Origin of the sequence: Sorangium sp. So ce726 (assembly GCF_051521405.1) — a bacterium.
Lineage (GTDB): Bacteria > Myxococcota_A > Polyangia > Polyangiales > Polyangiaceae > Sorangium.
Genome location: NZ_CP150349.1, coordinates 3,355,001 through 3,470,343, shown reverse-complemented (window position 1 = coordinate 3,470,343; position 115,343 = coordinate 3,355,001). Strand labels below are relative to the sequence as shown.

The window sequence follows — 115,343 nt, the reverse complement described above, 5'->3', positions numbered from 1 at the left end:
GCAGGTCACGTAACAGACGTCGAGCCTGGGGCGCTCCTGCGTGCTGCCGATCTCGCTGCTCCTCAGGTAGGTCGTGTGCGCGCGCTCCTCGTCGAGCAGCACGCCGTCGTTCCGCGCCGTCCCGAGCGCCCACGACTGCACGAGCGCGGACACGTCCGTCGCGCGAGCGCCGACGCCCGCCTCCGCCGCGAGGGTCGCCGCGCTCTCGCCTTCAAAGCCGCTGTCCCCGATGCTCCACCAGGTGACGGTGCGCTCGTCCCACGGGACGGTGACGCGGTGTACGCTCACGGCGCTGCTCTCCACCGCGTACGTCTGATGGAAGACCAGCGAGGCAGAGAGGACCGTCGCGCCGACGGGCACGGGAGAGAGCCCGAAGTACACGACAGACCGGCGACGGCCGGCGCCCGCGGCCCACCCCGTCGAGAGGTTCGGAGATGCGGAGTCGTTCCACCCCGGAGCGTTTTGCCACAATGTCGCATCTCTCACCGTGCCGAGCATTCCACGCTGGATGGTGACGCACACCGCACCATCGCTCGAGAGCGCCGCTGGGGCCGCTCCGAGCGCTACCGAATCGCCCTCTCCGACACCGTGAATCGCGCCGGCAGGGCGCCCGAGCTCGCCCTCCGTCCCGGGCGCGGTGCTGCAGTTGATCGCCCCCGCGGCGGCGCCGGCCAGGACGCCGCGAATCACGAGAAAAGGGGCGCCCGTCATCGCCGCCAAGCGATGTGGGCGGCGGCGCGACGGCCCGAGTGGCCAGGGCGTCCCGAGCGAGAAGCGTCGTTGTTTCATACAGCAATACCCTCCTTGCAGGGTCGCCCGGCCGGATCTTTCCCTCAGGTGAAGGCGTATGTGCGCGAGGCGCGCGGTGGCCACACCGGATCCATGGACACACCTGGGCACCGATAGACGCCACGTTCGCCATCAACGAGCATGCCACTCCGCCGTGGGCAACGCGTCGCGTTATGCCCTGGAGCAAAACGCGCCGCAGCGCGAACTGCGAAGCGCATCACATTCCGAGGTGAGAACCGCATCACATCGGAGGCGCGATGGCGGAGTTCGCTCCGGGTGCCCTCTCCGTTCAGCGCTCGCCCGCGCTCACAAGAAGCGCGGAACTAGTGGTTGGATCCTGCGCGAGGGCGGCGTAACATAACAGATTGTGTCATCCCCCGAACCGACGCAGAGCGCCTCGCTATTCCTCTGCATCACCTTCTTTCCGAGCGAGCGCCTGGCGACGGCGGTGCTGCGGCTGGTGTCCAGCTTCTGCGGCGCGGTGCTGGACGACGCGAATGTGAGCTCGCGGTTCTACATGGCCGCGCACGAGCTCGCCGAGAACATCACCAAATACTCCACCGGCCCTCGCGTCAGCCTCGAGCTCGCGCTGGAGGAGGACGAGAGGTCGCACATCATGAAGATCCGCGCGCGCAACGAGGCGTCGCCGGAGCGGCTGCGAGAGGTCGAGAAGCGGCTGCTCGACCTGAAGACCGCGAGCGACCCGCTGAAGCACTACGACGACCTCATCACGGAGACAGCGATGGTCGAGGGCGTCTCCGGCCTGGGCCTCGCGCGCGTCCGCGCCGAGGGAGGGCTCGACGTCGACTACAAGATCGAGGGCAACGAGCTCACGATCATCGCGCACGCGCCGCTCGAGCGGTGGAGGATGAATGGACAGTCTAAGGGTTGATCGCATCACCACGGACAGCTTCGGCATCGAGCCGGCGCTGCTCGGCGATCGCCTGAGTATCAAGCTCACCGGGACGGGCGACATGGCGGCCGCCGCGCCGCTCGGCGCCTATTGCAAAGAGGTCCAGCACGAGGTGCGGCGCCTCTCGCTCGCAGCCGTGGAGTTCGACATACGCGCGCTGTACTTCCTGAACTCGAGCTGCCTGAAGGCGTTCATCGCCTTCATCGCCGGCGTCACGGGCCAGGGCCCCAAGTGCAAGATTCGGTTCGTCACGGACGCGAGGCTCGGGTGGCAGCGGCGGAGCCTTGCAGCCCTGGAGCGCATGTCCCCCGGCCTCGTCTCCATCCACGACAAGTGAACGGGGGAGCGCTAGATCATGGCGGTGAAGCGCCTCACGATCGCCCTCCTCATCGACTATCTTTACGGCGAGTACCAGTCCGAGGCGCGCTTCGGGGTTGAGCGCGCGGCCGAGGCGCACGACGTCAACCTCGTCGTGGCCTTCGGCGAGACGCGCGCCCGCCAGGGCTACGCGCTGGACGCCCGGGCCGGGATCTATTCGCTCATCGGCGCGCCGACGGTCGATGGGGCGGTGATCATGTCGTCGGCGCTCACGAACCACGTCGGCCCCGAGGGAGCGCACGAGTTCTGCCGAGCGTTCGCGCCCTTGCCCGTGTGCAGCGTGGGGCTCGCGCTGGACGGCATCCCGAGCGTCATCGTCGACAACGCGGTCGGGGGGGAGGCGGCGGTCGCGCACGTGCTCGACGACCACGCGTGCAAGCGCGTCGCCTACATCAGCGGGCCGGCCAACAACGAGGAGGCAAAGCTGCGCGCCGTGGCGTACCGGAGGGCCCTCGAGGCGCGCGCGCTCCCCTATGACGAGCGCCTCCTCGTGTACGGCGATTTTCTGATCGACGGCGGCCGCCGCGCGATGCTCGAGCTCCTCGAGCGCAGGGTCGAGTTCGATGCCGTCGTCGCCGGCAACGACAACATGGCCCTCGGCGCCATGGACACGCTGAAGGCGCACGGCATCGACATCCCTGGCGACGTCCTCGTGTGCGGGTTCGACGACGTCGCCGTCTCGCGCGTCACAAGGCCGTCTTTGACGACCGTTCGCCAGCCGATCAAGGAGCTCGGGGCGCTCGCCGTCAAGACGGTCCTGCGGCAGCTCCGCGGCGAGCGTGTGCCCGAATGCAGCCTCCTCCCCGTCGAGCTCACGCGGCGCGAGTCGTGCGGCTGCGGGTACTACGCTGCCCTCCCGCGCGCGACCGGGGCGCCTCCGCGCCGCGAGCCGCTCTCCAGCGCCGCGCAGCAGGAGCCCCTTGAGCGCGCGCTCGCGCGGTGCGTGACCGCCCCCGCGGCGTCGCTTCAGGCCTGGCCCCGAGAGCTGCTCTCGGCGCTCGAGGAGGAGCTCGCCGGGCGGGAGGGCCGCTTCCTGGCGGCGCTCCAGGACGTCCTCGACGCGGCGGGGCGCGAGGGCGTCGCGCTCGACCAGTTCCAGGGCGCGATCACGCTGCTCCGCGCGAAGATCGGCCGGGCGCCCGGCGGCGCCTCCGCGGACCGCCTCGAGCGGCTCTGGCACACGTGCCGCATCCTGATCAGCAACGCCTCCGTGCGCGTCGAGGGCGAGAAGCGGCTGTACCTCGAGCGCGCGTCGGTCAACCTCAGCTGGACCGGCATGTTCTTCTCGACCTGCCTGGGCATGCCCACCCTCCGGCGCACGCTCGCGGCGGAGCTGCCAAAGCTGGATCTCACGCACGTCGCCATATCGCTCTTCGACGACCCCCAGCGCGCCACCTTGCAGTCGCTCTTCCTGATGGAGAACAGCCGCGAGGTGGAGCCGCCGCCCGCGAGCTTCGCGTCCTCGTGCCTCGCGCCGCCCGGATTCCTGAGCTCGTCGGAGCGCTGGAGCGTCGTCGCGATGCCGCTCACGTTCGGCGAGACGGAGCACTACGGCGTCGCGCTCGTCAACAGCGGCGCGAACGAGACGGTCTACGACGCTGCGCGCCTCCAGATCGGCTCTGCGATGAAGGCGGTGTCGATGCACCGGGAGATCGTCCGGCACGTGGAGGTTCGCGAGCGGCTGGAGCAGGAGAGGGTCCACCAGGAGACCCTCGTGGCGAAGCACATCCAGACCACGCTCGTCCCGGCGCACCTGCATGTGGAAGGGCTCGATCTCTCCGCGATGATGCGGCCGGCCGCGGAGGTCGGCGGCGACTACTACGACGTGCTCCCCACGCGGGACGGCGGGTGGCTCGGGATCGGCGACGTCGCGGGGCACGGGCTCGTGGCGGGCCTCGTCATGTTGATGATCCAGAGCATGGTCGCGGCCATGACGCGCAGGGATCCGAGCGCCCGCCCGGGCGAGGTCGTCTCGGCGCTCAACCGGGCGATCTACGACAACATCCGCGACCGGTTGAAGCGCGACGAGCACGCGACCCTCCTGCTGCTGCGCTACGAGCGCGACGGGCGGGTCACGTTCGCGGGCGCGCACGACGACATCATCGTGTGCCGCGCGAGGACGCGGAGGAGCGAGTGCATCCCGAGCTCCGGCGTGTGGGTCGGCGTGCTGCCGTCCATCGACGCGATGACCAACGACGCCGAGCTCCTCCTCGAGGACGGCGACCTGCTCGTGCTCTACAGCGACGGGGTGACGGAGGCGCGCAACGCGCACCGGGAGCAGTTCGGGCTCTCGCGGCTCTGCTCCACCGTCGAGGCCGCCCAGGACGCGCCGGTCGACGACATCCGCGACCGGATCCTGCGGGAGGTCGACAGCTGGTGCCCGAGCCCGGACGACGACATCACGATCGTCGTGGGCAGGTACCGCGCGCCGCGGTGATGGCGGCTCACCGGGCTCGTCAGCCCGTGACGCGACCCTCGACGATGCCCCCGTCCGCGGTGATGGCGACGACCACCTCGCCGTCCACGAACAGCGACACGACCGGGCCGACCCAGGCGTCGTTCTCCCAGACGCACTCCCACACCCCGGCCATGGGCGGGATGCCGCCGCGCCGCACCCAGATGCGCCCCGCGCTGCCCGCCCAGGCGCGCCCCTCCGCGTCGATCGTCGCGGCCGACAGGGCGCGCCGCGGCTCGATGATCTCCGTGAAGACGCTCTGACCGTACCGCCAGACGACGCTCCCCTCCGCGCCGACGGCGATGCCCACGCCGAGATCGGGCCGCCCGGCGCACGCGACGAACGCCCGCGCCGGCGGCGCCGGGATGCGCTCCAGGTGCCAGTCGAGCGGCGCGTAGAGCGCGACCAGCCCCTCGCCCTTGGTCGACCGGCCGACGACCAGCCACCGCTCGTCCTCGACGCGCGCGACCGCGGCGAGGAGCGCGACGCCGTCGGCCGGCATCGGCCGCAGCCAGCGCTTGGCGATGAACGCGTGGAGGAGCGGCCGCGGATCGTTGGGCGTCGTCGAGACGAGGATGCCCATGTCCTCGAGGTCGCCGCTCAGCGCGACGTGGCTCTGCGGCTCTCCCGGCAGCTGGAAGACGCCCGTCACACCGCCCGTCGTGTACACAGCGAGCGTCGAGGCGTCGCCGCCGATCAGCCACCGGCCGGGCCCGATCCGGTGCACGAAGCGCACGCCCTGCGGGCTCGGGAGGCCGCCGGACGACGCCTCGCTCCAGCTCGTCCCGTTCCAGAAGAGCAGCCCTCCCGTGGCCGCCGCGAGGCACCGGCCATAGCCGTCCCAGGCCACGCTCCGGATGACCGAATCGAGGCTCGGGTGGTGGAGCACGCTCCACGTCCAGCGCTCGACGACCGTCGACAGGCGCGGCGCGGGCTCCCGCGAGGCGCGCGGGGGCGCGCTGATGATCTCGGCCTCGATCGGGCGGTCCTGGCTCGGGCGCTCGGCGGCCTTGGCGTTTCGCGGCGACAGCAGCGTCTGGCCGAGCTCCCCCTTGAGCAGCACCGGCGCCTTCAGGTGCGTGGACGGGACGGTCATCGGGCCGATCTCCTCCGCGGCGCGCACGCGCTGCTCGCCCGCGCTCGCCACGATCCGCTGCTCCAGCGCGGAGATCGGCGAGGCGGGGCGGAGGTACGGCGAGAGCATCGCGGCCACGGCCACCGCCTCCTGGAGGCGCTCCTGCGCCTCGCCGGTGGACGCCCAGCGGAGCGCGAAGTCGATCGACTTGCACGCCTGCTCGTTGCCGCGCAGCGCGGGGTGGAGCCACCGCGTCTCGACGATGCTCCGGCGCGTGCGCGCCATGGCGGCCATGAGCGCCTGCGCCTGCGACTCCGCGATGATGTACTCCTCGCCGGTGAGCAGGAAGAAGATGACCGACGCGAGGTTGAAGATGTCGGTCCACGGGCCGATCGTGCTCGGATCCGCGGACAGCATCTCCGGCGGCGCGACCCCGGCGTTGCCGACGACGCCGGCCATGATCGTCTCGCGGATGCCGCGCGGCCGCGCCATGCCGAAGTCGCTGATCTTGAACAGCTCGTCGTCGCCCGAGCCGCAGCAGAGGATGCTCTCCGGCGTGAGCTGCCGATGGACGACGCCGACGTCGTGCACGGCCGACAGCCCGCTCGAGATGCACTCGATGGCGCGCGTCGCGCGCGCCGGATCGAACGCGTGGCCCGTGGCCTGGATGGTCCCCTGCACCCGCTGCCGGAGCGTCACGCCCTGAACGCCGCCGTGCACGTACTCGATGGTGATCCAGGGGAGATTGAGCGCCTTCGTGCCGCGGCGGACCTCGAACGTGCCGGTGTCGATGAGCCGGACCACGAAGGGGGTCGGAGGGACCTGCTCGTTGAGGCGGCCGAGGGACACCGCCTCTTTCTTCACGATGACGGCCGCTGACGGACCCATCTGCCTGAAGAGCGACGGCCGGAGGATCTTGACGACCACGGGCGTCTCGCCTTCGGGCGCGGTGCGGACCGCGTAGAACGAGACGAACATCGTCCCGGCCCCGGCGCGCGACACGATCCGGTAGCCGATGCTTGGCGAGAGGTCGCTGGCGATCGTGGCACCCTGCAGACCTCCGAGGGCCTCTTCATCGCTGGGTATTGTGAGCACGTGAACGACCATAGCGCACCCGGCGCGGCGTGGAACAACTTGCCGAGGGGGAGCAACGCCGCCCCCTCGGGCATCGCCGGAGCGCCTCGGGAAGCGGCCCGTCGGTCTGCTCGCGGCGGCGAGCGCTGAGGGGCGCGCCCCCTGTAAGCCGGCCTGGGCGGCGCGCGTTGCACGGGCATGAAGAACCAGCGCTCCCTGTCCCGCGCGTATCTCGCCGGGCTCATGCTTTCGGTCACACCGCTGCTCGCCGCGTGCGCGGCGCAGGCGACGCCGCCCGTGGCCGCCGCTCCGGAGGTCAACACCATCACGGTCGTCGGCCGCGGCGACGTCAGCGCGAGGCCTGACGTCGCCCGGGCCCAGATGGGCATCGAGGTGATGGCGCCGACGGTGCACGAGGCGACGAAGCTTGCCGCAGCGCGCATGACCGAGATCCTCGCGGCGCTCAAGAAGGCCGGCCTGGCCGAGAAGGACATCCAGACCAGCAACTACTCCATCCAGCTCGTGCGGCAGCCCGACGTGCCGCCCTGGATGGCCACGGGCTACGCGCAGCCCTCGTCGGCGCCCGCTCCGGCGGTCGCGCCGGCGACCCCGGCCGCGGCTCCCGCGGCGCCCGCGGGGCGCGGACCCAAGCCGACGCCGGCGCCCGCGCCGAAGCCGCCGCCTGCCGACCTGGCGCCGGCAGCGCCGCCTCCGCCGTCGCACGTCTATCAGGTGAGCAACACGGTGATGGTCGTCATCCGCAACCTCGATCAGGTCGGAGCGGTGCTCGACGCTGCCGTGGCCGCCGGCGCGAACAACGTCTGGGGCGTCTCGTTCGGCCTCGACGAGACCGATCCGCTCGAGGCGCGCGCGCGGGAGAAGGCGATCGCGGACGCGCGGGCTCGCGCCGAGGCGCTCGCCAGGCTCCAGGGCGTCTCGCTCGGCCGCGTCGTCTCGATCAGCGAGGTCGTCGAGCACGGCCAGATCTACGCCCCCCGCGCCGCGCTCGCCTCCGGCGGGTACGCCTCGGACATGGGTACGCCCGTGTCGTCCGGCGAGGTCCCGTTCGGCACGCAGGTGAAGGTCGTCTACGCGCTGGAGAGCGCGCCGGCGAGCCCGCGCAAGTGACGTCGCGACGCGAGTGGAGGGGCCGCGGGCGCGCCGCCGCGAGCCGCGGCCGCCAGATTCCAGCTAGATCAACCGCGCGTCGCCCCAGCGGGTAAAGTCCCAGCATCCAGCACGGCCCCCAACCCGATCGGCCCCTGCACAGCGCCACCATGATCGCTCCGTCCCGCCCTTCCCTTCGCCGTGCCCCTGTCCTCGCGGCGCGCCCGCGCTGCTCCGCCGCGCTCGTTCGCTCGTTCGCTGCGGCAGCGCTCGCCGGCTCGACCACGGGCTGCCTCGTGCTCGATCCGCCGACGTACGAGCATCCCGAGCAGACGGCGCCGGTGCTCTCGGCGGTCTTCCCCCCTCCCCACCTCCCCATCCACATCAACGAGCGGGACATCGTGCATTTCAGCGTGACGGTCCTGTCCGAGGACAACGGCGATCCCCTGCGGACTGCCCTGTACATCGATTATGGGAGGCGCAGCCGCTTCGGGATGCCGTACCGGAGGGGCGAGGTGTCTCCGAAGTCGATCGCGGCCGGGACCATCACCGGCGGACAGCGCGCCTTCACGGTCGAGTTGGACCTCGACACGATGACGATCCCGACAGAGGGGGTGACGCCGGAGAAGGAGTGCCACACGCTCACCGTGACTGCGTCGCACGCCTTCAACGGGTGCCGTTGCCCGACAGACCCGGAGGACATGAGCTCGCTCACATGGCAGCTGATCCACTGCGACCCGAATGACCCGGCCTGCCCCGCGTCGTGCCCTGCGCTGGATTGCAAGACCACTCCTTGCCTCTTTTGCGATGATCCCTCGCTCCAGGATGGTTGTGTGGACACGGCCCCCTGACGCCGCGGGGGCCGCCGCGCTCCAGCGGCATTGCGCGCGCCCCTGACGCCGTAGGGGCGTGGTACATGGGGGTCGATGGCCGCTCCCCCTGATGTCCAGCCCTCTCCCGCACCGCTCGGCGGGATCGTACGCGCTGCGCGCCGGCCGCCCGGGTGGGTCGCCCCTGGGCCGCGGCCGGCGACGCCGGATCGCCCGGAGTTCTGGCCCGGTCCCGGCGAGGACCTCTGCTATCTCTCGGGCGATTTCCGGATCCTGCAGCGGCTCGATGGGCACCGCTGGTCGGCCGACGACCTCGTGACCGCCTGGTTTGCGGCCGAGCGGGTTGCGCACGCGCCCCCGCGCCGCACGGTCGACCTCGGCTGCGGCATCGGCACGGTGCTCCTGTTCACCGCGTGGCGCTTCCCGGACGCGCGCTGCGATGGCGTGGAGGCGCAGGAGGTGAGCGCCTCGATGGCGCGGCGCTCGGTCGCGTGGAACGGCGTCGACGCGCGCGGCGAGGTCCGGTTGGGGGACCTGCGCGATCCGGCGGTGCTCGACGGGCTCTCGCCTGCGGACCTCGTGACGGGGACGCCGCCGTACCTGCCGGTCGGCACCGGCATCGAGTCCCATCGGCTCCAGTGCGGGCCGTGCCGCTTCGAGCACCGCGGCGGCGTGGAGGACTACTGCCTCGCGGCCGCGCGGCTGCTCGCTCCCGGCGCGCCGTTCGTGGCCTGCGCGGCGGCGCGGCAGCGGCCTCGCGTCGAGGCGGCGGCGGCGGCGGCCGGGCTCGCGCTCGAGGCGTGGCGCGACGTCGTGCCCAAGGAGGGCAGGGCGGCCTTGTTCTCGGTTTATGCCCTGCGCCGCGCCGAGGCCGTGGCGTCGTGCCATGACGAGCCGCCGCTCGTGTTGCGGGGCGGGAACGGGCGCTTCAGCGAGGAGTTCGACGCGCTCCGCCGGACGATGGGAATGCCGGTATAGCCCGGGCTCCTGCGGGTGTGTCGGCGGGGGCTCACCGCCTTATCGCGGGGCGCACGAATCTGCACCCCGCGCTAGGACAGCCTCCTTGCCGGCGGATCCGCCTCGTTCGCCGGCCGTCAGCTCGGCTGCGACACGAGCGGAAGGGTCATGGTCTGCGCGCGGAACAGCGGCCGTCCCTCGCGCGACACGGGCGCATCCTTCGCCTGCTGACCCTGTGCGGGGCGCGGTCGCGCCGGGCGCGCGGGCTTGTCTCCCGGCTCAGGCGCAGGCTCCGGCGCAGGCGCCGCGGACACCCTCTCGACCGGGGCCTCCCATGCGTGTCGGGTCCCGCCGGCCTCGTTGGCCTGGAAGAACACGGCACGGAGCGCCCTCCCCTCGACGTCCGTCTCCACGGCCATCATCCAGAACCACGGGCCATCCGGCTCGGTTTCCTGCCCCATGAACGAGAAGGCCATCTGTCGCGACTCCGAGCGGCGACCGTGCTCGCTCCGCGCAGCCTCGAGGTGCCGCTGCGAGGGTTTATCGGCCGGACCGCGGTACACGCGCACAGCGACGCCCTCGATGTGCGGCATGAAGTACAGCCCGTCTCGATGGACGGACAGCCACGGATGTTTTCCGCTCTCTGCCAGCTTGCAGAGGAAATGACCGAACCGCTCGTGCGCCTTACAGCCGATGCCCCAGCTGGTATCGCCCTCGTCGTGGTTCGCCTCGCTGAACGCCTTGTTGCGGACATCGACCGCCGTCTGCGCCAGGAGGACGAGCCGGCTCTGCTGGAGGACAGGGTTCAGCTCCCAAGGCAAGGACGCATCCATCGGGTCTGGCACGGTACGCGTGTTCACTGAAAAGTCAATCGGTACCGGCGCTTGCACGTGCGCGAGGGGGCTCCGTGCGGGGCGCGGCTGGCGCGGCGGGTCTACCCGACACCTCCCGAGCGGCGCCGCTGCGCGCCGTGCTAGAGCGCGCTCCACGCACGGCGTCGCGTGCGGGGAGGTGTCCTTGGGAGAGGCGATCGTCGGAGGGAACGCCGCGGAGCGACCGCTGGTGGGCGTGGGCGTCATGCTGGTGCGCGACGGGCGCGTGCTGCTCGCGCGGCGCCGCGGAAGCCACGGCGACGGCAGCTACTCGTGGTGCGGCGGCCACCTCGAGCTCGGCGAGTCGTTCGAGGACTGCGCCATCCGCGAGGTGCGCGAGGAGAGCGGCCTCGTCGTCAAGAAGCTCTCCTTCCTGTGCCTCAGCAACATCCTCGCCTACGGCAAGCACTATGTGGACATCCAGCTCCTCGCGGAGGAGTTCGACGGCGAGCCCGAGGAGCGCGAGCCCCACAAGATCGCCGGCTGGGGCTGGTACCCGCTCGACGCGCTGCCCAGCCCGCTGTTCCGCCCGGTGGAGCTGGCCATCGCGAGCTACCGCAGCGGCCGCCGCTACAATCCCTGATCCCGCCGGCCGTGCGCAGGACGGCGCCACCCCGCGCCGGTGCGTGGCCTCGTCCTGGAGATGCGCGACGACGGCTTGGCCGTGAGACGCATCTCGATCTCGCCTCGCGTGAGGTCAGCGGTCGTCGAAGCGGCGGAGCCATGCTTCCCTCCGCTCCAGATCGAAGCGCGGCCGTACGCCGCCATATTGAAACGGCCGGTGCCTCGTGATCCGGATCGGCTTCAGGTACTTCGACAGCTTGACGTACAGCTCTGGCCAGACATTGCGTTCTGCGTCGCCAAGCTGCGGACGCGGGCCGGCCTGGATCATGATCCCTTCCGCAAACCGATGGATGATGAATCGATGATCCAGCGCGCTCAGGTCAGCCTCGATCTTGCCTATCCCCCCATCTCCTCGACCCACCGGCCTGCCAATACCGTGAGCCAATTCACCCCCTTGATCCCCTCCCCACCACCTCTGCCCTCTTGCAGCCAAGTCGAGTGGCTCGTCGGGTAGTCCGCCTCCAATCCAGGGAACCGCTGAGCCCAACTATAAATGACCTGTCCGTACCGGCTGCTCATCGACGTATCCGGAGACTCGATGACGCCGATGCCACCGTAACCGCTCACCGGCTTCAGCTTGCGACACACCTCGACCATCACCTCCGGGAACGACTCCGATGATTCCGAAAACCAGAGCAACGGGAATGCCGCCCTGAAGAATCCAGGCTCCACGAAAGGCCGCCGCGGCAACCCCAGGGCGCTCGCGGCGGCGCCGTCGCGCTCGACGACGCACGCCCCCGGCTGGTCGCGGTGCCGCTCGGTGCGCGCGTCGCCGCAGGCAGCGCTCCGCGCGAGTCGCCCACGTGCGCGATGTACGCCATCCCCGGCCCCAGCAGCACGCCCGCGAAGGTCGTCGCCATACCGCGCGTCTCTTCCTGCCGCTGGCTCGCCTCGTAGATCGCCCGGTTCGCGCGCCGCACGCTCAGCACCAGCCTCACCTCGTCCCGGTCGTGCGCGCTCCCCGTGCCGTACGGCCACGTCTCCTCGAGATCCTCGTCCACTTCGAAGCAGCTCTTGACCACCTCGATGGCCATCCGTGACGCCACCTCTCCGGCCGCGTTGCCACCCAGGCCGTCGGCCACCATGAACAGCCCGAGGCACGGCAGCGCCGCGAAGCTGTCCTCGTTACGGCTCCGGCGCCGCCCCACGTCCGACTGCGCCGCCGCCTCGATGGCGAGCTGTGGATACACGATCGTCCTCCTCGCACGCTCGTCGACAAGACGAGCCGAGCCCATGGCGCGCCGCGCTCCACGGCGCGCGTTTCCCTGGATGTGTGATCAGGCCGCGCCGTGCGCGGCCTTCACCACGTCGCTATCTCAGCGCAGCCGCAGCGCTGCCAGCATCACACCGCACAAGACCCCCAGCACGAAGAGCACCGTGCCGAGCAGCGCCAGGCGCGATCGGCGCTGGTCCGCCTCGCCCTTCACCGGCACCGCACTCACCCACGTGTCGTCGTCCGCCTCCTGCTCTGCGGCTCGCTCCTCGACGGCCCACTTCTCTACCTGGCTCGCCAGCTGCACCAGCAGCGCCTCCATCCGGGCGTCTTCGACCCCGTAGATCTCCATCACCCGTCGGGCACGCTTCTCTGCGCGCCGCTTCTTCTCCGCCTCCGGCGTCGTCGCGCACCACACCGGATCCATCCACGGATCGAGCGAGGCTGCCGGATCCGCCAACAGCCGGGCGCGGATGCCCTTCCATGTGTTCATGGCGTTGACCCTCCACACGGCGACTGAGCCGCGAAATCCCAGCAGAGCCCCGCACTTCCCGGCGCCCCGGCGCTCTCTGGCGGGCCGCCGGGCGCGGCACTGCCGCCGTCGCCGGCCGTGCCGGGGGTGAACTGCACCGCCGGGGCTTCGCTCGGTGCCGCCGCATAGACGATGCCGACAGCATGGCCGCCGCGACCGCCAGCGCCCAGGCCACCCGCACCGCCCCGGCCGCCTCGACCGCCATCGCAGCCTCGAATGGAGTCGCCCAGGCCCGAGCCTGCGCCCCCTGGTGCACCTGCACCGCCGTCGGCGCCAGACTGCCCCAGTGAGCCATCGCCGCCCTTGCCCGCCTTGCCCACCGCGACGGTCACGTCCGTCAGCACGAGCTTCGTTCCGAGGCTGAGGATGCCGATGCTCGACCCGCCGGCCTTGCCGCCGCCGCCGCCTTTGCCGCCCCGCCGGCGCCGCCTCCACCGCCGCTCGCACCGGGGCCCTCCACGATGTCCGCGCCTGGCTGGCAGAACAGGCCGGCCTTCGCACCGCCGCCGCCTCCTCCCCCTTGACCTCGCTTCCCCGACGTGCCCGTACCGCCGTCGCCGCCAGCGATGCCGTCCAGCGTCAGCGTCGTGCCGTTGCCGGCGGCGCCGACCGTGCCGGGATCGCCGCTCTTGCCGTTCTCGCCGGCCTCGCACTCATCAGCCGCATCCGTTTGACCGATGCCGCCGAGCCCCCGGTTGTTGGGGTTCGGGTCCGGCAAGGGCGCGCCGTCCTCCCCGCGCAACCCGTTGCCGTCCTCCATCCCCGGGGTTCCACCACGTCCGCCTCGACCGCCACTCGTCTCGCCGTCCTCGCACGTGGTCATCCCTGGATCTCCGCCGAGTACGAGGCCGCACGCGTTCCCCACCGCCCCCGCCGGCGCTCCCGCTTGCGGTGCTTCCGCGGGCGTCTCTCCTTTCGCGCCGTCCATCCCGTCGCCCGCGGTCACCTCCACATCGACCAGCTCCGCCTCCACATCGGCCACCGCCACGCCGATTGACGACCCGCCCGACTCCGTCGCGTTCGCCGCGCTCACCGCGAAGCTCCTCACCTTCGCCCCGCTCGCGCCCTCCGACAGCACCAGCGCGATCTCGTCCGCGGGCGCCTCGATCGCGCTGCGTGCCTCGGCACTCCACGTCCAATCCGCCGCACAGTCGAAGCCGCCGATCACGTCGACCTCGGCGCCGATGGTCACGCTCTCCGCGAACGCCCCGCTCGCGCACGCGAGCACCCGCTTGCCGTGCGCGTTCGCGATCGCCTCCCCGAGCGACGCATACGGCTTCGCCTTCGTTCCATCCCCACCAGCCTCGGCGCTCGCGCTCGCGAACACCGCGCACTCCTCCGTCACCGTGCTCGCGTCCTCCGTCGGATCCGCGTCACATGCCGGACGCACGTCGCCACCACCGCCCCCGGCGCCACCGAGGGCACAGCGGGTGAGCGTGTGCTCGCAATCGTCGAACAGAGGGAAGGGAAAGCAACCCGCCAAGCCTGCGCCCGCGACGAGCGACCCCACGACGAGCACCGATGCACAACGAGCAGCACGACGCATGATTCTCTCTCCTCGATCCACGGCGTCCACTCAGAGCGCTCCGGCCACCGAAATCCCGACGTTGCCAGCCCCTACCAGCGGCGTCACCACCACGCGCCCGTGTGGCCTCGATGGCTTCGTCGAGAGCCCGTAGATCAGCGTCCCAGCGCCGGCCGCCCCGGCGCCGACGAAGCTCCAGAACGCTGTGTTGGTCCAGCGTCGATGCACGTCGAATGCGTCTTTCACGTCGGCACATGCCGCGCTTGGTGCGTTCGCACGCGAGCACGCAGCGCCCCCATGGTTGCGGACCACGGAGTCGCGTAGCTCCTCGGCATCGCTTCCCTTCGTCACCGCCAGCACGGTGAACACCACTCCCGCGATCACGCCCGCGCCCGCGACCGCCCCGCCCGCGATCAGCACCTCCGGGCGCGGCCCGCCCGTATCCGCCCCCTCGCGCGGCGCGGGCACCGGGGCCTCGGCGCGCGGCGGCAGCGGCTCAGACTGCGCCGGCCGCTCCACCGGCGGCAGCAAGACGAGGTTCGCGGTGTTCGTCTCGCCGGCGGGGACCTCCAGCGTCACCCGCGACGGCTCGTGCCCCGCGAGCCGCGCCTCCACCGCGATCGTCCCCGGCTTCACGAACACCTCGTGCCGGAACGGCGTGCGCCCCACCGCGGCCCCGTCGAAGGAGACCTCGGCCCCGTCCGCGTTCGCCTGGACGACGATCGACCCTACCTCCTTGCGCACGGCCCGGAACTGCGACCGGATCTGCTCGTGCTGCGCCGGATTGCCCGTCGCCGGGAAGCTCCGCAGGCAGAACGCCAGGTGCTCCGCTGCCTCCACCTTCATCCCGCGCTGGAGCTCCGTGTTCGCAAGGTTCGCCGCGATGTCGTAGCTCTGCTTCAGCGTCCATGCCGTCCGGTACGCCTCGTACGCCGCGTCGAGCTTCCCGAGCCGGTACAGCTCCTTGCCCCGCGCGAACGCCGCGTCCGCCTCGCGGGAAGCCTGCGCCGCGTCCGCGCCTGTCGTCGCTGGCTGCGCCCCCGCCGGCGCTGCTTGCGCGGTCGTCGTCGCCGGCTGCGCCCCCGCCGGCGCTCCCTGCGCGCGCGCAGCCGGCGGCGCCGCGACCACCGCGCCCGCGACCAGCACCAGCCAGCCCGCCGCGCGGGCCCTCCTCGCTCTCGCCTTCATCTCAGAACACCTCCGGTGGCAAGGAACCCGCGCCCGCGCTGCTGTCCTGCGACGCCCCTGCGGGCGCGGAGCTTACTCCGGCCGGCGCGGCCTGGGGCACGGCGACGTGGCCCGCCGGGTGAGGCGCGGCGGCACCTGCCGTTCGCTTGGGCGATGCCGGCGGCGCGAGCGCAGGACCCGACGACGCAGGCGGCGCGAGCGCAGCACCCGCCGACGCAGGCGGCGCCGGCACAGGATCCGACGACGCAGGCGGCGCGGGCGCAGAGCGGCTGCCGACACACGATGTCGGGCTGGTCGATCGGCTGGAGATCTACGCGCTCGCCGCCTGGTATGCGCACCTCGCGTGGCTGTCCAGCGGAGGGGCGCAGAACGGGCTGAAGCAGCTCGTCGAGGAGGCGGTGCCGCTGCGCGCGAATCTCCTCGGGGACGCAGAGGCCCTGGCCCGCCGCGGCCTGGTCGACGCAGAGACGGTCGCGGACATCCGGACGGGGAACGGTCACATGGACACGGCCAACGACCTCGTCGCGCTCTCGGCGCTGTTCAGCGCCAGCTGGCCCGAGATCGCGGGGAAGACCGCCGCGACCGAGGAGGAGGTGAGGCGTGCCGGCGAGCTCGGTCCTGAGCTCCTCGCCGCCCTCGGCGTGAGGGAGCACGGCGCCGCCCCGGGCCCGAGCGAGGCCGCGGACAGAAGGGCGCGCGCGTTCACCCTGTTCGTGGACGCGTACGACCAGACCCGGCGCGCCGTCACCTACCTTCGCTGGAAAGAGGACGACATCGAGGCGATCGCGCCGTCCCTCTACAAGGGCCGCGGCGGTCGCGGGGCGTCGTCGAGCGACACCGACGCCGCGCCGCAGGTCGCTCCACCTGCGCAGCCGGACGCCGCGCCGCCCGGCGCGGCCGCTCCGGCGCCGCCCCCGGCTGCACCGCCCGGCTGAGCCATTTCCCCAGCGCCACCGCCCGGCGGAGCAGCCACCGCCGCTCCGCGGCGCGCTCCCGTCGCCCTCCCGCCGCCGGCGGGCGAACCTCCGCCGGCTCTCGACGACACGCCCCCTCCTCGTCGCTCGACGCCCTGACGCCAAAGACCATTGAAGCGCCCTGGAGGGGCGGATACCGCTTCTCCCATGGCCCGCACTGCGCCCGTACCCAACATCCCGGCGATCCCCGGCATGAACCCCGGCGTCTTCATCCTGGGAGGAGGCGGCGGGGCGGCGGCAGCGGCGGTCCTGGCGGCGGCGGCGGCAGCGGCGGACAGGGCGCCGGCGGGGGCGGCGGGGGAAGCGGCGCGGGCGGCGGAGGCAAGAGCGCGCCGGATCCGAACAGGTATCCGGAGTGCGGCACGGTCTCGCACCCGATCGATGTCGTGACCGGCCGGGTCTTCACGCACGGGATCCCCATCTGCACCCTGCCTGGGCCGCTGCCGCTGGTCTGGGAGCGGTCGTACAGCACCGCGATGGCGGATCGCGATGCGGGGCTCGGCTACGGCTGGGGCCACAGCCTGGGCTGGGAGCTCGAGGTGCGGAGCCATCGGGTCCGGGTGTGGACCGGGCTGGGCACGGCGGTGGATCTTCCAAAGCCCGCCGAGGGCGAGGAGGTACCCGGCAAGTGGGGTTACCGGCTGCGGCGTGACGAGGACGGGTGGCTCCTCGACGTCGGCGACGGGGTGAGGCGGCGGTTCGCGTGCGCGCAGGACGGCAGCCGGCGCGCGCGGCTCACGGCGGTGGAGGACCGCAACGGCAACCGCATCGCGCTGGCTTATGACGAGAAGGATGGCGGGCTGGTCGGAGTGACGGACAGCGCCGGGCGGCGGCTGCGGCTCCGCGACAGGATCGCGGGCGAGCAGCGGGTCACCACGATCGAGGTGCAGCTTGACGAGGGACGCGGCGAGTGGCTCGCGCTGGGCACGTTGACCCGTGATCGCGGCGGCGACCTCGTGGCGGCGACCGACGCGGACGGCCATGGGTGGCGACATGCTTATGACGAGGGGCATCTGCTCGTCGAGGACACCGACCGCAACGGGCTGACGTGGCGCTTCGTCTATGACGGCCAGCGCCGCGGCGTGGAGGCCTGGGGCGACTACCGCGGCCGGGTGGATCCGAGCCTGGCCGGGGAGCGGCCGGAGTATCTTTACGATCAGGAGACGCGGTGGAAGGGGATCCACCACTGCAAGGTGAACTACTGGGATATCGGCTTCACCGAGGTCGTCGACTTCAGCCAGGCGCGGCGCTTCCACGGCAACGAGCACGGCACGCTGGACAAGCAGGTGATCGGCGGCGCCGTGGTGGCGGCGACCTACCGCGAGGACGGCTGGATGACCTCGCGGCGCAACGAGCGCGGCGGAACAGAGGTGTTCGAGCGCAATGAGCGCGGGAGCGTCGTCCGGCACACGGGCCTGCTCGGGCACGTCACGGCCATCGAGCGCGACGCGAACGACCTGCCGATCGAGCTCGTCGACGCGGCAGGCGGCATCCACCGGTTCGAGCGCGACGCGCGGGGGAACGTCACGCTGTACGTCGACCCCACGGGCGCGGCGACCTTCCGCCGCTACGACGCGCGGGGCCTCGTGGTCGAGGAGATCTCGCCGAACGGCGAGCGCACGGCGTTCTCCTACGACGCGCACGGCAACTGCGCCGAGGTGACGCTGGCCAGCGGCGCGACATGGCGCTTCCGGTACGACCGGCTCGGCCGACGCACCGCCGAGATCGACCCCTTCGGCGCGGAGACGCGGTATCGGTGGTCGGCGCGAGGGGACCTTGTCGCGGTGATCGACCCGGGCGGCGCGACGACGCGCTACGCCTGCGACGGCGAGCAGCACGTGACGGAGATCGTCGACGCGAACGGCGGGGTCACGTCGCTCCTGTGGGGCGGTTACCACAAGCTCTGCGTGCGCCGCGATGCCAACGGCCACGAGGTGCGGCTCGGTTACAATCCCGAAGGCGAGCTGGTCGAGGTGCGCAACGAGAAGGGCGAGGTCCACACGCTCCGGCGCGACGGCACCGGCAAGGTGCTCGAGGAGGTGACGTTCGACGGGCCGACGATTTGCTACAATTACGACGCGGCAGGCGACCTGATCCGCCGGTCGCTCGGCGAGCGGGCTCAGGTGCTCCTCGAGTACGACCTCGCTGGCAGGCTGATCCGCCGGGAGTACTCGGATGGCTCGGCAGAGGGCCTGGAATACGACGAGCTCGGCGCGCTGATCGGCGCGACGTGGCCGGGGGGCGAGATCCGGCTCGACCGCGACGCGGCTGGCCGCGTGGTGCGGGAGATCCAGATCATCGACGGCGTGGAGCACCGGATCGAGAGCGCCTATGACCGGGAGGGCGAGCGCGTCCTGCGCGAGACGTCGCTCGGCCACAGCGAGGCGGTCGAGCGGGGACTGTTCGGCGCGCGGCGGCGGACGGTGCTCGACGGGCGCGTCGTCGTCGACCACGCGAGCGACGTGCTCGGGCGAGAGGTCACGCGGGCGCTGCCGGGCGGCGGGCGCGTCGAGAGCGCTTATGACCTCCTGGGTCGGCTCGAGCGGCAGCGCGCGGTAGGGCTGTCTCGCGAGGTGCACGTGCGGCCTGGAGAGCCGGCGTGGGTCGGGCCGCGGCGGGAGAACGTCACGGTGGACATGGCGTATCGCTACGATCCCGTGGGCGAGCTCGGCGCCTCGTGGGACCAGCGGCGGGGGTGGACTTCATATCAGTACGACCCTGTCGGCCAGCTGCTCGCCCGGGTGCCGGAGCAGGCGCGCGCCGAGGTGTTCCGCTATGACCCAGCGGGGAATAGCCACGAGGCCGGCCAGGACGCAGCGCCGAGGGAGTACGGGCGCGGCAATCAGCTCGTCCGCAAGGGGAACACGCTCTACCGGTGGGATGCCGAGGGGCGGCTCGCGGAGAAGTGGGTGGAAGACCCCGGGACCGGTGCGCGGCAGGCCTGGAGCTACACATGGAGCATCGCCGGCCTCCTGGAGAGCGTGACCACGCCGGAGGGCGAGCGGGTCGAGTTCAGGTACGATCCGTTCGGCCGGCGGGTCGAGAAGCGGGTGGGCAAGGCGCCGGCGAGCGCTCTGGAGGCATTCAGACCGCGTTCGATGACGCGGTTCGTTTGGGACGGCGACGTGCTCGTCCACGAGATTGCCCGCCGGGCGCAAGCCGAGGGCGATCCGGTGGTGGAGGTGAAGACCTACTGCTTCGAGGACGACGGGTTCGCGCCGGTCGCGCACCGCGACGGCGGCGGGTGGTTCCACTACGTGAACGACCCGATCGGAACGCCGGAGCGGCTCGTCGACGAGCGCGGCGAGGTGGCTTGCGAGCTCCGGCGCGAGGCGTGGGGGCGGACGGAAGCGGTACAGGGAGAGGGCACTACCACCGCGATCCGGTTCCCGGGGCAGTACGAGGATCCCGAGACGGGGCTTTGCTACAACAGGTTCAGGTACTACGATTCGGACGCGGGGAGGTTCATTTCCCCGGATCCGTTGGGGCTTGCCGGTGAATCCAAGACGTACGCCTACGCGCCGAACACGCTGCTCTGGCTAGATCCCTATGGCCTCATCTTTGCACGGCAGTACTCATTGGAAGAGGTCCGAGCGATGCTGGCGGCCAGCGAAGGACGTCCGAGCCCGCTGACGGGCGCGCCCGGCCACCCAGGCAGCGAACATGTTCAGGTTCCACCACAGAGGCTCCGGCAGCGCTCGTGTGGTGGAAAGACAAAGACGAGCTTCAGCTCCGCCGCAACCCAGGCCACGGCCGTCCAGTCGGCGCTCAATTCACCGCAGGGTCAAGCTTCGCTCGCTCAACTGGACAGCGACGCATCGCTCGTCCGCGCGCCTCCAATCCGGGCATCCTTGCCCTGGCCGGTCACCCTATCTCAATCCGCCAATGGTAGCCGACCGACCCGAATACAGTCGAGCACGGTCACGGTGATCACGGACAGGTTACCCGGCCCAGGCGAACAGCTGCACATTCAAACCGCGTTTGGTAGCCCATGAACGAGCCGCATTTCGCCGGAGATATTTCCCTCATCGAAAACAGCGAGGGAGAGCACGCGATACGCTCCTACGTACGCTCCTTCGCACACGACTGCGCGTACATTACAGAGCGATTTATTTTCCACTGGCACGCCTATGAGACGTCGCAACCCGTGCCGCCACAACAACTCCTAACTGAATACCTCGCCCACATAGGCTACAAGTCAAGCTGCATCGATGGGCTCCGCGAACTTACGCCCGCGAGAGCCTACGACATTCTTGAAGACATGCTTCATTACGATCTCGCGCGCCGTGAGGAGCTGGTGACCGAGCAAGAGGCCCGCCTGTCGGTCGATCGCCTTCGTGAAGAGACAGAGTGGGCTATCCTCGCATTCACCAATCTCAAACGCTCCGAGCCGTCCACGTCCCCGCTCGCCTATTACGGATTTACACACGTGGTCGCATGCGATAACGCTGAAGGGGGCGTCCTCCTTGTAGGAGAGCAGGATATTGCCATGATCTGGTTTGTGGATGACGATGGTCCATCGAGGAGCGTCGTAGACATCCGTGCTCGCCGCGGCTCACGGCGAGGCGATCGCGGCGGTCCAGCTGCTCGCTGACGCGGCGGTGGGCTTCGCGTCCACCGAAGAGATGGGGGAGAAGGAGAGCTCGATGATCGCCGACCCGCCGCCCTTCAGGCCGCGCCAGCCGCCCGTTTCGTTCGAGCAGGGCCTCACCCGCCACTGGCTCGGGGGCCAGGCGCTGCCGACCCACATCGCCAACGCCGTCAACCTGCTGTTCCCCGCGGGCGAGCGCTTCTTCATCCGGAGCGTCGCGCGTTATGCCGACCGCGTGGAGGACCCGGCGCTGCGCGCCCAGGTGAAGGCGTTCTTCGGGCAGGAGGGCCACCACGCGAAGGCGCACGAGCGGTTCTTCGACCTGCTCCGCGGGCAGGGCTACGAGATCGACCGGTTCCTCCGCGCCTACGAGCGGATCGCCTACGACGGCATCGAGCGCCTCTGCTCTCCCGAGCTGCGGCTCTCGGCCACCGCGGCGCTCGAGCACTACACCGCGATCCTGGCCGAGGGCGCGCTGAAAGCGGGGACGCTCGACCTGGCTCACCCGACGGCGCGCGCGCTCCTGCTGTGGCACGCCGCCGAGGAGATCGAGCACAAGACCGTCGCCTTCGACGTGCTGAAGATGGTCAACCCGAGCTACCGCCTGCGCATGCTCGGCTTCGCGCTCGCCACGGCCACGCTGTCGATGTTCTGGCTCGCGGCGCTGCTCGTGCTGCTCATCCAGGAGCTCCCCCGCCGCGCAGAGCACGGGGAGCCGACAGAGCGCATCCCGCCCATGCAGCGCAGGCTCATCGTGAGGGACGTGTTCCTACGCGGCGCCCGCGAGTACGTGCGCCGCGACTTCCACCCTTCCCAGAACGACAATCTCCACCTCGCCCGGGAGTACCTCGCCGGAATCGGCGCCCTCTGAGCGTCCGGCGGGCGTCGGATCCTCGCCGGGTGCGCCGCGCGGTCCGCGACGGCGACCGGCTGCCGCCGGCGATGCCGCCGCTGGAGCTGCCCCTCGTGCGAGGCGCCCGGCCGGCCGGCGAGCGCGGCGCAAAGCCACGCTCGCCGCGCAGCGTGGCATCCTGCCACAGCAGCGACATCCCGCTTGACCGTGACGCGCCCGCGACACGCCGTCAGACCGCCGCGTGCACCGCGCTTCGCAGCTGCAGCGCATGTCGCTCTCCGTTGATAGGCATGCGCAGGGCACGTATCATGCGCACCATGGTAGACGCGGCGGACGGCTCGCCGGGCTTCAGCTCTGGAAGCGCGAACGGCGGCGATCCCCCCGCGCCGCTCGTGCCCGACGCCGCGGATACGCTGCAGGGCGTCGACACCGTGGTACGCGACCGTCCTCCCACGCGGGCGGAGCCGCCGGCCGAGCGGAACGGCGACGGCTCGACGCTGAGCGACGAGGACCTCTGGCAGGCCGCCGCGCGCTCGAGCATGCACGAGGGAGGCAGCGGGGTTCAGGTGCCGCCCGAGGGCACGTTGCTTGGAGGGGTCTACCGCATCCTCGGTCGCCTCGGAGAGGGGGCGATGGGCGTCATCCTCCTGGCGCGCGACGAGCAGCTCCAGCGGGACGTCGCCATCAAGCTGCTCCGGCCGGAGCAGCTCGACAACGCGCAGATGCAGGCCCGCCTGCTGGCGGAGGCGCGGGCGATGGCGCGCGTCCACCACCCGAACGTCGTCGAGATCTATGCGTTCGGCGAGTACGAAAACGCGCCGTATTTCGTCATGCAGTACGTGCCCGGGGTCACGCTCGACACCCATGTCCACAGCAAGGGGGGCCGGCTCGGCCTCGACGAGGCGCTGAGCGTCCTCGACCAGGCCTGCCTCGGCGTCTCGGCGATCCATGCCTCGGGCATCGCCCACCGCGACGTCAAGCCGAGCAACATCCTCATCGGCCAGGCCCTCCGCGTGGTCGTGGCCGATCTCGGGCTCGCGAAGCGGATCCCCCGCGGCGATCGGATCGAGCTCGCCTTCTCCGGCACCCCGGCGTACCTGGCGCCGGAGGTGGCCCTGGGCCGGCAGCTCGATCCCGCGCTGCTGCCGCGCATCGACGTCTACGCGCTCGGGGTGGTCGCGTACTACCTGCTCGCCGGCCGCCTCCCCTTCCAGAGCACGAGCACGGTGGATCTGGTCATGCAGCACGCGTATCAGCCCCCGATCCCGCCGAGCGAGCTCTGCCCTGATCTGCCGCCGTCGTTCGACGCGCCGGTGCTCGCGGCGCTGGCCAAGGAGCCCGATCAGCGCACGGCGAGCGCGGAGGCGCTGCGCGAGGCGCTGCTCGACGCGCGCGGCGCCATGCCGGCGTACGCGCGGACGACGCGCGTCCTGGTCGCCGACGACAGCCCGTCGTTCCGCAGCTTCCTTGCCAGCGTCCTCGCGGAGGCGCTGCCCGGCGCGGCCATCGAGAGCGCGCCCGACGGCGCCGCGGCGCTCGAGGCCATCGAGGCGAACCGCCCGTCGCTCGGCGTGTTCGACCTCGACATGCCCGGCCTGGACGGCATCGCGCTCACGGCGGCGGTGCGCATGCTCCCACAAGGGGATTTCCCGATCATCGTGGCGACAGGGACCGGGGGCGCGGCCGACTGGCAGTGCCTGTCGCGCCTCGGCGCGTCGGCGTTCCTCGTCAAGCCGTTCGACGCCGGGCAGCTCATCACCCTGGCGCGCGCGCTCGTGGGCGTCGCGGAAGAGCAGAAGCGCCGGCAATGAGGGTCGGGGCGGGTACCACGGCCATGGCGGGGGCGGCCCGGGCGGCGTGGCGCGGAGCTTGCCGGCGGGAGAGCGCCGATGTCCGGCGTGGTCGAGGCCCCCGATGAACGACAGCGAGATGAAGGTCCTTCTTGTGGATGACGACGAGGTCGACCACCTCGTCACGCGGCGGCTCCTCCGCGACGCTCCCCGCACCCGGTACGACGTGACGTGGCTGAGCAGCTCGGACGAGGCGATCCAGGCGCTGCGCGCCGGCGGCTACGACGTCTGCCTCCTCGACTTCCGGCTCGACGCCCGGACGGGCCTCGACGTCGTGCGCGAGGCCAACCACCTCGGCTGCGCGATCCCCATCATCATGCTGACGGGGGTCGGCGACGAGGAGATCGACATGGCCGCGATGAGCGCGGGCGTCGCGGATTACCTGGTAAAGGGGCGATTCGACGCGCAGATCCTCGAGCGCACGATCCGCTACGCCATCGAGCACAAGAGGGCCCAACTCAAGCTCAAGCAGTACGCCGACACGCTGGAGGAGAGCAACCGGCAGCTCGTCCAGATGCACGAGGAGCTCGCGGCGAAGAACGCGGAGCTGGTCCGGCTGAACGAGGAGAAGAACCGCTTCGTCGGCATGGCGGCCCACGACCTCAGGAACCCGCTCGGCGTCATCCTGGGCTACAGCGACTTCATGCTGATGACCCACCGGCGCGGGGAGCCGTCGTCCTTGCTCAAGGAGGGTGGCGTCGAGATCGTCAACATGATCAGGAGCTCGAGCAAATTCATGCTCTCGCTCATCAACGATCTGCTCGACGTGTCGATGATCGAGCTCGGCAAGCTGAACCTCGACAGGAAGAGCACGGATATCGTCCAGCTCGTCGAGTCCAACGTGGCGCTCAACCTGGTGCTGGCGGGGCAGAAGAGCATGAAGCTCGTCGTCGAGAGCGACGAGGGCGTCCCGCGGGTCGAGGTCGACGTCCACAAGCTGGAGCAGGTGCTCAACAACCTCATCAGCAACGCCATCCACTACTCGCCTCAGGGCACGACCATCCGCGTCCGGGTCGAGGGCGGCCGCGGCGCGGAGGGCGCCGGCGGGGAGGCCGAGCTGCTCCTGTCGGTGAAGGATGAGGGCCCCGGGATCGCGGCGGAAGATCTCGGGAAGCTCTTCCGGCCGTTCGGGCGGGCGAGGACGGTCAGCACCGGGGGGGAGCGCTCGACGGGCCTCGGGCTGGCGATCGCGCAGCGGATCGTCGAGGGCCATGGGGGGCGAATCTGGGTGGAGAGCGTGCTCTCGCAAGGGACGACGTTCTTCGTGGCGCTGCCGGTGGCGCGGTCGGAGGAGACGGAAGAGGCGGCCTGACGGGGGGCGCGGGGGAGCGGGAGCCGGCAGCCCTGTCAGTGGCCGTTGAGCTCGACGATCGCCCGCTCGTGGAGCCTCTTGAGGCAGGCGTTGCGATCCGAGGCGAGGACCAGATCGCGAAGGTCGTCGCGGTCGAGGAGGAGGACGAGGTGGTCGTCCTTGCGCTCGCCGCGGAGGTCGTCCCTGAACGAGCTCGTGAACCCGCCCATCGCGACGAAGAGGCCGAGCCGACACCGGCCATAGCGTCGCTCTAGCTTCCACACGAAGCTCCGCAGCTCGTTGACGCCGGCCGGCTTCGTCCAGTTCTTGCACTCGATCAGGATGTAGGACGTGCGCTCATTCACCCAGAAAGGGTCCGTGGATTCGTTGCGGATCAGGAGGTCGATCTCCTCGACGTCGTTTCGACGGCGAGCCTGGGCCTGACGGAAGCCCGGAATGGTCTTCACGAGGAGCAGCATCAGATCTTCGAGGAGCTTCCCTTTCCGGTTCGGGTCGACCTCGGACTCGACGGCTGCCCAGGCTTCTCGGAGGGTCGCCTCCGTCTCCTCACCGTCGAGCTCGCCGAGCTGCCGCGCTCGCACCGCCTCAATCGCGTTCCGGAGCTTGGGGAGCAGGAGAACCCGAAAGAACTCGTCCTTCTGCAGGTAATCGTAGACCCCCTCTTGAAAGGCCCGCGTGATCGCGCCCGGCGTCGCATAGGCTGTCACCAGGATCGCCTTCGCCGCCGGCGCGCGTCGACCGACCTCGGCGAGGAGGTCGAGCCCTGAGTCCGGCCCTTCGCGTCCCTGGAGCTTCTGGTCGAGCAGGACGACATCCCACCCCGGCTGCTCGAGCTTGACCAGCGCGGCGCCCGCATCGGGCACCGCTTCGACGAGGTATCCCTCCTCTCCGAGGCGGCTCTCGTAAAGCCTGACGAAGCTCGGATCGTCGTCGATGATGAGAATCTTTCCCGTCGATCTCATTGATCCACCTTCTGCCGTACCGGGATCCGGAGCCTGAACCGGGCGCCGCCGAGGGGGCTGTCCTCGCAGCGCGCCTGCCCATGCATCTCCTGCTCTACCACCTCACGCACGAGCGCCAGCCCTTCCCCGGTGCCGCCCGGACGCATCGAGAATCCTCGCCTGAAGATGGCCTCCCGGTGCTCGCTCGGCACGCCGGGGCCGCTGTCGTCCACCAGGATCAAGAGTTCGTCCCCCCGGCGGTCGCCTCCGCCGTGATCCGCACCTCCGCGAGCGCCGCGGATGGCGCCTGTGCAGCGTTCCGGAGCATGTTGACGACGGCCAGGGTGAAGCGACGGCGGTGGCCGACGACAGGAGGCAACGGACCGCCCTTGGGGAAGGCCATGCGAGCGCCGAACTCTTCCGCCACCGCAGCGAGGGCCTCCTCGATGGCCGGCGTGACGTCGAACGGCTCTGCTGGCTCGGCGCCCAGCGCGGCGACGTTCAGCATATCCCGCAAGAACCGGAATATCCGGTCGATACCGCCGTCGATTGCGTCTTGATAGGACGCGACCGCGGGTCCTGCGCCGCTCCGCTCGGCGTCGCGATAGAGGTCGTCGAGCGCGCCGCGCACCGGCACGAGCGCGTTTCGAACCTCGTGGACCACCATGCGTGCGTGCCGCGTCGTCGCCGCCGCTGCGCTCTCGAGCTGGACGCGCGTCGCGACCGGGCGGATATGCCCGAGCACGGCTGAGGTCTCGTCCTGGAGCAAGGCCTCCGCGAGGACGGAGAAAGGCGTGCTCGTACCGCTCGCGATCTCCGCGAGCAGCGGCCGCCCCTCGGGACGAATATCAAACTCTGTAAGCGCCCCTCCGACAGAGCTGGCGTAGGCCAGGATCTCCAGGCTTGTAAGCCGGCGAAGCGTCTCACTCGCGACAGGCGCGCCGACGTGTTGATCCTCGTAAATCGTCCCATCCGAGCTCTCCAGGAGTTTGGCGGCAGAGCTACGCGACAGCCGCCACTCATCCTTGGGTCCTCGCGACTGCACGGCCTCGACCGTGAGCAGCCACCGGACAGCATCCCGAGCGGGAAGATCCATGATGAGCCTGCCGATAGGCGTCAAGGTCCAGCGCTCGCCGGCGCGAGCGACAGCACGGATCTCACGAGCGTACCGGACGAGGTCGAACTCAGGCTCCTTCGTCCCTGCGACGGCTTGGGCGGCCAGCTTCCCCAGTCGGTCGAGCTCCCGGTCTTTGACCGCGGAGCCGGCTGTCGCGTAGCCCTAGCGTGCGACTCAAAGACACGTTGAGCAGCCCCGAGATCTCATCCGCCGGCGAGCCCTTGGCAAACCCCTCAAGAAGCAATCTCCCCAGCTCCGAGGCGAATCGCTCGAGCCGCCACGCCCAGTAGCTCTGGTGCCACCGTACATCTCTTTCGGGCTTGCCGCTTCGCTCGAGCTCCTCCAGGGCGGACAGCAGGTGCCGCCGGTGCGCCGCGACGTCGGGCGTGAAGGCAGGTCTGGCCTCCGCGATCCCTTCCAGGTGGTCCTTCAGCTCTTCGAGGAACGCCACGGCCAGAGCAGATGACCGCGCGCCGCCGACGTCAAGCGCGCGCTCCTTGCCCCCAGCAGGCTCCGGTGTTTCCGCTGCTCCGATCGTCTGCACGGCGGCCACTGCGGGAGCACAGGCCCCGTCACCGCGACGACGCGGAGCAGAGGACGCCGGTAGGCCGCGGGCGCGGCCCGTCATCGGCGGGCATGGAGCAGGGTCGTGCAGACGCCGCTCGGCGCCACCGAGCCCCCCGGCGCTACGCAAAGCGGACGGCGGCCAGCGCCCGACCTGTGGGCGGACGCCGCCGCATGTGGGCCCCAGCGCTCCGCTCCTCCCGAGGCACCACCCCGCGCCACACGGAGCGAGCCGCTCTGCCGCCGTTCCGTAACAGCATTCCACATTGAGGAGCCCTTCCAGAAGGTGGATACTCCGCTGGATGCAAGCTTACGGTCCGCGGTAGTGCGAAGCCGCGAAGACCGGCTCGATCGCGGGCTGCGCCGTGCCGGACGCGCCCTCGACCACTCGCCGGGGACTCGCCGCACCGCCGCCCTCGGGCCGCGACGTTCCGACCACGTTGAACCGTGCAGGACCCATCAATGTGTGCAGTCTCCGTACCTCGAGCGAGGTACCAGGGAGGAGTGAGCCGTGGCGAAGAGAAGAGCACTATTCAGAGGTGTGCTGTCCGCGCAGGCCAGCGTGATGGCCGCGCTCCTCTTGCTGCTCGGACAGGGATGCGGGAGCGACGACAACAAGCCCGAGCCCCAGGAGCAGACCCCACCGGAAGAGGAGAACGAGGACCCTCCGCCCGAGGAGGAGGAGCCTGATCCCGATCCTCCCAAGGAAGAGCCCGAGGACCCAAAGCCCGAGACCCCACAGGGGCCCACCGATTTCGTGTCGGCCGATGATCCTTTCACCGAGGGGTACCTCGGCGAGGAGGAAGAAGAAGAGGAAGAGGAGGAGGAAGAAGAGGAAGAGGGCCGCGAGCTCGAGGAAGGCGACATCTACCGCGTCCTCGGCGGCGGGCAGCTCCTCAACCTCAACACCTTCCGCGGCCTGCAGGTCATCGACATCCAGGACCCGTCGGACCCGAAGTTCCTGGGCCAGATGCAGATCGCCGGCACCCCGGTCGAGATGTACGTCGTCGGCGACCGCGCGGTCGTGCTCCTGAACGACTGGGCCGGCTACCAGCTCAAGGCCGATGGCCTCACCGTGGAGCGGCGGACCGGCGGGACCGTCCTGTTCATCGACATCGCCGACCGCACCGCGCCAAAGCTCTTGTCGCAATACCCGGTCACGGGCGCCATCATGACGAGCCGCCTCGCGCGCGGCGACAGCGCGAGCTCGCTCTACATCGCCTCGAACGGCTCGGAGCTCGAGGAGATCAACCCCGGGCACTTCGTGTGGGTCAACAAGACCCTCGTCCGGAGCTTCGATGTCGGCGCCGACGCGCTCGTCCCGCGGGGCGAGATCGAGCTCGGCGACGCCGTGACCGCCATCCACGCGGAGGCGGACGTGCTCCTCGTTGCGCGCAACCGCGGCAGCTGGTCGCAGGATCCCAGCGAGATCTCGATCATCGACATCTCGAACCGCGACGGGTCCATGGTGCTGCGCGACAGCGTGAGCACGGCCAGCTTCGTGCGCTCCCAGTTCCACATGGACTTCCGCGACAACATGCTGCGGGTCTTCTCCGGTCCGCAGTGGGCCGACGGGACGCCCAGCTACCTCGAGACGTGGAACGCGGCCGATCCCGACAACATCGTGCCGATCGACAGCGAGGAGTTCGGCGCCGAACAGTCGCTCTACGGCTCCATCTTCCTGGACGACAGGGCGTTCGCGGTCACCTACCGGCGCCAGGATCCCTTCCACGCCTTCTCCATCGATCCGAGCGGGAACATCACCGAGGAGAGCGAGTTCATCGTGTCCGGATGGAACAACTTCTTCCGCCCTGTCTTCGGCGCGACCCGCCTGATCGGGATCGGCGTGAACGACCAGAACGGCCGGCAGCTCGCTGCAAGCCTCTACGACATCACCGATCTGACGAGCCAGGATCCCCTGGTCGCGCGCGCCGAGATCGACGGCGGCGCCGATGGCTGGAGCTGGTCCGAGGCCGACTGGGACCACCGCGCGTTCACCGTGCTCGACGACGCGGTGGACGCCGTGGCGCCGGGCGGAGAGCCCGAGACGGGCCTCGTGCTGCTCCCGTTCTCCGCGACCAGGATCGTGGACGACTACCGGCGGCCGTTCTCCGGCGTGCAGATCTTCACCTTCTCGGACACCACGCTGACCCGCCGCGGCGTGATGGAGCACGGGACCCCCGCGCGCCGCACGTTCCGCGCCGAGGACATCGCCACCGCGAACGTCTCGGATGAGGAGCTCACCCTCTATGCGCAGGACAAGCTCGACACGCCCGAGAAGCTCGGACACCTCGATCTCGCCCCGGATTATGTGAAGGTCTTCGCGTTCGGCGAGCACCGCGTCCGCGTGAAGATGCCTTACGATCTCTACTGGACCCCCGTCGAGAACCGGAAGATGAAGGCGGAGGTCGTGCCGAGCGCCGGGCTCACCCAGATCGAGCGGCCGATCGCCACCTTCGATCTGCCGGCCGACGCGCAGCTCCATCAGGTGGGCAACCTGCTCGTGTCGCTCACCACGACCTTCCAGAACTGGGTGGGCAAGGTGACCCACCTCGAGGTGATCGATCTGTCCGATCCGACCGCGCCGCGCCGGGCGGGCACGCTCGACACGAGCGATCTCCCCGCCACGGGCGGCTACTACGACGGGGGCAGCTCGTTCCCGACGGTGCACCCCGGGCGCGACGCCCTCGCCTTCCTGCGCGTCATCGGCCACTCCGAGGACCTCGGGGTCGGCTGGGCGTGCCGGACCAACTCGGTCGAGAATCCGGGCTGCTTCGGGCAGGAAGGCTGCACGTACATGGCCGGAGATCGCACCTGCCGCAACATCGGCGGCGAGGAGTACTGCAACGGCGGGTTCGCCGAGTGCACGGACCACGCCGGCGCGGACACGAGCTGCACGCCGGTCGAGGTCGACCGGAACGACATCGTGGGGATCACGTCGACGTATTGTTATGAGTACGTCCCGCGCCGCAGCTGGGCACAGATCGAGGTCCACGTCGTCGACCTCTCCGACCCGGACCACCCGACCGTGGCGCCGGCCGTCGCGCTGCCGGACGACAACGAGACCGTGAATGTCCTCAACGACAACGGGGAGCTTTACTTCAACATCAAGCGCTCGATCAGCGGGCGCGCGCCGGACGATCCGCGCCCGCGCACGCAGTACTTCCTCACGCACCTCGACCTGACCAACCCGTCGCAGCCCGCGCTCGATCCGGGGATCAACGTGCCCGGCGAGGTCCTCGCGATCCAGGGCGCGTCGATCTACGCGAGGGACAGGGTGTGGGGCCAGCAGTTCATCGAGACGGCGATCGCGCGCCTCGAGGTGCAGGAGGGGCTCGCGTACCTGCAGGAGTACCAGAAGTTCCCGGACCGCCAGGTCAACGCGATCTCCATCGACGGCCGCGGGCTGCCCGTCCTGTCCCACAGCCTGATCTGGCGTCCGAGCAACAGCTTGTACGGTGGCTGGGATCCCAACCAGAAGCTGACCACGCTCTCGCCGACGGGTGAGCCGCCGCCGCCCGAGCCGGAAAACGAGAACGAGAATCCCCAGATCCCCGAGTTCGACGTGCTCTCCACCGTCCGACTCGCCTCGTGGGCATCCCTGCGCCACACGGCCGACATGCGGGCGCTCTTCGAGGTGCCGGGCGGCGCCCTGGCGATCTCGCTCGAGGAGCCCGAAGCGCCGAAGGCACAGGCGTTCTTCCCCCTCTGGAACTGGCCCGAGAGGTTCGTGACCAGCGGCGAGGAGGTCCTGTTCGCCGCCGGCCGCTTCGGGATTCACCAGCTCGATCGCGAGACCGTCAACCTCGTCCCTTACCTGGGCGAATAGCCGGGCCGCTGGGCAAGCCGGCCGGGGCCGAGCGCGCCGGGCCGGCTTGCCGCAATCGCGCGCGGCGCGCAGCTTGGCGCGGCGCGGCCGCCTCATCCCGCTTTTCCCTCTTCGAACGATACGCACCGCAGGCTGCGCGCCGCGGGCCTGCCGACCTGATCCGGCGTCGGCTTGCGCCTGGAACGAACACCTCGTACCGCGCCGGCCGCGCGCCGTGGCGGGTAGACGCACCTTCACGGGCGCCCGCTCGCGGGTTCGGGCGCGTTGAGCCACGGACGGCGAAGGCGACCATCGATGGGCTCGCGCGGTCCACGGCACACGCGAGGCAGCGGGCCGCGCCCCGCCGCGCGTGCGAGGCGGTGAGATCCGGTTTCGCGGAGCGCCCGACAACGCTATGGAGGAGCCCCATGGTCGAGCAAAACACAGCGGAAAACGGCGAGGGACAACCGGAGAGCGCGGGGCCCGTCGAGGAGCGCGCGACGGAAGCCGCCGGAGGGCCGGCGGATGCGGGCGTGGAGGCCTCTCCCGGCGGCACGACGACGACCACGACGGCGGGCGCAGCGAGCGCAGCAGACGCCGTGGTGGCGCCGGTCGCCGCTGCACCTGCCGCCGCTGCACCCGCTGCGCCCGCTCGATCGCGGCCGCCGCGGGTCATCGACATGCGCCGGCCGCGCACGCCAGCGCCCGCGCAGGAGCCGCCGCCGCGGCGCTCGGCGCGGCCGGCGGAGCGTGGACCTGCCGACCGTGGAGCGCGCGAGCGCGGGCCGGAGGAGCGTGGACCTACCGACCGTGGAGCGCGCGAGCGCGGGCCGGAGGAGCGTGGACCTGCCGACCGTGGAGCGCGCGAGCGCGGGCCGGAGGAGCGCGGACCTGCCGACCGTGGAGCGCGCGAGCGCGGGCCGGCGGAGCGCGCAGGACGCGACAGCGGCCCGGCCGAGCGCGGGGCGCGCGACGGCAACACGGCGGAGCGCCGCTCGCCGGACAAGGCCAAGTGGGCGCGGGATGGGGCGACGCCGCGCGGCCGGACAGGCGCCGGGGGCGCTGCCCAGACCCGCGCCCCCGCGGCCCATCCGGCACAGGGCGCCGCCACGCGAGAGCAACGCGCGGCCGCCGCCGCGGACCCCGCGCAGAACGAGGCGGAGCGCAACGCCGCGCTCGCCGAGGCGAAGGGCGCGCCCGCCGCCGGAGAGGCCAACGCTTCCCGCAAGGCGTCGCGGCAGTCGCAGCCCGCCGAGACGCGCGACGTGGCGCCGGCTCCGGCGCCGGAAACGACGGCGACGCCCGAGCCGCGCCGGGACGCCGTGTGGGTGCCTCCCCCCAGCGCCGCATTCCCGCGGAAGAAGAAGCCCGCGCTCACCGCCAAGGAGGCAATGAAGGCCAGAGTCCAGGCGCGGGCCGAAAAGAAGGCAGCGAAGCAGGCACCGAGCCGCGCAGCCGAGCGCACCGCGGACCCGAGCGAGGAGGCCGCCCGTGAGGCGCCCGGAGCGCCTCCTGCCGCAGCAAAGCCCCGTGACGCCGCCGTGGCAAAGCCCCGCGATGCGGCGCCAAGGTCAGCACGCCGCGACCAGGCGGAGCCGGCGGCGAGCGCGCCGACCGCGAAACCGGGGCTGCTCGGGCGGTTGCTGAGCCTGTTCCGGCGATCCGGCTAGAACACCGCTCAGCTTGGAAACCAGAGAAATGAGCCGCCAAGACGCCAAAAGACGCCAAGAGACGCGAAGAAAACAATAAAATCTTGGCGTCTTCTGGCGTCTTGGCGGCTCAACTTCTCGCTGTTTGCGTGCGGCTTCAACCCGTGCCGCTCTAGCGGTCGGCTCTCCGCGGGCGAGCTCGGCTCTCGCTGCGCGGCACGTCCGATGTTCGCGCGGTGAGGCGAGGAGGGAGCAGGACCTCTCGCTCGACCTTGGCGCCCGCCAGCCTTTTGAGGAGCAGCCGGACCGCTTCGCGTCCTATCGCGCCGACGTCCTGATCGACGGTCGCGACGGGATAGCGCAGGAGGTCGGCCATCAGGATGTCATCGAATCCGACGACGTCGATCTCGTCGGGCACGGAGAGGCCAGCGGCGCGGATGCCCCGCAGGGTTCCGACAGTTGTGGTGAAATTTGCTGCGTAGACGGCCAGAGGTCGACGCAGCCGCTGGAGAAGCTCGACCATGCGCGTCTCGGCCTCTTCCGGGGTGGCCTCCTTCAACTCCTCGATGGCCGCCGCCGTGACGCCGCTCCGCGTCAGCTCCGCCCGGAACCCGTCGAGACGATGTCGGTAGGTGGGGATGTCGAGCGGGCCGCCGATGTAGACGAGCGACCGACCCTTGTGCCTGAGAAGGTGGCGGAGCGCCAGCACCGAGCCGGCGGCGTGATCGGTGCGCACGCACGCCACGTCGAGGTCCGGGACCGCCCGGTCGATCTGCACAAAGGGAAGCCCCTGCTTGTGCGCCGCGATGAGATCGCAATCTCCTCCGGAAACCGGGGACACGATGAGCCCATCCACCCGGGACTCGTGCACGAGCTGCAACGCGCGACGCTGGCGCCCCGCGTTACCGGCCAGGTGGCTCACCACGAGGGTGTAGCCGTGGAGCTCGGCCTCGCGCTCGGCGCCGACGGCTATCCCGGCCCAGATCGGGTTCGCCAGGTCCTCGACGGCGAGGGAGATCGCGTACGATTTTTGCTCCCGGAACGCCTGGGCCATGGCGTTGGTCCGATAACCCAGCTTCTGGGCCAGCATCCAGACCCGCTCCACCGTCGCGGCGCTGATGCGAAACTTCGCATGCTTGCCCGTCAGGACGTGAGACACCGTGGTCTGGGACAACCCCAGCTGTTCGGCGATGTCCTTCATACGGACCGGACGCAGGCCGGGCACGTGCGGCGGGTCGGGGTCGGGGGGGTCGTTCAAGGTGGCGCTCCCTTTAGCTAATTCGGATTAGCTGTTGACGCTAGCACGGACATGCATAGTATTGAAGCGGAACACGCGGTCGGTGTTTGCGGTCCCCCGCGCGCGAGGAAGCGCTCGCAGCGCTCCTACGGATCCACCCGATCGAAACATCGTTTGGCGGCGGGCTGGGCCGGCAAGGTCATTCTGGCTCAAGCCCGCCTGCTCCAGGAGACAGCAATGGCACAGAGTGAACCTGTGATCTTGGGCTTCATGGGCAACCGGGGCTTTTTTCCGACGGAGTTTGCGGAGGACGGAGCGAAAGCCACCCAGTCGGCTGTGGGCCATGTGCTCGGCGGGCGCGTGCGCTACGTCGATCTCGGCAACGTCGAAACCTACGCCGACGCGCGCGCGGCCGCGGGCGTCGCCCAGCAGTACCGCCGCGCTCCGGACGGCGGCGGGGCCATTGGCGTCATCTGCTCGATGTACAATTTCTCCGATGAAAACGGGATTCGGGACTTTCTGCGGCTGGCCGACCTCGATGTGCCGGTGCTGCTGCACACCGAGCCTGACGTGCGCGGTCTGGGACGCATGGGGCAGAAGGGCCGGCGGGACGGGGCGTGCGGGCGCTTTTCGGCCGCCAACGCGCTCCGCCACATCGGCTACCCGTACACCCTCACGTCCAAGCATTGCGAAGCCGTGAGCTCGGCGGCCTTCGCGGACGATCTGCGCGCCTTCTACGCGAGCTGCGTCCTGGCATCGAAGTTCCGTCGCCGGGGCCGCGGCGTGCGCCTCGGGCTGGTGGGCTCGGGGCCCGACGCGTTCCAGACGGTCACGAGCGTCTCCACCGAGCTGCTGGGGCACATGGGCCTGAGCACGGTCGGCCTGGAGCTGATCGCGCTCGATCGACAGATGCGTAAGGTCTCGCCGCGCGAGCTATCCACTCAGCTGGAAGCGGTCTCCGGCTACATGGCAGCGGCTGACGTCCCGCGCGCCTCGCTGGAGGCGATCGCCCGGATGGGCGTCGTCTTCGATCGCTTCGTGAAAGAGAATGATCTCGACGGCATCGCGGTGCGCTGTTGGACGGAGATGCAGAAGTACCAGATCGGCGGAGAGGTCGGCGTGATGCCCTGCACCTGCATGAGCATGCTTTCGGACAAGCTCATTCCCGCCGCCTGCGAGACCGACATCGCGGGCTGGATGGGGATGTACATGCTCCAGTGCGCCTCCGGGCTCGTGCCGCTGCTCGGCGACTGGAACAACATGTACGATGACGAGCGCGAGGAGGTGGATCTCTTCCACTGCGGCGTGTGGGCCAAGAGCGTGATGCGCCCCGGCGCCCGCATCACCCGCCAGGAGATCCTGGCCACCCAGGCCGACATCGGCGCGGAGAACACGTGGGGCGCTGTCGACGGCGAGCTCAAGGCGGGCACCTGCGCTTTTCTGAGACCTTGCACCAACGCGCGCGAGGGCAGCGTGTTCCTCTACGGCGGGGTGGGCCGGGTCAGCGAAGAAGGCATCGACACGTTCGGCACGCGCGGCCGCATCCAGATCCCGCGCATTCAGGAGCTCTTTCGCTACTTGACGCAGCCCGAGCGGGCGGTGGAGCACCACACCGCCCTCGTGGTCGGGACGCACAAGAACATCGAGCTGACGATGAAGGCGATTCGAGACGCGGTGCCCTACATCAATGCCCAGGCCGGCCTCAGCCGCAGCGGGCAGGCGCTGGTTGATTTCTACGAGCACAGCCAGGTGGGCGAGCTCTGAGGCCGCGCCGCCCCGCGGCACCCTGCACGCGGCCAGGGTCCGGGAGATGGGGCGGACGGTTCGGTCGATGCGCCAGGCTCGACCGGCTCACCGCGGCGCAGCGCGAGGCCCTCAGCCACCCCCGGTAGAGCCGCCCCGCAGGGCGAGCCCTCGCGGTATTGCCGGGCTCGAGCGCGCGTTCCCCCATGGGGTGATGGCGATCGTGCCCCCGCGCTTCAGCCATCCCCAGGGCCGGCGCACGCTCGACTGTAATGCGGCGGAGAGCCGCGCGTCTTCCCCCGGCACCTGAAAGGAGCTTCTCATGAAGATCACACACGCACTCTTCTCGATCGCGCTCGGCATCACCTCGGTCGCCTCCGCGCTCGGCTGCTCGCAGCCCGCGAGCGCCGAGCCACAGAAGGCGCCGCGCGCGGTCGAGATCATGGTCCACGGCGCCTTCGTGCCCGACAAGATCGCCGCGGTCGAGGGGGAGCGGCTGCAGCTCAGGCTCGTCCGCCACGACAGCGGCGGCTGCACCAAGGAGGTCGTCTTCCCGAGCCTCGGTATCCGCACGGAGCTGCCGACCGGACAGCTGGTGACCATCGACCTCCCCGAGCTGAAGGCAGGGGAGCTCCAATTCGAGTGCGGCATGGGGATGATCAAGGGCACCATCGCCGTCGCGCCGAGGAAGTGAGCAGCAGAGGGAAGCGACCTCTGGCTCACCGCGAGCGAGCCCTCCGGCTGGCGGATCGGTCGACAGGTGGGACACGGTACCTCCACGTAGGCGGCGCTCCGGAGAGGGGCGCACCGCACCTCGTTCACGTCGTCACGGCGCGAAGCGTCGCCTGGCACACCACCGCCTGACATGCCATCGACTACGGATGCATATCCTACGATCGACTGTCTTATGCTCAGGTGACCGACGGCGCGCCGATTGCAATGTCTTTGGAATGTACCAGCGATTGTCCCTCGGTCTGGGCTTGCTCACCTCTCTCATGCTCGCGGCGGGCTGCAGCGGCGCGGGGAACGACGGCGGATCGGGCGGCGGGGGCCCGGGCGGCGGGGGCCCAGTCGCGGGCAGCGGCGGGGGCTCGGTCAGCTCGGTCGCGGGCAGCGGCGGCGGCTCGGTCGCGAGCAGCGGTACCGGCGGCGAATCGCCGGACCGTTGTACGCTGCCGCAGGAGACGGGGCCCTGCGACGCGGCGATCCCGAGCTACTGGCACGACCCCAGCACCGGCGAGTGTGTTCCGTTCATCTATGGTGGCTGCGAGGGCAACGAGAACCGCTTCGAGACGCTCGCGGCGTGCCTGGAGACCTGTCAGGGCACCACCACGGACATGGATGCATGCGCGGCGCCGGGCGATTGCGTCCTCGCGCCGCCGCGCTGCTGCGCCTCCTGCGACCCGGTCGACGCCAGCGCGTTCGTCGCCCTCCACCGCGACGCGGTGGCGGATTTCTGGAATGCCAGCGGGTGCGGGGACGCGCAGTGCGCGCCATGCCCGGAGGTCAGCGAGGCTGAGCGCACCTCCCAGTACTTCGCGGCCACATGCGAGAGCGGGCGCTGCGTCGTCGTCGACGTGCGCGAATCCCCGCTGACGGAATGCACCAAAGACGCGGACTGCGCCCTGCGCGACGGTGTCGGGTGCTGCGAGTCGTGCGACGGGAAAGGCATCGTCGCCCTCAACCAGAGCGCGGATCTCGGCGCCCTCGTTTGCCCCGAAGAGATCGTCGCGTGCCCTCCCTGCGCGCCCGTGTATCCGGAAGGAATGACGGCGGTGTGCTCGGAGGGCAGGTGTACGCCGCGGCTCTCCGAGACGCCCTGACCGACCGGCATTCGTTCATCTCCTTCGCGCCCGTCCAGGCTGACCGGGACCTTCTCACCTGGCTCCAGGCGCAACTCACCGTCGACCGGATGGCGGCATCAGCCTGCCTGTGCGAACTGGCACAGACGCCGAGCCAGACCGAACGGAACTTTTCAACGACGCTCCCCTCGAAAAAGCGGGCATCGTGAGGGCTCCCGACGTCAACGAGGGGGGATGACAAATTTGTCCTGGGAGGGCGACGACGATCTCGCCGTCTATTCACGGGGGTCGCAGCGGCCATAGAACAAGGACGGTCGGGCGCGAGCCGAGAGTCCCCGCAGGTCCTGACCAACGCCCCCTAACAGAAGGTGACGACGATGAGTTCTCTTGTTCTTTCCTCCCGATTGGTGGCCCGATGCGCTCTTGGGATAGCCGCGCTCTGCCTTGGCGCTTGCGGTTCAGACATTGACGCAGACGAACCTTCGGAGTCGGGAAGCGCCACGACCGGAGGGACGACGGGCCCCGGCAGCTCCTCGACCAGCTCCGCGACCGTCGGTGCGACGGGTGGCGGGACAGGTGCTGGGGCCTCGAGCTCGAGCGCGAGTTCGAGCTCGAGCGCGAGCGGAGCGGGAGGATCCCCGAGCGGCAGCACCGGCAGCACCAGCAGCGCTTCCGGCGCCGGCGGGAGCGGCGCGGGCGACTCGGGCGCGAGCACGAGCGTCACGACCGGTGGTGGGGATGACCTGCCTCCGACCGGAGAGAACTCGGTCGCGTACACCGGCTGCTCGATGGCCAACAACATCGGCACCGGCTACAAGCGCGTTGGCGGCAAGATCATGTGGAACGCCGACAATTATCAGACCGGCGCCATGGTGGTCCAGAACTGGACCAACCCGAGCAGCTCTTCCTGGCAGCTCTTCGACCGGAAGATGGAGTCGATCGGAGGGAAAGACACCGTCAAGGCCATCATGGTCCAGATCTGCATCCTGTCCCAGAGGGCGACCGATCAAGAGCTCCGTGACATGGTCAAGGCGGCGCGACAGCACGTCAACCCGGGCACGCATATCTACATCGTGGGCCAGCCGGTCTACAACGCGGGTCACGACTGCTTCATCGCGGGAGCGGGCGGCGCCGACTGGACTGACATGAAGGCGCAGGAGTTGGCCAAGGACCCGAGCGTCAACGAGAACATGAGCTACCTCGGGAAGTTCATCCTCAACAACGACGCGGGCGAGGTCAGCGACGGCTGCCACGCCAGCAGCCCGAAGGGCGAGAACGTGCTGGGAGAGCAGGCAAAGGCGTTCTTCGGGGGCTGATCGGCGCACAGGCCGAGCGAGGCCGAGCTGAGATGTCGGCGGGCGCGCGCCGCGCGTGCGGGCGCGCGCTCCGCTTGCGAAGAAGGTTGATGATGAGGTACCTGCGCGCCATGCACCGCATCGGGACGACGGCAGCGGCCGCCTTGTCGTTGTGTGGATGACCTATGATTTTTCTTACCCGTCCTTTCCTCAGCGCCGGCATCGCGTTGTCCGGGCTGCTGCTCTCGGCAGGTTGCACCTGCGGAAATGAGGAGAGGACCGAGGCGGGCGAGACGATCGCGAACGACCGGAGCAGCGGCCACGCGGGCACGTCGGCCGGAACGGCGCCGAGCTGCGCCGGGCTGCCGGCGACCTGCGGCCCATCGGGGAACGAGGACTGCTGCAAGAGCTTGCTGGTCCCCGGCGGGACGTTCGCTCGAAGCTACGACGGCGTGGATTACCTGGACCGGAGCTACCCGGCGACGGTGAGCGACTTCTACCTCGACAAGTACGAGATCACGGTGGGCCGTTTCCGGGCGTTCGTGAACGCAGGCATGGGCACGCAGGCCAGCCCGCCCGGGGACGGCGCGGGTGCACATCCAAAGATCCCGGGCTCTGGCTGGCGCTCGGCGTGGAACACAAAGCTGCCCCCGGACACGGCTGCCCTAAGAAACGCCTTGCAATGCTTTGTCCACCAGAGCTGGACGGACACGGCGGGGAGCAACGAACATAAGCCGATCAACTGCCTGGACTGGTATACGGCGTTCGCGTTCTGTGCGTGGGACGAGGGACGGCTGGCGACGGAGGCGGAGTGGAACTACGCGGCCTCCGGGGGCAGCGAGCACAGGTACTATCCATGGTCGAACCCAGCGACCTCCACGACGATCGATGACAGTTATGCGGTCTACTGCGGCGGCACCTGCAGCCTGCAGGACGTCGGATCGAAATCGCCCAGAGGCGACGGGAGGTGGGGGCAGTCCGACCTCGGCGGGAACGCGTGGGAATGGACGCTGGACTGGGACCCGGTCCAGTACCCAGTGCCATGCCATGACTGCGCCGCTGTGACATCAGGCTCCTACCGGGCTTTCCGGAGCGGCAGCAACGACGACCTCGCCCCGACCCTGCGGTCAGCCACCCGCCACGTCTACTACCCCGAGCTCCGAGGCAACATCGGGGCGCGTTGCGCCAGAACCCGGTAATCTGCCGTGCGACATCCCAGGAAGAGGCCGAATATGTAGGCGCCCCTCGCAGAGCGCGGCGTCTTCCTCTCCGTGCTCCCCGCACGACCTGTAAGTTTCACTTCTTTTGGTATACAGGTCAGGAGAGAGCAAGGGGCACGGATGAACGGGGAATCGAATCACAAGGATGTCATTGCGGAGAACGAGCGGCTGAGGCAGCGCATCCGGGAGCTGGAGGAGGCAAACGAAGAGCGGGATCACCTCCGCGCCGCGCTGCGCCGGAGCGAGGAGCATGTGCGCCTCTTTGTCACCTACACACCGGCCGCGTTTGCCATGTTTGATCGGGATATGCGCTACATCCTGGTCAGTCACCGCCACCTGGCGGATTTCGGCTTGCGCGAAGAGGATGTCCTCGGCCGGAGCCATTACGAGATCTTCCCCGACATGCCCGAGCACTGGAGGGCGATCCACCAGCGCTGCCTCGCAGGGGCCTCGGAATCGAATGATGAGGAGCCCTTCCCGCGGGCCGACGGGCACGTTGAATGGGGGAGCTGGAGGATCTCCCCGTGGCACACGACGACCGGCGAGATCGGCGGGATCGTGCTGTTCTCGGAGGTGATCACCAAGCGAAAGCAGCTCGAGGACAAGCTCCGGCTGCAGGCGAAGACGCTCCTGGAGCTGTCGGCGCCCATCGTGCCCATCAGCCAGGGCGTCCTCGTGCTGCCGCTGGTGGGCGCGCTGGACGCGGCACGGGCGCAGCAGATGATGGAGAACCTGCTGGGCAAGGTGGTCGAGCGGCAGGCGCGGGTGGCGATCATCGACGTCACGGGCGTGCCGGACATCGACACAGGTTCGGCGAGCGCCCTCCTGCAGGTGGCGCGGGCGGTCCGGCTGCTCGGAGCGCAGGTCGTCCTGACAGGCATCCGGCCCGAGGTGTCCCAGGCCATCGTCCGCCTCGACATCGATCTCGCCGGCATCGTGACCCGCCGCGATCTGCAGAGCGGGATCGCGTTCGCCACCGCGACGAGCCCGGGAGCCTCGTCGCCGTCTACGCCATGACGCCACCCTGCTAGCCTCGACCCGATGTCGCACGGCCAGCCCTCGCCCTCCTCTTCCGACGAGACCCGCGCGCTCGTGTCCCGCTCCACGGAGCTCGTGTTCAGGCGCTTCCGGCTGAAGGTGCTCGAGGGCCCGGAGCGCGGGCTCACGCGGGACTCGGACGAGCCCGAGCTCGTGATCGGCACCGCGCCGGGCACACACCTCACGCTCACCGATCCGACGGTCTCCCGCCATCACTGCGCCATCACCGCCACGGCCGAGGGGTTCCTGCTCCGCGACCTCGACAGCAAGAACGGCACGACCATGGCCGGGTACCGCGTCCGCTCCGCCTACCTCAAGGCCGGGACCGTGCTTGGCGTCGGCGAGACCTCGCTGCGCTTCGACCACCTCGACGAGGAGGTCCACCAGCCGCTCAGCGACGAGGAGCGCTACGGCCGCGCGCTCGGGCAGAGCGCCGCCATGCGCCGCCTGTTCGCCCTCCTGCCCAGGATCGCCGGGAGCACGTCCACCGTGCTGATCGAGGGCGAGACCGGCACCGGCAAGGGCCTCGTCGCCGAGGCCATCCACCAGAGCAGCCCGCGCGCGGGCGGGCCCTTCGTCGTCGTCGACTGCTCCGCGATCCCGCCGAACCTCATCGAGGCCGAGCTCTTCGGGCACGTGAAGGGCGCCTTCACCGGCGCGGTCGCGTCGCGCCCGGGCGCCTTCGAGGCGGCGCGCGGCGGCACCGTCTTCCTCGACGAGATCGGCGAGCTGCCGCTCGACATGCAGCCCAAGCTGCTCCGCGCGCTCGAGGAGCGCGTCGTCAAGCGCGTCGGCAGCCTCGACCAGGTGCCGCTCGACATGCGCGTCGTCGCGGCGACCCACCGCGACCTCCGGAAGGAGGTCAACCGGGGGCGATTCCGGGCCGATCTCTTCTACCGCCTCAACGTGGTGCGGATCCGCATCCCGCCGCTGCGCGAGCGGATCGAGGACATCCCGCTGCTCGTCGCCCATTTCTACGAGCAGCTGGTCACGGACGGCGATCCGAGCCCGCCCGCCGAGCTCCTCGAGGCGCTCGCGCAGCAGGACTGGCCCGGCAACGTGCGCGAGCTGCGCGCCGCCGTGGAGCGCGCGGTCCTCCTCGGCGACGCGGCGCCGTGGCGCGACGGCGCGGACGACGAGGGCGGCGCGCCGGACAGCGCCGCGCCGCCCTCAGTCGAGGACGCCTTCGACCCGGCGCTCTCGTTCCGCGCCGCCAAGGAGAAGGCCACGTCGCGCTGGGAGCGCGCGTACCTCCGGGGGCTGCTCCGCGCCCACGGCGGCAACCTCTCGGCGGCCGCGCGCGCGGCGCGCATGGACCGGAGCCACCTCCACGAGCTGCTCCGCCGGCACGACCTGTCGGCGCGCGAGGAGTAGGCGCGTAGCCGCGCGCCTACACCTGTGGGCGCGCGTCTACAGGGACAGGGCGCGCCGCGGGAAGGCGCCGCCGCGAGGAGGACGGCAGCGCCGGCGATCCGCGAGGCCCGCCGCCCGGCGCCGGCGCTGTGCGCCCGGCACGGGCGCTGCAATAGAGATCCGCGACACCATGACAATGCAAGGCACGCCCCGGTACCTGCTCCTGGCACTCCTCGGATCGACCCCCGCCGCGCTCGGCTGTGTCGCGGCGGCGGACGACGCCCCCGCCGCGCTCGGCGAAGCGGCGCAAGCCGTGCTCAGCGGCGATGAGCTGCCGGCCCCGGCGCCGGAGCCCGGGCCGGTGCCGGGGCCGGGCGAGGGCGCCCCGGGGCCTCTGGTCATCTCGTTGAACGGCATCAAAGCCAATTTCACGCGGGACCCCCGCGTCCTCAGCCTTCTCGACGGCCTCAAGTCTGCCCCGCTCGCCAGCGCGTCCAAGTTGATCTTCAAGAGCGTGACCGGCGACGAGAACGAGCTGCTCCGCACAGCGATGGCGTACATGATGTCTTGCGCCCTGAGCCAGGGGCAACGGCTCCTCGTAGGGAGTCCGAAGCTGACAGGTTTCTATCAGTTCGACGGTCTCCACGGCCTTGCCCCGTCCTGGAGTGACCAGCGCGGGCTCACCGAGCAAGAGCAGCGCTGGGTGAGCGCGTGCCTGCTCGCGCACGCCAACAGGCTCGGCGAGCCGGTCCGCATCTCGCTGCGCGCGCCGCGCCTGACCATCACCCCCGAGGAAGCGATGACCTACACCGCCCAGGAAGCCACGTACTTCGGCAACCTCTTCATCCCGGAGCGGAAGAAGTTCGCGTGTATCGGCGCGACGAGCAACCAGGCGGCGATAGAGGGAGGGCGGACTTGCCACGAGTCCGACGAGGAGTGCAGGTTCCAGGTCCTCGGCCCCTGCGCCGCGCATTGCTCCAGAGACGGGGACATCTTCGGGCAGTGCGGGGACGGCGGCGTCACGTACCGGGAGGTCGTCACGGTCTACAACCGATCGAGCAACGATCTCGCCCCGACCACGCCTGGGGCAACCGGCGTCGGGATCTTTCGTGCAGGCGCCTGGGCGTTCGATCGCAACGGCAATGGATACGACGGCGACGCCGCAATCAGCTTCGCCGTCACCGGCAACACGCCTGTCGTGGGCGACTGGACCGGCGACGGGCACTCGAAGCCCGGTGTGTTCCGCGACGCCGACGGGATGTGGTTCCTCGATCTCGACGGCGACGGGTGGTCGCCCCGCGTCGATCAGCAGATCCAGTTCGGACTCCCCGGCGACGTGCCCGTGGTCGGCGACTGGACCGGCGAAGGCCAGACACGCGTCGGCGTCTTCCGGGCCGGCGTCTGGTACTTCGATCTCGACGGCGACGGCTACGACAAGTCCGATCGCGTCCTCTACTGGGGCAGTCCGGGGGACACCCCGGTCGTCGGGAGCTGGGACGGCAGCGGCAAGACGCGCCCCGGCGTCGTCCGCGTGTTGCCTGACGGCATGATGTACTGGTTCCTCAATACGAGCAGCGATGGGCTGGGCGGCACCTACCGCGCTCTCCAGTTCGGCCTGCGCGGCGATGTGCCCCTCGTCGGCGACTGGACCGGCACCGGCGAGACCCGCGTCGGCGTCTTCCGCAACGGGGAGTTCCACCTCGATCTCAACGGCAATGGGTACGACGGCGAGGTGCCCATCCGCCTCGGCCAGGCCGGCGATATCCCCGTCGTCGGGCGCTGGAGCGGCACCGCACGGAGCCTCGTCGGCGCGTGGCGGCCATCGACCGGGACATGGCTCCTCGACATGAACGGCAACGGCTGGGACGGCGCTGACCGCGCCCTCCAGTTCGGCCTCCCAGGCGACGTCCCTGTCACAGGCTCTTGGTGAGCGAGAGCGGCGGGCACCCGCTTCGGATACGGGCCCATCTCGACGTTTTCGGTGCTCGGCGCACCGGAGTGCGCCTGCGCGCCGAAAACGCCGATCTGGACCCGTCTCCTGTGCGGGTGACCGCCGCTCTGTGATGCCGTGGGACTGGGCGGGGAGACGACCGCTTTAAGACAACGGGTGTGGGACAGCTGATCTCGGGGCCGCGCTGACGCGGGGCGATCGCTGTTCGGAGATGGGCGTGTGTCGTCATGCCGGCGATCCGCGCCATGACCGATGGACCATTGAAGATGAGGATGAAATCTATGAATTCGATGTCGACAACGTCCACTACGCTGCTCCTGCTGATCGCCGCTGTCACGGCCGCGGCGGGCTGCGGGGAAGCGCCGCTCGACGGCGCCTACGCGATGGAGGACTCCCTCGGCGAGGCGGACGGCGCGCTCGAGGGCGAGAGCGACGTCGGCAGCGACAGCCCGATCTTGCCGCCCATCTCGCGCGTTCGGACCGGCGTCGGGGTCTTCCGTGGGCCGAACACCTTCGTGCTCGATCGCAACCACAACGGGTGGGACGGCGACGCCGCAATCAGCTTCTCTGTCACCGGCAACACGCCTGTCGTGGGCGACTGGACCGGCGACGGGCACGCGAAGCCTGGCGTGTTCCGCGACGCCGACGGGATGTGGTTCCTCGATCTCGACGGCGACGGGTGGTCGCCCCGCGTCGATCGGCAGATCCAGTTCGGCCTGCCCGGCGACGTGCCCGTGGTCGGCGACTGGACCGGCGAAGGCCAGACGCGCGTCGGCGTCTTCCGGGCCGGCGTCTGGTACTTCGACCTCGACGGCGACGGCTACGACACGTCCGATCGCGTCCTCTACTGGGGCAGTCCGGGGGACACCCCGGTCGTCGGGAGCTGGGACGGCAGCGGGAAAACGCGCCCCGGCGTCGTCCGCGTGTTGCCCGATGGCATGATGTACTGGTTCCTCAATACGAGCAGCGATGGGCTGGACGGCACCTACCGCGCTCTCCAGTTCGGCCTGCGCGGCGACGTGCCCCTCGTCGGCGACTGGACCGGCACCGGCGAGACCCGCGTCGGCGTCTTCCGCAACGGGGAGTTCCACCTCGATCTCAACGGCAATGGGTACGACGGCGAGGTGCCCATCCGCCTCGGCCAGGCCGGCGATATCCCCGTCGTCGGGCGCTGGAGCGGCACCCGACGGAGCCTCGTCGGCGCATGGCGGCCGTCGAACGGGATGTGGCTCCTCGACATGAACGGCAACGGCTGGGACGGCGCTGACCGCGCCCTCCAGTTCGGCCTCCCAGGCGACGTCCCCCTCACCGGCGTATGGTGATCGCCGGGAGGGCGCGCGCGTAGAGCCGCGCCACGGCCCCGGCCGGCACCGCCTCGATGCCGAGCCCGTCGAGCAGCGCCGGCGTCGCGAAGAGGCCGGCGGGGAGGCCGTCCGGGAGCCACGCCGCGACGTCGAGCAGCGGGCCCCCAGCCGGCGCGCCGCCGTCGAAGCGCGCCGGGGCGGCGTGCAGGCACAGCGCCACATCCACCCGCGGATCGCGCGCGGGCCGCGCCTCGAGCGCGCCGAGGAGCGCGCGCGCCGCGTCGATCGCCGAGCGCCGCGCGGCGCGCTCGCCGCCGGGGAGCCCGCCCGGATCGACGACGTAGAGCGCAGCGTGGCCGGCCTCGACCGCGGCGCGGAAGCCGCGCTCGGCGAGGCACGCCTGGGCGGCGGGCAGGATCGTCTCCAGGTCGTCGAGCAGGCCCGGATCCGCGTCCTCCAGCGCCGCCGCGTCGGCGCGCGCCTCGACGTGGAGGGCGATCGCGAGCCGCTCGGCGCCGGACACGAGGCCAGCGCGGCCCGCCGCGTCCCGGAGCTCGGCGAGCAGCGCCGCGGCGCCCTGCTGGCGCCGCCCCGGGTCCTTGCTGAGCGCCCGCAGCAACACCTCGTCGATCGCAGGCGCGACCGGCGCGCGGGCGCTCGGGCGCGGCGGGCGGGCGTGGAGGTGCAGCTGCGGGAGCAGCGCCGACGTCGCCGGGAAGGGCGGCTCGCCGGTGAGCAGGGCATAGAGGAGCGCGCCGAGCGCGTAGACGTCCGTGCGCTGGTCCGTCGGCAGGCCGCGGATCTGCTCGGGCGCCATGAACGCCGGCGTCCCGACCATCTGCCGCGAGCCGGTGAGCGCCGGCCCCGACTCGTCGAGCAGCTTGGCCACGCCGAAGTCGAGGAGCACGACGCGCCGCGCGCCGCCTTCGTCCGCCAGGAAGACGTTCGAGGGCTTGATGTCGCGGTGCACGATCGCCTGCGCGTGCGCCGCCGAGAGCGCTGCCGCGAGCGGATCGAGGATCGAGAGCGTCTCGTCGAGCGACAGGCGCCCGGCCGCCGCGAGGTGCGCCCGGAGATCCACGCCGTCGAGCAGCTCCATCGCGAAGTAGGGGCTCCCGTCCGGGAGCTCGCCGACGTCGTGGACGGCGATGACGTTGGGGTGCCGGATGCGGGCGATCGCGCGCACCTCGCGCTCGAAGCGGAGCGCCGCCTCGCGGCTCGAGGCGAGATCGGCGTGGAGCACCTTGAGCGCGCGCGCAGCGCCGCCCCCCTCCGCGGCGACCGCGCGGTACACCGCGCCCGCGCCGCCGTGGCCGAGCAGCGATGCGACGACGTAATCGCCGACGCGATCCCCCGGCGAGAGCGCGCGCCGGTCCACGGAGGAGCACCCCCGCGCCACGACCGTGGTGACCGGCACAGGCTCGGTGGCGTCGCACTTCACAAGACACACAGCGTAGCATGCGGGCCACGGCCGGGGCGCGCGGAGCGCCGCCGGGCGCGCTCCGGACTCCGCGTCTCCTGCTCGTCGCCCTCGCCCTCGCCCTCGCCGCACCGGACGCCGCCGCTCGAGAGGTCCTTTGCCTCGCTGCCCACGTTGCCACATCCGGATCTCCGCCTCGCGCCCGTGTCCCCGCGACGGCTTCACGGCGCCCGCGGCCGCGGAGGCGGGCGCCGGAGCGCCGTCGCGCATCGAGGGCTTTGAGGTGGGCGGCGAGCTCGGCCGCGGCGGGTTCTCGGTGGTCTGGGAGGCCACGCGCCGCGACGACGGCGCGGCCGCGGCCATCAAGGTCGCGCGCGCCAGCACAGAGCTCGCGCGGGCGCGCTTCGCGCGGGAGGCAGCCGCGATGTCGCACGCCGGCACGCCGCCCGCGCCCGCGCTCCACGCGCGAGGGCAGCTCGACGACGGGCGGCCGTACCTCGCGATGGAGCGGGTGCGGGCGCCGACGCTCGCCCGATGGATCGAGGACCGCGCTGCGCGCCCAGGCGCAGCGGCCGACCCTGACGGCGCGCTCGCCGTGGCCGCGGCGGTGCTCGGGGCGCTTGGCGCTATCCACGCGCGCGGCATCGTGCACCGCGATCTCACGCCGGACAACGTGGCGATCGACGCGACCGGGCCCGCCGTGCGCGCGACGCTGCTCGACTTCGGCCGGGCCTGCGCGCTCGGCGGCGGCGCCTGTGCGACGGGCGACGGCGCAGCGTGGGCCGGCGCCGAGCGGACCGGCGCGGGCTTCGCGATGGGGACGCCCGAGTACATGGCGCCTGAGCAGATCCGCGGCGAGGCGGCGGCGGACGCGCGGACGGATCTCTACGCGTTCGGCGTGATCCTCCACGAGCTCTTCGCGCTGAGGCCGCCCTTCGTCGGCGATCGCAGCGCGATCGAGCACGGCCACCTCCACCTGCGCCCGCCGCGCCTGCCGGAGGAGGCGGGCGCCCCCGACGCGGTGCAGGCGCTCATCCTCGCCTGCATGGCCAAGGACCCCGCCGAGCGCCCGCCGAGCGCCGACGCCCTCCTGCGTGCGCTGGAAGCCGCGCTCCCGCGCGCGCTGGACGATGCGCGCCGCCGCGCGCCGCGCGCCGCGCTCGGGGCCGCCGCCTCGCCCGGGGCCGCCGCCTCGCCCGCGCCGGCCGAGACGCCCGCCGCGGCCCCAGCGAAGGCGCCCGCCGCGGCGCTCATCGCGGAGGGCCGCCGGCTGATGGCGCTCGTGGCCGTCGAGACCACGGCCGACGCCGCGCAGGTGAGCGCCGCCGTCGCGCGGCGCGCGGGCTTCGTGGCGCGGCGCCGCGGTCGACGCTTCGTCGCGGTCTTCTCGGGCGCCGACATCGAGGCACCGCTCGCGGCCGCGCTCGCCGCCGCCGAGGACCTCACCCGGGGCGGGGGAGCGCGCGCCGCGGTCCACCTCGCCCCGCTCCGCAGCCGCCCGCGCAGCGACGGCCCGCCCGCCGTCTACGGCGCGGCAGTGGAGCAGCCCGAGACCTGGATCCCCGCGGGCGCCGGGGATCCGGTGGTGCTCACCGAGGCAGCCGCCCGCGCGCTCCCGGCGGCGCGCGCCGGCGCTGGCGCGGAGGTGGACCTCCTGCGGCCGCGCGCGGGACCGCCGCTCGTCGGCCGCGACGATATCCTCGACGCGCTCGCCGGCAGCGTCGGCGCCTGCTTCGCGCGCGGCGCGCCGGGGCTGTTCACGCTCCTCGGCGAGCGCGGTCTCGGCAAGTCCCGCCTCCTCGCGGAGGCGGCCGCGCTGGTGCGGCGGCTCCGGCCCGACGCGGCGGTGATCGCCGCCGCCGCGGAGCCGCCCGCTGCGGGGGATCCGGCGCGGCCGCTGCAAGAGCTCCTGCGCCAGGCGCTCGCCGGAGCGCCGCCTGGCGACGAGCACGGCCCGCGCGGGCTCGCCGGAGCGCTGCGCGCGCGGGCGCGCGGCGGGCCGATCGCGGTCGTCCTCGACGACGCGCACTGGGCGCCCGACGGCCTCCTCGATGCCCTCGAGGTCGCCACCCTGGACGGCGAGCGCGGGCCCTGCTGGGTGCTCGTCGCCGCGGATCCGCGGCTCGCCGCGGCGCGCCGGGGGTTCGGCGCGCGCGCCGCGCGGAGCGACGCGCTCACCCTGGCCCCGCTCGACGCGGCCGCCGGCGTCCGGCTCGCCGCCGCGCTCCTCGCGCCCGCGGAGTACCCGCCCGCGGCCGCGCTCGAGCGGCTCCACGGCTGGGCCGGCGGCAACCCCGCGGCGCTCGTGGAGCTCGCGGCCGCGCTCAAGGAGGCCGGCATGGTGCGCCGCGCGCGGACGGGCAGCTTCTACCTCGCCACCGCGGCGCTCGACCGCATCCCGCCCTCCCCCGCGTGGCAATGGCTCGCCACGCGCCAGCTCGACCTCCTGCCGCGGGAGATCTCGGCTTGCGCCCGGCTGTGCGCGGTCCTCGGCGTCACCTTCAGCGCCGCGGAGGTCGAGCGCGTCCAGCGCGCGCTCGAGCGCGGCGGCGGCGCGACCACGCCCGTCGACGCGCGCGCCGGCCTGCGCGCGCTCCGCGACCACGGCCTGCTCGATCAGCGCGCGCCCGATCGGTTCGCCTTCCGGAGCGCCGCGCTCCGCGACGCGCTCTACGGGATGCTCGACCCGTCGCACCGGGATCGCGTCCACCAGGCTGCGCTCGAGGTGTGGCGGGACGCCCAGGAGCCGGGCGCGGACGCGCTCGAGCGCCTCGCCCTGCACGCCGCGGCGGTGGGCGCGCGCGCGGAGGCCGCGGCGGCGTCGATCCGGCTCGCCGAGGCCGCGCTCGCGGCGCACGAGCACGTGGCCGCCGACGCCCATGCAACGCGCGCGATCGACGTGCTCGACGTGCTCGACGTGCTCGACGCGATCGAGGCGCCAGGCGAGGCTCCGGGAGGTGTGCCTGGCGAGGCGCTCGGCGGCGCCGACAGCCTGGCCAGGGCGCGCGCGCTCACGCTGCGGGGCGCGGCGCGCTACCGGATCTCGCGCACGCGCGAGGCGCTCGAGGACCTCGCCATGGCGGCCGCCTCCGCGCGCGCGTCGGGCGCGGAGGCGCTCCTCTGCGAGGCCCTGCTCGAGGAGGCCGCGGCGCTCGATTGGGACAACGACTTCGCCGGCTCGGCGGCGCGAGTCGAGGAGGCGCGGCCGATCGTCGCGCGCCTCGGCGACCGCCGGCTCTCGCGCCGCTTCCTCGTGGCCGAGGGGCGCTGCGCCTGGCGCCACGCGCGCGTGCCCGAGGCCGTCGAGCAGCTCGGCCGCGGCGCGGCGATGGCCGAGGCGGACGGAGATCACGAGGCGCGCGTCGTCGCGCTCCTCCTGCTGGCGTGCGCTCTGGTGGTGGCCGGTCGGCTCGCGGAGGCCGAGGCCCGCTTCGACGAGGTGATCGCGCTCGCGGCCGAAGCGAAGGACAGCGTCCATCTCTGCGTCGCGTACTGCAACCGGTTCTTCCTGTGGACCGCGAGGGAGGCGCTGGACCGCGCGATCGACGACCTCCGGCGCGCGGTCGATCTGGCGCGCGAGGTGGGCAACCCGTGGCCCGAGCGCGCGGCGACCGGCAACCTCGCCGAGCAGCTCTTCTGGAACGGGAGCGACGACGAGGCGCTCGAGCTCGCCCGCCGAGGCCGCGCGCTCGAGGAGCGCTTCATGGATCGCCCGGTGGTCGAGCTCTCGCTGATGCTCGCCCGGCTCCACGCCGCGCGCGGCGAGGACGCCGAGGCCGCGGCGGCGGTCGCGTGGATCCGCGCGAGCTGCCCGCCCGGCCCGGCGGCGCCGAACGCGCAGGCCTTGCTGGACGCCGTGGCGCTCGCGATCGGCGCGCCCGGCGGCGCGACCTGGGAGGAGACGCTCGCGCGGTCGCGCGGCCTGCTCCCGATCGAGCGGCTGGAGGCGCTCTACTTCCTGGCGCGCGCCGCCCACCGCGCCGGCCTGGAGGCCGATGCACGCGCGGCCTTCTCCGAGGCCCGCCCGCTGCTCCCGTCAGGCCTCTCGTTCGCGCGGCGCTTCGCCGCGCTGGGGATCGACGGATAAGATCCCCTGATGCCGAAGGAGAAGGCCAGGCCTGGCGAGACGCTCATCGCGCGCAACAAGCGCGCAGGCTTCAATTACGACCTCGGCGACCGGTTCGAGGCAGGGATCGTCCTCAAGGGGAGCGAGGTGAAGATGCTTCGCGCTGGCAAGGCCGACTTGACCGACTCGTTCTGCACGGTCCTCCGGGGCGAGGTGTTCTTGCACGGCGTGAGCATCGCCGCGATGGCCAGCGCCGCCTTCGGCCACTTGCCGAAGGGCGCGCGCAAGCTCCTCCTCCACCGGCGCGAGATCGAGCGCATCGACCTCTCGATCGCCCGCGAGGGGATGACCGCCGTCGCGACCCGGCTCTACTTCAAGAGCGGCCTGGCCAAGGTCGAGATCGCGCTGGCGCGGGGGAAGAAGAGCCACGACAAGCGCGAGACCATCAAGGAGCAAGACGCCGAGCGCGAGATGCGCGCCGTGGTGGTGCACGGACAGCGAGGGTACGGACGCGCGTGACGCGCCGGCGAGCTCGCGGAGGACCCAGCTCGGACGTCGACCGCAGGCCGGCGCCCCCGTGACGAGGCGGCTCGTCTCGCTGGACGTCGCTGGGCGTTTTCGCGACGTCTTCGCGACGTCTTCGCCCGCAACGCCGCGCGCCGTGGAGCGCGCGGTGAAGTAGGATGGCGCGCGTTGGCCCGCCCGAAACGCCCGCCGTCAGGCCCCCACCCGCTCGAGCTGCCGGGCGACGTCATGCGCGAGATGGTCGAGCTCGCGATGGACCGCATCGTTCAGCACATCGAGAGCCTGCCAGAGCAGCCGATGCACGCGACGCGGGGAGGCAAGCGGGTCGCGCGCTCGCTCCGCGAGCCGCTGCCGGAGCGCGGCGTGCCTTACGAAAAGCTCCTCCGGAAGCTCTTTGGCAAGCTCATCCCGATGAGCCTGAACACGGCATCACCCGGTTACATGGGGTATATCCCGGGCGGCGGCCTCTTTCATGCGGCCGTGGCCGATCTGATCGCCGACGCCGTGAACCGGTATGTGGGCGTCTTCCAGGCCGCCCCCCTGCTCGTGCAGATCGAGGCGAACGTCATCGCCTGGTTCTGCACCATGCTCGGCCTGCCCGAGGGCTCCGGGGGGATCCTCACGACGGGCGGCTCGCTCGCGAACCTCGTCGCGGTGATCACCGCGCGCCGCGAGCGCCTCCCGCCGGACTTCCTGCGAGGGACCGTCTATGCCTCGGAGGAAGCGCACCACTCGGTGACGAAGGCCGCGCTCCTCGCCGGCTTCCCGCCGGAAGCCGTGCGCGAGATCCCGGTGGACGGGCGCTTTCGCATGCGGCCCGACGCGGCGGCGGAGGCGGTCGCGCGCGACAGGGCGCGCGGCCTCTCGCCTTTCCTCCTCGTCACCTCCGCGGGCACGACGGGCACCGGCGCGATCGACGATCTGCCCGCCCTCGCCGACCTCGCCGAGGCCGAGCGCCTCTGGCTGCACGTCGACGCGGCGTACGGCGGCTTCTTCGCGCTCACCGAGCGAGGGCGCGCGGCGATGCGGGGGATCGAGCGCGCCGATTCGGTGACGCTGGACCCGCACAAGAGCCTCTTCTTGCCGTACGGGACAGGCTGCCTCGCGGTGCGCGATCGCGAGGCGCTGCGGCGCGCGCACGCGCTCTCCGCGTCGTACATGCCGCCGATGCAGGCCGAGGACGATCTCGTGGATTTCTGCGCGATCAGCCCCGAGCTGTCGCGCGACGCGCGCGGGATGCGGGTGTGGCTGCCGCTGAAGATGCATGGGGCCTCCGTCTTCCGGGCCGAGCTCGACGAGAAGCTCACGCTCGCGCGCGGCGCGGCCGACGCGCTCCGGCAGATGGCGCACATCGAGGTCGTGGCAGAGCCCGAGCTGTCGCTCCTCGCGTTCAGGGCGCGCCCGCCCGGCGTCGACGACGGGCCGGCGCTCGACGCGTTGAATCGGCGCCTCCTTGCGCGGGTGAACGCGAAGCAGCGGGTGCTGCTCACCGGGGTGGTGGCCGGGGGGCGGTTCCTGCTGCGGATGTGTATCCTGAGCTTCAGGACACACGCGGACCGGGTGAACGCGGCGCTCGCAGACGTCGCGTCGAGCCTCGCCGAGGTGCTGGAAGAGCTCCGTGATGGGCGGCATTCGCCCGCGCGCGGGGGCGATCCGCGCGGAGGAACGGACGACGACTGAAGGGGCGCAACAGCCCAGCTCGCCCGGCGCTGGCTCAGCTCGGTCTCGTGCAACAGCCAACCATCTCGACACCCACCGGCGAGACCACTCCGAAGCTTGTCATGGCACTCACGCTGGCCTGGCTCCGGCGATCCATTTACAATCGGACCAGGGAGGTTCTTCATGCGCAAGCATCGATCTGTCTTGTTCGCAACGCTCCTATCGGCCGTCGCCGTCGCGATCTCCGCCGTGCCGGGATGCGGGGACGACGAGACGCCGGCGCAGACAGGCAGCGATTTCCTCTCCAGCTATGCGAAGGCCCTCTGCGACCGCACGTTCACGTGCTGCGACGCGGCGACCCGGGCCGCGCATGGCCTGGACGCGAGCTCCGCCGACGCGTGCGCCTCGCAGCTCGAAGCGATTCTCGTTGCCGTCAGCAGCGGAGGCGAGGTGAAGGGCACCTTCGTCCCCGAGAAGGCGGAGGCGTGCCTCGCCGAGCTGGACGCCGCCCCCTGTGCCGAAATTCAAATACTGGACGTGCTCTTGGGGGTGGACGCCAAGTTCACGCCGTCCTGCCGCGAGGCGTGGGACGGCTCCGTGCCCGAGGGCGGGACGTGCGGCAACAACTGGGACTGCGTCCGGGACCACTGCGTGCACACCGTCGACGCAAGCGGGCAGGCGACATCGGCGTGCAGAGCGACGGCGGTGGCCGGAGAGCCATGCTCGTCGAGGTTCGACTGCGACGAGGCGCTCCGGTGCGACCAGCCCTCACCGCCCGACGCGGGGACGTGCGCGCCACGGATCGCCATGGGCGGGTCGTGCAACGGAAGCCTCGACTGCGAAGAGGAGCTTCGCTGTAGCCAGGACGGGACGTGCCAGACGCGCGAGCAGGCGGGCGGTCCATGTGCGTCGGACCAAGACTGCGCCGCTGGCATGGCGTGCGAGGGCGCCACGTGCGCGCTGCTCGGCGCCGCCGGCGCGCCCTGCTCCGCCGATTCGGACTGCGCGTCCTTCGCGTGTGCTGATGCGACGGGCACCTGCGCCGACGTCTGCAAGGGCGGCTGATCTGGGTCTCACCGGCGTCGAGCTCCGCACCCGCCGGCCGGCGCCGGAGCGCTGGTGGACTAAAAGGCCTTGATCAACGTCCCCACCGTGACGTGAGGGAAGGTCAGGCCACCGAAGCTCAGGAGCGCGGTCTGCGAATACTGCAGCTGCAACACCGTGGCGCCCCAGCGGGTCCTGACCCGCTCGATGGCGAACACCGACTCCACCGTCGCGGTGTTGGCGTTGCTGACGATGAAGGGGATGTTCGCCACGCCGCCGGAGGTGCTCATGGTGATGAGCCGGGTGATCTGGATCGGCTCCTGATCCTTGAGCGCCTCGCGCAGCGCGCTGTTGGGATCGTCGATGAGATCCTGCGTGATGCCGGCGGGGAGCGGGTCCGTGCGGAAACGGGTCTGGCAGCTGAGATCGTACTCCGGGAAAGGGTTCTTCGTGCCCGCCGGGGGCGCCTCGCCGCCCATCTTGAAGGGCACGGTGTTCGCCGGCGGGATCGTCGGCGGCAGCTCCGCGATCTCCGAGCTGCCCACGAGGCAGATCGAGTTGCCGTGGGGGATCGTGGCCAACCGCGCGATGCTGCCGCTTGACGCCGGCTCCTGGGTTGGCGGCACGTTGAGCCAGGTGCCGGGCTCGATGTGCAGCGCCGCGCCGGTCGTGGCGTCGGTCACGCGGTGGAGGTAGGTGACCCCGCCGATGGCGATGTCTCCCTGGCGGCTGCCGCGGTTCACCACCGGAGAGCCGATGGACGTGAACTCGATCGTCTCGCGCAGGAGGTTCAGCTGGAGAAAGAACCCATTGTCGCTGCCCGAGAACTGCGGGCGCGCGATCAGGCTGAAGCCGGTGCCCTCCCAGAAGCCGGGGAGATCCGCGAGCGGTCCCAGATCGATCTGTTCGCTGAGCGGCGACGAATGGTGAGTGGCTTTCATGACATCTCCTCTCTCTGATCGACAAGGTCAGGGATCACGTGCGCGCGGCGACGGAGGTCGCCGGTTCGAAGGTGGGCGCCGCATGGAGCCCGCCAGCGCCCGGGAGCGGATTGCGCAGGAGCAGGTCGAGCCGGTCGCGGACGCGGTACATGGCCGGCACAGCGTCGAGCAGCAACCGCGGCTGCCCGGTATAGGCCGCGGTGAGCAGGCGAAGGAGGCCCGCGTACGCCTCGTTGAACGCCACCGCCGCCGCGCGCAGCTCGGATCCGGCTTCGTAGTCCGCCAGGTGGACGTTCTTCTTGATCGGGTAGACAGCGTCCCATTCGACGTTCAGCGCCGGGCCCGTCGGCTTGCCCGGGAGGTCGGCCGTGGCGCCAGCCTTTCGGTAATAGCGCCCGAGCAGGAGCTGCTCGAAGCGGTAGTAATGCGACAGCTCGCCCTCGCGGTCGTAGATGCTCAGCCCGTGTCCTTCACCCTGCTCCGCGATCAGGCGAATGGCCGCGCGCGCCGAGGCCAGATCCGTCACGGTGAGCAGCTTGCCGCCGGCCGCGTAGTAATACTCCGAGGAGACCTGCCGCGACCGATCTCCGACGAACAGCGCTCCCGGGTGCGCCGCCTCCAGGTACTCCATGCCGCGCAGGATCTCGTCGTAGAACTCGCCGATGCTGTAATAGCTGCCGACGATCTCGTAATACCCCGGCGCGGCGCCGGACGGGCACACCGCCGCGCCGGCGTCGCGATGCCGCGAGGCCTCGTGCGGCGCCTTTCGCGGGCGCTCGATCTTGAGGAAGTTGTTGACGGCGTCGACGGAGAAGCGCTGCACGTCGACCTGGAAGTCCGTCTCGCCGTCGGGGAGCGCGGCGGGGTAGCGCGGCACGAAGTCGGGTCGCGTCAGGTCCGGCTCCCCGCCCACGGCGTTCAGCAGGTTCGCGGCGAGCGTGAGGTGCAGCATCTCCTCGACCACCACCGCGCGCAGGATCTGGACGGCGTCCAGGTTGGTCCCGGGGCGGATCGAGTAGAGCGCCGTCAGGTAGGGAGGCAGCGTCGCGTGCTCCAGCTGCAGCGCGGCGTGGAGATACGAGTGCAGCTGCGCGATCGACGTAATTCGGGACGTTGTCTTCGACAAACTCAAGGTGTCCTCCGATCGCTCGACATCACCGGACAGCGCCGGCGGCAGATCACGTCGATCCGAGCTGCGCGATCAGCCGATCGGCGCTGCGGATCGCCAGCGCCGCCAGCGTGAGCGTGGGGTTTGAGGTGCCCATGGTGGGGAAGCTGCCGCTGCCGATCAGGTAGAGGTTGCGGTGCTCCCACGAGCGCTGATCGCGGTCGATGACAGACTGGCCAGCGTCATCGCCCATGACGTGCGTGCCCGCGAAGTGCCCCATTCCATGGTAATGGAACACTTGCCCCTGCCAGCTCACCGACGGAAACCAGCTGCCCTGCTCGGGATCCGTGCAATCGGTGACCCCGGCGCGGCGGAACACGTCGCGATAGACCGTGGTGGCCGCGGCCATCCCCGCGAGCGTGTAGTCGCCGATGCGGTATCGGATCACCGGGCGCGGGTTGCCCAGCGGATCGAGGTAGCGCGGATCGATGCTCACGCCGTTGTCGGCGTCGGGGAGCTGCTCAACCGCCAGCGAGAACCGGATCTGGCGCGATAGGGTCGATGCCAGATGCTCGCGGAGCCGGCGCCCGAACAGGCGATCGCGCTGGACCGCCGCGGCCACCGTCGTCTCCGGCGCTCCCGTCGACGCCTTCCAGCCGTCGTTGCCGATATCGAAACGGAACGCGGCGTGCTTGGCGCGGAACGCGCCGCCCCGCAGATCCTCGATACCCGATGTCGAGAGCGGGCCGCGAAAGGCGCCGATCGGGACGGGCGAGAGCCCCCAGGCGTAGAGGGTCGGGTGGTCCATCAAATTCCGCCCCAGGAGCCCGCTCTTGCCCCCGAGCCCCGACACCAGCATCAGCTTGGCGTTCTCGACGGCGTGGGCCGCGAGCACGTAGGCGCGCCCCGTGACCCGCTCGACGAGGTGGCGCGGCGACGACGGGTCGTCGTAGCGCTGGCACTCGATGCTCTGCACCGCGCCGCTGACCGGGTCGACGTGGATCCGCGACGCCACCGCCTGCGCGCGGATCTCCAGCCTGCCGGTGCGGCGCGCCTGGGCCAGCGTCTTCTGGGCGTTGTACTTGGCCTGGATCGGACAGATGGGCGTGCACGAGGTGTTGCCCGAGCAGCGCTCGCCGAGGTCGGTCGCGATCGCCGCGCCGTCCCGCTCGTCGACGGCCCCGACCGGCCGGTAGTCGCCGCGAGGGATGGAGTTGCGCGCCGCGGGATAGCTCCGCACCTTGAGCGTGAACCGTTCCTCTCCGAACGTCACCTCCATCCCGTCGACGGCGCGGGCCAGCACCTGATCCGAATAGCTCGGCGGGACGCGCTGCATCGGATAGTCGTAGCCTTCGGCGAAGGTCAGGCCGTGATGGCGCTGCTCGGCGACGTCGGCCGCGACGCCGATCTCGCGCTCCGCCCGGCGGTAGTACGGCTCGATCTCATCATAACCAAGGGGCCAGTCGCGACCGACGCCGCGGAGCGAGCGGAGGCGGAAGTCCTCGGGGAGCATCCGCAGCGACACGCCCAGCCAGTGCAGCGTCGAGCCGCCCTGGAGGCGCGAGTAGCTGCTGCCATAGAGGTGCGGGCCCTCCTGCACGAAGTAGCCGTCCTTGCGGCGCAGATCGCCGGTGTCCGGCTGCGGCGCGTTGGCCGCCGGAGGCCACGCCGACTCCGCGCCCTTCGCGCTCGCCGTGTAGAAATGCTCGAGGTGCCGCACGTAGCCGTCGTAAGCCCAGGCCGTCGCCGGCCCGGCCTCCAGCAGGAGCACGCGCAGGCCGGCGTGGGTCAGGTGCTTTGCCATCAGCGCGCCGGCCACCCCGGCGCCGACGATGACCACATCGTAGTGTTCGTTGTCGCTCATCTAGCGCTCCTCCCGCGGCGGCTCGGCCCACGAGCCAAAGCCCTGCTGGCGCGCCCCGGGCGGATGGGCCCCGGCGGCCACCCACTGCAGCGCCGCCTGATACGCCTCCACCGAGAGGACACGGTCGTTGTCCAGGGGTGACGCCCCGTACGCCGCACGCCAGGCGTCGGGCAGTCTGGACCAGGTGCCGCAATACCACATCCGGATAAGGTTCTGCGCCACCGGTCCCAGCTTCGGATCGTCGAGGAGGGTCGACACGACCGCTGCCTCTCGCTCGGCCCCCGCGGGCAGCCGCTGGTATGCCGCGAGCAACTCGTCGACGGTGCCCGCCGGGAGGACCGCGTCGAGCGCGCGGAGGTGGCCGTCGGCCACGCCGGTGCCGAGGAGCTGGAGCCGGCCGAAGCCCGTCAAGAGCGCGGACAGCTCCACGAACCGCGCCGCCCGCGCGCGCGCCGCCTCCTCGCGCATCCACCCGATCTCGTTGACCACCGCCGCCGGCGGCGTCCGCAAGACCAGCCGATCGCCGTCGAGCGTGAACGGGCGGAGCTGCTCGGCGCCGGACCAGTTGGGGTACAGGCTCGCGTCGATGCGATGAATCACGCTGTCGCCCTGCACCTCGTAGCTGCCGAAATAGGCGAGGCAGGTCGAATAGGCGGCCGCGCGCGACTCGGCGTCCCCGCCGAGCGGATCGCTCGTCGGGAGCCCCGGTCGCCGCGCCGCCGTCATCTGCACCGCCATCCGCCCGTCACCGCCGTACATGAGGATGCCAGTGGCGTCGTCGCCGAACGGATACGTGATGCTCCCGTCCTGCGCGACGCGGCGCCAGAACAGAAGCCTCCATGTCCCCCTGAGATCAACCGCCATGATGGCCGCCCCTGGTGGAGATCGCGCCGTCACGGCCCTCGGCCGAGATCTGGTGCAGTTGCTCGCGCGTCGCCGAAAGGGCCTGGGCCGCGATGGTGTAGGCGTCGGGGTAGCGGCTGTCGGGCGTGTCCTCGCCGGGGATCCAGAACTTCCGGCGCGTCAAGCGGAGCGACCCCACGAACGCCGGGATCGCGTTGAAGATCTCGACGGCGATCGGTCCGGAATAGGCCTTGAGGATAGGCCGCAGGAAGTCGCCCCACGGGATCCAGCTCCGGCGCAGATCGCCGCGATCCGGCGGCGATACCTGCACGTAATGGAGGCGCCCGTCCGCCGAGAGGCGGTGGACCTCCTCGCCGAATATCGCCGGTCCGGCGCCGTCCAGCACCTCGTGCGCGCTGTCGATGCACACGCCCACCTGCCGGCTCGGGACGCCCTCCAGAAACGAGATGAGCTGCGCGAGCGTGTTCGGCCCCGGCGTCTCCCAGTGGGTGATCGGCTCGATCGCCAGCTTGACGTTCTTCTCCGCGGCGTGGCGCCCGAGCGCATCGAGGACGGCCCGCGCGGCGCCGTAGCGCTCGACCAGCGCGTCCTGCAAGGCGTCGCTCCAGATGCCCTCGCCGAAATCGGTGAGGGGATAGACGCCATAAGGGAGCACGATGGGGCCCATCATGATCTCGCCGCCCAGCGCGGCGGTGATGTCGACGCGCGACTTCAGGTACGAGAGCGCCGCGTTGCGCTGCTCCGGATACGGCGAGGAGGGATCGTAGGTGCGGGTCGCGCCCACGTTGGTCGTCAGCCGCACGTCGGCGAAGCCGGCGTCGTCGATGGCGCGGCGCAGGGCGGCGTAGCTCTCCACCTCCGCCGCGCGATCCGCGTCGTGCGTCGGGGCGATGGGGAATTCGAAGCCGGCATATCCGATCGACCGGAGCTGCCGGATATGCTCGATGATCACCTTCTGATACGCGGCGTCGGTGGGCCGCAGATCGGTGGTGAACATGAAGAAGCTGATGTAGATGTCCCTCGTGGGCGCGGCGGCGATCATGTCTCGTCCTTGCTCCCTGGCGCGCAGGGTGTGGGGTCAGAGGTCGCTCGATCTCCGGGCGTCACAGCCCGATCACCTCGCGCAGGTAGGCGCGCGCCATCTTGGCGTATCCCAGCGGGGACCCCTTGGCCGGATCCTGCTCCGCCTCGACCACCAGCCACCCCTCGAAATCGGCCTCGGCGAGCGCCTCGAGGATCGGCGGGAAGTCGACGCTCCCCTCGGCATCGCCCGGGACCGTGAAGACGCCCTTCAGGATCGACTCCTTGAAGGACAGGTTCTGCCGCAGCGCCTCCTCCATCACGGGACGGCGAATGTTCTTGAGGTGGACGTGCTTGACGCGCGCGCCGTGGGCCTGCACGAGCGCCAGCGGGTCGTCGCCGGCGAAGGTGATATGGCCGGTGTCGACGAGCAGGTTCACGAAGCCGGGCCTGGTCGTCGCCATCAGGCGATCGACTTCGGCGCGGGTCATCACGCCAGTCCCCATATGATGGTGGTAACAGAGGCGCATGCCCGCGCCGTGGGCGATGCGGCCCAGCTCGTTGAGGCCGTTGGCCAGCGCGTCCCACTGGCCGTCGGTGAAGATGGGGCGGTTCGGGACCAAGGCGATCGGCTGCTGGTGCGACGAGCCGCCCAGCTCGGCCACGACGAGATCGGTGCCGCCCATGGCCTTGATGAAGCGGAGCGACTCCTCGAAGTCGGCGATCGTCTTTGCGTGCATCGCCTCGATGGTGAAGTACGTGCTGGTCCAGGGCTCAGAGACGCACAGGCCGCGCAGATCGAGCTCGCGCTTCAGCACCGCCGTGTCTGTCGGGTACTTGTGCCCGACGCTGCACCCCTCGAAGCCGGCGAGCGCCATCTCGCTGACGCACTGGCCGAACGGGATGCCGATGTCGATGTCGAGAAAGTCATCGTTCCACCACCCCGTCGGGGTGATGCCGAAACGGATCCTCTCGCGCCTGAGCTTCGCCTTCGTCGTGTGCATCGCTCGACCCTCCTCTTGATTCCGTTGTTCGCCTCGTCGATCGCCCTACACAGCGCGCAAGAGCTCGGCGCACAGACCGGTCCACCCGGTCTGGTGCGACGCGCCCAGCCCCGCGCCGTTGTCACCGTGGAAGTACTCGTAGAAGAGCATCAGATCCCGCCAGTGCGGGTCCTCCTGGAACGCCCTCGTGCCGCCGTAGACAGGCCGCTTCCCGTCGGCGCCTCGCTCGAAGATCCGCACCAGCCGGCGGGACAGATCGGTCGCCACCTCGGCGAGGGTGTGCTGCTCGCCGGAGCCGGAGGGATAGGCCACCTTGAAGCCGTCGCCCAGGTACTCGTGGTAGCGGCGCAGCGCCTGGATCAGCATGAAGTTGATCGGGAACCACACCGGGCCGCGCCAGTTCGAGTTGCCGCCATACACGTTCTCCACCGACTCGGCCGGCTCGTAGCGCACCGAGAGCGTCTCGCCGCTGACGTCGAGCGAGTAGGGCGGGTCGCGGTGGGCGCCCGAGATGCCGCGCACGCCGTGCGGCCCCAGGAACTCCCCCTCGTCGAGGACGCGCTCGAGGATGGCGCGCAGGCGCTCGGGCTTGACCAGCGAGAGCAGGCGCCGCCCGCCCTGGTCCTCCGCTGACATCGTGCCCTCGAGGAGCTCCTTGTGCTGGAGCGTGAACCACTGAATCCGCCCCGCGATCTGGCCCATCGCGCGGCGCTCGATCTCGCTCGGATCGAGCAGGAACACGGGGAACAGGGCGATGATCCCCACGAGCGATCGCAGCTTGACGCTGAGGTACTCGTCGGGCACGCCGACGCCCGAGATCTTGAGGGCGTCGTAATAGAAGTTGTCGTTCTCGTCCCACAGCGTGACCTGGGCGGCGGAGCCGGCGGACCTGTGCTCGATCGCGTTGATCGCGTCGGCGATGAACACGAAGTGCTGGAAGAACTTGCTCGCCAGGCTGCCGTACTCCTCGGCCGTCTCCGCGAGCCTCAGCGCGATCCGCAGCATGTCGAGGCTGAACATCGCCATCCAGCTCGTACCGTCGGATTGGTACATCTCGATCCTGCGGCAGATCGTCTCCTCGAGAGCGTCGAGGTGGCTCCGGTCGATGATGGAGATGTTGTCGAGCCCGAGGAAGCCGCCCTGGAAGAGGTTGTTGTCGTCCGCGTCCTTGCGGTTGATCCACCAGGTGAAATAGACGAGGCAGTGCTGGAAGATGTCCGCGAGGAACTGCACATCTCCGGGGCCGCCGGTCATCTCCTGCTCGATCTCGAAGATGCGCAGCGCCGCCCAGGCGTGGAGCGGCGGGTTGACGTCGCCGAAGGCCCACTCGTAGGCCGGCACCGCCCCCGCGGGCGACGTGTACCACTCGCGCGCGAGGACGAGGAGCTGGTCCTTGGCGAAGCGCGCGTCGACGCGGGCCAGCACCACCGACTGGAAGCAGAGATCCCAGGACGCGAACCAGGGATACTCCCACTTGTCGGGCATGGAGAGGATGTTGCTGGCGTAGAAGTGGATCCAGTCCTTGTTGCGGGTGCGCGTCGCCGGCGGCGGCGGCTGCGCCTTGTCGCCGTCGATCCATTCGCTGATGACGTAATAGTAAAACTGCTTGCCCCACAGCATGCCGGCGTACGCCTGGCGCTGGATCGAGCGCTGATCGTCGGTCAGGCCAGCGGGGCCGACCGACGCGTAGAACTCGTCCGCCTCGGCGACGCGGGTCGTGAAGGTGGCGTCGAAGTCCGCCCCGAAGGGCGCGGCGAGCTTCGGGTCCGACGAGAGGCGCAGCCGCGCCTCCACCGTCTGGCCGGCGCCGATGTGCAGGCGATAGAGCGCCGCGCCCTTGGTCCCGGTGAGCGCGGGATTGACCGTGTCCTTGCCCTCCACGACATGGTCGTTGATCCCGTCCTTGGGATAGCGCGGGCCGACCTGCGCGCCCCAGAGGCGCGCCGCGTTCGACTCGTTGTCGCAGAACAAGAGGTCGTCGGGCCCGAGGCAGTAGAGCGTCATCGCCGGGATCTCCGTCGCCCCGTCGGGCGAGTCGGAGGGCACGCTGATCGCATCGGCGAGGAGGGTCGCGACGCCCCCCGCGGCGGCGGCGCGCGCGCCGCGGAGCGCCGGCCTGGCCTCTACGCCGTCTGCCGACCAGGTGTTCCGGTACCATAACGTCGGCAGGAGGTGGAGGTCCGCCGCGTCGGGGCCGCGGTTCGTGACGGTGATCCGGATCAGGATATCCATGGGCCCCGCCTTCGCGTACTCGACCTGGACGTCGAAATAGCGATCGTCGGCGAACACCCCGGTGTCGATCAGCTCGTACTCGAAGGCGCCCGGATCGTCCTGCTTTCGCCGCGCGTTCTCGTGGACCAGATCGGAATACGGGAATGCGCGCTGCGGGTACTTGTACAGCCACTTCATGTAGCTGTGGGTGGGCGTGTTATCGAGGTAGAAGTAGTACTCCTTGACGTCCTCGCCGTGGTTGCCCTCGCTGTTGGTGAGCCCGAACAGGCGCTCCTTGACGATCGGGTCGTTCCCGTTCCACAGCGCGAGCGCGCAGCACAGGCGCGACTTGTCGTCGGAGATGCCGGCGAGCCCGTCCTCGCCCCAGCGGTAGGCGCGAGAGCGGGCGTGTTCGTGCGGAAAGTAATCCCAGGCGTCGCCGTAGGCGCTGTAGTCCTCGCGCACCGTGCCCCACTGGCGCTCGGAGAGGTAAGGGCCCCAGAAGAGCCAGCGCGTGTCCCCGGCGCCCGAGTAGGCGGCCTTCAGGCGTTCTGCTTCCTTTCCCTGGATCACCTCGGGATCTCCTCGTTGCGTCGTCGGTTCAAGGGCGCTTCCGGACGGGCGACGCCGCCCGGTCGAGGAGCGTGAAGGCGCGGAGCGCCTCGCCGACGCTCCACGCCTGGGCGATGCAGCCGCGCGGCGCGAAGGGGGCGTCACCATCGAAGATCTCGCTGATCGAGCCGAGGCCGGCGGCGTTGATGTGGTCGCCCATCGGCGCGAGCAGCCGGCGGGCTGCGTCGGCATCGCCGTAAACGCGGAGGTGCGCCTCGATGAACGGGCCGATGAGCCAGGCCCAGACCATGCCCTGGTGGTAAGCGGCGTCGCGGCGCTCCTGATCGCCGCCGTAGAACCCCTGATACGCCGGCTCCGACGGGGCGAGCGAGCGCAACCCGTGCGAGGTCAGGAGCGCCCGCGCACACGCGTCGACCACGGCGCGCTGTCGCTCCGGCGAGAGCGGGCTCTCGGGGAGCGACACGGCGAAGATCTGGTTCGGCCGGAGCGCCGCCTCGGCGCCGGCGGGCCCGTCGAGGACGTCGTAGCAATAGCCCGCGGCGGCGTTCCAGAAGCGCTCGAAGGACGCGAGGGCCCTCGCCGCCATCCCCTGATACGGCTCGGCGGGCTCGCCGAGGCGGGCGGCGAAGGCGACCATCGCCCGCAGCGCGTTGTACCAGAGGGCGTTGATCTCGACCGGCTTGCCGATGCGCGGCGTGATCACGCGATCGCCGACCTTGGCATCCATCCAGGTGAGCTGGACGCCGTCCTGCCCGCCGCGGAGCAGGCCATCGCCTGGGTCAACCTGGATCCCATAACGCGTGCCCTTGAGTTGCCAGTCGACGATGTCCCGCAGCACCGGGAACAGATCGCGCAGCAGCCCGTCGTCGCCGGTCGCCTCGTGACAGGCGCGGATGGCCTGGAAGTACCAGAGGGTGGCGTCCATCGTGTTGTATTCGGGGTGCGCGGCGCCGTCGGGGAACCGGTTGGGCAACATCCCCTGATCCACGAAGGCGGCGAACGTGCGGAGGATCGGCGCGGCGATGCTCGCCTGCCCTGTCGAGAGCGCGAGCCCGGGGAGGCTGATCATCGTGTCGCGGCCCCAGTCCTCGAACCAAGGATAACCGGCGATGACGCTCTTGCCGGGGCTGCCGCCGGGGGTCTGCGCGCGGTCCACGACGAACTGGTCGGCGGCGAGGACGAGCTGCGAGACCCAGCCGGGGGCGGCGGCCGCGCCCGACGGCCGCGCCCCGCTCCACGCCGAGAGGAGCGCCCGATCGCGCGCGCGGCGGCGCGGGAGGGCCTCCGGATCGACAGCGGTTGTGCCGTCTCCGGCGGCGGCGAGGAACACCACCGTCTCGCCGGGCAGGAGGGTCGCCTCGAAGGTCGCGACGTGGACGTGGTCGTCGCGATCGAGGAGCCCGCGCGCCGTCTCGGCCGGGAGCGCGAAGCCGCGGTAGAGCTCCGTCGCGGGGGTGGCCGCGCCGCCTTCCAGCTTGAGGAACAGCGGCAGCGCGTCGCCGGCCGTGACGACGCGGACGCCGCCCGAAGCGGCGCTGACCCCGGCCGGCCACGCGACGGTGCCTGTGTTGTGGAAGACGCGGTTGTTGGCGATGGCGCGCGCGGTGAGGCGCAACGGCTCGCGGGCCTGGAGCGCGGTGTAAGCGACGTAGGTGGTGTTCTGGCCGTGCTCCATCCAGACGCGCTTTTCGAGCAGCGCGTCGGCGCAGGCGTAGCGCCAGCAAGGGATCGAGCCCTCGAGCGCGAAGTGCTCGATGTTGACAAGGCCGCTCGGCGCGACGGCGCCGCTCGCCCAGCGGTTGGTCGCGAGGTCCCAGGCCGCGCCGCGGTAGGTGACCGCCTCATCGACCTTGACCAGCATCAGCCGCCGATCGACGGGCGGCCGGAGGGCGGCGACGAGGAGCCCGTGGTAGCCGCGCGTGAGCGAGCCGGCCACCGTCCCCGAGCCATAGCCGCCGATGCCGTTGGTGACGAGCCACTCGCGGCCTTCGGCGATCCCCAGGTCGCCGCAGATCTCCCTCCCCATCCCGACCATGCGCTCCTCCTCCGGGACTTCTCTCGCTGACTGCACCGGCTCGACGCGACCCTCGAAGTCGCCGAGGGCCCCTCGGTCGGCCTCGCTATCGGCCGATCCCTCCCGACACCACGTTGCCCCCGCGACGCGCTATCGCTCGCCGACGACAGGCAGCGACCGGCGCGCCGGCGTGTCCTCGGAGGACGGGATGCGCGGCGGATCGGCCCACGACCCGAACCCCTGCGGCTTGGCTCCGGCGGGGTGACCGCCAATGGCCGTCCACAGCAGCCCCTCCACGTACGAGGCCGGCGAGACCACGAACGTCACGTCCTTCGGCGCGGGGCCGAAGGCCTCGGTCCAGGCCGTGGGCAGCTCGTACCAGACGCCGGAATACCACATCTTGATGATGTTGCGGGCGATCGGCCCGAGCTTCTCGTGGCCAAAGATCTCCCGGCGCAGGAAGGTGTCACGCGCCTGGCGGTCGCTCCCCTGCCCCGCCCCGCCATGGATCGCGAGCAGCTCGTCCACCACGGCGGCGCCGACGACCTCATCGGCGGACTTCAGGTACGCCTCGGCCTGCCCGGTCCCATGCAGCTCGAACACGGCAAAGGCGGTCACCTCCGCGGAGAAGGCGAGGAATCGATCGAGGCGGCTCGACACCGCGCTCACGCCGGCGACCGCGGCAGGGGCGTCCGCGTCCGGGTAGAGCTCGAAGGTCGGCGCCGCGGTGAACTCGCTGTTCGGCAGCGGGTTGCGGATCATCTGGGTGATCAGGTTGCGGAACTCGAACATCTGCGGCACGGCGCTCATCAGCAGCGCCGGCTCGCCGTTGTAGGCCCGCGTCAGGGTCTCGAGGAACTTCGCGTAAGCGCGGTTGAAGGCCACCGCCATGTCGTACAGCTCGGAGCCAGCCGGCAGCTCGGCCAGCTTGACGTCCGTCTTGATGGGGTACGCGCCCTTCCAGTCGACGGTGAACGTCGGCCCGGTCGGCTGGCCCGGCTGGTCACCCGGCTGGTAGTAGCGACCCAGGGTGAGCTGGTCGAAGCGGTAATAGTGCGACAGCTCCTTTTCCCGGTCGTAGATGCTGGATTCGGTGCCCTCGCCCTGCTCCATGATCAGCGAGATGGCCCGGCGCGCGCTGGCCAGATCGATCACGGGCAGCAGCTCGCCGCCGCCGGAATAGTAGTACTCCCGGGTGATCTGCCGCCCGCGATCGCCGACAAAGATCGTCTCGCCCCGGGCCTGCGCCTCCGCCTCCAGGCGCACGATGCCCTCCTCGATGGCGGCGTAGAACTCGCCGATGCTGTAGAACTGCATATCGGAGTCTTCGGGGTGCGCGCCCAGCACCGTGGCGCCGGCCGGGGCGGCGCTGCGGACGAGCCGCCCGCCTCCCTTCTTCGGCCGCTCGATCTTCTTGAAGGTCTCGATGGCCTCGATGCCGAAGGGAGCGATGTGGACCTGGAAGTCGGTCTCGCCGTCCGGCAGGTAGGCGGGGTAGCTGGGCACGAAGCCCTTGACCGTCAGGTCGGGCGTGCCCTTGACGGCGTTCAGCAGGTTCGCCGCGAGGGTCAGGTGGAGCATCTCCTCGACCGCCACCACGCGCAGGATGTGGACGGCATCCGGGTTGGTCCCCGGCTTGATCGAGTAGAGCGCCGCGAGGTACGGCGGGATCGTGGCGTGCTCCAGCTGGAGCGCGTGCTGCAGGTAATGGTGCAGCTCGGTGATGGTCTCGATCTTGTTGCGCGGCACGGGAGGTTCGGATCGTCGGGAGTAGGTCATGGGCGTGCCTCGCGTCAGTGGAGCTGCTTGAGCATCGCGCGCGTGCTCCGGTAACAGAGCGCGGCGAGGGTGAGGGTCACGTTGGCGGTGCCGACCGAAGGCATGCTGCCGGACCCGACCAGATAGAGGTTTTCATGATCCCAGGAGCGCTGGTCGGTGTCGACGACCGAAGTGCGCTTGTCCGATCCCATGATGTGGGTGCCGGCCAGGTGGTTGCCCCCCCGGATGGCGTACCCCTCGCCCTCGTAGGCGACATAGCCGTAGTCGCCGGGGTCGTACCGGGAGAAATCCACGACGCCCAGGCGCGCGAACATGGTCCTGGCGAACTGCCGCGCATAGGCGGCGCCGCGCATCGTGTACTCCGGCACCGTGAACGAGACGACCGGGCGCATGTTGCCGAGGCGGTCGGTGTAGCGCGGATCGACGGTGACGCGGTTGCTCTCGCTCGGCAGCACCTCGAGCATGAACGCGAACAGGAGCTGGCGCGAGATGCGGTCGACGAGCCCGCGGCGCAGCTCGTCCCCGAAGTGGTTGTGCTGGTCCACGAGCTCGGCCAGATCCGTGAAGGGCGAGCCCGTCGCCCACCCCCAGCCGTCGTTGTGGATGTCCACGCTGAAGGCCGCCTGACTCCGCCGGAATGACCCCGTGCGCAGGTCGATGATGCCGCCGGTACAGCTCGTGCCGCGCGTGGTCCCGCAGACATCGGGCATCAGCCCCCAGCTCAGCAGGTAGGAGTGGTCCATCAGGTTGCGGCCCATCAGCCCGCTGCTGCTCCGGAGGCCGGAAGCCAGCATGAGCCGCGGGGTCTCGATGGCGCCGGCGGCGAGCACGAAGATCTTGCCCTTGACGGTGATCGTCTCGTGCTCTGACGACTGCGGGTCCTTGTAGACCTTGACCTCCAGCGCCGTGATGCGCCCGCTCTCGGGATCGATCACCACCTTCGAGGCGACCGCCTGGACCATCAGGTCGACCCGCCCTGTCTCGAGCGCCTTCGCCAGCGTCTTGCCGGAATGATACCGCGCCTGCACCGGGCAGAGCGGCACGCAGTTGGTGTTGCCCTGGCAGCGCTCCCCCTCCTCCACCTGATGGGTGTTGACGGCGCCTACCGGCACGTAACCCTTGCCGCCGTCGTAGGCAGGATTGGGAACTCCGTTGCGGGCCTGCGGGTACGCGCGGATCCGGATGGAATACGCCTGGTCGTGCAGCTTGACCTCGGTGCCGTCGATGCCCTTCCCGACCCTCTGGTCGAGGTAGGACAGCGGCAGGCCCTTCATCGGGTACACGTAGCCTTCGGGGAAGCTCAGCCCCAGGTAAGACTGCTCCCCGACGTCGGCGGAGACGCCCATCTCGCGCTCGGCCACCTGGTAGTCGGACTCGAGCTCCTCGTAGCGCAGCGGCCAGTCGACGCCCTGTCCGAACAGCGTGCGGACCTTGAAGTCATCCGGCAGCATGCGGGGGGTCTTCGCCTCCCAGTGCATGGTCGTCCCGCCGAACACGCGCGTGTAGTTGGTGTCGGTGACGTAGGGGCCTGATTGCACGACGTAGGGAGCGGGGTCGGTCTCGCCGGGCTGGAGCTTGCGGAGCTCCGGGCTGCGCGGCATCCGCGCGTTCGGGTTCTCGGGGAACGGCGACTGGTTGTCCTTCGACGACGCCGCGAAGAAGTTGGCAAGGTAGGACTCATAGCCGGAGATCGACCGGTTCGTCCCCGCCCCCGCCTCCAGCAGCAGCACCCGCTTGCCTGCTCGGCTTAGCTCGTTGGCCACGATCGCGCCGGCAATCCCGGTGCCCACGATCACGGCATCATAGCCGTCATCGGCGGCCACCGCGCTGGCGTCCGTCCGCAGTGCCGTGTCAATTTTCAACAGCACGTCCCGCCCTCCCTATGTGAATGATGCCCCCCGATGTCCTAAATCAGAAGATATCGGTCGCTGTCAACCACTTCATTGTATCGGTCACGTGACACCGGGATCGGCGCGCCAGTCGCTGTAATGAGCATGGGTCGACGCACGATGTAGGCGCACCGCGGCGTTCACGTCCGCGCCTGCGCGTGGATGCAGCGCGTTGAGGCCGCCTTTCCGCCAGGGGAAAACAAGGCCCACTCGCAGATACAATAACGAGGAGTTCCGAAGAGTTGGTGGCTGCGCCTGGCAGGGACGGCGGCTGGCGGGCGGTTGCCGGGGAGGCTGCGCGCGGGCGCGGGCCATCGTGGCGCGCGCCTGTGCGGGGGTGGTGGTCACGGATCATCCAGGGCGCGGCATCGGAGCGCGCTGCGCCTGGGGCAGCTGCGCCTGGGGCACGAGCTACGGCGTCGCCGGGACGGACGCCAGGAGAGCTTCCATCGCGTACCGCTGCAATGTTGGAAGGCAGGACCCCGAGTCGAACGCGTCGGGGCTGGCGTCGCTCGTTGCAAGCGCGGACGTCCAAGCGGCACAGGGTCGTAATGGGCATGATATGCTGCTGTGCGCAGGCGGATGGGAAGGAGGCAACGTGCTTCGACGTCACTTGGCTCTCGGTTTCGCGCTTTTCATGGTTGCAGCGTGCGGCAATGATGTGCACGAGGTGGGCGGGACGGGTGGTGCTGCCGGCCATGACGCTGGCGCCACCAGCAGCGGCAGTGGTGCCGGCGGAGCCGTCGCCACCAGCAGCGGCAGTGGTGCCGGCGGAGCCGTCGCCACCAGCGGCCAGGGTGGTGCCGCCGGCTCGGCTGCGACGATCGGTGCCGGGGGCGGCCACGGCGGGATCGGCGCGGGCGGCGCCGGGGGCACGGACAGCGGGGCCGACCCGTGTGGGGTAGCGTTGCCGATCGCGTGTGGCGATCGTTTGAATCACAGCACGACGAGCCAGGGGCGCGCCAATGAGTGGTCGGGCTACGACCGGACCGCTCGTGCCGAGTCGGGGCGTGAGACGGTCTATGCCTTCTCCTCGACGGCCGAGTGCACGGTGACCGCAAACCTCGAGAACCTCGCGACGGATCTGGATCTCCTGCTGCTGTCCGCCTGCGACCCCATCCGGTCGAACGAGATGGCTTCCTCGACCCCGCTGGATCTACAGACCGTCGAGACCGTGAGCTGGACGAGCGCGCCGGGCCAGACCTTCTACGTGGTGGTGGACGGTTACGCCGGGGCCGAAGGCAGCTACACGCTCTCGGTCGACTGCACGTGTCAGTGATCTGAGAGGGCTCGCTGCTTCTCTGCGCTCATCTTGCGGATGCAATGGCCGAGGGCCGCCCGCAGGTTCTGCTGGGTGGTGATCTGCGAGAGGTCGAGCCCCACCGGCGTCGCCCCGGAACGGCACGACCCAGCTCTCCCAGTGATAGCCGTGCACCTCCTCGTACGAGTGAGTCTGCTCTCCGACGAGCGAACGCCGCACGCTGTCGGTGATCGGGTAGCCCTTGTACAGCTCGAAGACGCTCATCCCGACGAACTGGTTCGGCTCGATGTTGCACTCTCTGAGGCCCTTGCCCTCTTCGAGGAGCGCAACCGCGTGATCGAACGCCACCCCGACGTCACCTTCGTGGGCGCGCAGATGGGCAGTTCGCCCGAAGACCTGAACATCCACATGCCTGGATCATCGAAGCGCGTGACGATGCGCACCGTGGACCGCTGCGGCAAGATCACCGTGTCTTTGTTGGCGAGCGGTCAACGGCCTCCGGCGTTCGAGCAGCGCCGGCGCACCCGGATGGCGTGCGGGTCTGCCCGCTCCACGCCACCAGCGTCCTTGTTGGTGATTGGCGCGATGCGCTTGAGCGTGCCGCTCCTCCCGGCTCGGGTCACGTTGATGACGCCGACGCCGGGCGTGCTGCCCACCGAGGCGTGCGGGTCGCCGCTCAGCGGCGTCGGGCCGCGCAGGGTCACGAAGATGCGGTTGTGCGAGGGCGAGGTATCGATGAGGTCGGGCGAGGGATCGCGCGACAGCGGGCCCTTCAGGTCGACGGTGCCCACGTGCGCGTTCGTCTCGACGTCGAACACCTCGGCCACGCCCCGGATCCGGTCGAGCACCCAGAGGGCGCGGCCGCCGTCCGTCGCCAGCATGCCGTGGGCGTCACGGTCCGTGGACTCGTCGGAGAACACCACATCGGGCCTGGGGGTGTTCACCGCGTTGGTCGGCGCGTAGCCGGCGAGCGGGAATCGGTACACGTCGAACTGATCCAGGTTCGTCGCCGTCGCACCGCCGGAGTCGATGAACATCGAGCCCCCGGCCTCGATGCCGCCGCACCCGTTCCCGTGCACGGCGCCTGCGTCGTACTCGCCCACGATCTCGATCGGCGTCGACGTGGGGTCGACGACGAACAGGCCGCCTCCGCGCAGGGTGATGAAGCCATAGGTGCCCGTGGCGTCGATGATCGGGCAGATCGGCGCGTTGTCCGGGCGGATACCCGGGAACTGACAGGGATCGCCGCTCGGCGCGGTGCACCTGGCCAGGTCGAGGGTCGCGTCCGGCTGCCACGCGAAGGTGCCCGCGGCGTAGTCGGTCGCGATCCGCTCGATTCGCTTGCCGTTCTGGTTGGCCACAAGGATGTAGGAGTCGTCCGGCGCAGGCACCGCGGCGTGGGCCTGCCGCGCCCCGTCCGCGCCCGGCGAGGTGCGGAGGCACGCGACCGGAGCGCGGGTCGCCGCGTCGAGGATCGCGACGTGGCCGCTCGCCACGAAGGACACCACGGCGTGGGTGTACGCAGCGTTGAAGAGGAGCATGTGCGGCCGGACCGGATTGGCGCCGGTCTGCTCGAGGCACAGCGATGCGGTCTGGTCCCCGAGGTCAATGACCTCCGCAGAGACCGCGTCGCTGGGAGAGTCGCCCGCAAGGCGCGCGCCGTTGTAGATGTACAAGGTGCCGCCGTACGTCAGCCCGTTCGTGTTGGACTGATCGATGGCCCAGACCTCGAAGGGCCTTGCCTCGTGGGTCGCCTCAGCTCCCGTCCCGTCAACGGCCTCGGCGGCCGCGAGCCCGGTCGCATCGACCGGCTCGACACAGGCGGATAGAAGACAAGAGACAGCCGTCGCCCCCAGAAAGGGGCCGAGTGACATCCTCATGGCTCGCTCTCCCAGCGTTGATGACGGCGGCCGAAGCCTCTCATCCACCAGCCAGCGGACGACCGCGGCCGCCATCGAGCACTGGGGAGCGAGTATGGCCTCGCCTGGAGACACGTTGCAAGAGACGCCGACCTGAAACGCGCTCTGCCGGCATGCTCATGCTCGTCGCGAGCGCGCCTCCCCTCGCCTCGCTCGTTCCACGCGGTGTCCCGGCCGTCACACGCGGTGTTCCGCCCGCCACACGCGGTATTCTGCCTGGCGTTCCACGCGGTGTTCCGTCCGCCACACGCGGTATTCTGCCTGGCGTTCCACGCGGTGTTCCGCCCGCCACACGCGGTGCTTCACCCGTGAGTCCACGCGTCGCTTCACCCGCCGTTCATTCCGTCGTCTGCTCGCTCGTTTCGCCCCTCGTCCTGGCCGTGGCGAAACGCTCGATCACCATGCCTGCGGCCATCGCGGCGACGAACGCGAGGACGGCGCTCGATCCGGTCACCAGCGAGACGAGCGCCGGCCCCGGGCAGTACCCGGCGAGACCCCAGCCGACGCCGAAGAGCCCGGCGCCAGCGATGAGGCGCGCGTCGATGTCGGTCCGGGTCGGGACGGCCGCGCGGTCGGCCAGGAGGGGAAAGCGCGGCGCTCGGACAAGGCCGGCCGCATCGGCGCCGCCCCCGCGCCGCCGCCGGCGAAGGACGCGGTAGGCCAGGAAGTGCACGGAGATCGCGCCGGCCATCACGAACGCGAGGCTCGGGTCCCAGTCGCCGGCCACGTCGAGGAAGCCGATGACCCTGGACGGCTGGGTCATGCCGGAGACGCCGAGCCCCACGGCGAACAGCAAGCCGGCGAGGAATGCGGCCGCGCCCTGCCTCATCGCGCCACTCCGAGCAGGTGCCGGCTGACGTACACCGTGATGGCCGCGGTCGCCATGAACGTCAGCGTGGCGACGAGCGACCGGACCGACAGACGGCTGAGGCCGCAGACTCCATGGCCGCTCGTGCACCCGTTGCCGAGCCGCGCGCCCCAGCCGACGAGCAACCCGGCGGCGATCACGAGGCCGAGCGAGCCGCCGCCTCCCGCCGAGGGGAAGGCGCGCGGGTGCGCGGCGACGAGCGCGAGGCCGCCGAGGAGGAGGCCCGCGACGAACGCCGCGCGCCAGGCGGTATCGCCAGGCTTCCGGAAGAGGAGCCCTCCGAAGATGCCGCTGATGCCAGCGACCCTCCCGTTGAAGAGCAGGAGGAGAGACGCCCCCACGCCGATGAGGGCGCCGCCGAGGAGGGGGCCTATCGCAGTGAATTCATTCACGATGAGACCTCGCTGAGAGACCGGTGGCCAGCATAGCAATGCGCGTCATCCACGGAAGACGAACCACCACGCAGTGCGCAATGCCGGAGCCCGCTCGGCGCATGTCGGCCGGCCCCGCCGGCCCGCGCGCCCCCCTGCCCCGTCCGCCACCGCTCGCCGCGCCACCGCTGCTGCGAGCGCGCGGCGCCACACCCCGCCTGGATCGCCGCCCGACAGAGCGGGTGGGGCTGGGAGCGGGCGTATCACACACGGCGCCGGCGGGCGGCCGAGATTCTGCCGGGTCCCAGAGGTGCTGGTGTATACTGACGGCCGATGGCCCACGCAGGCTCGGACGCGGCGGAATCGGCTTCATGGCGCAGGATTCCGCGCGTCGGGGACGTCGTCGGCGGCAAGTACCGCGTCGAGCGGGTGCTCGGCCGCGGCGGCATGGGGATCGTCGTCGCGGCGCACCACATCTCGCTGCGCCACCGCGTCGCGCTGAAGTTCCTGCTGCCCGAGGGGCGCACCACGCCCGGCGCCACGGAGCGCTTCTTCCGAGAGGCGCAGGCCGCAGCGGCGATCGCCAGCGAGCACATCGCCCGCGTCATCGATGTGGGGCAGACCGACGACGATCTGCCCTATTTCGTGATGGAGTACCTGAATGGCATCGATCTGGAGGCGCTGCTTGAATCGCGGGGCCCGCTGCCCGTGGAGCCGGCGGTCAGCTACGTGATCGAGGCCTGCGAGGCGCTCGCCGAGGCGCACTCGCTCGGGATCGTCCACCGCGACCTGAAGCCGGGCAACCTCTTCCTCGCGAGCCGCAAGGACGGCTCGACCCTGATCAAGGTGCTCGACTTCGGCATCTCGAAGGCCTCCGAGGAGGGCGTGCTCGGCTTGAACGCCCAGCTGACCGCATCCGCCGTGGTGCTCGGCTCTCCCCGCTACATGTCGCCGGAGCACATCCGCAGCACCCGAACGGTGGACGCCCGCAGCGACATCTGGGCGCTCGGCATGACGCTCTATCAGCTCCTGACAGGGCGGCTGCCATTCGAGACCGAGTCCGTCTCGGCGCTGTTCGTCAGCATCGTGACCGACGTGCCCGTGCCCCCGCGCAGCCACCGGCCAGAGATCCCGCTCGCGCTCGAGTGGGTCATCCTGATGTGCCTCGAGAAGGATCCAGCGCGCCGTCCCCAGACGATCGCCGAGCTGGCCACGCTGCTCGAGCCGCTCGCGTCGGAGTCCGCGCGCCAGACGGTGGCGCGCATCCTGCGCAGGGCGATGGGGAACGAGACCGTCGACGCGCCGCCGGCACCGGACCGCGCGCGGGCCATCGACGAGGAAGCCGAGACCCTGACCGGGCCGATCGGCCCCACGCGTGGATCCCGGCACTCCTTGAGCGAGCAGGCGAAGGAGCGCGCTCCCTCGATGCCGCCCACACAGGCGTCCGTCGCTCCCCCCGCCTTCGCGACGGCGGCCTCGCCGTCGGTGCCGCCCGCGCGGGTGTCCGTCGTTCCGCTCACGCTCACCGCGGCGGCCTCGCCATCGATGCCGCCCGCGCGGGCGTCCGTCGCTCCTCTCACGCTCACCGCGGCGGCCTCGCCATCGATGCCGCCCGCGCAGACGTCGGCTGCCGGACCTCCCTCCGTGCACGCATTGCCCCCGGATGAGTCGCTGGCGCCGACGGCGGCGCCGTCCAGACGGGGCGAGCGCGCCGCCGCAGGGGATCCACAGGGACGGCGCCGGCGAAGCATGGTCGCGCCCATCGCGGCGGCGGCGCTCGTCGCGCTCCTCGGGGGCGTGGCGGCGACCGCGTGGCTCGGGCGTGGGGCAGCGCCGGCCGCGGGCGCGCCGCCTGCCGGCGAGGTGGCCTCGCAAGTCGCGCCGGCGCAGGGCGAGCCCTCGGCGCCCTCGCCCGAGGATCCCGGGCCTTCCTCCCTCTCGCCTTCCGAGGTCGCCTCGCCGCCCACAGCCGCGGCGGCCGCCGCGGCGAGCGGGTTCGCCACGGCCGGCGCCGCGCTCGCGCCGCTCGGCTCGGCGAGGGCGGGCCGCCCGCGCGCGGTGCTCGCGCCGTCGTCGCCGTACCCGGCGAGCAGCGAGCCCGCGCCGACGAAGGCGACGCGCCTGCGCGAGCACCGCTAGCGGCATGCGTCGAGCGCCCTCGAGCACGCGCGCCCGCCGGTGGAGGCTCGCCGCGGTGCCCCTCCTCCTCGCGAGCGCGCTGCTCCAGGCCCCCGCCGCCCGCGCCGACGGCGAGGGCCAGGCCGACGAGGCCGACCTCCACTTCGACCTGGGCCGCGACCTCTTCAAGCAGGGGCGGTACCAGGACGCCCTCGAGCACTTCCTCGCGTCGAACCGGCTCGTGCCGAACCGCAACGTCGTCTTCAACATCGCGCTCACCTACGAGGAGCTGGGCCGCTTCGCGGACGCGCACCGGTACTACGACGACGCGATCGAGGGCGAGGCCGACCCGGAGGTCGTCGCCGAGGTCCAGGCCGCGCTCCAGCGGATCGCGCCGCGCGTGGCCGTGCTCCAGATCGTCACGTCGCCGCCGGGCGGCAGGATCTACGTCGATCGCAAGGACCTCGGCGCGCGCGGCACGGCGCCGCGCCGGCTCGCCATGTCCGAGGGGCGCTACCGGATCCTCGTCGAGCTCGCGGGCTACGAGCCCGTGGCCGTGGATGACATCGCGGTGAAGCTGGGGCAGAGCAAGGAGGTCCTCATCGTGCTCCGCCGCATCGTCGGCACCGTGCGGGTGGACGTGCGCGGCGCGAGCGAGGCCACGGTGCACGTCGACCACGAGGGCGCGCCGCCCGCCTGCACCGCCCCGTGCGATCTCGACCTGCCGCCGGGCCGCCACGTGCTCCATTTCTCGCGCCCGGGCTTCGAGGCGGCGCCGCAGCCGCTGACCGTCGCCGCGCACGAGACGGTGCCGATCACGGCGACCCTAAGCCCGCTCACCGGCTCGATCCTCGTGCGCGCCGACGAGCCCGACGCCCTTGTCGAGATCGACGGCCGCTCCATGGGCTTCACGCCGTCGGTGATCCAGGGCGTCCCCGTGGGCCGGCGCCGCGTCCGCGTCAGCCTGCGGGGCTTCGCGCCCGTCGAGCGGACGATCGAGGTGGCGGCCGGCCAGCAGGCGGAGCTGCGCGACGTCACGCTGGCGCCGCTCCGGGAGGTGTCGTCGGCCTCACGCGTCCTCGAGCGCCTGGAAGACGCGCCCGCATCCATCAGCGTCATCGAGCAGCAGGAGCTGCGCGCCTTCGGGTACCCGACCATCGCGGAGGCGCTGCGCGGCACGCGCGGCGTCTACCTCTCGAACGATCACGTGGTCTACTCGGCCGGGATCCGCGGGCTCGGCGAGCCGCTCGACTACGGCAACCGGCTCCTCGTCCTCTCCGACGGCCACTCGACGAACGACAACGTGCTGAACGCCTCGTTCGTGGGCTCCGACGCGCGCGACGACCTCCACGACGTGGATCACATCGAGGTCGTCCGCGGCCCTGGCTCGCTGCTCTACGGCACGGGCGCGCTCTCCGGCATCGTCAACCTCGTCCCGCGCGGGCGCGACGAGCCCACAAACGCGCACGTGGCGGCCGGGACCTACTACGACGGCGTGGGCCACGCGCGCGCCGGGTTCCACTACAACGCCCGCAAGGACGCGGGCGTGCGGGCGAGCGTCACCGGGGCGCGCTCCGACGGGTTCGACGTCCCGGTGACGCTGCGGGACCCTGGCGAGGGGCCGCCCGTGCAGATCGCCGAGCGCGCCGAGACCTTCCGGGCCGGCGGCACGTCCGGGCGCGCCTGGTACGGGCCGTTCACGGCGCAGTGGATGTACCACACGCGCGAGCAGCTCGTCCCGATCGGCTACGTGGGCACGCGGCTCAACGACCTCGGGACGAGCTACGAGGACGCGCACATGATGGCCGAGCTGCGCTTCGAGCCGCGGCTCTCGCCCGACCTGCAGCTCATGGCGCGCGCCCACGTGAACCGCTTCGTGTGGCGCGGCGTCTACGCGTTCGAGGAGGGGACGATCTTCGAGCAGCAGCACGGCACCTGGCTGGGCGGCGAGCTCAGGGCGGCATGGACGCCGCTCCCCTGGCTGAGGGTCACCGGGGGCGGCGAGGTGCAGGCGCACCCCGAGGCGACGCTGGGCAGCGTGTTCGCGGACGGCCGCGTGCGCACGAAGCCCGTGCCGTACCGCTTCGGCGCCGGCTACCTCATCCTCGACAGCTCGCCCGCCCCGTGGGTCCGCCTCTCGTGGGGCGCGCGCCTCGACGTCTACAGCACGTTCGCGCCGATCGTCGTGCCGCGCGCCGCGATCATCCTCCGGCCCGCGCCGGGAGGGGTCCTGAAGATCATGGGCGGGCGCGCCTTCCGCGCCCCGAGCATCTCCGAGCAGTTCTACACCGACGGCAAGACGCAGGTGCCCGCCGTCGACCCCGCGCGGCGCCTCGTGCTCAAGCCGGAGTCCATCGCTTCGGCCGAGATCGAGTACTCGCAGCGCCTCGGCGACGACTGGACCGCGCTCGGCGCCGCCCACGCGAGCAAGCTGTCGGACCGGATCACCTCCGCGGAGGACAGCCCCGGGGTTGTGCGCTACGTGAACAGCCGTCGAGACGCGTTCGTGGCAGGGTGTGACGTCGAGCTCCGCCGCGAGTGGCGGCAAGGCTGGATGCTCGCGGCGACCTACGGCTACCAGCGCGGCGAGCTCAGGCGCGGAGAGCGGCTGATCAACGCGCCGGAGCACCTCGCTTCGTTTCGCGGCGTCGTCCCGGTGGTGGAGCGGCTCGCCGCCGCGGGGCTCCGGATCAACCTGGAGGCGCCCCGGCGCATCGGCCGCAGCTCGGCCGACGAGACCGCGGGCGCGATCGTCGCGGACCTCACGGTGTCCGGCGAGCTCCAGCGCTTCCACAGCCGGTATGTGATCGGCATCTACAACGCGATGGACGCGCGGTACGACTACCCGGCCGCGGAGAGCTACCTCTCGGCCACGAGCCGGCAGAACGGCAGGACCTTCCTTGCCGAGCTCACGGTCAGCTATCCCTAGTACAGCGTTCCCCAAGTTCGTCCCTGGATCGGCGCTGTGCCACCCGGCCGCGAGCCGGGCTGGCCGGGCGTTGAAACGGAGCGAGCTCGTCGCGGGACAACGCCGCGGAGCGAGTTACTCGATCGGCGCGAGCGTCCAGGGGAAGTCGGTCATCAACAGCTTGAGCAAGTCCTGCCACGGGCCGCGGAAGCCGGTCTTCTCCCACCTACCGGTGTGGGTTGCGATCTCGAGCGTCCAGAGGTGGACAGTGTCACGGCGGAGCCTGGCGTGGGCTATCGGGCCCGCTCCAGGACCCGACTCGATGATCACGAGCTGCCCGTACTTGCGGGCCCGCAGATGGGACATTCCCTCGGCTGCGAGGTAGGCGCGGACGGAGGCGGCGTGCTCCGGGGAGGCGGACGGCTTCGACATCGGACCGCACGGAAGCTCAGGCGGCGTAGGACGGCAAGGTCGCCCTCCACTGGCCGCGGAACTTCCAGCGAAAGGGCCGGGCTTCGTGCTTGTTCCAGTGGCGCACGAAGGCGAGCACGCAACGGCTCAACTCCTCGGCGGACGCGAAGGAGGCGTGCTTGAGCACCCGACGGCTCAGGATGCTGAACCACAGCTCGATCTGATTGACCCACGACGCATGGATGGGCGTGTAGACGAAGTGAAAGCGTCCGCCGTGCCGCGCGTTGAACTGATTCCACCTGGCGCCGTGGTGAATGTTGAGATTGTCCCAGATGATATAGACGTCGCCCGTGGGGTAGCGCTCCGCCACCTCGTCCATGAACGCGAGCAGATCGGCGGCGGTGCGTGTCGGTCCGCAGCGCGACACCACCTCGCCCGTCTTGATATTGAAGGCCCCGATCAGTGTGCGCGTGCCGTGGCGCTGGTACTCGAACTCCTTGCGCGCGGCTCTTCGGCTACGGCACGGCTGCATGGGGAACCGATGCTTCAGCGCCTGCATGCCCGTCTTCTCGTCGACGCAGAGCACGGTGGCGCCTGCGGGAGGCTCCAAATACAGCTTGCAGATCGCCTCGACCTTGGGGCGGAAATGCGGGTCCGGGCTGTGTAGCCACAGCCGGACGCGATGCGGTCGGAGGCTTGCTCCCCGCAGCACGCGCCAGATCTCGGTGCGGCTCAGTTCTACCTTGGTCTCGAGCTTCAGGGCCTTCGCCAGCCGCTCCAGAGTCCAGACCTGTTCGAACGGGACCTTGTGCTCATCGGGGCGACTGCAGGCCAACTTGATAAGGTCGTAGTGCACTGTGGTGGCCACGCGCGGCGGTCGGCCCCTGCGCATCCTGTCCTGCAGCACCGCCTCGTCAGCAAACGCCGCGATCCGGTTGCGCCACTTGCGCACCGTCTTGATGTCGCAGCCTACATCAAGCTGGATCCGCTCGTTGCTCCAGCCCTCGTCGGCCAAGAGCGCGATCCGGGCACGCTGCGCATCGCGCTGCGGGGTCTTGGGCGAGCGCGCCGCGTGCTGCAGCTTCTGGCGCAGCGACGCGGGCAACAGAACGGCTTTTGCGCGAGCTCGGGGCACTTACGCGCGTGGGACCTGCCCCGTGCTGATGGATTCAAAAGCGCAGGCGATCGTGGATGAACCGGCAAACCCGCCCCGTAGACCGGAATGCGTCGCGTGTAGGCTCGCCACGCTCGGGCTGCGAGCCATCGCGAGGGCCTGGCCTGGTGTACCGCAGATCCAGGTACGAACTTCGGGAACGCTGTACTAGTCTCGCCTGCCAGAGGTCCGGAGAGAGATTTTGACGCAAAGGCGCAAAGGCGCAAAGGCGCAAAAAAGAGCAGATTATTTGTAGTTTTGCGTCTTTGCGCCCTTGGCGCCTTTGCGTCAAAATCTCTCTTCGTTCGCGCGACAGAGCCCTGGCTGGATTTCTGACACGCGGAGAGAGCGATCAAGAGCGCAGAGGGCGCTGGCCCAGGTCCGTGAAGAACCGCAGGAGATAGCCGTCGGGGTCGGCGACGACGAACTGGCGGTTGCCGAGCTCCGTATCACCCTCGCGGTACCACCTCTCCTCGAAGGGGATCACGATCTGGAAGCCGCCTGCGCGCACGCGCTCGTACAGCGGCGTGACGTCGGCGACCTCGATCTGAAAATTGACGCCGCGCCCGTAAGGATGCTCCAGCGGCGCGGTGCGGAACCTGCGGCCCGGCCCCGCCGCCTCCTGCAGCATGAGCTGCGCGCCCTCCAGGTCGATGAAGGCGAATCTCTCCTCTGGCCTCTCGTACCGCAGCGTGCAGCCGATGACGCCGACGTAAAAGCGGAGCGAGGCGCCGAGATCCGCCACGTCGAGCTCCGGTATGAGCTTCTGCCCGTTCATTGCCCTTCCCCAGCGAGATCGACCGATGGCTCGATACGAGCCGCGGGTCGTCAGGCAGAGCCTAGAGCGACAGACGGGTTGAAACTGCCTAAAAAGCGCAGAATTTCGAACCGCCAAGGCGCCATAAGACGCCAAGATCTTTGTGTTTTTTGGCGTCTTATGGCGTCTTGGCGGTTTATTTCTCGCTTGATCAACGCGATCGGTGTTCTAGCTCACCAGAGCGACATCCACGCTGGGTCGGATCATCTGCAACGTGCGGCCATGACCCGGAATCCTCAGGGGGAACGGGCCCGGGCCGACGAGCTGCACCGGCGGCGAGGAGCGACGGCGCTCCACCCGCGTCGCAGCGGCGCGCTCGCCTCAGCTCTGCAGGGCGGGGGACCCCGAGAGGCCGTCCGCCGTCCGCCCGCGCCGCGGCACCGGCGCACCGTGGCCCCCCACCTGCGTCACAGGCTCGCCCGTCTCGAGGTCGATCTCCTTCTTCGGCCCGTCGGGCCAGGGCGCCCTCGAATCGAGGAGCGTCACCCGGCGATACCCGAACGTTACGAGCTCACGCGCAGCCACAGCGAGCTCGAGCCCCATGGTGACGTCAGTTCCCGCGGCTATCGGCTCGGCCGGCGGGGGCACATAGACGACCGCGCCGGCGCCGGCGGCCTCGATGTGACTCAGGGCGTCGAACAGATCGGCGTCGCCGAGGAGGTCCGAGACGAGCGCAGCGCGGTGGGTGTACACGAGCGCGGGGTCGCCGGCAGGCGCCGGCGCGCCGTGCGTCAGGAGGAGCAGCTGCCTCTCGCGACGTATCGTGTACGTGTGCGCCCGCCACTCGCCGCTCAGGCCTGCGGGCCGGAACGGGGCGCTCCGGACGCGCGAGGCGACGTCCTCGCTCCGCACGCGGTGACGGATGAGGTCGTCGATGGAGACGAGCGGCAGCCCCTGTCGCGCCGCGAAGCGCGCGAGGTCCCGGCGGCGCGCCATCGTCCCGTCGTCATTCAGGATCTCGCAGATGACGGCGGCCGGCAGCGCCCCGGCGAGCCGCGCCAGGTCGACCGCGCCCTCGGTGTGCCCTTCGCGCTCGAACACCCCGTCTCGGCGCGCGCGCAGCGGGAACACGTGCCCTGGCGACACAACGTCTCGCGGCGACGCGTCCCGCGCGATCGCGGCCGCGACGGTGCGTGCCCGGTCGCGGGCGCTGATGCCTGTCGTGACGCCCTCGCGCGCCTCGATGCTCACGGTGAACGCCGTCGACCGGCGAGCGCCGGGCCGGGTCGCCATGAGCGGCAGCCCGAGGCGGTCCACCTGGTCTTCGGTGAGGGCGAGGCAGATCAGCCCCCGGCCGTGGGTCGCCATGAAATTGATGGCGGCCGGCGTCGCGTGCTCTGCAAGGACGACGAGATCTCCCTCGTCCTCGCGCGCCTCGTCGTCGACGAGGATCACCATACCGCCGGACCGGAGCTGCTCGACGGCAGCCTGAACACGCAACGTGGATGTCGAAACGGCCATGGATTCCTCTTCGCTCAGCGGGCCGGGAGCGGCGCCAGTCGATCGATCTCTTCCAGATCGGCCCCGGTCAGCCGGAAGCCCACGGCGGCGGCGTTCGCGCGCACCTGCTCCGGCGACGTCGCGCCGGCGATCACGGAGGCCACCGCGGGCCGGCTGGCGAGCCACGAGAAGGCCAGCTCCAGCGGCGTATGGCCCCGGGACGCCGCGTAAGCGCCGAGCGCCGCGGCGGTCTGCTGGTTCCGGTCCGTCAGGAAGCGCGCGGAGAGCGCCGTGTCCTGCGACGAGAGCCGGGCGCCGATCGGCGCCGGGCTTCCGGGCCTGTACTTGCCGGAGAGCAGCCCGCTCGCCAGCGGGAAATAGGGCAGAAAGGCGATCCCGAGGCGCTTGCTGTCCGAGAGCACCTCCCGCTCGGGCTCGCGCTGGAGCAGGCTGTACTCGTTCTGGACGCTGACGAAGCGCGCTTTCCCTGCGCGGATCGCCTCCTCCGCGACGCGGATCTGCGCGGCCGAGAAGTTGGAGCTGCCGATCTCGCGCACCTTGCCGGCGCGGACCAGCGCGTCGAGCGCCTCCAGCGTGTCCTCGATCGGCGTCTCGGGATCAGGGCGGTGCAGCTGGTAGAGGTCGATCCAGTCGGTGCCGAGCCGGCGCAAGCTGTCCTCCACGGCGCGCTGGATGTACGCCGGCCGCGCGCCGCCCCTGCGCTCGTCGTCGAGCGGGACGCCGAACTTGGTCGCGATGATCACCGAGCTCCGCCGGCTCCCGAGGGCCTTGCCGAGCAGCTCCTCGCTCCGCGTGCCGCCATAGACGTCCGCCGTGTCGAAGAAGTTGATGCCGACATCAAGCGCCGCGCCGACGACCGCCGCCGTCCTCTGCTCGTCGATTCGACCGCCGAAGTTGTTGCACCCAAGGCCCACGACCGACACGTCGAGCGAGCCAATCCGCCTCTTCTCCATCAGGTCATTCCTTGCAGCGTGGTGGGATCAAGCGCGTCGGCGGCGCAGGCCGCGCGTTGCGGCCCGCGCCCCGATACCATCAGCCCTTCGGCTTGCCGTTCGCGTCCCACTCCGCCCAGAGGCGCTCGGCGCCGACATCCTTCAGCGCCCGGTTGAGGAAGCGCCGATCGGTCCAGGGCTCGACCTCGAACGTGCTCCTGATCAGGCCGAACTTCTTCGAGTCGGAGACCGCCGACTTGTACCGGGCGATGACGTACTCGTCGAGCAGCGGGCTGGCGTTCTGCTTCATGTCCTCGCCCTGCTGCGCTTCCTTGTAGTTCGCGAAGGGCGTGCCCGACTTCGACCACAGCTGGAAGGCCTGCGTGCGGTTCTTCTCGTCCGCGAGCCACGACGCGGACTTCACCGCGAGCGTGATGATCTTCTGCACGACGTCGGGATATTCGTTGATGAAGTCCTCCCGCGCGATGATGCCTGAATTGCTCGGGTAGGTCGGGGAATCGCCCTTCGTCGTGTAGACGATCTTGGCGATCCCCTGGTCGCGCAGCGAGAGGTAATCCGTGCCGCCGAACACCGCGTCGATGTCCTTCGTGGCGATCGCCGCCTTCGCGGTGGAGGCATCCATGCTGATGGACCGGACGTCCTTCTCGGTCAGCCCGTGGCCCTCGAGGATCCGGTTCGCGGACAGCTGCGTGGCCGTGCCCTTCTGGAAGGCCACCTTCTTGCCGCGCAGGTCCCGGACCCCGTTGATGGGCGAGTCGGCGGGCACCACCAGGTAGGCGTGCCCGCGCCGGCTGGCGCTCGCCAGGAGCCGCGTCTTGAGGCCGCTCGCCCGACCGACCACGGAAGGCAGGTGACCGTGGGTCCAGATGTCGAGCAGGTTGTTCGCGACCGCCTCGTTCACGGCTGGACCTGCGCCGCGGAAGAAGTTCCACTTCACCTCGATGCCGTCCTTCTTGAACTCCTCGGCGAGGGTCCCCTGGAGGTGCAAGAGGGAGAAGAAGCTTCCTCCGGTGACGGGGCGATTGCCCACGCCGACACCGGGCACACCGACGCGGATCACACTGGGCCCGGCGGCCCGGGCCCTGCCTGCGAGAAGCGCTGCCGACACCGCTGCTGCGGCGCCTCCCAAGAACTGACGTCTTTGCATGGCGCCGTGATGTGCACCGTGCGTGCCATTCCATGAAACGCTTGGAATCAAGGGTCTGCAGCGCGTCACTGTTTCCAGGGAAGCACCCGATCCGCAGCGCTGCTGGCGAGCGGCCCATGGCGGAGGCCCTGGCCCCAGCGCCGCGGGGCCGCGTCAGCCGCCGAGCCCTCCCGGCCGGGCGCTCGCGAAGATCGCGACGTTCCTCGGCGTCACCTCGGGCTCGAAGACGATGGCCGCCTCGACCTCGTGGCCCCGCTCACCAAGGACCATCGCGCGATCCAGCGCGACCGCGACCTCCGTGAGCCGGGCCAGGAGCGCGCGCGGCAGCGTGAGCCGGCGCATCTGGCCGAACGCCGCGCGCGCCGCGACCTCGCGCTCGCGGAGCTCGGCCTCGGTCGCCGGGCCGAGGCCCCGCAGCGCGAGCGCCCTCGCCGCGAGCTCGCGCAGCCCGCCGTGCGCGCGCCGCCGGTTGATCCCGCGCATCTCCTCGCCCAGGGCGACGTCGAGCCCCCGGCCGCGGAGCAGCGACAGCAGCGCGTGCCGCCGCTCGCGCGCCAGAAGCTCCTCGCCCAGGCTGGCCTCGACCCCCGCGAGGCGCGCCGTCAGGTTGGTGAGCCCCAGCGCCTCGCGCTTCAGGACGAGCCCCGCCGCCCTGGCCGCGGCCGAGAGCGGGGCGCGGGCCGGCGCGCCGATCTTCTGCAGGCAGCACGAGACGAGCGCCAGATCGCAGGGCGCCTCGGCCGCCGCCGTCACCATGCGGTCCCCGAGCTCGCCGCAGGCGTGCAGACCGACCGGCAGGTCGTCCGGAGCGAACGCCAGCGCCTGCTCGAACGCGTCGAACGCCACGAAGCGCGCCCGCCCCCCGGCGGCCAGCGCGGAGGCCGTGGCCACGCGGTCGGGCTCGCGCTCCAGGCCGATCGCATCCCGGTCGAAGCGCGCGGCGGCCAGGCGGGTGAAGTGGCCGTGCCCCGCGCCCACGTCGACGAGGCGGCGGGCGCGGGCGGCCATGGGGGCCACGGCGCCGAGCAGGGCCTCCAGCTGGAGCCGCTTGCGCGCCGGCACCGCCCGCAGCTCGTCCAGCGACGCCGGCGGGAGCGGCTGGACCGGCCGCCGCGGCAGCCTGGCCGCCTCGTCCGCGGCCCGCGCCAGGGCCACGAGGCTCGGGGGCGCGCCCTCGAGACGGTCGATGCACGCCGCGAGCCCGCCGGCCTCGCAGCGGGCGAGATCGGCGTCGGAGAGCGCCAGCAGGAAGCCCGTCCAGCCCCGCGCCTCGCACCAGGCCGGCGGCGCGCCCTCGTCGACGCGCGCCTCGACGATGTCGAGCGCCGGCACGAGCACCTCGAGGGCGCGCGCGAGGCGCTGGGCGACGGAGGGAGGCGTGGTCGATGGGGGCATGTCGGACCGGAGACGGGGCGAGGACTACCGGATCCGCGCCGCGCCAGGAAGGCGCCTTGGATCGCCCCGGCTCTCCCCCTCCCCTCACCGCCACGCCGCCCCTACAACACCGCGCGACGCGGCAGCACGCCATGGCGCTGCGCGGTCGCGCGCAGCACAGCGCCCTCCAGCGCCCCGGCGCTTGCCCGCCGCCCACGAGGATCCATGGGACGAACCTTCTCCGAGCTGGACGACGACCTCATCGGCTTCCTGGCCGAGCAGCGCCTCTTCTTCGTGGCCTCCGCCCCCTCGGGCAGCGGCGGGCACGTCAACCTGTCGCCGAAGGGGCACGACACCTTCCGCGTCCTCGACCCGCGGACCGTGGCCTACCTCGACCTGACCGGCAGCGGCGTCGAGACCATCGCGCACCTGCGCGACAACGGCCGCATCACGCTGATGTTCTGCGCGTTCGACGGCCCACCCCGCATCCTGCGCCTCCAGGGCCGCGGCGAGCCCATCTTCCCCGGCGACCCGCGTTTCGGCGCGCTGGCGGACCTCTTCCCGCAGTTCCAGGGCGTCCGCTCGGTGATCCGCGTCGAGCTCGAGCGCATCGCCACGTCGTGCGGCTACGCCGTGCCGCACATGGCCTACGAGGGCGAGCGGGACACGCTGTCGAAATGGGCAGAACGCAAGGGGCCGGAGGGCCTCTCGCGCTATCGGCTGGAGAAGAACACGACGAGCATCGACGGCTTGCCGGGCCTGCCGCCGCCGTCAGGAGGCGAGTGATCTCAGAGCCTGCGGGTCTCGCCGACGTCGAGGATCCACAGGCGCTCCATGTCGCTGCGGCCCTTCAGGAAGGCCTCGCGCGCGCGGACCGGCGGCTCGCCGATCGGCTCGTCGGTGAGCTTGTACGTGCCCCAGTGCATCGCGACGAAGGTGCGCGCGCCGAGCAGCTGGGAGGCCTGCACGGCCTCTTCCGGGCCCATGTGCTGCGGCTCCATGAACCAGCGCGGGGCATAGGCGCCGATGGGCAACATGGCCCAGTCGATGGAGCCGCCGTTGCGCTCGCCGATCTCCGCGAAGCCGTCGAAGAAGCCGGTGTCGCCCGAGTGGTACGCGGTGCCCTCGGGGCCGCGGATCACGAAGCCGCCCCAGAGCGCCTCGTTCCTGTCCCAGGGCATGCGCATCGACCAGTGCCGCGCGGGCACGAGCGTGATCTCGACCTGGCCGACGCGGACAGACTGCCACCACGCGAGCTCGTCGATCGCGCCCGCGCCCAGCTTCGCGAGGAGCGCGCCGTTGCCCTGCGGCACCACGAAGCGGGGCCGGAGCGGCGCGTTCTTCTTGCCGAGCTTGCCCGGGTGCACGGCGTGCGCCGCGAGGATGCGCGACAGCGTGGGCGTGTCGAGGTGATCGCGGTGGTTGTGCGTGATCAGCACCAGATCGATCTCGGTGAGGTCCTCGAGCGGGATGCCCGCCGGGGCGAGCCGCTTCGTGGTGCCGAGGCCCGCCGCGAGGATGGGATCGATCAGGATGCGCAAGCCGCCCAGCACGAGCAGGAACGACGCGTGGCCAATCCACGTGAGGGAGGCGCGGCCGCTCTCGACCAGCGAGCGGTCGTACGGGCGGTGCGGCGTGACGAACCCATCGGCGACGGCCTTCTCGCGGGCGCCGAGCTTCCACTTGAGGACGTCGGCTGCGCCGCGCGCAGGCGTGGTGGCAAGATGATCGAAGCGTCCCACGCCGGGCGGTATACCACGCGGAGCGAGGTGGCGATCGTGCCAGCCCGGCGCCCGAAGCCGAGCGCCGCGGCGCCCTGCACGCCGGGCGCCTGCCGCGGGACGCGGACCAGCCGACGGCGTGAGGGTCAGCCCTCGTTCGCGAGAGGCACCGGCGCCCGCCGCAACGCGAGCTTCTTCAGGAACGTCACCGGGTCGAGGTAGTACGGATTCTCGTGCACGTGGCCGCCGATGATCACGTGCGAGTGCGTGGCGAGCACATCGGCGATCACCCGGCCGCTGAAGCGATTGACGTCATAGCAGCAAAGAAGCGTGCAGTCGTGCTTGGGCGCCAGCATGTTCAACTTTGCTTCGTAGACCATCAGGTCCTCGGTGCCCGGCAGGTTCTTCAGCGCCCATTCCATGTCGCCGCAGGCGCGAACGGACTTGAACTCGCCTTCGGCTGCGCCCTTGAGCACGCCCTCGACGGTCGAGTACATGCGGTCCGCGACGAACACGTTGTCCTGGATGTATGTCTGTTCGGAAGGCACGACCTTGAGCTGGCCACGCTGAATCGCGTCCTGCACGGGCACGCCGCCCTTTTGCATCCGATCCACGTGGTCGTCATGAGCGCTCGACTCGAAGATGGTCACCACCTCGTCGCCGATATCGATTCCTTCCCGGAAGTACGGATTGAGGATGTCGTACATTTCCTTGCGCGAATCGAAGAACGCGCAGATGTGCTGAAGGCCTTGCAGCTCCTTGCCGCAGAGACTCACTTTTCGCGTACGTATCGGCGCCATGTTGCTCCTGAAGCTCGTACGTCTACCACCTCTTCGCGTCCGCGTCGACCCATCCTGGTACAGCATCATTCCCGAAGTTCGTCCCTGGATTGATGCTGTGTCCGCCTGGCGACGATGCGGGCTGGCCGGGTTCCTGAAAGAAGCGAGCTCGTCGGGGGACAACGCCGCAAAGCGAGTTACTCGATGGGCGCGAGCGTCCAGGGGAAGTCGGTCAGAACGGATCTTGCACGAGCTCGGGGCACCTACGCGCGTGGGACCTGCCCCGAGCTGATGGATTCAAGAGCGCAGGCGATCATGAACAGCGCGCCAGCGCTCGAGAGGAAAAAGCCCACGAACGCGCCCATGCTCCCGTGTGCCCCCTTGGCGGACAGGGCCTCGCCGGCCCCCCGGAGCGCAAGCCTCTGTGCTTCCGTGGATGCGACCGCGTAGTCACGGCTGAGCTCGAGCTGTGCCCGGCGTCGCAGTCGGCTGTGATGCACGACCCATCCACACGACAACGACCATGGCGGGGACACCGAGGCCACCGCGCACGTCCGTTCACGTCCGTTGCAAAGGACACATCATCCGTTATAGTGGACACATGCCGCCCACCTCGCTCGTTCAGGCCACCGCCGTCGAGCTCCTCGCGCTCTATCGCTCCCGGAGCGCTTCCCCCGTCGAGGCGCTCCGCGCCGTCCTTGCCCATGTGGAGCGCCACGGAGCCCCGCTCAACGCGTTCGTGCTCCTCGACGAGGAGCGGGCCCTCGAGGCCGCGCGGGCGTCCGAGGCGCGCTGGGCTCGAGGCGAGCCGGTGGGGCGCCTGGACGGGGTGCCTGTCTCGGTGAAGGACCTCCTGCTCACGCGCGGCTGGCCGACCCGGCGGGGCTCGCGCACCGTGGACGCGGCCGGACCCTGGACGGAGGACGCGCCCGCCGTCGCCCGCCTGCGGGAGCACGGGGCGGTGCTCTTCGGGAAGACGACGACGTCCGAGTTCGGCCTGAAGGGCCTCGGCGACAGCCCGCTGACGGGGTTCACGCGCAACGCGTGGGACCCGCGGCGCACGCCGGGCGGCAGCAGCGCCGGCGCCGTCACGGCCGTGGCGGCTGGCTTCGGGCCGCTCGCCGTCGGAACGGACGGCGGCGGCTCGATCCGCGTGCCGAGCGCGTTCTCCGGGGTGGTGGGGTGCAAGCCGACCTTCGGTCGGGTGCCCGCGCACCCGGCGAGCGTGGTGGGAGTGCCGCCGCACGTGGGGCCGATCGCGCGCACCGTCGGCGATGCGGCGCTGCTCCTCTCGGTCCTCTCCGGTCCTGACGACCGCGATCCATTCCGGGCTCCGCCGCCGCGCGAGGACGCCCTGTACCTGGGCGCGCTGGTCGCGGTCGAGGCCCCCGATGCGCTCGACGCGCCCGATACGCTCGGCCCGTCCGACGCGCTCAACGCGTCCGACGTACGCTTCCTGCGCCGCGTGCGGGTCGGCGTGAGCGCCACGCTGGGGTACGTCGATCTGCCGGGTGAGACGCGGTCCCGCTTCGACGCGGCGGTCGCGCTCCTGCGACGGCTCGGCGCCGAGGTGGAGGAGGTGGCGCCGCCGTTCGACGACCCGGGGGGCGTGCTGCGGACGCTGTTCGCGGCGCGCGCCGCGCACACGGTGCGGGACCTCGGGCCGGAGCAGCGCGCGCGGCTCGATCCGGCGGTCCAAAACGCGGCAGCCCAGGGAGAGGCGCTGAGCGCCGTGGCGTATCTGGAGGCGGAGCGGCAGCGCGCGGAGCTGGCCCTGACCATGGCCGCGTTCCACCGCCGCTTCGATCTCCTGGTGACACCGACGTCGGCTGGGGCCGCGCCCCTGATCGACGGCGGCGCGCTCCCAGCCTCCTTCGCCGCGCCCTTCAGCCTGACGCGCCAGCCGGCGGTCAGCGTGCCGATGGGCCTCACCAGCGCCGGCCTGCCGCTCGGGCTGCAGATCGTTGGGCGCCACTTCGAGGAAGCGCTGGTGCTGCGCGCTGCCCTCGCTCTCGAGCGAGAGAGCGCCCCGCTGCAGGCGCCGCCGCTCCGTGCGAGCTGAGCGGTCGCGCGAGGCCGCGACCCGATGGGTGCGGCGGTCCGCGTCCTGTCGATTCCATCCTCCTTCCCACTGCCCCTGAGCGAACGCTCGAACGCGTGCGGCACAATGCGCCACTACGCGCGCAAGTGAGCGAGGTTTCGCTCAACTACGCGCGCAAGTGAGCGAGGTTTCGCTCAACATGCCCACGCACGCCTCCGAGGAATAGCCCGAAGAAGCGGGGGGTTTGATGCGCGGGCACCTGCCTTGCTCTGAGGGAACGGCGAACCCTCACAAGGAGCTGCTCAGATGAAGAACACCATTCGCGCCGCGCTCGCCATCCTGTCGCTTGCCTCCGGCCTCCTGGCCGGCTGCGTCGTGGCCCCCGACGAAACGACCACTCCGGATGAGACGACCGCCGTGACAGAGGCGCTCGTGAACAACGGTGGGGGCACTGGTTCGCTCAGTTGGTGGTGCAGCGACGACGGAAGCTGCACGTGCGAGGGTGGAACGCTGTCGTCAGACTGCTGGGGGCTCTCTCAGTACTGCATCGACAGGTTCGAGTGTCGCATCAACCCGCCGTACCTGTGCTATTGCCACTGGAAGCACGTGCGGCAAAACCCGGGCGTCAAGGCGACGACCGGGACAGTCGGGAACGGGACGGTCGGGGCGGCGATCAGTCCGTGAGTGCCCGCGCGGCGGCAGCGCTCGCCTAGAGCGCCGAGCAGCTTGAAAGGCGCCTGGATTCAATGAGTTGCGAGGCCCAGCCGAGCTGCCAGGAAGCAAGCTCCAAGGGCAAGGAATGCGGGAAAGAGAGAAGCCGCAAGGGGCGCATGGGACGCAAGGGACCAGAGACGAGATATTATCTTTCCTTCCCCTTGCGCCCCTTGCGGTTTCTCTTCACTTCTGTTGATTCCTCGGGACTCCAACGTGATCGGTGCGCTAGGCGGACTATCCACCGGCATGCTGCGGATTTCACGCCATCGTGATCACCGAGAGCACCGCGTCGTGATCGCTCGGATCAGCGCATCAAGACGGTCCTGCTCGACGATTTGCTCGACCACCTGGAAGAGCGCTTCCCCAGCCGTGCCTCGCCGCGGTCATGTCGCTCGACCGCGCGACGCATCTCGATGTCACAGCGGTAGTCGGAGTCGAGGAATGACGAGCTCACGAGCAGCACGATGATATCCGCCTCGTCGAGGGCTTGAGCCACGCGTGCGGGGCTCCACGCCGGACGACGACGGCGTGAGCAGGGTGCCACACGAGCGCCTGCGAGGGGACAACAACGGCTCCGTGAGTCGAGCTCGCACCACGGCCCATCCTCTCCCTGATCGCCCGCCTTCGCACACAGCTTCTGGGCCCGGGCCTCTCGCTGTTCCACCTTGCACTTGGCCCGCGAAGGTGGCCTCCTGAATCACGGGGACGAATAGCCTGGTTGATGCTGGTTGAACACCACGAGAGGAGCACTCCATGCAGCCTCGAATGACAGCGAGCGACCTACCCATCGCCCCGGTTCGCCGGTCCGGCGCGCCGCCCATCGACATGGCGCTGAACCACGGTACCTACTGCTCCGAGCGGTGTGCGGACGTCCTGCGGCGCCACGCCGGCAACACCTCCCTGCGGCTCTACCCCGCCGGGGACAACGCAGATCTCCGGCGCGCGCTCGCCGCAGACGCGGGCGTCAGGCCGGAGAACGTGCTGGTGGCCAACGGGAGCGGCCCGCTGCTCAAGACCTGCATCCCGTTCCTGATCGAGCGCGAGATCAAGCGTTCGGCGATGCGGACCCTGCGCTTCTTGCTGAAGCGCACCGCATATCCCATCATCACCACCCGGCTCACCTACTCCAAGGTGCCTGCGTCCGGCGTCCGCGTGGGGCTGCGATGCGAGCTGCTCCCGCTCCATCCGGAGAACGGCTTTTCGCTCGACGTGGAGAGGCTCGAGTCGCGCCTCTCGCGGCAGGACGGCCTGGTTTACCTCTGCAACCCCAACAACCCCACGGGCAACGTCCTCATCACGAGGCAGGAGCTCGGTCCGCTGCTCACCCGGTTCCCGAGCTCCTTCTTCTTCATCGACGAAGCGTACGTACACTACCTCGAGGAGAGCCCGAACACCCGGATGGCAGACCTGGTGCTGCGCCATCCCAACCTGATGGTGCTCCGCAGCTTCTCCTTCGCCTACGGGCTCGCGTCGGTGCGCGTGGGGTACGCCATGGGGGACGCGAAGGTGGTGGCGCAGATGGAGGCCAAGATGACGCCGCACCGCGTCGGGCAGCTGGCCGCAGAGCTCGCGATAGCATCCCTCCAGGACAGCGGACACCTCGGATTCGTCCGGCATCAGACAGCGAGGGAGCGAGCCAGGCTCATGGCGGCCATCGGAGCTCATCGCGCTCTGGAGGCCTATCCGTCACAGACCAATTTCATCCTGTGCCGCGCGCGCGGGGCGTGGTCCGGGGCGAAGATCCACGACGCGCTGCTCGCCCGAGGCGTGAAGGTGAAGGCCTTCGAGCCGTTCGGCGACGAGCGATACGACGAATACTTCCGCGTGACCGTCGGCCTGCCGGCGGAGAACACCTGCTTCATCGAGCAGCTGGACGCCGCGATGAGCCCGCGCCGCAGGGAGGAGCCCTCCATGACGGCGGCGCCGGCGGTGCGCCAGGTCGAGCTCTCGGAGCTTGCTTAGCCGAGAATTGGCTCAAGGTTCCGGGGCATGGAGCCCCGAGGACCGAAGTCCCTCCCAGCCTGCCTGACCGGCGCGCAGCGGGAGATCCTGGAACCGCTGGCACCAGCGCCCGAGCCCGCTCTCCAGCCTGTATGAAGCATGCGGAGCAGGTGACGCTGATACGGCGCGCGCTCGATCTGATCCAGCGGCGGACCACGGACATGGCCTCGGAGCCGGAGCAGAGGCCGGTGGACATCTATACGTCACCGGCGCGGCTCGAGAGGGAGCGAGGGCAGCTGTTCCAGCGCTACCCCATCGCCCTGACGAGCACGGCGTTCCTGCAGAGGCCGGGCGACTGCGTCACCCACGACGGGCTGGGCGTGCCGATCCTGCTCTCCGTCGACAAGGAGGGCCAGATCAGGGGGTTCTTGAATGCCTGTCGCCACCGAGGCACACGGCTCCTGGACGGCCCCACCGCCGTCGCCCGGAGCTCCTTCACGTGCCCCTTCCACGCGTGGACCTATGGGCTCGATGGCAAGCTGCTGCACATCCCACACGCCTACGGCTTTGCCGAGGGGCATTGCGAACGCACCGCGCTCACCCCGTTCCCTGTCCGGGTCAAATTCGGCATGGTGTGGACCGACCCTGGGCCGGATCTGGACACCTTTCTGGGTCCCCTCGCGCAAGAGCTCGCCGGCTGGAACCTCTCGCGCCTCCATCCGGCATATCAGCTCGCCTTCTCGCCGAACGCGAACTGGAAGCTCCTCATGGAAGGGGCGTTCGAGGTCTATCACTTCCGGAAGACGCACGCGGAGACGATCGCACCCTGGGTGCACGACAACGTCGCCTTGCATGACGACTTCTACCCCCACCAGCGCATGATCGTCCCCAAGAACAAGATCAATGCGTGCCTGGACCGCGATCCAGCGAGCTGGGACCTCCTCTCCGTCGCCAATGTCGTCTATCTGATATTTCCAAACACGGTCCTCATGCTGCGAGATGGTCCGACCATTCTCCAAACGATGTTTCCGAGCAGCCTGGATCGGACGCTCTGGCACACGTGGGCGAGCGCCGCTCGCGTCCCGCAGGCGGAGCCCGAGGTGCGCCGTACCAAGACGGACAGAGAGACCTTCGAGACAACGCTGGACGAAGACTTCAGGAAGGTGACGTCGATCCAGAGCGGGCTGCGCTCCGGCGCGAACCAGGTCGTCACGTTCGGCCGCTTCGAGCTCGGGCCCATCCGGTTTCACCGCGCGCTCGACGACTTCCTCGCGAGGTGAACGCGCGTGTCCACCGGCACACGACAGCCCCGGAGCTCGGTCGCCTGTGGGTCAGGAGGAGGAAGATGACATCCGCGGTCACGCACAAGGAATGGTCAGCGGACAGCTTCGACGCGCTGGATCCCGCCTTCGTGGCGGATCCCTATCCGTTCTACGCACGCCTCCGGGCGGAAGCGCCTGTCCATTTCGTCGCCTCGGTAGGGGAATGGTGGATCACGAAATACTCCTACGTGAAGCTCGCCCTGGCCGACAGGCGCTTGACCACACAACGTGAAAAGGTCATGGCCGTTGTCCCGCGCCGCGGCTCCGGATCATGCCCGTGGACCCCGAACATGATGGAGCTGGATCCACCCGAGCATGACCGGGTGCGCTCCCTCGTGGGCAAGGGGTTCACGCGCGAGGTGGTCCTGCGTCTCCAGCCGAGGATCGAGGAGATCGCGCACGATCTCGTGGACCTCGTCGAGGGGGACTGGCGGATGGACGTCGTGGCCGACTACGCGTATCCCTTGCCGACGTTCGTGCTCTGCGAGCTGATGGGCTTGCCGGCATCGGAGCGAGAGCAATTTCGCGAGTGGACGACCCGGATTCATCTGAAGTTCGACCAGGCTCAACCTCCGGAGGTGCGGCAGCAGGGCGAAGAGGCCTATGACGCCGCGCGAGAGTACCTGAGCAGGGCGATCTCCGAGCGACAAATACGCCCGGGGGCCGATCTGATCAGCGCGCTGCTCTCGGCCGAGGACCACGGCGAGCGGCTCGCGCTCCCGGAGCTCTTGTCGAACCTCACGTTCTTCCTCTACGCCGGCTTCGAGACGACGGCCCGGATGATCTCGGCTGGTGTGTATACGTTGCTCTCGCATCCCGATCAGCTGGCGCTGCTTCGAGGCCACCCGGAGCTGACGCAGACCGCCGTCGAGGAGCTGCTGCGCTACACGTCGCCTGGACAGCGAGGGATGGAGCGCTGGGCGCTCACGGATCTCGAGCTCGGGGGCAAGCTGATCCAGAAGGGGGATCGGCTCTCCGTCGTGCTGGGCGCCGCCAACCGCGACCCCGAGGTGTTTCCGGAGCCCGATCGGCTGGACATCACGCGGAAGCACAACCCGCACCTGGTGTTCGCCCGGGGCACGCACGCGTGCCTGGGCTCCTTCCTCGCCATCACCGAGCTCGAGATCGCCTTCTCGGTGCTGCTGCGCCGGCTGCCGCGGCTCGAGCTCGCGACCCCGGAGCCGACATGGGAGCCCAACACCAAGCTCCGCGGGATGGCGGCGCTGCACGTCCGTTTCTAGAGCGGGCGCGGTTCCCGCTGCGTTTCCGCGCCGCGGCGCCGTGAGGCGACCTAGCCGCCGGCGACCGGCGGGATCAGCGCGACATCGTCGCCACAGCTGATCTTCTCGTCGGCCTGGGCGTAGGTCCCATTGACAGCGAGGCGGATCGAGCGCCGGTGCGGCGTGAGCGCCGGATAGCGCCGGCACACCTCGCCCATGAACTCCTCCACCGTGCAGGGGCCGCTCAGCTCGAAGCGTACCTCCGAGGCCCCGACGATGTCGCGCGCGCCTCCGAAGGCGAGCAAGTTGACGGTGTTTTCCATGGCTGAAACGTACCATCCGATGCAGCTCGACGCCGCGATGCCCGACCGATCCTCCCCTCCCCGCTGAGGCAGCGGGCACGCTCGATCTCGAGCGCAGAGCGGCTGATCTCTGCGGACGTCATCACGAGCGACCGGCCGATGTGAGGTGCTGAGTCGTTCGGGGTACCGTCGAGTCGAACGTGGCCAGGAGAAGATCGCTTTCCATCGAGTCTCGCCTTTCATGAGCTGGAAACTCGGCCGCCGTCCCTTGCGAGTCCGCGCCTGGAACACCATCAGCGTTGCAGGCTCGGCGCCGCCGTTGATGCGTAAAATCAGCCAGGTGGACGCAGGAGGAAGGTGGCATGCTCGCGACAATGCCGCTCCCAGGTGCCGCCGGTGCTCGTCGATCGGAGGGCCAGACGTCGACGGTCGACGTGCACGGCCGGCCGATCGGCGATCTGCGAATCTCGGTCACGGATCGGTGCAACCTCCGCTGCTCGTATTGCATGCCGGAGGAACAGTACGCCTGGCTCCCCCACGATGACATCCTCCGGTTCGAGGAGATCAGCCTCCTTGTCGACGTCTTCGCGGAGCTGGGCGCCGCCAAGGTGCGCCTGACGGGCGGCGAGCCGCTGCTTCGCCGCGATCTGAGGACGCTCGTGCGGTTCATCGCCGATAAGCCCAGGATCCATGACATCGCGATGACCACGAACGGCGTGCTCCTCGCCGAGCACGCCCACGCGCTGCGTGCGGCCGGCCTGCACCGGGTCACCGTCAGCCTCGACACGCTCCACCCCGAGCGCTTCAAGGCGCTCACCCGCCGCACGACCCACGCCCAGGTCCTCGAGGGCCTGCGCTCCGTGCCCGCCGCCGGGTTCACTAACACCAAGATCGACACCGTGGTGATCCGCGGCGTGAACGACGACGAGCTCGCGGGGCTCATCGAGTTCGGCAAGACCATCCCCGCCGAGGTCCGCTTCATCGAGTACATGGACGTCGGGGGCGCGACCCAGTGGTCATACGACAAGGTCTTCTCGCGCGCCGAGATCATCAGGTCGCTCTCGCGCCGCTACGGCCGCGTGGAAGCGATACCGAGCGAGGGCGCGGCGCCGGCCGCCCAGTTCGCGCTCCCCGATGGGACGACGTTCGGCATCATCTCCTCGACGACGCAGCCGTTCTGCAGCGCTTGCAATCGCAGCCGGCTGACGGCCGACGGAATGTGGTATCTGTGCCTCTACGCCCCGCGCGGCACCAACCTGCGCGAGCCGCTCCGGCAGGGCGCCTCGCCGGAGGAGATGAAGGCCATCGTCGCCCGCGTGTGGGGCGCTCGCTCCGACCGCGGCGCCGAGGCCCGCCTCGCCAACCGATCACGCGGCGCGCTGCTCCCGGCCATCCAGCTGAAGCGCGACGCGCACCTGGAGATGCACACCCGCGGCGGGTGAAGCGCTCCGCTCCTCGAGCCATCACAGAGGATCGATCATGCGTCTCGAAGAAGTCAGTAGAGCCGCCGCGGACAAGAGCTGTCGCACCCCCGCTCGAGCGGGGCTGACCCACGGGGCCCCTGGGCAACGCGGCGCTCAGGCGACAGCCCCCTGGCGCTCCAGAGCCCACTCGTCGGCGAGCGCGAGCGCCCGGGCGTTCTCGGGGATGCTCTCCAGGAAGCTCTGCCGCAACGCTGGCCTGCCGATCTTCGCGGCGCGATCGAGGAGCCGCGAGCGCGCCGCCTCGATCACCTGCGCGGCGCGCTCGCGCTCGCCGGCGGCGCGCAGGGCCTCGGCGTAGGTCAGGCGGATCAGCGACTCTCCCTCCTCGGCCATCCCCGCGTCCTCGATGAGGCGGAACGCCTCCTGCGCGCTGATAAGCGCCTCGGCCGCCCCCTCGGGCCCCCCTGCCATCCGGGCGCGCGCGAGGATGGCCAGCGCCACCGCGCGCAGGAGCGGCGCCACGTCGAGCAGCGCCGCCGCCGCGCCGGCCTCGCGCGCGGCGGCCTCGCCGTCGCCCGCGAGCAGCGCCGCCCGGGCGAGGTACGCGCGCGAGAGCCCCTCCATGCGCCGGTTGCCCTGCCGGCGCGACGCGTCGATGGCCTGCTCGAGGAGCGCGCGGGCCTCGTCGATCTGGCCCGCCTGGAGGAGCGCGTTCCCCAGGTTCTGCCGCGCCGTCGGGAGCACCTCGTGCAGATCCATCTCTGTCGCCTGGGCGACGGCCGCGCGCAGCAGCTGCTCGGCACGATCGAGCGCGCCGAGCTCGGTGAGCATGAAGCCCATGTTCAGCTGGACAGAGCAGGCCTGCCGGCGGTCGCCGGCGCGCCCGAACGCCCCGGCCGCCACCTCCAGGGCGTCCACCGCGGCGGCGTGATCACCCGCGAGCGCGGCGCGGAACGCGACGGTCTGGTGCAGCCCACCGACCGCCTCGTCGTCGATGGCCGGAGGATCGCCCGCGAGGCGCAGGGTCTGCTCGAGCAGCGCGTCGGCGGTCGCGTGCTGGTTGGCGAGCATGAGCTCCGCCGCGCACCAGGAGAGGCAGAGCACCACCACGCTCAGCGCCCCTTCGGCGGGCGCCGTCCCCGCGAGCCTCGCGGCCCACGCCCCGGCGCGATCGACGGCGCCCTGCTTGCTGGCGGCGATCAAGGCCGCGGTGAGCGCGCGGTACCATGCGCCCGACCCCGGCTCGAGCAGCGCGACCGCCTCCGTCGCGCGCGCCTCGGTGGCCGACAGCTCGCCGCGCCACAGGTGCGCCTCGGCCTGGACCAGGCGCAGCGCGCCGAGCTCCCGCCCGCTGGCCCCGGAGGCCACGCCCCGCTCCGCGCGCGCGAGCGCGGCCGCGAGGTCGTTGCCGCGGAGCGCCTCCTCCGCCGCGGCGCAGAGCCACCGCACGGCCCGCTCGGGTTCGCCGCCGCGCTCGCGGTGCCCCGCCAGGACCAGCGCGTCCCGCTCCCCGGCGTGCTCCAGCCACTCGGAGGTGAGCCTGTGCCCGAGCCGCTGATCCGCCTCGGTGAGCATCATGTACGCCGCGTCGCGCACGAGCCCGTGCCGGAACGCGTACTCCACCTCGCCCGGGAACCGGGACGCGGGCCGCCGCGCGATCCACTCCTGCTGCTCCAGCGCGAGGAGGCAGCCCGCGAGCGCTGCGTCGTCCCGGTCCACCCCGAGCAGCCGGGCGACCGCGCCCCACCAGAACACCTCGCCCAGCAAGCTCCCGGCGCGCAGCGCTCGGCGCGCCTCCAGATCGAGCCCATCGAGGCGCGCCTGCACCATGGCGAGCGCGGTCTCGGGCGCCTCGCCCGCGTCGCGGCCCTCGGCGCGCTCGGCGCCCTCGGCCGCCACGCGCAGCATCTCCTCGAGCAGGAACGGGTGCCCCGCCGCGCGCCGGACGAGCCCCTCCACCTGCTCCGCGGGCGCCTGCTCCCCGAGCGCCGCGCGCACCAGCCGCTCGCACGCGAGGGCCGGCAGCGCCCCGAGCCGCATCGCGGTCGCTCCCCGCTCGGCCCACAGCCCCGGGAACACCTCGTCCACGTCGGGCCGCCCGAGCCCCAGCACCAGGAGCGGGCTCGACCGGAGCTGCCCGAGCGCCGCGTCCACGAGCTGCACGGTCGGCAGGTCGCCCCAGTGCAGGTCCTCGAGCACCAGGAGCACCGGCCCCGCGCGGCACTCCGCCTCCAGGAAGGTGAGCCAGGCGCGCCGCACCTGGTCGGCCATGAGCATCGGGTTCTGCCGCGCGGCGCGCAGCTCGCGCCGATCCGCGTCCGGGAACGGCGCGCCGATCACCTCGCCCAGAAACTCCGTCACCCGCGCCTGCTCCGCGGCGTCCACGGATCGCGCGACGCGCGCGGCGAGCTTCTCCCGGCGGCGCTCCTGGGGCTCGCCCTCCGCGATCTGGGCCGCGCGCCGCACCACCTGGGCGAGCATCCCGAGCGGCGCCCCGGCCCGCACCGCGTCGCCCTGCGCCGTCCAGATCTGGGGCGGCGCCTCGCGGCCGCGCATCCTGCGCGCGAGCTCGATGCGGAGCCGCGACTTGCCCACGCCGGCCGCGCCGATCACGAGCGCCGCCTGGGCGCACGACTCCGAGGCGCACTGGTCCAAGAGCAGCTCGAGCCAGCGCAGCTCGCTGCTCCGCCCCACGAACGGCGTCGGCTTGCCGAGCAGCGCGCGCGCCTCCTCCAGCGGCTCCTGCTCGCCGAGCAGCGCCGCCCCGCGCTCGCCGTGCGCCACCTCGAAGCGCGGGCCGAGGAGGGACGCCGTCATCGCGTCGATCGCGATCGGCCGGAGCGCCTCCTCTGCGCCCCGCTCCGCGGCCGTGAGGTTCGCGACGGCGCGGTCGATCACGGGCCCGAGCGGCTGGGTCCCGTCCACGACCTCCCAGCCCGTCGCGAGCGCCACGTCGGCGGCCTGGAGCAGCGCCTTGAGCGAGAGGGCGCACCGGGCGGCGCTCGCCGCGAGATCCGTGGGCGCCTCGGCCCCCGTGAGCAGGGCCGCGATCGATCCGTCCCGGAGCAGCTCCACGCGCGCGCCGTGCATGTCGACGGTCCTCCGGATCGCCTGGAGGAGGGCGAGCGGCCAGCGGCACTGACGGGTCAGGCCGCGCGCCGGCGCCGTGCTCTCCTCGCTGGCCACGGCCTGCGCCGGCTGCGGCGGCCGCGCCGGCTCGGCCCGGCGCGCCGCCAGCACCACGCTGACCAGCCGCCGCTCGGCCGTCGTGAGCCCGACCGACGGCGCAAGGGGCGCCGCGCTCGCCTGCCGGATCTCCGGTGAGCGCAGCTCCGCCGCGACCGCGAGCGCGTCCCCGGGCCGCAGCCGCCGATCCTTGCCCAGGAGGCGCGAGAGCAGCGCGTCGAGCGCCGGGGGCGCGCCGGGCCACAGCTCGCGGAGGCGGGGCGCCTGCTCGAAGAGCATCTTGGTGAGCAGCGCGACGACGTGCACCCCCCCGAACGGCGGCCGCCCGATGAGGCACTCGAACAGCACGCAGCCGAGCGCGTACAGGTCGGCGCGCGCGTCGGTGTCGGGCTCGCCGCGGACCTGCTCCGGCGCCATGTAGGCGGGCGTGCCGATGGGGGCGTCGGGGTTGGTCAGGGTGTACGTGACGTCGGAGGCCCGCGCGATCCCGAAGTCGAGGATCTTCACCGCCGCGACGTCGCCCCCCGGCAGGAAGAGGTTCGCCGGCTTGACGTCCCGGTGGACCACCCCGCGCAGGTGCACGGCGCCGAGCGCCTCGGCGGCGCGCGCGGCGAGCGCGAGGCTCTCGTCGAGGCCCAGCGGCCCCCGCCGGAGCCGCGCCGCGAGATCCTCGCCGTCGAGCCACTCCATGGCCAGGTACTGCCGGCCCTCGGCGGTGACGCCGTGGGCGACGTGCCGCGCGATGGCGGGGTGGTGGAGCCCCGCGAGGACCCGCGCCTCCCGGCGGAACCGCTCGGTCTGCTCGATTTCCGCATGTTCCGCGTTCAGCCCCACCTTGACGGCGACCGGCTCCCCGGTCTCGCGGTCGATGGCCCGATAGACCGCGCCCATTCCCCCGGATCCGGCGACGCGATCGAGCTCGAAGCGACCTGCGAGCAGGTCCCCGGGGCGCATGCGCGGAGTATCGGGCAGGCGCGCCGCACGTGCCAGGGCGGAGCGCGCGGACACGCCGTGGCGCGGCGCTGGCTCATACCGGCCTGAGCGCCGGCCAGGCCAGCTCGATGCCCTCGCGGACCAGGAGCGCCTGGAACTCTTCGCGGAGCGAGGTCCGGGCGCGCACCTGCCGCGGCAGCACGCGGCGCTCCAGGCAGAACGCCGCGAGCAGCCCTGCCGCCTCGCCGACGCTCCACTCCACAGGGTGGACCCGGTAGGCGCCGTTCGTGATGTGCGTGACGCCAAGGTTCTTCCCGCCCGGCAAGAGGTTCTCCACCCGCACCGGAATGAGCGATCCCAGCGGTATCTGGAACGGCCAGCAGCCGAGATCGAGGTACCCCGCGCCCCCGACGCGCGGGTGCAGATCGATGCGATAACACCCGATCCCGATGCTCTCCTCGAACGTCGCAGGGCCGTCGGGCCGGAGCGGGTGCGCGATGTGCTGCTCGAGCACCGTGAACTCGGCCCGGATCCGGCGGGACTCGCGGATGTAGGGCGCTGGCGCGAGGCCGTCGACCGTGCCGCCGACCACGTCCCCGCGGAGGCGCAAGCCTGGATAACCGAGCCCGCCATCCGGGCGAGGCGCCTCGGTCTGCATCCAGTACAGAAGGCTCAGGCTGAGGTGCCGCGCCGCGTCCAGGTGCCGCGCGGCCTCCACCTCATCGCCGCCGCAGACGGGCCCGAACCAATAGTCGTTCTGTGGCCAGTTCACGATGGTGATGTCGCTCGGCGCGAACCCCGCTTCGAAGACCGTCCTGTCGAGGATCCGCCGGAAGCTCCACCAGGGATGCTGGTCTTCCGCGGCGAACAGACCTCGAGTCAGAGGCTCGTGTGTCTCGGGTCGAACCGCCGTCCAGTCCAGCAGTCGACCCGGCCACCCGGGCGGCTCGAAGGAACGCCAGCGCTCGTACTGACCGGGCCTGTCGATGGTATGGTCCTCTCCAGGGTGGTGCTCGATCGCAAAGCAGACGGTGATCGCCTGCTGGGCCCTCGGATCCGCGCGCTCGGGGGCGTGCGGCTCTCCGGTCTCCGCGCGCGACTCTGCCCCGAGCGCGTGCTCCACGCCCGCGAGCGAGAGGAGCTCGCCATGTGGCGTGGCATCGATGAAGAGGTCGGCCACGAGGAGCACATTGCGCCCCGATTCCAGCCCTCGGACCACGACGCCGGTCACCCGATCCTCGTGCGTCGACGCCGAGATGGGCCGGTGAGCAGGGAGCGCGAGGAGGCGCCCGTTGAGCTGATACGGCGCGATCATCTCGTGCAGGACCGCCACCGCGACCCGCGGATCGTGGCACAGGCGGCTGACCCAGCCGTTGCCGGGGTTGAGCTCGCGGAGCGCCCTGGCCGACGCTGTGAGCGGTAGATGCCTGCGGTAATACTCGCGGATCCCCTGGCGCAGCGCGCGGTAGCTCCGGGTCGCCCCGAAGTCCTCGATCCACGGGTGCTCGTCCGGAGGGACGGCCTGGTTCGTCAGCTGGCCCCCGAGCCAGTGCGTCTCCTCCGTCAGGACGACGCAGCGGCCCGCCCGGGCCGCCGCGAGCGCAGCCGCGCAGCCGCCGAGCTCTCCGCCGATGACGGCGACGTCGGTCCGGATCACGTCCATCGCGAGCTCCCCGCGCTCACGCGCTCTTCCGCTCGGGCTGCGCCGCCGGGGCTCGCCGCGCGAGGAGCTCGAGCACGAGCTGGTTGGTCTCCCTCGCCCTGGCCTTCAGGCCCGGGAGCAGCCGGCGGATCTTCGCGCGGATCTCGTGACGCGTGTCCCACGAGCGATCGAGCCTGGCGATGAGCTGCCCTGAGCTGATGCTCCCGAGGGGAGGCGTCTCCATCTCCAGGTCCTCGATGAACCCGGCGACCTTGGACGCGTAGGGCAGCGCGACGAACGGGATCTCGCGGAGCGCCGAGAAGATCAGGAAGTGGAGGCGCATGCCCACCACCAGCTCGAGGTGCCCGACGAAGCCCAGGATCTGCTGCGGCGTGTACCGGCGCCTCAAGACCTCTGCCCGCTCGGCGTTCTTCATGTGGGAGACGACCGCGTGGCTGTGCTGCACGTCCGTCCGTTCCATGGACACGAACACGACGTCCGCGTCGAGGCGCTCGACGACGAAGTCTGCAGCGTTGGCGAGCAGGCCATAGTACTCGTCAGGGTCGATGTGGGGCGCCGCCGGGCCCGGCTCCCTGACGGAGAAGCCGACCAGGTGCCGCTCGAACTCGACCCCCTCGGCCCGGATGGCCTCGATCGGCAGCGTCTCCTCGCGCAGCAGCAGGGCCGGATCCGCCGTGAGGTGAATCTCGCGATTCACCCCCACCTCCTCGAGGAGGCGACGACCCTGCTTGTCTCGTACGGTGACGATATCCGCGGCGTTCAGCGCCGCCCGTACCGCTTGCTTCGCGCTCGAGTCCGACAGCGGCCCGGCGCTCACGGCGTAGATCACGACGGGGACGCCGCGCTCTTCCGCGATGAGCGCCTCTCTCAGATAGATCGGCGCGTCCCGATCGTACAGGATGCCTCCCCCGCCGAGGATGAAGAGATCGAGACGCTCGATCTCGGCGGTCGATTCCATTCGTGTGAGGTCACGAACGGGGACGACGCGCTCCACCTGGTGGCGCATCCTCGTGTCGTCCGGGCACAACGAGAACACAGTGATCTCCGCTGGCATCGACTCCCGGAGCTGCGTGACGATACCATCGAGGATGGCCTCGTCGCCGAGGTTCATGCCGCCGTAGGACCCTGAAATCCCGACTCGGAACGGTTGGTTCGCCTTGTCCATCGTGGGCTCCTCCCGCGAGCGCCTCCGCTCGATCGCCGCGCCGTCACGTCGCGTCGAGCGCGGCCCCCCGCCAGCTGCGACCTGCTCGGTCGTCCGAGATCGTCAGCGCAGCGCAGGACCTTGCCACCGCGGCGGCGAGGCGCAATGTCGGTCGGCGGAGGACGCACCATGGGGCACGCGCAGGCGCGGACGACCCGGAGTGGCTCGAGAGAGCCAGGCGACGAGGCGCGCCCGGCCAAGGAGCAGCGCGCGAAGCGAGCCACGCAGGCCGTGCCTGTGGCGGATGTCGTGGAAGAGGCCTGTCAGCAATCCTTCCCTGCGAGCGACCCGCCCGCCTGGACGCCTGCGCGAGCCGGCCTGCCGCGCGACACGCGTCCCCTCAGCGGAGCGCGGCCGCGTGGTCCTGCGCGAACCGCTCGAAGCCGATCGGCTCACGCCCGGTGACGTCCTTCACCGCCGAGGTCACGCCGGCGCCGGCGCCGCTCCGGTAGAGCCGGTTGAGGTCGATCATCGCATCGGCATAGAGATCGGGTATCCCGCCGGCGACCATACCGGCCTTCGCCGCCTCGTCGGACACCGCCACATAACGCACCTCCTTGCCGAGCACGCGAGAGAGGATGTCCGCCGCCTCGCCGTAGGAGAACGCCGATGGGCCAGAGAGCTCGTAGGCCTTGCCTTCATGGCCCGAGGTCGTCAGCGCCAGCGCCGCGACCCGCGCGATGTCGCGCACGTCGATATGGCTGATCTTCGCGTCGGCCGCGGGCAGATAGAAGGCGCCCTGCGCCCTGATCGAGTCGGCCATGTAGGTCACGAAATTTTGCATGAAGCCGTTCGGCCTGAGGAACGTCCAGGCGAGACCCGACGCCTCCGCCGCGCGCTCGATCGGCCGGTGGATCTTCGCGAACGAGTACGCCTCACCCGCGGCGCCCCAGACCGAGAGCTTCACGAGCCTCTTCACCCCGGCGGCCGTGGCCTCTTCGACGACCCGGATCTCCGCTTCGATCTGCCCGGCGCCGCCGGACCCCAGCAGAAACACGGCATCGACGCCGTCGAGCGCCGGCCGCAGCGTCTCCGGCTTCGCGAAGTCGAGGACCACGGCGTCGTGCCCCGCGGCCTTCGCCCTCTCGGCCTTGTCGCTGGAGCGGTGGGCGACGCGGGGCTTCACGCCGATCGACTTCAGCTCATCGAGGAGGGCGCCTCCGACCGTCCCTCCGGCTCCCGTCACGAGAATCATGGGTGGTTCCTTCCTGATCGCGTGCATCTTGGTGCAATCGAGGCGCGCTCCGCAGCGGCGTCGCGCAGCTCGCCTGCCCCGAACCCGAAAACGATGCGCGCTGACATCATTTTTGACAAGCGAATCACGACGTCAGCGCCGCTCGCGGGGGCGCTGCTGGAGAGCGTCATCACGCCGTACCTGGCCCGTTACCCCGACGTCTTCGTCGAGCTGGACACCTCGGCGCGAAGGGTCGATCTGGCGCGGGAGGGCTTTGACCTCGCCATCCGCGTCGGCCCGCTCGACGACTCCTCGCTGGTCGCGCGGCGGTTCGGCACGGCGACGGGCGGCTATTACGCGAGCCCCCGCACCCTCGACCGCCGCGGCGTCCCGGCGCGCCTCGAGGAGTTCGGGCACCACGAGACGATCGTCCACGCTGTTTTCCCGCCCGGCGGCACGCTCGTCCCGAAGACCCGTGTCTTTCTCGACATGCTGGCGGCCTGGTTCACGAGGAACGGGAGCTGCGCATAGCGCGCTGTCCCTCGTCGCGACTCGCGTGGGAACGGAACCGCACGGCGTTACGATAGCTTATCGCTCCTGAAAAGCTGTCGAAACAGGCACCGTCCGATCATGGCAGCGTCCCCGCGGCGGTGCTCGCCGGAGGGGCGCTGTTCTCCCCACCTGGAGGCATTGCGCGTGGTGACCCCTGCCGACCTCACCATCAAGGATCTCGGCCCCTGCCGGCACCCATCGCCCGTCGCCGAGAAGCTCGGCGAGAAGGCCACGGTGTACGTCGGCGAGGCCGACAAGGTGCTGTTCAACGATCGCCTGTCCGCCGTCCTCGCGGACGCCTCGGGCGCGCGGCCGCCGGCGTTCGAGCTGGCCGGGCCGCGCAACCGCGTCTTCTGGGATCCGAAGGAGGTGCGCGCCGGCATCGTGACGTGCGGCGGGCTCTGCCCCGGCGTCAACAACGTCATCCGCGGCCTCGTGCTCACGATGGCGCAGAGCTATGGCGTGCCGGAGATCTTCGGCTTCCGCTACGGCTACGAGGGGCTCGTCGCCCGCTTCGGGCACGCCCCGATGCGCCTGGATCCCCGGAGCGTCGAGGAGATCCACCGCATGGGTGGCACCGTGCTCGGCACCTCCCGCGGCAACCAGGATCCGCACCAGATGGTGGACACGCTCGAGGCGCTCGGCATCAACGTCCTCTTCGTCGTCGGCGGCGACGGCACCATCCGCGGCGCGATGTCGATCGTCCGGGCCATCGAGGAGCGCCGCCTGTCGATCGGGGTCGTCGGCGTGCCCAAGACCATCGACAACGACATCAAGTTCATCGACCGCAGCTTCGGCTTCGAGAGCGCCTTCGCCGCCGCCGTGGACGTCATCCGCAGCGCGCACGTGGAAGCCTCGGGGGCGAAGAACGGCATCGGCCTCGTCAAGCTGATGGGCCGGCACTCGGGCTTCATCGCGTGCGCGGCGGCGCTCGCGTCGGCGGACGTGGACGTGGTCCTCATCCCCGAGGTCCACGCGGAGCTCGACGGCCCGTGCGGGCTGCTCGCGCACCTCGAGCGCCGGCTCGCCCGCCACGGCAACGCCGTGATCGTCATCGCCGAGGGCGCCATGCAAGAACACTGCACCTCCAGCGCGGAGCCCATGGCGACGGACCTCAGCGGCAACCTCAAGCTGAAGGACATCGGCCTCTTTTTGCGCGACCGCATCAACGCGCACTTCCGGGCGCGCGGCGTCGAGGCGACGCTGAAGTACCTGGACCCGAGCTATCATATCCGCAGCGTCCCCGCGTCCCCGTCGGACAGCGTGTATTGCTGGAACATGGCCCGGAACGCGGTCCACGCGGCCATGGCGGGCAACACCGAGATGCTGATCGGCCGGTGGCACGGCCGCTTCGTGCACGTGCCGATGCCCCTGGCCGTCCGCATGCGCAAGCAGGTGGACCCGACGGACGACCTGTGGATGGCCGTCGTGGAGGCCACGGGCCAGCCGCTCTCGTTCTACTAGCAGGCTACTGGCAGGGGTCCGGCCGGGGATCCGGAGGGAGACTTCAACGCAAAGTCGCAACGTCGCAACGTCGCAAAAAGAACAAAATGGATCGGCCCTCGCCCCGCGCCGCGGCCTCGCCCCGTGCCATCATGGCCGGCATGAAGACATCGCTGCTGCTCTCTCGCTCGCTCGTGCTCGCTGGCCTCGCCTGCCTCGCCGGCTGTACCAAGGAACCGGCGCCGCAGGCCCCGCCGGGGCCCGACACCTCGCCCGCGGCGCAGCCTCCGCCAGGAGCCGAGACCGCGCCCGCCGCGCAGCCTCCGCCAGGAGCCGAGAGCGCGCCCGCCGCGCAGCCCCCGCCGGCGGCCGGCGAACCGCGCGCTGCGGCGTCGGAAGCTCGGTGCGAGGCAGACGCCGACTGCGTGGTGTCCTGCGCGCGGGTCGGGCAGTGCTGCGACCAGCTGTGCCCGCCGTGCAACCAGGCGTTCCACCGCGACGCGCTCGCGGAGCTCCAGAAGTGGCGCGCCGCGAGCTGCGCCGCCGCGAGCTGCCCGGTCGCCAAGTGCAGGGCGCCGAAGGAGGACTCGGTCGCTCGCTGCAAGGCAGGGGCGTGTGTGGTCGAGCGCGTCCCGCACGTCGATCAATGAGCCGGCGCCCGGGGTGAAACCTGCCCGACACCTGCGCGAAACCCAGCAGACACCTTTGCACGGCGCCCACGGCGCGTTTTGCCACAGGCTGCATCCACGCCACACCGATCGAGCTCGACGCCAGCGGGCGGCCGTCTCCGGCTTCCTTCATGTCGAGACCGCCGCTCGTGGCCCTGCGCTTGCAGTGCGAGGCGCGTAGGGAGCGGGAACATCGCGATCCCGGCGGCGAGCTCTCCTGGAGCCCACGGCGCTCGCCGTGCTGGAGGGCGGGCCCTCGCCAGGATCGCAGCGGAGGTCTCTTGGGCATCGAGATCCAGCAAGATCACTTCAAGACCGTGGATTATCGGCTCTTCAAGACGCGGCTCCAGCAGAACCTCGCGGCGTTGGAGATGGTGCTCGCGCGGCCGGGGTTCGGCCACGGGGAAGCGACGATCGGCACCGAGCTCGAGATGTTCCTCGTCGATCGCGAGGCGCGCCCCGTGCCGATCGGGGCGGAGATCGCGCGCGCCGCGGCGAGCCCCATGATCACGCCGGAGATGGGCGCGTTCGACATCGAGCTCAGCACGCAGCCGGTGCCGCTCGCCGGCAGGCCGCTCTCGGCGCTGCGCGAGCAGATGCGCGCGACCGTCGAGGCGATCCGTGAGCGCGCGGCGGCGCGGGGCGCGCGCGTGGTCCCGGTCAGCATCCTGCCGACCTTCCAGCGGCGCGACTTCAGCCCTGCGACGATCACGAACCTGCCCCGGTATCGCGCGCTCGCCGCGGGGCTCTGCAGGCTGCGCAGGGCGCCCTTCCATATCCAGATCGACGGCGCCGAGCCGCTGGAGCTCACCTCGGACGACCCCGCGATGGAGGCGGCGAACACCGCCTTTCAGATCCACCTCCGGGCCACGCCCGACGCCTTCGCGCGGCTGTTCAACGCCGCCATGATGATGACCGCGCCCGCGCTCGCGGCCGCGTGCAACTCGCCCACCTTCCTCGGCCACAGGCTGTGGCACGAGACGCGGGTGGCGGTGTTCAAGCAGGCCGGCGACGATCGCCCGCCGGCGCCCGACGCGGACTGGAAGATGCCGGCCCGCATCGGCTTCGGGACCGGCTGGGTGCGCGACGGCGCGGCGGAGCTCTTCATGGAGAGCGTCGCGCTGCACGAGCCCATCCTCCCCGTGTGCGGCGACGAGGACGTCGTCGGCTGCGCGCGGGCCGGGGGGATACCGCAGCTCCACGAGCTCCGCCTGCACCACGGCACGGTCTGGAACTGGAATCGACCGGTGTACGACCCGGCCGGCGACGGCCACTTGCGGATCGAGCTGCGCGCCTTGCCGTCCGGGCCCACGCTCGATGACATGCTCGCGAACGGGAGCTTCCTGCTCGGAGGCATCCTCGCCCTCGCGCCCTCCATCGGAGAGCTCCTGCCATCGTTCCCGTTCGAGCTCGCCGTGAGGAACTTCTATCACGCCGCGCACTACGGCCTCGACGCCGAGCTCGTCTGGCCGTCCGGGCCAGGGGCCGCGCCGAGGGGCGTCCGGGCGCGCGATCTCCTCCTCTCGCTCCTGCCGCGGGTCGAGGAGGGCCTCGTGTCCGCTGGGGTCGACGGGGACGAGGCCCGCCATTATCTCCGGATCTTCGAGGCGCGGGTCGCCAAAGGCATCACCGGCGCCACATGGCAGCTCCGCGCGCTCTCGGCGCTGGAGATGGGCTCCGCGTCGCGCGAGGAGGCGCTCAGGAAGATGCTGGAGCGGTACATGGCCGAGGTCGACTCCGGCGAGCCCGTGCACGCCTGGGGGACCCCGCGCGCGGGCGCGACATGAGGTCGCCATGAGCCCGGACGCCACGAGATCCCTCGCGGAGCAGCTCGACGCCCGGCTCGCCGCGCCGGGGGCGATGGACGCGGCGCGGTTCGAGGCGTTCCTCGAGGCCCAGCGGAGGCTCGGGCTGGTCCACGGCGCGCGCCCGCTGTGCCGCCACCTGCGGCCGTACCTCATCGCCGAGCACGACCTCGCCGCGATCGCCCGCGCGGCCGAGCAGATCGCCTTCGCGCTGGAGAGGGTCGCGCGGCGCGCGATCTGGGACGACTTCCTGGCCGAGGAGGTCGGGCTCTCCGCGGACGAGCGCGCCCTCGCGGCCATCGTGCCGGGCCCGGGGCCGCTCCACACGGTCGGGCGCCTCGACATGCTGATCACCGACGGCGGCTTCTCCTTCATCGAGTACAACGCCGACTCCCCCGCTGGCCTCACCGACCAGCTCCTCGTCGAGCGGACGCTGATGGCGCTCCCCCACCTCGCGCCGCTCCGGGACCGGCATGGCCTGCGCATGCCGGCGCCGCACAGGGCGCTCCTCGGCGCCCTGCGCGAGGGCTACGCCGCGTGGGGCGGGCGCGAGGCGCGGCCCGCGATAGCCATCGTCGACTGGGCCGCGGTCGACACCTCGGCCGAGCTCAAGGTGCTCGCTGACCTGTTCTCGGCCGAGGGGCACCGGACCAGGATCGTCGATCCGGACGAGCTCACGTACGACGGCCGCCGCCTCGAAGCGCGCGGGGAGCGGATCGATCTCGTCTACCGGCGCGTGATCACGCAGGAGCTCATCGAGCGGCGCGGCCTCAATCACCCCCTGATCCGCGCCTACCGCGACCGCGCGGCGCACGTGGCGAATTCGTTCCGGATCAGGCCGCTCAACAAGAAGGCGGCGTTCGCCGTGCTCAGCAACCCCATGTTCTCGGGCCTGTTCTCGCCCGAGCAGCGCGCGGCCATCGCCGAGCACATCCCCTGGACGCGCCGGGTGACCGCCGGACGCGCCGCGTGGCGGGGCCGCGAGGTGGATCTCGTCGAGCTCCTCCTCGGAGAGCAGGAGAGCTTCGTGCTGAAGCCGAACGACGAGTACGGCGGCAAAGGCGTGCTGCTCGGGTGGACGGCGACGCCGGCGGCCTGGAGAGAGGCAGTCCGGGCCGCCGTGGATCAGCCCTGGATCGTGCAGGAGCGGCGCCGCCCGCGCACCGCGCGCATGCCGACGTTCCGCGGCGGCGCCGTCGAGGAAGAGCAGGTCTATTTCGACCTTTGCCCCTTCGTCTTTGCCCGCGGCGTGGAGGGCCCGGTCCCCACCTTCATCACGCGCATGGAGGGCGCCATGGTGCGGCTCTCCGCCTCGGAGGTCAGCAATGTCTCCGCGGGAGGCGGGGTCACGGGGCTCGTGATCGTCGATGGCGCGCGCGCGCCACGGGAGGGTGCTCGACATGTGTGAGCTCCTTGGCATGGTGTCGAACGTGCCGACGGACATCGTGTTCTCGTTCACGGGGCTCGCGCTCCGCGGCGGGCAGACGGGGCCGCACGCGGACGGCTGGGGCGTCTCGCTGTACGATGGGCTGTTCGCGAGGACGTTCCTCGAGCCTCACCCGGCCTTCTCGAGCCCGCTCGCGCGGTTCATCCGCGAGAACCCGATCCACACGGCGCTCGCCATCGCGCACGTGCGCAAGATGACGCGCGGGGGAGCGGCCCTGAAGAACACGCACCCTTTCATGCGGGTCCTCCACCGCCGGCACATCGTGTTCGCGCACAACGGCACATTGCCCACGGTCAGGGATCGGAAGCTCCACGTCGAGACGCCGGTCGGCGACACCGACAGCGAGCACGCCTTCTGCGTCCTGCTCGAGGCGATCCGGAGCGCGTACGGCGCGAGCTACCCGGGCGACGCGCGGGAGCTGGGGCGCACGCTGTACGAGCTCGGGAACGAGCTCGGCGCCGACGGCGTCTTCAACTTCCTGTTCGCGGACGGCGAGCACCTCTTCGCCCGCTGCGGCGACCACCTGTCCTGCATCCTCCGCCAGGCCCCGTTCGGCGAGGCCACGCTCGTGGACGCGGATCTCAAGGTGAATTTCAACGACCTCCACGGCGTGGGCCCCGACGCGCGGATGGCGGTCGTGGCCACCGAGCCGCTCACGCGCGACGAGCTCTGGCGCAAGGCCACGCCCGGCACGCTGTGGGTCTTCCGCGCCGGCGAGCTCCTGGCGACGTTCCCTGAGGCCCGCGAGGGCTCAGCCGCCGAGGAGTCCGGCCGCGAGGCCCCCTGATCGAGCGCGCCGCCACGGGGGCAGCCGGGCGGGCTCCTCAAGGCTGATCCGCACGGCGGAGGAGAGCCTGTGTCCGCAGCTCCGGGCGCCGGCGCGCCGTCAGCTGCGCGGGCGCGCGAACAGGTCCCGGAAGAAGTCGCTCAGCGTGTGCTCCTTGTAATCGCGGAACTCGCCGGCATCGAAGTAGACGCCACCGCAGACGCTGCAGTTCTCGTACCAGATGTGCGACTGCTCCGGGTCGACCATGCGCACCATCGGCGTCGAGCAGCGGGGGCACGGCACCCGCCGGATCTGGTTGTTCTTCCGCCCGACCGACGGGTCGCCGGTGTCGATCTGCTGGGAGCCCTCCATGGCCTTGAGGGACTCCTTCTCCCGGCTGTCGAACCAGATCCCGCCGCACGCCGTACACCGGTCGACATCGATCCCGCCGAAGGTGACGACATCCATCGAGGCGGTGCATTTCGGACAGTTCACGTCATGCTCCAGTGCGGCAGGCGCCGCGGTCGGGAGCGATGGTATCAGACGACCCGGATCGCGGGAAGAGCGTCGATCGCCCCGCGAGAGAGCCGGCGTCGCGCACGGCCGGCGGCCATCGGGCAGGCTGTCGCCGACCGCGCGCCGTCGGGCGTCACTTCGAGCCCATCTTCTCTTTCACGATCTGCTGCAATCGATCGAAGTACGGGCTGTCGCGCCGGACGGCGATGCCGAACTGGGATGTCCCGAGCTTCGACTTCGAGTAGACGACATAACGGGACATCTCGCGGTGAGCCGTCAGATCCTGGGTCATCTGCACGTAATGAGGGTGTGGCATGTAGATGAGATCGGGCTTGTAGGCCTCGAAGAACCTGTCCGCGGAGAACGGCTCGAGCGCGAAGCGCCCGTCGTTGAGGCCGGCCATGTCGATGATCGTCTTCTTGAGGTTCATCGCGCCGAGCATCCCGACCTCGGTCGTGGCGATCACGAGGTCGTCGGGGAGCTTCGAGACGCGATCGATCGCGAACCAGTATTTCTGCGGTCCCGAGGTGTTGCCGTGCTTGACGATGTTGAAATGCCCGAGCCGCCTCGCCGCGACGGCGCCAGCGAGGTCCCTGCCTGCCGCGGCGAGCGGCGTGGACAGCTGAAGCCAGAGGATCGCCAGCGCGGCGACGCCAGCCAGGGGCAGGGCGGCCGGCGCGGTCTGACCGACGGAGTCGGAGAGCGTCTGCGCGAGCCGGGCCGCGCTCCTGCAAGCGAGGTAGATGAGGCCTGGCAGCGGCGCGTAATAGAACCTCTGCGAGAACCCCATGATCGGCACGACGAACAACCACGAGTAGGCGAGGCACAGGAGCGTCGCGGCGAGGACCCCTTTGTCGAACGCCGACGACGCCGCCCAGAAGGCCCGGGGGCCGCTCCTCCGCCCCTCGCCAGCCGGCGCGCCGGGGCTCGCCTGCCGCGCGCCGGGGCCCACGAGCACGTCGAGCGCGATGACGGTGAAGAGCGGCCAGAAGAACTCGAGCCAGTCGATGAGATCGATGGTCGGCCGGCCGCGGTAGGCGCGGAGGATCCCTGATCCGTAGAGGTTCGTCGACTTGGCGTAGAACGGGAGCGGGACGGGAGAGCCGAAGTACAGCTTGGCGGCCCCGAGGTGGAGGGCGAGGACGCCCGCCGTCGCGGCGAGGGCGGCGAGCCCGAAGCGCCGGCGGTCGCGGTCGCGCTCGAGCGCGACGAACGCGAGCGGGACGAGGACGGCGTAGGCTGTGAGCTCAGGCCGCACCGAGAAGGCGAGCCCGCCGAACGCGCCGAGCGCCACCCCGCCGGCGACCCGGGCCGCGGGGAGCAGCCGCAGCGTGAGGATCAGGTACGCGGTGAGAAAGCAGAGGCCGAACGACGTGTCCATGCCGCTCACGAAGTGGTCGGTCAGCGTGGACTGGGCGACGCAGAACGCGACGAGGGCGAAGCAGGACAGGCGCGCGACCTTCCCGTCGCCGGCCGCCCGAAGGACGAGCAGGGCGAGCAGGACGAGCAGCACTGGACCCCAGACGAGGCTCTGAAGCATCGCCGCGAGGCTCGTGTTGCCGCCGGCGATGAGGTGGAACGGCACGGCGGCGACGATGAAGGCGAGCGAGGTGAGCCCGTAGGACGGCGACCCCTTCGGGTTCCAC

The 115,343-nt window shown here is 70.8% G+C and carries 86 protein-coding genes and 2 pseudogenes (2 of these 88 running past the window's edge); 44 read left to right on the top strand and 44 right to left on the bottom strand.

What is annotated here, in order from left to right; translation table 11 throughout:
• Positions 1-711, bottom strand: partial view of a PQQ-dependent sugar dehydrogenase gene (locus tag WME79_RS13180; RefSeq protein WP_437535176.1) — the beginning only. The gene continues 2,346 nt to the left of window position 1, outside the view; 711 of the gene's 3,057 nt are visible here — the first part of the coding sequence; it begins with the start codon at positions 709-711; its stop codon lies off the left edge, out of view.
• 445 nt (positions 712-1,156) lie between these two features.
• On the opposite strand from WME79_RS13180, the gene WME79_RS13175 reads away from it, so the two are divergent.
• Genes WME79_RS13175 through WME79_RS13165 form a run of 3 tightly spaced genes read left to right on the top strand, consistent with a single transcriptional unit; the run spans position 1,157 to position 4,517 of the window.
• Positions 1,157-1,681 carry a hypothetical protein gene (locus tag WME79_RS13175; protein WP_437535175.1) on the top strand — a complete coding sequence of 175 codons (525 nt, stop codon included), beginning with the start codon at positions 1,157-1,159 and terminating at the stop codon, positions 1,679-1,681.
• A complete protein-coding gene (locus WME79_RS13170) occupies positions 1,662-2,039 on the top strand; it encodes a hypothetical protein (protein WP_437535174.1) in 378 nt (125 codons plus the stop codon). Before WME79_RS13175 ends, WME79_RS13170 begins: the two co-directional genes overlap by 20 nt.
• Positions 2,040-2,057: 18 nt before the next feature.
• The gene (locus tag WME79_RS13165) at positions 2,058-4,517 is read left to right on the top strand and encodes a SpoIIE family protein phosphatase (RefSeq protein WP_437535173.1); all 2,460 of its coding nucleotides are present in this window, start codon (positions 2,058-2,060) and stop codon (positions 4,515-4,517) included.
• A 19-nt stretch (positions 4,518-4,536) separates the two neighbouring features.
• Here the strand turns inward: WME79_RS13165 and WME79_RS13160 are convergent, their stop codons facing one another.
• On the bottom strand, positions 4,537-6,705 hold the full coding sequence (locus tag WME79_RS13160) for a serine/threonine protein kinase (RefSeq protein ID WP_437535172.1): 2,169 nt from the start codon (positions 6,703-6,705) through the stop codon (positions 4,537-4,539).
• A 177-nt stretch (positions 6,706-6,882) separates the two neighbouring features.
• On the opposite strand from WME79_RS13160, the gene WME79_RS13155 reads away from it, so the two are divergent.
• The 3 genes from WME79_RS13155 (at position 6,883) to WME79_RS13145 (ending at position 9,599) form a co-directional block, all read left to right on the top strand.
• Positions 6,883-7,812: an SIMPL domain-containing protein gene (locus WME79_RS13155; RefSeq protein WP_437535171.1), complete on the top strand. Its 930-nt coding sequence runs from the start codon at positions 6,883-6,885 to the stop codon at positions 7,810-7,812.
• Positions 7,813-7,961: 149 nt separating this feature from the next.
• The gene (locus WME79_RS13150; RefSeq protein WP_437535170.1) at positions 7,962-8,642 is read left to right on the top strand and encodes a hypothetical protein; all 681 of its coding nucleotides are present in this window, start codon (positions 7,962-7,964) and stop codon (positions 8,640-8,642) included.
• 75 nt (positions 8,643-8,717) lie between these two features.
• On the top strand, positions 8,718-9,599 hold the full coding sequence (locus WME79_RS13145; protein ID WP_437535169.1) for a tRNA1(Val) (adenine(37)-N6)-methyltransferase: 882 nt from the start codon (positions 8,718-8,720) through the stop codon (positions 9,597-9,599).
• A 116-nt stretch (positions 9,600-9,715) separates the two neighbouring features.
• Here the strand turns inward: WME79_RS13145 and WME79_RS13140 are convergent, their stop codons facing one another.
• Positions 9,716-10,399, bottom strand: coding sequence for a hypothetical protein (locus tag WME79_RS13140; protein WP_437535168.1), 684 nt, complete (start codon positions 10,397-10,399; stop codon positions 9,716-9,718).
• A gap of 196 nt (positions 10,400-10,595) precedes the next feature.
• Between WME79_RS13140 and WME79_RS13135 the strand changes: the two genes are divergently transcribed.
• The gene (locus WME79_RS13135; protein ID WP_437535167.1) at positions 10,596-11,033 is read left to right on the top strand and encodes a nucleotide triphosphate diphosphatase NUDT15; all 438 of its coding nucleotides are present in this window, start codon (positions 10,596-10,598) and stop codon (positions 11,031-11,033) included.
• A gap of 114 nt (positions 11,034-11,147) precedes the next feature.
• On the opposite strand, the pseudogene WME79_RS13130 reads toward WME79_RS13135, so the two are convergent.
• The 5 genes and pseudogenes from WME79_RS13130 to WME79_RS13110 all read right to left on the bottom strand — a co-directional run bounded on the left by WME79_RS13130 (position 11,148) and on the right by WME79_RS13110 (position 15,532).
• Positions 11,148-11,671: pseudogene (locus tag WME79_RS13130) on the bottom strand (type VI immunity family protein).
• The gene (locus WME79_RS13125; protein WP_437535166.1) at positions 11,671-12,264 is read right to left on the bottom strand and encodes a PP2C family protein-serine/threonine phosphatase; all 594 of its coding nucleotides are present in this window, start codon (positions 12,262-12,264) and stop codon (positions 11,671-11,673) included. Before WME79_RS13125 ends, WME79_RS13130 begins: the two are co-directional and overlap by 1 nt.
• A gap of 126 nt (positions 12,265-12,390) precedes the next feature.
• Entirely contained in the window at positions 12,391-12,780 is a 390-nt protein-coding gene (locus WME79_RS13120; protein ID WP_437535165.1) for a hypothetical protein, read from the bottom strand.
• Positions 12,781-13,156: 376 nt separating this feature from the next.
• Positions 13,157-14,365, bottom strand: a complete 1,209-nt coding sequence (locus WME79_RS13115) for a hypothetical protein (RefSeq protein WP_437535164.1) — start codon at positions 14,363-14,365, stop codon at positions 13,157-13,159.
• 30 nt (positions 14,366-14,395) lie between these two features.
• A complete protein-coding gene (locus tag WME79_RS13110) occupies positions 14,396-15,532 on the bottom strand; it encodes a PEGA domain-containing protein (protein WP_437535163.1) in 1,137 nt (378 codons plus the stop codon).
• 146 nt (positions 15,533-15,678) lie between these two features.
• Here WME79_RS13110 and WME79_RS13105 point away from each other — a divergent pair, with 146 nt between their 5' ends.
• The 6 genes from WME79_RS13105 to WME79_RS13080 all read left to right on the top strand — a co-directional run bounded on the left by WME79_RS13105 (position 15,679) and on the right by WME79_RS13080 (position 25,112).
• Positions 15,679-16,467, top strand: coding sequence for a hypothetical protein (locus tag WME79_RS13105; RefSeq protein WP_437535162.1), 789 nt, complete (start codon positions 15,679-15,681; stop codon positions 16,465-16,467).
• The gene (locus WME79_RS13100; RefSeq protein WP_437539841.1) at positions 16,464-20,501 is read left to right on the top strand and encodes an RHS repeat-associated core domain-containing protein; all 4,038 of its coding nucleotides are present in this window, start codon (positions 16,464-16,466) and stop codon (positions 20,499-20,501) included. The genes WME79_RS13105 and WME79_RS13100 overlap by 4 nt, the downstream gene beginning before the upstream one ends.
• The gene (locus WME79_RS13095) at positions 20,498-21,100 is read left to right on the top strand and encodes a hypothetical protein (RefSeq protein ID WP_437535161.1); all 603 of its coding nucleotides are present in this window, start codon (positions 20,498-20,500) and stop codon (positions 21,098-21,100) included. The genes WME79_RS13100 and WME79_RS13095 overlap by 4 nt, the downstream gene beginning before the upstream one ends.
• On the top strand, positions 21,048-21,968 hold the full coding sequence (locus tag WME79_RS13090) for a metal-dependent hydrolase (protein ID WP_437535160.1): 921 nt from the start codon (positions 21,048-21,050) through the stop codon (positions 21,966-21,968). Before WME79_RS13095 ends, WME79_RS13090 begins: the two co-directional genes overlap by 53 nt.
• 290 nt (positions 21,969-22,258) lie before the next feature.
• Positions 22,259-23,761 (top strand): protein kinase domain-containing protein, encoded by a 1,503-nt coding sequence (locus WME79_RS13085; RefSeq protein WP_437535159.1) that lies wholly within the window; start codon positions 22,259-22,261, stop codon positions 23,759-23,761.
• A gap of 118 nt (positions 23,762-23,879) precedes the next feature.
• The gene (locus tag WME79_RS13080; RefSeq protein WP_437535158.1) at positions 23,880-25,112 is read left to right on the top strand and encodes an ATP-binding protein; all 1,233 of its coding nucleotides are present in this window, start codon (positions 23,880-23,882) and stop codon (positions 25,110-25,112) included.
• 35 nt (positions 25,113-25,147) lie between these two features.
• On the opposite strand, the gene WME79_RS13075 is transcribed toward WME79_RS13080, so the two are convergent.
• Genes WME79_RS13075 through WME79_RS13065 form a run of 3 tightly spaced genes read right to left on the bottom strand, consistent with a single transcriptional unit; the run spans position 25,148 to position 27,149 of the window.
• A complete protein-coding gene (locus WME79_RS13075) occupies positions 25,148-26,074 on the bottom strand; it encodes a response regulator (protein ID WP_437535157.1) in 927 nt (308 codons plus the stop codon).
• A complete protein-coding gene (locus tag WME79_RS13070) occupies positions 26,071-26,286 on the bottom strand; it encodes an ATP-binding protein (RefSeq protein WP_437539839.1) in 216 nt (71 codons plus the stop codon). Before WME79_RS13070 ends, WME79_RS13075 begins: the two co-directional genes overlap by 4 nt.
• Before the next feature lie 5 nt (positions 26,287-26,291).
• A complete protein-coding gene (locus tag WME79_RS13065; RefSeq protein WP_437535156.1) occupies positions 26,292-27,149 on the bottom strand; it encodes a hypothetical protein in 858 nt (285 codons plus the stop codon).
• 1,096 nt (positions 27,150-28,245) lie between these two features.
• Between WME79_RS13065 and WME79_RS13060 the strand changes: the two genes are divergently transcribed.
• Positions 28,246-31,563 (top strand): beta-propeller domain-containing protein, encoded by a 3,318-nt coding sequence (locus tag WME79_RS13060; RefSeq protein WP_437535155.1) that lies wholly within the window; start codon positions 28,246-28,248, stop codon positions 31,561-31,563.
• Positions 31,564-31,970: 407 nt separating this feature from the next.
• Positions 31,971-33,212, top strand: a complete 1,242-nt coding sequence (locus WME79_RS13055; protein WP_437535154.1) for a hypothetical protein — start codon at positions 31,971-31,973, stop codon at positions 33,210-33,212.
• Between the two features lie 151 nt (positions 33,213-33,363).
• Here the strand turns inward: WME79_RS13055 and WME79_RS13050 are convergent, their stop codons facing one another.
• On the bottom strand, positions 33,364-34,449 hold the full coding sequence (locus tag WME79_RS13050) for a LacI family DNA-binding transcriptional regulator (protein WP_437535153.1): 1,086 nt from the start codon (positions 34,447-34,449) through the stop codon (positions 33,364-33,366).
• Positions 34,450-34,500: 51 nt separating this feature from the next.
• Between WME79_RS13050 and WME79_RS13045 the strand changes: the two genes are divergently transcribed.
• The 9 genes from WME79_RS13045 (at position 34,501) to WME79_RS13005 (ending at position 46,152) form a co-directional block, all read left to right on the top strand.
• Entirely contained in the window at positions 34,501-36,192 is a 1,692-nt protein-coding gene (locus WME79_RS13045) for an L-fucose/L-arabinose isomerase family protein (RefSeq protein ID WP_437535152.1), read from the top strand.
• Positions 36,193-36,493: 301 nt separating this feature from the next.
• The gene (locus WME79_RS13040; protein ID WP_437535151.1) at positions 36,494-36,865 is read left to right on the top strand and encodes a cupredoxin domain-containing protein; all 372 of its coding nucleotides are present in this window, start codon (positions 36,494-36,496) and stop codon (positions 36,863-36,865) included.
• Positions 36,866-37,121: 256 nt separating this feature from the next.
• Positions 37,122-37,994 carry a BPTI/Kunitz domain-containing protein gene (locus WME79_RS13035; RefSeq protein WP_437535150.1) on the top strand — a complete coding sequence of 291 codons (873 nt, stop codon included), beginning with the start codon at positions 37,122-37,124 and terminating at the stop codon, positions 37,992-37,994.
• A 767-nt stretch (positions 37,995-38,761) separates the two neighbouring features.
• Positions 38,762-39,289 (top strand): hypothetical protein, encoded by a 528-nt coding sequence (locus WME79_RS13030; protein WP_437535149.1) that lies wholly within the window; start codon positions 38,762-38,764, stop codon positions 39,287-39,289.
• A gap of 164 nt (positions 39,290-39,453) precedes the next feature.
• Positions 39,454-40,467 (top strand): formylglycine-generating enzyme family protein, encoded by a 1,014-nt coding sequence (locus WME79_RS13025; RefSeq protein WP_437535148.1) that lies wholly within the window; start codon positions 39,454-39,456, stop codon positions 40,465-40,467.
• A 72-nt stretch (positions 40,468-40,539) separates the two neighbouring features.
• A complete protein-coding gene (locus WME79_RS13020; RefSeq protein ID WP_437535147.1) occupies positions 40,540-41,505 on the top strand; it encodes an STAS domain-containing protein in 966 nt (321 codons plus the stop codon).
• 75 nt (positions 41,506-41,580) lie between these two features.
• Positions 41,581-42,900, top strand: coding sequence for a sigma 54-interacting transcriptional regulator (locus WME79_RS13015; protein WP_437535146.1), 1,320 nt, complete (start codon positions 41,581-41,583; stop codon positions 42,898-42,900).
• Positions 42,901-43,069: 169 nt separating this feature from the next.
• Positions 43,070-44,809 (top strand): hypothetical protein, encoded by a 1,740-nt coding sequence (locus tag WME79_RS13010; protein WP_437535145.1) that lies wholly within the window; start codon positions 43,070-43,072, stop codon positions 44,807-44,809.
• Positions 44,810-45,111: 302 nt separating this feature from the next.
• On the top strand, positions 45,112-46,152 hold the full coding sequence (locus WME79_RS13005; RefSeq protein ID WP_437535144.1) for a hypothetical protein: 1,041 nt from the start codon (positions 45,112-45,114) through the stop codon (positions 46,150-46,152).
• On the opposite strand, the gene WME79_RS13000 is transcribed toward WME79_RS13005, so the two are convergent.
• Positions 46,136-47,575, bottom strand: a complete 1,440-nt coding sequence (locus tag WME79_RS13000; RefSeq protein ID WP_437535143.1) for a serine/threonine-protein kinase — start codon at positions 47,573-47,575, stop codon at positions 46,136-46,138. The two genes, WME79_RS13005 and WME79_RS13000, sit on opposite strands and share 17 nt — an antisense overlap.
• A gap of 136 nt (positions 47,576-47,711) precedes the next feature.
• On the opposite strand from WME79_RS13000, the gene WME79_RS12995 reads away from it, so the two are divergent.
• The 4 genes from WME79_RS12995 (at position 47,712) to WME79_RS12980 (ending at position 54,869) form a co-directional block, all read left to right on the top strand.
• Positions 47,712-51,641 (top strand): protein kinase domain-containing protein, encoded by a 3,930-nt coding sequence (locus WME79_RS12995; RefSeq protein WP_437535142.1) that lies wholly within the window; start codon positions 47,712-47,714, stop codon positions 51,639-51,641.
• Positions 51,642-51,650: 9 nt separating this feature from the next.
• Positions 51,651-52,139 (top strand): SsrA-binding protein SmpB, encoded by a 489-nt coding sequence (gene smpB / locus WME79_RS12990; RefSeq protein ID WP_437535141.1) that lies wholly within the window; start codon positions 51,651-51,653, stop codon positions 52,137-52,139.
• A 174-nt stretch (positions 52,140-52,313) separates the two neighbouring features.
• Positions 52,314-53,825 carry a pyridoxal phosphate-dependent decarboxylase family protein gene (locus tag WME79_RS12985; protein WP_437535140.1) on the top strand — a complete coding sequence of 504 codons (1,512 nt, stop codon included), beginning with the start codon at positions 52,314-52,316 and terminating at the stop codon, positions 53,823-53,825.
• 183 nt (positions 53,826-54,008) lie between these two features.
• On the top strand, positions 54,009-54,869 hold the full coding sequence (locus WME79_RS12980) for a hypothetical protein (protein WP_437535139.1): 861 nt from the start codon (positions 54,009-54,011) through the stop codon (positions 54,867-54,869).
• Between the two features lie 59 nt (positions 54,870-54,928).
• Here WME79_RS12980 and WME79_RS12975 read toward each other — a convergent pair whose 3' ends face one another.
• The 10 genes and pseudogenes from WME79_RS12975 to WME79_RS12930 all read right to left on the bottom strand — a co-directional run bounded on the left by WME79_RS12975 (position 54,929) and on the right by WME79_RS12930 (position 70,094).
• Complete coding sequence (locus tag WME79_RS12975; protein ID WP_437535138.1) at positions 54,929-55,789, bottom strand: heme-binding protein; 861 nt, start codon at positions 55,787-55,789, stop codon at positions 54,929-54,931.
• Between the two features lie 34 nt (positions 55,790-55,823).
• Positions 55,824-56,915 (bottom strand): ferritin-like domain-containing protein, encoded by a 1,092-nt coding sequence (locus WME79_RS12970; protein WP_437539837.1) that lies wholly within the window; start codon positions 56,913-56,915, stop codon positions 55,824-55,826.
• 52 nt (positions 56,916-56,967) lie between these two features.
• Positions 56,968-58,761 carry a GMC family oxidoreductase gene (locus WME79_RS12965; protein WP_437535137.1) on the bottom strand — a complete coding sequence of 598 codons (1,794 nt, stop codon included), beginning with the start codon at positions 58,759-58,761 and terminating at the stop codon, positions 56,968-56,970.
• Positions 58,762-59,625 carry a lipocalin-like domain-containing protein gene (locus WME79_RS12960; protein WP_437535136.1) on the bottom strand — a complete coding sequence of 288 codons (864 nt, stop codon included), beginning with the start codon at positions 59,623-59,625 and terminating at the stop codon, positions 58,762-58,764. It lies immediately after the preceding gene.
• Entirely contained in the window at positions 59,615-60,667 is a 1,053-nt protein-coding gene (locus WME79_RS12955) for a sugar phosphate isomerase/epimerase family protein (protein ID WP_437535135.1), read from the bottom strand. Before WME79_RS12955 ends, WME79_RS12960 begins: the two co-directional genes overlap by 11 nt.
• Before the next feature lie 61 nt (positions 60,668-60,728).
• Positions 60,729-61,649, bottom strand: coding sequence for a myo-inosose-2 dehydratase (iolE, locus tag WME79_RS12950; RefSeq protein WP_437535134.1), 921 nt, complete (start codon positions 61,647-61,649; stop codon positions 60,729-60,731).
• A 45-nt stretch (positions 61,650-61,694) separates the two neighbouring features.
• Positions 61,695-64,433, bottom strand: coding sequence for an MGH1-like glycoside hydrolase domain-containing protein (locus tag WME79_RS12945; protein WP_437535133.1), 2,739 nt, complete (start codon positions 64,431-64,433; stop codon positions 61,695-61,697).
• Positions 64,434-64,461: 28 nt separating this feature from the next.
• A complete protein-coding gene (locus WME79_RS12940) occupies positions 64,462-66,468 on the bottom strand; it encodes an amylo-alpha-1,6-glucosidase (RefSeq protein WP_437535132.1) in 2,007 nt (668 codons plus the stop codon).
• Positions 66,469-67,125: 657 nt separating this feature from the next.
• Positions 67,126-68,226 (bottom strand): annotated as a pseudogene (locus WME79_RS12935) (ferritin-like domain-containing protein); the annotation flags it as partial.
• 14 nt (positions 68,227-68,240) lie between these two features.
• Positions 68,241-70,094 (bottom strand): GMC family oxidoreductase, encoded by a 1,854-nt coding sequence (locus WME79_RS12930; protein WP_437535131.1) that lies wholly within the window; start codon positions 70,092-70,094, stop codon positions 68,241-68,243.
• A gap of 658 nt (positions 70,095-70,752) precedes the next feature.
• On the opposite strand from WME79_RS12930, the gene WME79_RS12925 reads away from it, so the two are divergent.
• Positions 70,753-71,394: a hypothetical protein gene (locus tag WME79_RS12925; RefSeq protein WP_437535130.1), complete on the top strand. Its 642-nt coding sequence runs from the start codon at positions 70,753-70,755 to the stop codon at positions 71,392-71,394.
• A gap of 242 nt (positions 71,395-71,636) precedes the next feature.
• Here the strand turns inward: WME79_RS12925 and WME79_RS12920 are convergent, their stop codons facing one another.
• The 4 genes from WME79_RS12920 to WME79_RS12905 all read right to left on the bottom strand — a co-directional run bounded on the left by WME79_RS12920 (position 71,637) and on the right by WME79_RS12905 (position 74,555).
• Positions 71,637-71,819: a hypothetical protein gene (locus tag WME79_RS12920; protein WP_437539835.1), complete on the bottom strand. Its 183-nt coding sequence runs from the start codon at positions 71,817-71,819 to the stop codon at positions 71,637-71,639.
• 45 nt (positions 71,820-71,864) lie between these two features.
• Positions 71,865-73,256 (bottom strand): hypothetical protein, encoded by a 1,392-nt coding sequence (locus WME79_RS12915; protein ID WP_437535129.1) that lies wholly within the window; start codon positions 73,254-73,256, stop codon positions 71,865-71,867.
• Positions 73,257-73,632: 376 nt separating this feature from the next.
• Positions 73,633-74,124 carry a DUF6691 family protein gene (locus WME79_RS12910; RefSeq protein ID WP_437535128.1) on the bottom strand — a complete coding sequence of 164 codons (492 nt, stop codon included), beginning with the start codon at positions 74,122-74,124 and terminating at the stop codon, positions 73,633-73,635.
• Positions 74,121-74,555 carry a YeeE/YedE family protein gene (locus WME79_RS12905; RefSeq protein ID WP_437535127.1) on the bottom strand — a complete coding sequence of 145 codons (435 nt, stop codon included), beginning with the start codon at positions 74,553-74,555 and terminating at the stop codon, positions 74,121-74,123. The genes WME79_RS12910 and WME79_RS12905 overlap by 4 nt, the downstream gene beginning before the upstream one ends.
• Positions 74,556-74,867: 312 nt before the next feature.
• On the opposite strand from WME79_RS12905, the gene WME79_RS12900 reads away from it, so the two are divergent.
• Complete coding sequence (locus WME79_RS12900) at positions 74,868-76,673, top strand: protein kinase domain-containing protein (protein ID WP_437535126.1); 1,806 nt, start codon at positions 74,868-74,870, stop codon at positions 76,671-76,673.
• 55 nt (positions 76,674-76,728) lie between these two features.
• Complete coding sequence (locus WME79_RS12895) at positions 76,729-79,581, top strand: TonB-dependent receptor domain-containing protein (protein ID WP_437535125.1); 2,853 nt, start codon at positions 76,729-76,731, stop codon at positions 79,579-79,581.
• Between the two features lie 114 nt (positions 79,582-79,695).
• On the opposite strand, the gene WME79_RS12890 is transcribed toward WME79_RS12895, so the two are convergent.
• The 7 genes from WME79_RS12890 to WME79_RS12860 form a co-directional block, all read right to left on the bottom strand.
• Positions 79,696-79,992 carry a hypothetical protein gene (locus tag WME79_RS12890; protein ID WP_437523245.1) on the bottom strand — a complete coding sequence of 99 codons (297 nt, stop codon included), beginning with the start codon at positions 79,990-79,992 and terminating at the stop codon, positions 79,696-79,698.
• Positions 79,993-80,008: 16 nt separating this feature from the next.
• Complete coding sequence (locus WME79_RS12885; protein WP_437523247.1) at positions 80,009-81,076, bottom strand: IS630 family transposase; 1,068 nt, start codon at positions 81,074-81,076, stop codon at positions 80,009-80,011.
• A 400-nt stretch (positions 81,077-81,476) separates the two neighbouring features.
• Entirely contained in the window at positions 81,477-81,902 is a 426-nt protein-coding gene (locus WME79_RS12880) for a bleomycin resistance protein (RefSeq protein WP_437535124.1), read from the bottom strand.
• 360 nt (positions 81,903-82,262) lie between these two features.
• Entirely contained in the window at positions 82,263-83,402 is a 1,140-nt protein-coding gene (gene ribB, locus WME79_RS12875; protein ID WP_437535123.1) for a 3,4-dihydroxy-2-butanone-4-phosphate synthase, read from the bottom strand.
• A 14-nt stretch (positions 83,403-83,416) separates the two neighbouring features.
• Positions 83,417-84,355, bottom strand: a complete 939-nt coding sequence (locus WME79_RS12870) for an aldo/keto reductase (protein ID WP_437535122.1) — start codon at positions 84,353-84,355, stop codon at positions 83,417-83,419.
• 79 nt (positions 84,356-84,434) lie between these two features.
• Positions 84,435-85,385: an ABC transporter substrate-binding protein gene (locus WME79_RS12865; protein WP_437535121.1), complete on the bottom strand. Its 951-nt coding sequence runs from the start codon at positions 85,383-85,385 to the stop codon at positions 84,435-84,437.
• 270 nt (positions 85,386-85,655) lie between these two features.
• Positions 85,656-86,897 (bottom strand): methyltransferase, encoded by a 1,242-nt coding sequence (locus WME79_RS12860; RefSeq protein WP_437535120.1) that lies wholly within the window; start codon positions 86,895-86,897, stop codon positions 85,656-85,658.
• 204 nt (positions 86,898-87,101) lie between these two features.
• Between WME79_RS12860 and WME79_RS12855 the strand changes: the two genes are divergently transcribed.
• On the top strand, positions 87,102-87,662 hold the full coding sequence (locus WME79_RS12855; protein WP_437535119.1) for a pyridoxamine 5'-phosphate oxidase family protein: 561 nt from the start codon (positions 87,102-87,104) through the stop codon (positions 87,660-87,662).
• Positions 87,663-87,664: 2 nt separating this feature from the next.
• On the opposite strand, the gene WME79_RS12850 is transcribed toward WME79_RS12855, so the two are convergent.
• The gene (locus WME79_RS12850; protein ID WP_437535118.1) at positions 87,665-88,618 is read right to left on the bottom strand and encodes an MBL fold metallo-hydrolase; all 954 of its coding nucleotides are present in this window, start codon (positions 88,616-88,618) and stop codon (positions 87,665-87,667) included.
• Between the two features lie 125 nt (positions 88,619-88,743).
• Positions 88,744-89,397, bottom strand: a complete 654-nt coding sequence (locus tag WME79_RS12845) for an MEDS domain-containing protein (protein ID WP_437535117.1) — start codon at positions 89,395-89,397, stop codon at positions 88,744-88,746.
• A 580-nt stretch (positions 89,398-89,977) separates the two neighbouring features.
• Between WME79_RS12845 and WME79_RS12840 the strand changes: the two genes are divergently transcribed.
• Positions 89,978-91,438, top strand: coding sequence for an amidase (locus tag WME79_RS12840; RefSeq protein ID WP_437535116.1), 1,461 nt, complete (start codon positions 89,978-89,980; stop codon positions 91,436-91,438).
• Between the two features lie 285 nt (positions 91,439-91,723).
• Positions 91,724-92,101 (top strand): hypothetical protein, encoded by a 378-nt coding sequence (locus WME79_RS12835; RefSeq protein ID WP_437535115.1) that lies wholly within the window; start codon positions 91,724-91,726, stop codon positions 92,099-92,101.
• A 334-nt stretch (positions 92,102-92,435) separates the two neighbouring features.
• On the opposite strand, the gene WME79_RS12830 is transcribed toward WME79_RS12835, so the two are convergent.
• Positions 92,436-92,627, bottom strand: coding sequence for a hypothetical protein (locus WME79_RS12830; protein WP_437535114.1), 192 nt, complete (start codon positions 92,625-92,627; stop codon positions 92,436-92,438).
• A gap of 257 nt (positions 92,628-92,884) precedes the next feature.
• On the opposite strand from WME79_RS12830, the gene WME79_RS12825 reads away from it, so the two are divergent.
• The 3 genes from WME79_RS12825 (at position 92,885) to WME79_RS12815 (ending at position 96,635) form a co-directional block, all read left to right on the top strand.
• A complete protein-coding gene (locus WME79_RS12825; protein ID WP_437535113.1) occupies positions 92,885-94,093 on the top strand; it encodes a pyridoxal phosphate-dependent aminotransferase in 1,209 nt (402 codons plus the stop codon).
• A 131-nt stretch (positions 94,094-94,224) separates the two neighbouring features.
• Positions 94,225-95,352: an aromatic ring-hydroxylating oxygenase subunit alpha gene (locus WME79_RS12820; RefSeq protein WP_437535112.1), complete on the top strand. Its 1,128-nt coding sequence runs from the start codon at positions 94,225-94,227 to the stop codon at positions 95,350-95,352.
• 65 nt (positions 95,353-95,417) lie between these two features.
• Positions 95,418-96,635: a cytochrome P450 gene (locus WME79_RS12815; protein WP_437535110.1), complete on the top strand. Its 1,218-nt coding sequence runs from the start codon at positions 95,418-95,420 to the stop codon at positions 96,633-96,635.
• Between the two features lie 50 nt (positions 96,636-96,685).
• Here WME79_RS12815 and WME79_RS12810 read toward each other — a convergent pair whose 3' ends face one another.
• Positions 96,686-96,937, bottom strand: coding sequence for a MoaD/ThiS family protein (locus WME79_RS12810; protein ID WP_437535108.1), 252 nt, complete (start codon positions 96,935-96,937; stop codon positions 96,686-96,688).
• Positions 96,938-97,278: 341 nt separating this feature from the next.
• On the opposite strand from WME79_RS12810, the gene moaA reads away from it, so the two are divergent.
• Positions 97,279-98,358, top strand: a complete 1,080-nt coding sequence (gene moaA, locus WME79_RS12805; RefSeq protein ID WP_437535106.1) for a GTP 3',8-cyclase MoaA — start codon at positions 97,279-97,281, stop codon at positions 98,356-98,358.
• Between the two features lie 135 nt (positions 98,359-98,493).
• Here moaA and WME79_RS12800 read toward each other — a convergent pair whose 3' ends face one another.
• From WME79_RS12800 to WME79_RS12785, 4 genes are all read right to left on the bottom strand, one after another.
• Positions 98,494-102,480, bottom strand: coding sequence for a serine/threonine-protein kinase (locus WME79_RS12800; protein WP_437535104.1), 3,987 nt, complete (start codon positions 102,478-102,480; stop codon positions 98,494-98,496).
• Positions 102,481-102,553: 73 nt separating this feature from the next.
• Positions 102,554-104,122 (bottom strand): FAD-dependent oxidoreductase, encoded by a 1,569-nt coding sequence (locus WME79_RS12795; RefSeq protein ID WP_437535102.1) that lies wholly within the window; start codon positions 104,120-104,122, stop codon positions 102,554-102,556.
• A gap of 16 nt (positions 104,123-104,138) precedes the next feature.
• Entirely contained in the window at positions 104,139-105,287 is a 1,149-nt protein-coding gene (locus tag WME79_RS12790; RefSeq protein ID WP_437535100.1) for a polysaccharide pyruvyl transferase family protein, read from the bottom strand.
• 379 nt (positions 105,288-105,666) lie between these two features.
• A complete protein-coding gene (locus WME79_RS12785; protein WP_437535099.1) occupies positions 105,667-106,521 on the bottom strand; it encodes an SDR family oxidoreductase in 855 nt (284 codons plus the stop codon).
• Between the two features lie 93 nt (positions 106,522-106,614).
• On the opposite strand from WME79_RS12785, the gene WME79_RS12780 reads away from it, so the two are divergent.
• The 6 genes from WME79_RS12780 to WME79_RS12755 all read left to right on the top strand — a co-directional run bounded on the left by WME79_RS12780 (position 106,615) and on the right by WME79_RS12755 (position 113,202).
• Complete coding sequence (locus WME79_RS12780; RefSeq protein WP_437535097.1) at positions 106,615-107,031, top strand: LysR substrate-binding domain-containing protein; 417 nt, start codon at positions 106,615-106,617, stop codon at positions 107,029-107,031.
• Positions 107,032-107,196: 165 nt separating this feature from the next.
• Complete coding sequence (locus WME79_RS12775; RefSeq protein ID WP_437535096.1) at positions 107,197-108,516, top strand: ATP-dependent 6-phosphofructokinase; 1,320 nt, start codon at positions 107,197-107,199, stop codon at positions 108,514-108,516.
• A 140-nt stretch (positions 108,517-108,656) separates the two neighbouring features.
• Positions 108,657-109,145, top strand: coding sequence for a hypothetical protein (locus WME79_RS12770; RefSeq protein WP_437535094.1), 489 nt, complete (start codon positions 108,657-108,659; stop codon positions 109,143-109,145).
• Positions 109,146-109,444: 299 nt separating this feature from the next.
• Positions 109,445-110,950, top strand: a complete 1,506-nt coding sequence (locus WME79_RS12765) for a hypothetical protein (RefSeq protein ID WP_437535092.1) — start codon at positions 109,445-109,447, stop codon at positions 110,948-110,950.
• A 7-nt stretch (positions 110,951-110,957) separates the two neighbouring features.
• Entirely contained in the window at positions 110,958-112,376 is a 1,419-nt protein-coding gene (locus tag WME79_RS12760) for a hypothetical protein (protein WP_437535090.1), read from the top strand.
• A complete protein-coding gene (locus WME79_RS12755; protein ID WP_437535088.1) occupies positions 112,369-113,202 on the top strand; it encodes a class II glutamine amidotransferase in 834 nt (277 codons plus the stop codon). The genes WME79_RS12760 and WME79_RS12755 overlap by 8 nt, the downstream gene beginning before the upstream one ends.
• Before the next feature lie 99 nt (positions 113,203-113,301).
• Here the strand turns inward: WME79_RS12755 and WME79_RS12750 are convergent, their stop codons facing one another.
• Entirely contained in the window at positions 113,302-113,676 is a 375-nt protein-coding gene (locus WME79_RS12750) for a zf-TFIIB domain-containing protein (protein ID WP_437535086.1), read from the bottom strand.
• Positions 113,677-113,830: 154 nt separating this feature from the next.
• Positions 113,831-115,343 carry the 3' portion of a hypothetical protein gene (locus WME79_RS12745; RefSeq protein ID WP_437535085.1) on the bottom strand. 287 nt of this gene lie beyond the right edge of the window, so 1,513 of the gene's 1,800 nt are visible here — the last part of the coding sequence; its start codon lies off the right edge, out of view; its stop codon occupies positions 113,831-113,833.

Coding starts and splice junctions, on each gene's coding strand:
- WME79_RS13170 (WP_437535174.1), top strand. CDS start 1,662: ATGGACAGTCTAAGGGTTGATCGCATCACCACGGACAGCTTCGGCATC.
- WME79_RS13165 (WP_437535173.1), top strand. CDS start 2,058: ATGGCGGTGAAGCGCCTCACGATCGCCCTCCTCATCGACTATCTTTAC.
- WME79_RS13155 (WP_437535171.1), top strand. CDS start 6,883: ATGAAGAACCAGCGCTCCCTGTCCCGCGCGTATCTCGCCGGGCTCATG.
- WME79_RS13150 (WP_437535170.1), top strand. CDS start 7,962: ATGATCGCTCCGTCCCGCCCTTCCCTTCGCCGTGCCCCTGTCCTCGCG.
- WME79_RS13145 (WP_437535169.1), top strand. CDS start 8,718: ATGGCCGCTCCCCCTGATGTCCAGCCCTCTCCCGCACCGCTCGGCGGG.
- WME79_RS13120 (WP_437535165.1), bottom strand. CDS start 12,780: ATGAACACATGGAAGGGCATCCGCGCCCGGCTGTTGGCGGATCCGGCA.
- WME79_RS13115 (WP_437535164.1), bottom strand. CDS start 14,365: ATGCGTCGTGCTGCTCGTTGTGCATCGGTGCTCGTCGTGGGGTCGCTC.
- WME79_RS13110 (WP_437535163.1), bottom strand. CDS start 15,532: ATGAAGGCGAGAGCGAGGAGGGCCCGCGCGGCGGGCTGGCTGGTGCTG.
- WME79_RS13095 (WP_437535161.1), top strand. CDS start 20,498: ATGAACGAGCCGCATTTCGCCGGAGATATTTCCCTCATCGAAAACAGC.
- WME79_RS13085 (WP_437535159.1), top strand. CDS start 22,259: ATGCGCACCATGGTAGACGCGGCGGACGGCTCGCCGGGCTTCAGCTCT.
- WME79_RS13080 (WP_437535158.1), top strand. CDS start 23,880: ATGAAGGTCCTTCTTGTGGATGACGACGAGGTCGACCACCTCGTCACG.
- WME79_RS13075 (WP_437535157.1), bottom strand. CDS start 26,074: ATGAGATCGACGGGAAAGATTCTCATCATCGACGACGATCCGAGCTTC.
- WME79_RS13065 (WP_437535156.1), bottom strand. CDS start 27,149: ATGGATCTTCCCGCTCGGGATGCTGTCCGGTGGCTGCTCACGGTCGAG.
- WME79_RS13055 (WP_437535154.1), top strand. CDS start 31,971: ATGGTCGAGCAAAACACAGCGGAAAACGGCGAGGGACAACCGGAGAGC.
- WME79_RS13045 (WP_437535152.1), top strand. CDS start 34,501: ATGCATAGTATTGAAGCGGAACACGCGGTCGGTGTTTGCGGTCCCCCG.
- WME79_RS13040 (WP_437535151.1), top strand. CDS start 36,494: ATGAAGATCACACACGCACTCTTCTCGATCGCGCTCGGCATCACCTCG.
- WME79_RS13035 (WP_437535150.1), top strand. CDS start 37,122: ATGTACCAGCGATTGTCCCTCGGTCTGGGCTTGCTCACCTCTCTCATG.
- WME79_RS13030 (WP_437535149.1), top strand. CDS start 38,762: ATGGCCAACAACATCGGCACCGGCTACAAGCGCGTTGGCGGCAAGATC.
- WME79_RS13025 (WP_437535148.1), top strand. CDS start 39,454: ATGATTTTTCTTACCCGTCCTTTCCTCAGCGCCGGCATCGCGTTGTCC.
- WME79_RS13010 (WP_437535145.1), top strand. CDS start 43,070: ATGACAATGCAAGGCACGCCCCGGTACCTGCTCCTGGCACTCCTCGGA.
- WME79_RS13005 (WP_437535144.1), top strand. CDS start 45,112: ATGAATTCGATGTCGACAACGTCCACTACGCTGCTCCTGCTGATCGCC.
- smpB (WP_437535141.1), top strand. CDS start 51,651: ATGCCGAAGGAGAAGGCCAGGCCTGGCGAGACGCTCATCGCGCGCAAC.
- WME79_RS12975 (WP_437535138.1), bottom strand. CDS start 55,789: ATGAAAGCCACTCACCATTCGTCGCCGCTCAGCGAACAGATCGATCTG.
- WME79_RS12965 (WP_437535137.1), bottom strand. CDS start 58,761: ATGAGCGACAACGAACACTACGATGTGGTCATCGTCGGCGCCGGGGTG.
- WME79_RS12960 (WP_437535136.1), bottom strand. CDS start 59,625: ATGGCGGTTGATCTCAGGGGGACATGGAGGCTTCTGTTCTGGCGCCGC.
- WME79_RS12955 (WP_437535135.1), bottom strand. CDS start 60,667: ATGATCGCCGCCGCGCCCACGAGGGACATCTACATCAGCTTCTTCATG.
- iolE (WP_437535134.1), bottom strand. CDS start 61,649: ATGCACACGACGAAGGCGAAGCTCAGGCGCGAGAGGATCCGTTTCGGC.
- WME79_RS12940 (WP_437535132.1), bottom strand. CDS start 66,468: ATGGTCGGGATGGGGAGGGAGATCTGCGGCGACCTGGGGATCGCCGAA.
- WME79_RS12925 (WP_437535130.1), top strand. CDS start 70,753: ATGGTTGCAGCGTGCGGCAATGATGTGCACGAGGTGGGCGGGACGGGT.
- WME79_RS12915 (WP_437535129.1), bottom strand. CDS start 73,256: ATGAGGATGTCACTCGGCCCCTTTCTGGGGGCGACGGCTGTCTCTTGT.
- WME79_RS12910 (WP_437535128.1), bottom strand. CDS start 74,124: ATGAGGCAGGGCGCGGCCGCATTCCTCGCCGGCTTGCTGTTCGCCGTG.
- WME79_RS12900 (WP_437535126.1), top strand. CDS start 74,868: ATGGCCCACGCAGGCTCGGACGCGGCGGAATCGGCTTCATGGCGCAGG.
- WME79_RS12890 (WP_437523245.1), bottom strand. CDS start 79,992: ATGTCGAAGCCGTCCGCCTCCCCGGAGCACGCCGCCTCCGTCCGCGCC.
- WME79_RS12880 (WP_437535124.1), bottom strand. CDS start 81,902: ATGAACGGGCAGAAGCTCATACCGGAGCTCGACGTGGCGGATCTCGGC.
- ribB (WP_437535123.1), bottom strand. CDS start 83,402: ATGGCCGTTTCGACATCCACGTTGCGTGTTCAGGCTGCCGTCGAGCAG.
- WME79_RS12870 (WP_437535122.1), bottom strand. CDS start 84,355: ATGGAGAAGAGGCGGATTGGCTCGCTCGACGTGTCGGTCGTGGGCCTT.
- WME79_RS12860 (WP_437535120.1), bottom strand. CDS start 86,897: ATGCCCCCATCGACCACGCCTCCCTCCGTCGCCCAGCGCCTCGCGCGC.
- WME79_RS12855 (WP_437535119.1), top strand. CDS start 87,102: ATGGGACGAACCTTCTCCGAGCTGGACGACGACCTCATCGGCTTCCTG.
- WME79_RS12845 (WP_437535117.1), bottom strand. CDS start 89,397: ATGGCGCCGATACGTACGCGAAAAGTGAGTCTCTGCGGCAAGGAGCTG.
- WME79_RS12840 (WP_437535116.1), top strand. CDS start 89,978: ATGCCGCCCACCTCGCTCGTTCAGGCCACCGCCGTCGAGCTCCTCGCG.
- WME79_RS12835 (WP_437535115.1), top strand. CDS start 91,724: ATGAAGAACACCATTCGCGCCGCGCTCGCCATCCTGTCGCTTGCCTCC.
- WME79_RS12825 (WP_437535113.1), top strand. CDS start 92,885: ATGCAGCCTCGAATGACAGCGAGCGACCTACCCATCGCCCCGGTTCGC.
- WME79_RS12820 (WP_437535112.1), top strand. CDS start 94,225: ATGAAGCATGCGGAGCAGGTGACGCTGATACGGCGCGCGCTCGATCTG.
- WME79_RS12815 (WP_437535110.1), top strand. CDS start 95,418: ATGACATCCGCGGTCACGCACAAGGAATGGTCAGCGGACAGCTTCGAC.
- WME79_RS12810 (WP_437535108.1), bottom strand. CDS start 96,937: ATGGAAAACACCGTCAACTTGCTCGCCTTCGGAGGCGCGCGCGACATC.
- moaA (WP_437535106.1), top strand. CDS start 97,279: ATGCTCGCGACAATGCCGCTCCCAGGTGCCGCCGGTGCTCGTCGATCG.
- WME79_RS12800 (WP_437535104.1), bottom strand. CDS start 102,480: ATGCGCCCCGGGGACCTGCTCGCAGGTCGCTTCGAGCTCGATCGCGTC.
- WME79_RS12795 (WP_437535102.1), bottom strand. CDS start 104,122: ATGGACGTGATCCGGACCGACGTCGCCGTCATCGGCGGAGAGCTCGGC.
- WME79_RS12790 (WP_437535100.1), bottom strand. CDS start 105,287: ATGGACAAGGCGAACCAACCGTTCCGAGTCGGGATTTCAGGGTCCTAC.
- WME79_RS12785 (WP_437535099.1), bottom strand. CDS start 106,521: ATGATTCTCGTGACGGGAGCCGGAGGGACGGTCGGAGGCGCCCTCCTC.
- WME79_RS12780 (WP_437535097.1), top strand. CDS start 106,615: ATGCGCGCTGACATCATTTTTGACAAGCGAATCACGACGTCAGCGCCG.
- WME79_RS12770 (WP_437535094.1), top strand. CDS start 108,657: ATGAAGACATCGCTGCTGCTCTCTCGCTCGCTCGTGCTCGCTGGCCTC.
- WME79_RS12760 (WP_437535090.1), top strand. CDS start 110,958: ATGAGCCCGGACGCCACGAGATCCCTCGCGGAGCAGCTCGACGCCCGG.
- WME79_RS12755 (WP_437535088.1), top strand. CDS start 112,369: ATGTGTGAGCTCCTTGGCATGGTGTCGAACGTGCCGACGGACATCGTG.